Origin of the sequence: Pseudomonas sp. dw_612, assembly GCF_018449725.1 — a bacterium.
GTDB lineage: Bacteria > Pseudomonadota > Gammaproteobacteria > Pseudomonadales > Pseudomonadaceae > Aquipseudomonas.
Map to the genome: position 1 here is coordinate 1 of NZ_JAAVVC010000014.1, position 115,343 is coordinate 115,343.

General features: G+C 60.2%; 101 protein-coding genes and 1 pseudogene (1 of these 102 running past the window's edge). 40 read left to right on the plus strand and 62 right to left on the minus strand.

The features are described 5' to 3' along the window. Positions 1-28 precede the first annotated feature (28 nt). Positions 29-1,342: a leucine-rich repeat-containing protein kinase family protein gene (locus HB680_RS20400; RefSeq protein ID WP_213940317.1), complete on the minus strand. Its 1,314-nt coding sequence runs from the start codon at positions 1,340-1,342 to the stop codon at positions 29-31. Positions 1,343-1,501: 159 nt separating this feature from the next. Next, entirely contained in the window at positions 1,502-2,617 is a 1,116-nt protein-coding gene (gene zapE / locus HB680_RS20405) for a cell division protein ZapE (protein ID WP_213940318.1), read from the minus strand. A gap of 318 nt (positions 2,618-2,935) precedes the next feature. Here zapE and HB680_RS20410 point away from each other — a divergent pair, with 318 nt between their 5' ends. The 7 genes from HB680_RS20410 (at position 2,936) to HB680_RS20440 (ending at position 9,448) form a co-directional block, all read left to right on the plus strand. Beyond that, positions 2,936-3,430, plus strand: a complete 495-nt coding sequence (locus HB680_RS20410) for a spore coat U domain-containing protein (RefSeq protein WP_213940465.1) — start codon at positions 2,936-2,938, stop codon at positions 3,428-3,430. A 107-nt stretch (positions 3,431-3,537) separates the two neighbouring features. Beyond that, positions 3,538-4,071 carry a spore coat U domain-containing protein gene (locus HB680_RS20415; RefSeq protein ID WP_213940319.1) on the plus strand — a complete coding sequence of 178 codons (534 nt, stop codon included), beginning with the start codon at positions 3,538-3,540 and terminating at the stop codon, positions 4,069-4,071. 20 nt (positions 4,072-4,091) lie between these two features. Continuing rightward, entirely contained in the window at positions 4,092-4,628 is a 537-nt protein-coding gene (locus HB680_RS20420; protein ID WP_213940320.1) for a spore coat U domain-containing protein, read from the plus strand. Between the two features lie 4 nt (positions 4,629-4,632). Next, positions 4,633-5,133, plus strand: a complete 501-nt coding sequence (locus HB680_RS20425; RefSeq protein WP_213940321.1) for a spore coat U domain-containing protein — start codon at positions 4,633-4,635, stop codon at positions 5,131-5,133. Positions 5,134-5,160: 27 nt separating this feature from the next. Then, complete coding sequence (locus HB680_RS20430; RefSeq protein ID WP_213940322.1) at positions 5,161-5,934, plus strand: molecular chaperone; 774 nt, start codon at positions 5,161-5,163, stop codon at positions 5,932-5,934. A 197-nt stretch (positions 5,935-6,131) separates the two neighbouring features. Beyond that, positions 6,132-8,489, plus strand: a complete 2,358-nt coding sequence (locus tag HB680_RS20435; RefSeq protein WP_213940323.1) for a fimbria/pilus outer membrane usher protein — start codon at positions 6,132-6,134, stop codon at positions 8,487-8,489. Then, positions 8,486-9,448, plus strand: a complete 963-nt coding sequence (locus HB680_RS20440; protein ID WP_213940324.1) for a spore coat U domain-containing protein — start codon at positions 8,486-8,488, stop codon at positions 9,446-9,448. Before HB680_RS20435 ends, HB680_RS20440 begins: the two co-directional genes overlap by 4 nt. 265 nt (positions 9,449-9,713) lie before the next feature. Here HB680_RS20440 and HB680_RS20445 read toward each other — a convergent pair whose 3' ends face one another. The 7 genes from HB680_RS20445 to HB680_RS20475 form a co-directional block, all read right to left on the minus strand. Further along, positions 9,714-10,760 carry an ABC transporter substrate-binding protein gene (locus tag HB680_RS20445; RefSeq protein WP_213940325.1) on the minus strand — a complete coding sequence of 349 codons (1,047 nt, stop codon included), beginning with the start codon at positions 10,758-10,760 and terminating at the stop codon, positions 9,714-9,716. Between the two features lie 18 nt (positions 10,761-10,778). Beyond that, positions 10,779-11,894 carry an FAD-dependent oxidoreductase gene (locus tag HB680_RS20450; protein ID WP_213940326.1) on the minus strand — a complete coding sequence of 372 codons (1,116 nt, stop codon included), beginning with the start codon at positions 11,892-11,894 and terminating at the stop codon, positions 10,779-10,781. Next, positions 11,891-13,246, minus strand: a complete 1,356-nt coding sequence (locus HB680_RS20455) for an NAD(P)/FAD-dependent oxidoreductase (protein ID WP_213940327.1) — start codon at positions 13,244-13,246, stop codon at positions 11,891-11,893. The genes HB680_RS20450 and HB680_RS20455 overlap by 4 nt, the downstream gene beginning before the upstream one ends. A 403-nt stretch (positions 13,247-13,649) precedes the next feature. Next, positions 13,650-13,940, minus strand: coding sequence for a (2Fe-2S)-binding protein (locus HB680_RS20460; RefSeq protein ID WP_213940328.1), 291 nt, complete (start codon positions 13,938-13,940; stop codon positions 13,650-13,652). A gap of 7 nt (positions 13,941-13,947) precedes the next feature. Next, positions 13,948-14,742 (minus strand): ABC transporter permease, encoded by a 795-nt coding sequence (locus tag HB680_RS20465; RefSeq protein ID WP_213940329.1) that lies wholly within the window; start codon positions 14,740-14,742, stop codon positions 13,948-13,950. 6 nt (positions 14,743-14,748) lie between these two features. After that, complete coding sequence (locus HB680_RS20470) at positions 14,749-15,618, minus strand: ABC transporter permease (RefSeq protein WP_213940330.1); 870 nt, start codon at positions 15,616-15,618, stop codon at positions 14,749-14,751. After that, positions 15,615-16,634 carry an ABC transporter ATP-binding protein gene (locus tag HB680_RS20475; protein WP_213940331.1) on the minus strand — a complete coding sequence of 340 codons (1,020 nt, stop codon included), beginning with the start codon at positions 16,632-16,634 and terminating at the stop codon, positions 15,615-15,617. Before HB680_RS20475 ends, HB680_RS20470 begins: the two co-directional genes overlap by 4 nt. Positions 16,635-16,878: 244 nt before the next feature. On the opposite strand from HB680_RS20475, the gene HB680_RS20480 reads away from it, so the two are divergent. After that, complete coding sequence (locus HB680_RS20480) at positions 16,879-17,715, plus strand: IclR family transcriptional regulator (RefSeq protein ID WP_213940332.1); 837 nt, start codon at positions 16,879-16,881, stop codon at positions 17,713-17,715. Between the two features lie 123 nt (positions 17,716-17,838). Here the strand turns inward: HB680_RS20480 and HB680_RS20485 are convergent, their stop codons facing one another. Both HB680_RS20485 and HB680_RS20490 read right to left on the minus strand, forming a co-directional pair. Then, a complete protein-coding gene (locus HB680_RS20485) occupies positions 17,839-18,591 on the minus strand; it encodes an anti-sigma factor (protein ID WP_213940333.1) in 753 nt (250 codons plus the stop codon). Further along, complete coding sequence (locus tag HB680_RS20490; protein WP_123410032.1) at positions 18,588-19,094, minus strand: sigma-70 family RNA polymerase sigma factor; 507 nt, start codon at positions 19,092-19,094, stop codon at positions 18,588-18,590. Before HB680_RS20490 ends, HB680_RS20485 begins: the two co-directional genes overlap by 4 nt. A gap of 314 nt (positions 19,095-19,408) precedes the next feature. Here HB680_RS20490 and HB680_RS20495 point away from each other — a divergent pair, with 314 nt between their 5' ends. Further along, positions 19,409-20,494: a catalase family peroxidase gene (locus HB680_RS20495; RefSeq protein ID WP_213940334.1), complete on the plus strand. Its 1,086-nt coding sequence runs from the start codon at positions 19,409-19,411 to the stop codon at positions 20,492-20,494. Then, positions 20,491-21,036 (plus strand): cytochrome b, encoded by a 546-nt coding sequence (locus HB680_RS20500; RefSeq protein WP_213940335.1) that lies wholly within the window; start codon positions 20,491-20,493, stop codon positions 21,034-21,036. Before HB680_RS20495 ends, HB680_RS20500 begins: the two co-directional genes overlap by 4 nt. A gap of 171 nt (positions 21,037-21,207) precedes the next feature. Here the strand turns inward: HB680_RS20500 and HB680_RS20505 are convergent, their stop codons facing one another. After that, positions 21,208-22,407 carry an MFS transporter gene (locus HB680_RS20505; RefSeq protein ID WP_213940336.1) on the minus strand — a complete coding sequence of 400 codons (1,200 nt, stop codon included), beginning with the start codon at positions 22,405-22,407 and terminating at the stop codon, positions 21,208-21,210. Positions 22,408-22,502: 95 nt separating this feature from the next. Here HB680_RS20505 and HB680_RS20510 point away from each other — a divergent pair, with 95 nt between their 5' ends. Further along, positions 22,503-22,949, plus strand: coding sequence for a helix-turn-helix domain-containing protein (locus HB680_RS20510; protein WP_213940337.1), 447 nt, complete (start codon positions 22,503-22,505; stop codon positions 22,947-22,949). A gap of 39 nt (positions 22,950-22,988) precedes the next feature. Here HB680_RS20510 and HB680_RS20515 read toward each other — a convergent pair whose 3' ends face one another. Together HB680_RS20515 and HB680_RS20520 are read right to left on the minus strand one after the other, a co-directional pair. After that, positions 22,989-24,140, minus strand: coding sequence for a M14-type cytosolic carboxypeptidase (locus HB680_RS20515; protein ID WP_213940338.1), 1,152 nt, complete (start codon positions 24,138-24,140; stop codon positions 22,989-22,991). Between the two features lie 483 nt (positions 24,141-24,623). Continuing rightward, positions 24,624-24,965: a DUF3077 domain-containing protein gene (locus HB680_RS20520; protein ID WP_213940339.1), complete on the minus strand. Its 342-nt coding sequence runs from the start codon at positions 24,963-24,965 to the stop codon at positions 24,624-24,626. Between the two features lie 129 nt (positions 24,966-25,094). On the opposite strand from HB680_RS20520, the gene HB680_RS20525 reads away from it, so the two are divergent. After that, the gene (locus HB680_RS20525; RefSeq protein ID WP_213940340.1) at positions 25,095-25,745 is read left to right on the plus strand and encodes a S24 family peptidase; all 651 of its coding nucleotides are present in this window, start codon (positions 25,095-25,097) and stop codon (positions 25,743-25,745) included. A 39-nt stretch (positions 25,746-25,784) separates the two neighbouring features. On the opposite strand, the gene HB680_RS20530 is transcribed toward HB680_RS20525, so the two are convergent. The 4 genes from HB680_RS20530 to HB680_RS20545 form a co-directional block, all read right to left on the minus strand. After that, the gene (locus HB680_RS20530; RefSeq protein WP_213940341.1) at positions 25,785-27,734 is read right to left on the minus strand and encodes an acetyl/propionyl/methylcrotonyl-CoA carboxylase subunit alpha; all 1,950 of its coding nucleotides are present in this window, start codon (positions 27,732-27,734) and stop codon (positions 25,785-25,787) included. After that, positions 27,734-28,546 carry a gamma-carboxygeranoyl-CoA hydratase gene (locus HB680_RS20535; protein ID WP_213940342.1) on the minus strand — a complete coding sequence of 271 codons (813 nt, stop codon included), beginning with the start codon at positions 28,544-28,546 and terminating at the stop codon, positions 27,734-27,736. The genes HB680_RS20530 and HB680_RS20535 overlap by 1 nt, the downstream gene beginning before the upstream one ends. 108 nt (positions 28,547-28,654) lie before the next feature. Beyond that, on the minus strand, positions 28,655-30,259 hold the full coding sequence (locus tag HB680_RS20540) for a carboxyl transferase domain-containing protein (protein ID WP_123598053.1): 1,605 nt from the start codon (positions 30,257-30,259) through the stop codon (positions 28,655-28,657). Positions 30,260-30,363: 104 nt separating this feature from the next. Further along, positions 30,364-31,527, minus strand: a complete 1,164-nt coding sequence (locus HB680_RS20545) for an isovaleryl-CoA dehydrogenase (RefSeq protein WP_213940343.1) — start codon at positions 31,525-31,527, stop codon at positions 30,364-30,366. 293 nt (positions 31,528-31,820) lie between these two features. On the opposite strand from HB680_RS20545, the gene HB680_RS20550 reads away from it, so the two are divergent. Together HB680_RS20550 and HB680_RS32890 are read left to right on the plus strand one after the other, a co-directional pair. Then, positions 31,821-33,518 (plus strand): AMP-binding protein, encoded by a 1,698-nt coding sequence (locus HB680_RS20550; protein ID WP_213940344.1) that lies wholly within the window; start codon positions 31,821-31,823, stop codon positions 33,516-33,518. Positions 33,519-33,531: 13 nt separating this feature from the next. Further along, positions 33,532-33,636 (plus strand): annotated as a pseudogene (locus tag HB680_RS32890) (metal ABC transporter ATP-binding protein); the annotation flags it as partial. A gap of 7 nt (positions 33,637-33,643) precedes the next feature. On the opposite strand, the gene HB680_RS20555 reads toward HB680_RS32890, so the two are convergent. From HB680_RS20555 to HB680_RS20580, 6 genes are all read right to left on the minus strand, one after another. After that, positions 33,644-34,633 carry a zinc-dependent alcohol dehydrogenase family protein gene (locus tag HB680_RS20555; protein ID WP_213940345.1) on the minus strand — a complete coding sequence of 330 codons (990 nt, stop codon included), beginning with the start codon at positions 34,631-34,633 and terminating at the stop codon, positions 33,644-33,646. A gap of 20 nt (positions 34,634-34,653) precedes the next feature. After that, positions 34,654-35,406: an SDR family oxidoreductase gene (locus HB680_RS20560; protein ID WP_213940346.1), complete on the minus strand. Its 753-nt coding sequence runs from the start codon at positions 35,404-35,406 to the stop codon at positions 34,654-34,656. Between the two features lie 120 nt (positions 35,407-35,526). Next, the gene (locus tag HB680_RS20565) at positions 35,527-36,429 is read right to left on the minus strand and encodes a LysR family transcriptional regulator (protein ID WP_213940347.1); all 903 of its coding nucleotides are present in this window, start codon (positions 36,427-36,429) and stop codon (positions 35,527-35,529) included. A gap of 635 nt (positions 36,430-37,064) precedes the next feature. Next, positions 37,065-37,964, minus strand: coding sequence for a hydroxymethylglutaryl-CoA lyase (locus HB680_RS20570; RefSeq protein ID WP_213940348.1), 900 nt, complete (start codon positions 37,962-37,964; stop codon positions 37,065-37,067). A 138-nt stretch (positions 37,965-38,102) separates the two neighbouring features. Next, entirely contained in the window at positions 38,103-38,504 is a 402-nt protein-coding gene (locus HB680_RS20575) for a MerR family DNA-binding transcriptional regulator (protein ID WP_054053745.1), read from the minus strand. Positions 38,505-38,701: 197 nt separating this feature from the next. Further along, positions 38,702-39,631 carry a LysR family transcriptional regulator gene (locus HB680_RS20580; protein ID WP_213940349.1) on the minus strand — a complete coding sequence of 310 codons (930 nt, stop codon included), beginning with the start codon at positions 39,629-39,631 and terminating at the stop codon, positions 38,702-38,704. Positions 39,632-39,784: 153 nt separating this feature from the next. Between HB680_RS20580 and HB680_RS20585 the strand changes: the two genes are divergently transcribed. Next, the gene (locus tag HB680_RS20585; RefSeq protein ID WP_213940350.1) at positions 39,785-41,014 is read left to right on the plus strand and encodes an acyl-CoA dehydrogenase; all 1,230 of its coding nucleotides are present in this window, start codon (positions 39,785-39,787) and stop codon (positions 41,012-41,014) included. Between the two features lie 114 nt (positions 41,015-41,128). Here the strand turns inward: HB680_RS20585 and HB680_RS20590 are convergent, their stop codons facing one another. Both HB680_RS20590 and xthA read right to left on the minus strand, forming a co-directional pair. Beyond that, positions 41,129-42,469 (minus strand): phosphate ABC transporter substrate-binding/OmpA family protein, encoded by a 1,341-nt coding sequence (locus tag HB680_RS20590; protein WP_213940351.1) that lies wholly within the window; start codon positions 42,467-42,469, stop codon positions 41,129-41,131. A gap of 192 nt (positions 42,470-42,661) precedes the next feature. Then, a complete protein-coding gene (xthA, locus tag HB680_RS20595) occupies positions 42,662-43,474 on the minus strand; it encodes an exodeoxyribonuclease III (RefSeq protein WP_213940352.1) in 813 nt (270 codons plus the stop codon). Positions 43,475-43,795: 321 nt separating this feature from the next. Here xthA and HB680_RS20600 point away from each other — a divergent pair, with 321 nt between their 5' ends. The 8 genes from HB680_RS20600 to HB680_RS20635 all read left to right on the plus strand — a co-directional run bounded on the left by HB680_RS20600 (position 43,796) and on the right by HB680_RS20635 (position 55,910). Further along, positions 43,796-44,446 carry a GNAT family N-acetyltransferase gene (locus HB680_RS20600; RefSeq protein WP_054053735.1) on the plus strand — a complete coding sequence of 217 codons (651 nt, stop codon included), beginning with the start codon at positions 43,796-43,798 and terminating at the stop codon, positions 44,444-44,446. A gap of 65 nt (positions 44,447-44,511) precedes the next feature. After that, on the plus strand, positions 44,512-46,239 hold the full coding sequence (locus HB680_RS20605; RefSeq protein ID WP_213940353.1) for an autotransporter assembly complex family protein: 1,728 nt from the start codon (positions 44,512-44,514) through the stop codon (positions 46,237-46,239). Then, a complete protein-coding gene (locus HB680_RS20610) occupies positions 46,236-49,904 on the plus strand; it encodes a translocation/assembly module TamB domain-containing protein (RefSeq protein ID WP_213940354.1) in 3,669 nt (1,222 codons plus the stop codon). Before HB680_RS20605 ends, HB680_RS20610 begins: the two co-directional genes overlap by 4 nt. A 471-nt stretch (positions 49,905-50,375) precedes the next feature. After that, a complete protein-coding gene (locus HB680_RS20615; RefSeq protein ID WP_213940355.1) occupies positions 50,376-50,795 on the plus strand; it encodes a DUF3757 domain-containing protein in 420 nt (139 codons plus the stop codon). 273 nt (positions 50,796-51,068) lie between these two features. Further along, positions 51,069-51,542 (plus strand): MarR family transcriptional regulator, encoded by a 474-nt coding sequence (locus HB680_RS20620; protein ID WP_213940356.1) that lies wholly within the window; start codon positions 51,069-51,071, stop codon positions 51,540-51,542. Further along, positions 51,539-53,008, plus strand: a complete 1,470-nt coding sequence (locus HB680_RS20625; RefSeq protein ID WP_213940357.1) for an efflux transporter outer membrane subunit — start codon at positions 51,539-51,541, stop codon at positions 53,006-53,008. The genes HB680_RS20620 and HB680_RS20625 overlap by 4 nt, the downstream gene beginning before the upstream one ends. Positions 53,009-53,023: 15 nt before the next feature. Next, complete coding sequence (locus HB680_RS20630) at positions 53,024-54,226, plus strand: HlyD family efflux transporter periplasmic adaptor subunit (protein WP_213940358.1); 1,203 nt, start codon at positions 53,024-53,026, stop codon at positions 54,224-54,226. A gap of 154 nt (positions 54,227-54,380) precedes the next feature. Then, positions 54,381-55,910, plus strand: a complete 1,530-nt coding sequence (locus tag HB680_RS20635) for a DHA2 family efflux MFS transporter permease subunit (RefSeq protein WP_213940359.1) — start codon at positions 54,381-54,383, stop codon at positions 55,908-55,910. Positions 55,911-56,210: 300 nt separating this feature from the next. Here the strand turns inward: HB680_RS20635 and lpxH are convergent, their stop codons facing one another. Together lpxH and HB680_RS20645 are read right to left on the minus strand one after the other, a co-directional pair. Continuing rightward, positions 56,211-56,963 (minus strand): UDP-2,3-diacylglucosamine diphosphatase, encoded by a 753-nt coding sequence (gene lpxH, locus HB680_RS20640; RefSeq protein ID WP_213940360.1) that lies wholly within the window; start codon positions 56,961-56,963, stop codon positions 56,211-56,213. After that, entirely contained in the window at positions 56,960-57,463 is a 504-nt protein-coding gene (locus tag HB680_RS20645) for a peptidylprolyl isomerase (RefSeq protein ID WP_201197107.1), read from the minus strand. The genes lpxH and HB680_RS20645 overlap by 4 nt, the downstream gene beginning before the upstream one ends. A gap of 251 nt (positions 57,464-57,714) precedes the next feature. Between HB680_RS20645 and HB680_RS20650 the strand changes: the two genes are divergently transcribed. Together HB680_RS20650 and cysS are read left to right on the plus strand one after the other, a co-directional pair. Next, a complete protein-coding gene (locus tag HB680_RS20650; RefSeq protein ID WP_213940361.1) occupies positions 57,715-59,415 on the plus strand; it encodes a glutamine--tRNA ligase/YqeY domain fusion protein in 1,701 nt (566 codons plus the stop codon). An 18-nt stretch (positions 59,416-59,433) separates the two neighbouring features. Further along, on the plus strand, positions 59,434-60,816 hold the full coding sequence (cysS, locus tag HB680_RS20655) for a cysteine--tRNA ligase (protein ID WP_213940362.1): 1,383 nt from the start codon (positions 59,434-59,436) through the stop codon (positions 60,814-60,816). A 178-nt stretch (positions 60,817-60,994) separates the two neighbouring features. Here the strand turns inward: cysS and HB680_RS20660 are convergent, their stop codons facing one another. Further along, entirely contained in the window at positions 60,995-62,836 is a 1,842-nt protein-coding gene (locus tag HB680_RS20660) for a sigma-54-dependent Fis family transcriptional regulator (protein WP_213940363.1), read from the minus strand. Positions 62,837-63,305: 469 nt separating this feature from the next. Between HB680_RS20660 and HB680_RS20665 the strand changes: the two genes are divergently transcribed. From HB680_RS20665 to HB680_RS20690, 6 genes are read left to right on the plus strand one after another with little or no spacing between them, the layout of a single operon-like run. Beyond that, positions 63,306-64,400, plus strand: a complete 1,095-nt coding sequence (locus tag HB680_RS20665) for an ABC transporter ATP-binding protein (RefSeq protein ID WP_133838695.1) — start codon at positions 63,306-63,308, stop codon at positions 64,398-64,400. Next, positions 64,400-65,497, plus strand: coding sequence for an ABC transporter ATP-binding protein (locus HB680_RS20670; protein ID WP_213940364.1), 1,098 nt, complete (start codon positions 64,400-64,402; stop codon positions 65,495-65,497). The genes HB680_RS20665 and HB680_RS20670 overlap by 1 nt, the downstream gene beginning before the upstream one ends. Beyond that, positions 65,494-66,360: a sugar ABC transporter permease gene (locus HB680_RS20675; protein WP_163913756.1), complete on the plus strand. Its 867-nt coding sequence runs from the start codon at positions 65,494-65,496 to the stop codon at positions 66,358-66,360. Before HB680_RS20670 ends, HB680_RS20675 begins: the two co-directional genes overlap by 4 nt. Positions 66,361-66,368: 8 nt before the next feature. Next, the gene (locus HB680_RS20680) at positions 66,369-67,169 is read left to right on the plus strand and encodes a carbohydrate ABC transporter permease (protein ID WP_046047472.1); all 801 of its coding nucleotides are present in this window, start codon (positions 66,369-66,371) and stop codon (positions 67,167-67,169) included. A gap of 10 nt (positions 67,170-67,179) precedes the next feature. Further along, entirely contained in the window at positions 67,180-67,452 is a 273-nt protein-coding gene (locus HB680_RS20685; RefSeq protein WP_054053694.1) for a DUF2160 domain-containing protein, read from the plus strand. A 46-nt stretch (positions 67,453-67,498) separates the two neighbouring features. Beyond that, complete coding sequence (locus tag HB680_RS20690) at positions 67,499-69,241, plus strand: ABC transporter substrate-binding protein (protein ID WP_213940365.1); 1,743 nt, start codon at positions 67,499-67,501, stop codon at positions 69,239-69,241. 219 nt (positions 69,242-69,460) lie between these two features. Here HB680_RS20690 and HB680_RS20695 read toward each other — a convergent pair whose 3' ends face one another. The 24 genes from HB680_RS20695 to HB680_RS20810 all read right to left on the minus strand — a co-directional run bounded on the left by HB680_RS20695 (position 69,461) and on the right by HB680_RS20810 (position 96,723). After that, positions 69,461-69,838 carry a type II toxin-antitoxin system VapC family toxin gene (locus tag HB680_RS20695; protein ID WP_213940366.1) on the minus strand — a complete coding sequence of 126 codons (378 nt, stop codon included), beginning with the start codon at positions 69,836-69,838 and terminating at the stop codon, positions 69,461-69,463. After that, positions 69,835-70,266, minus strand: a complete 432-nt coding sequence (locus HB680_RS32895) for a type II toxin-antitoxin system Phd/YefM family antitoxin (RefSeq protein ID WP_256735591.1) — start codon at positions 70,264-70,266, stop codon at positions 69,835-69,837. The genes HB680_RS20695 and HB680_RS32895 overlap by 4 nt, the downstream gene beginning before the upstream one ends. 205 nt (positions 70,267-70,471) lie before the next feature. Then, positions 70,472-71,935, minus strand: coding sequence for an NADH-quinone oxidoreductase subunit NuoN (gene nuoN, locus HB680_RS20705; protein ID WP_054053690.1), 1,464 nt, complete (start codon positions 71,933-71,935; stop codon positions 70,472-70,474). Between the two features lie 7 nt (positions 71,936-71,942). Further along, positions 71,943-73,475, minus strand: coding sequence for an NADH-quinone oxidoreductase subunit M (gene nuoM / locus HB680_RS20710; protein WP_213940367.1), 1,533 nt, complete (start codon positions 73,473-73,475; stop codon positions 71,943-71,945). Positions 73,476-73,515: 40 nt separating this feature from the next. Then, positions 73,516-75,369, minus strand: a complete 1,854-nt coding sequence (gene nuoL / locus HB680_RS20715; RefSeq protein ID WP_213940368.1) for an NADH-quinone oxidoreductase subunit L — start codon at positions 75,367-75,369, stop codon at positions 73,516-73,518. Continuing rightward, positions 75,366-75,674, minus strand: coding sequence for an NADH-quinone oxidoreductase subunit NuoK (gene nuoK / locus HB680_RS20720; RefSeq protein ID WP_133838688.1), 309 nt, complete (start codon positions 75,672-75,674; stop codon positions 75,366-75,368). The genes nuoL and nuoK overlap by 4 nt, the downstream gene beginning before the upstream one ends. A gap of 2 nt (positions 75,675-75,676) precedes the next feature. Next, a complete protein-coding gene (gene nuoJ / locus HB680_RS20725) occupies positions 75,677-76,180 on the minus strand; it encodes an NADH-quinone oxidoreductase subunit J (protein ID WP_133838687.1) in 504 nt (167 codons plus the stop codon). A 9-nt stretch (positions 76,181-76,189) separates the two neighbouring features. Beyond that, complete coding sequence (nuoI, locus tag HB680_RS20730) at positions 76,190-76,738, minus strand: NADH-quinone oxidoreductase subunit NuoI (RefSeq protein ID WP_027925108.1); 549 nt, start codon at positions 76,736-76,738, stop codon at positions 76,190-76,192. Positions 76,739-76,747: 9 nt separating this feature from the next. Further along, entirely contained in the window at positions 76,748-77,755 is a 1,008-nt protein-coding gene (nuoH, locus tag HB680_RS20735) for an NADH-quinone oxidoreductase subunit NuoH (RefSeq protein WP_028623953.1), read from the minus strand. Further along, complete coding sequence (gene nuoG / locus HB680_RS20740) at positions 77,752-80,466, minus strand: NADH-quinone oxidoreductase subunit NuoG (protein WP_213940369.1); 2,715 nt, start codon at positions 80,464-80,466, stop codon at positions 77,752-77,754. Before nuoG ends, nuoH begins: the two co-directional genes overlap by 4 nt. 137 nt (positions 80,467-80,603) lie before the next feature. Continuing rightward, a complete protein-coding gene (gene nuoF / locus HB680_RS20745) occupies positions 80,604-81,959 on the minus strand; it encodes an NADH-quinone oxidoreductase subunit NuoF (protein WP_213940370.1) in 1,356 nt (451 codons plus the stop codon). Beyond that, positions 81,956-82,453 (minus strand): NADH-quinone oxidoreductase subunit NuoE, encoded by a 498-nt coding sequence (nuoE, locus tag HB680_RS20750; RefSeq protein ID WP_054053673.1) that lies wholly within the window; start codon positions 82,451-82,453, stop codon positions 81,956-81,958. The genes nuoF and nuoE overlap by 4 nt, the downstream gene beginning before the upstream one ends. Before the next feature lie 2 nt (positions 82,454-82,455). Beyond that, positions 82,456-84,240 (minus strand): NADH-quinone oxidoreductase subunit C/D, encoded by a 1,785-nt coding sequence (gene nuoC / locus HB680_RS20755; RefSeq protein WP_054053672.1) that lies wholly within the window; start codon positions 84,238-84,240, stop codon positions 82,456-82,458. Positions 84,241-84,312: 72 nt separating this feature from the next. Beyond that, positions 84,313-84,987, minus strand: a complete 675-nt coding sequence (locus HB680_RS20760) for an NADH-quinone oxidoreductase subunit B (RefSeq protein WP_008146035.1) — start codon at positions 84,985-84,987, stop codon at positions 84,313-84,315. Positions 84,988-84,997: 10 nt separating this feature from the next. Further along, complete coding sequence (locus HB680_RS20765; protein WP_003223812.1) at positions 84,998-85,411, minus strand: NADH-quinone oxidoreductase subunit A; 414 nt, start codon at positions 85,409-85,411, stop codon at positions 84,998-85,000. A 641-nt stretch (positions 85,412-86,052) separates the two neighbouring features. Beyond that, positions 86,053-87,378 carry an isocitrate lyase gene (gene aceA, locus HB680_RS20770; RefSeq protein ID WP_123403070.1) on the minus strand — a complete coding sequence of 442 codons (1,326 nt, stop codon included), beginning with the start codon at positions 87,376-87,378 and terminating at the stop codon, positions 86,053-86,055. A gap of 501 nt (positions 87,379-87,879) precedes the next feature. Continuing rightward, positions 87,880-88,641, minus strand: coding sequence for a secretin N-terminal domain-containing protein (locus HB680_RS20775; RefSeq protein WP_213940371.1), 762 nt, complete (start codon positions 88,639-88,641; stop codon positions 87,880-87,882). Positions 88,642-88,854: 213 nt separating this feature from the next. Beyond that, positions 88,855-89,280 (minus strand): GNAT family N-acetyltransferase, encoded by a 426-nt coding sequence (locus tag HB680_RS20780; RefSeq protein ID WP_054053668.1) that lies wholly within the window; start codon positions 89,278-89,280, stop codon positions 88,855-88,857. Then, the gene (locus tag HB680_RS20785; protein WP_102615576.1) at positions 89,273-90,442 is read right to left on the minus strand and encodes a cupin domain-containing protein; all 1,170 of its coding nucleotides are present in this window, start codon (positions 90,440-90,442) and stop codon (positions 89,273-89,275) included. Before HB680_RS20785 ends, HB680_RS20780 begins: the two co-directional genes overlap by 8 nt. 86 nt (positions 90,443-90,528) lie before the next feature. Then, positions 90,529-91,899 carry an adenylosuccinate lyase gene (purB, locus tag HB680_RS20790; RefSeq protein ID WP_213940372.1) on the minus strand — a complete coding sequence of 457 codons (1,371 nt, stop codon included), beginning with the start codon at positions 91,897-91,899 and terminating at the stop codon, positions 90,529-90,531. A gap of 127 nt (positions 91,900-92,026) precedes the next feature. Further along, positions 92,027-92,650 carry a high frequency lysogenization protein HflD gene (gene hflD / locus HB680_RS20795; protein WP_054053662.1) on the minus strand — a complete coding sequence of 208 codons (624 nt, stop codon included), beginning with the start codon at positions 92,648-92,650 and terminating at the stop codon, positions 92,027-92,029. Continuing rightward, positions 92,647-93,792: a tRNA 2-thiouridine(34) synthase MnmA gene (gene mnmA, locus HB680_RS20800; RefSeq protein ID WP_213940373.1), complete on the minus strand. Its 1,146-nt coding sequence runs from the start codon at positions 93,790-93,792 to the stop codon at positions 92,647-92,649. Before mnmA ends, hflD begins: the two co-directional genes overlap by 4 nt. Before the next feature lie 59 nt (positions 93,793-93,851). Then, complete coding sequence (locus HB680_RS20805; protein WP_213940374.1) at positions 93,852-94,298, minus strand: NUDIX hydrolase; 447 nt, start codon at positions 94,296-94,298, stop codon at positions 93,852-93,854. 199 nt (positions 94,299-94,497) lie between these two features. After that, positions 94,498-96,723: an NADP-dependent isocitrate dehydrogenase gene (locus HB680_RS20810; protein WP_213940375.1), complete on the minus strand. Its 2,226-nt coding sequence runs from the start codon at positions 96,721-96,723 to the stop codon at positions 94,498-94,500. Between the two features lie 493 nt (positions 96,724-97,216). Here HB680_RS20810 and icd point away from each other — a divergent pair, with 493 nt between their 5' ends. Further along, positions 97,217-98,473, plus strand: a complete 1,257-nt coding sequence (icd, locus tag HB680_RS20815) for an NADP-dependent isocitrate dehydrogenase (RefSeq protein ID WP_010458895.1) — start codon at positions 97,217-97,219, stop codon at positions 98,471-98,473. Between the two features lie 60 nt (positions 98,474-98,533). Here the strand turns inward: icd and HB680_RS20820 are convergent, their stop codons facing one another. Next, complete coding sequence (locus HB680_RS20820; protein WP_213940376.1) at positions 98,534-98,824, minus strand: cold shock domain-containing protein; 291 nt, start codon at positions 98,822-98,824, stop codon at positions 98,534-98,536. Between the two features lie 225 nt (positions 98,825-99,049). Between HB680_RS20820 and clpS the strand changes: the two genes are divergently transcribed. Then, positions 99,050-99,433, plus strand: a complete 384-nt coding sequence (clpS, locus tag HB680_RS20825) for an ATP-dependent Clp protease adapter ClpS (RefSeq protein WP_034146919.1) — start codon at positions 99,050-99,052, stop codon at positions 99,431-99,433. 30 nt (positions 99,434-99,463) lie between these two features. Continuing rightward, positions 99,464-101,734, plus strand: coding sequence for an ATP-dependent Clp protease ATP-binding subunit ClpA (gene clpA, locus HB680_RS20830; RefSeq protein WP_054053653.1), 2,271 nt, complete (start codon positions 99,464-99,466; stop codon positions 101,732-101,734). Between the two features lie 239 nt (positions 101,735-101,973). Here clpA and infA read toward each other — a convergent pair whose 3' ends face one another. The 4 genes from infA to trxB form a co-directional block, all read right to left on the minus strand. Beyond that, the gene (infA, locus tag HB680_RS20835; RefSeq protein WP_002553999.1) at positions 101,974-102,192 is read right to left on the minus strand and encodes a translation initiation factor IF-1; all 219 of its coding nucleotides are present in this window, start codon (positions 102,190-102,192) and stop codon (positions 101,974-101,976) included. Between the two features lie 111 nt (positions 102,193-102,303). After that, complete coding sequence (locus tag HB680_RS20840) at positions 102,304-103,011, minus strand: arginyltransferase (RefSeq protein ID WP_213940377.1); 708 nt, start codon at positions 103,009-103,011, stop codon at positions 102,304-102,306. A 58-nt stretch (positions 103,012-103,069) separates the two neighbouring features. Further along, positions 103,070-103,750, minus strand: coding sequence for a leucyl/phenylalanyl-tRNA--protein transferase (aat, locus tag HB680_RS20845; RefSeq protein ID WP_213940378.1), 681 nt, complete (start codon positions 103,748-103,750; stop codon positions 103,070-103,072). Positions 103,751-103,814: 64 nt separating this feature from the next. Continuing rightward, the gene (trxB, locus tag HB680_RS20850; RefSeq protein ID WP_213940379.1) at positions 103,815-104,774 is read right to left on the minus strand and encodes a thioredoxin-disulfide reductase; all 960 of its coding nucleotides are present in this window, start codon (positions 104,772-104,774) and stop codon (positions 103,815-103,817) included. 306 nt (positions 104,775-105,080) lie between these two features. Between trxB and ftsK the strand changes: the two genes are divergently transcribed. The 6 genes from ftsK (at position 105,081) to cysG (ending at position 112,731) form a co-directional block, all read left to right on the plus strand. Beyond that, positions 105,081-107,486 carry a DNA translocase FtsK gene (ftsK, locus tag HB680_RS20855; RefSeq protein WP_082356759.1) on the plus strand — a complete coding sequence of 802 codons (2,406 nt, stop codon included), beginning with the start codon at positions 105,081-105,083 and terminating at the stop codon, positions 107,484-107,486. Positions 107,487-107,551: 65 nt separating this feature from the next. Next, a complete protein-coding gene (gene lolA / locus HB680_RS20860; RefSeq protein ID WP_213940380.1) occupies positions 107,552-108,175 on the plus strand; it encodes an outer membrane lipoprotein chaperone LolA in 624 nt (207 codons plus the stop codon). Positions 108,176-108,342: 167 nt separating this feature from the next. Continuing rightward, a complete protein-coding gene (locus HB680_RS20865) occupies positions 108,343-109,665 on the plus strand; it encodes a replication-associated recombination protein A (protein WP_133838660.1) in 1,323 nt (440 codons plus the stop codon). Then, the gene (gene crcB, locus HB680_RS20870; RefSeq protein ID WP_213940381.1) at positions 109,665-110,039 is read left to right on the plus strand and encodes a fluoride efflux transporter CrcB; all 375 of its coding nucleotides are present in this window, start codon (positions 109,665-109,667) and stop codon (positions 110,037-110,039) included. Before HB680_RS20865 ends, crcB begins: the two co-directional genes overlap by 1 nt. 16 nt (positions 110,040-110,055) lie before the next feature. Beyond that, positions 110,056-111,336: a serine--tRNA ligase gene (gene serS, locus HB680_RS20875; protein WP_213940382.1), complete on the plus strand. Its 1,281-nt coding sequence runs from the start codon at positions 110,056-110,058 to the stop codon at positions 111,334-111,336. Then, entirely contained in the window at positions 111,337-112,731 is a 1,395-nt protein-coding gene (gene cysG, locus HB680_RS20880; protein WP_213940383.1) for a siroheme synthase CysG, read from the plus strand. Between the two features lie 124 nt (positions 112,732-112,855). Here cysG and HB680_RS20885 read toward each other — a convergent pair whose 3' ends face one another. From HB680_RS20885 to tusB, 4 genes are all read right to left on the minus strand, one after another. Then, positions 112,856-113,857 (minus strand): glutathione S-transferase family protein, encoded by a 1,002-nt coding sequence (locus HB680_RS20885; RefSeq protein WP_213940384.1) that lies wholly within the window; start codon positions 113,855-113,857, stop codon positions 112,856-112,858. A gap of 89 nt (positions 113,858-113,946) precedes the next feature. Next, positions 113,947-114,948, minus strand: a complete 1,002-nt coding sequence (locus HB680_RS20890) for a glycosyl transferase family protein (protein ID WP_213940385.1) — start codon at positions 114,946-114,948, stop codon at positions 113,947-113,949. Beyond that, a complete protein-coding gene (locus tag HB680_RS20895) occupies positions 114,945-115,280 on the minus strand; it encodes a TusE/DsrC/DsvC family sulfur relay protein (protein ID WP_213940386.1) in 336 nt (111 codons plus the stop codon). The genes HB680_RS20890 and HB680_RS20895 overlap by 4 nt, the downstream gene beginning before the upstream one ends. Further along, on the minus strand, positions 115,277-115,343 hold the final stretch of the coding sequence (tusB, locus tag HB680_RS20900) for a sulfurtransferase complex subunit TusB (RefSeq protein WP_213940387.1). Its footprint extends 227 nt past the window's final position; 67 of the gene's 294 nt are visible here — the last part of the coding sequence; its start codon lies beyond the right edge, outside the window; it ends in the stop codon at positions 115,277-115,279. The genes HB680_RS20895 and tusB overlap by 4 nt, the downstream gene beginning before the upstream one ends.

Genomic DNA, 115,343 nt, shown 5'->3' on the forward strand with positions numbered 1-115,343 from the left:
AGCTTGCTCGCGATTGACCGCGCAGCGGTCACCGGTTATTCAATTCCCGCACAATCTCGCTGAACCCGGGCCGCGCCAGCACCTGCGGCTGACAACAACGCTGCTGTAAATCTTCCAGCGTCACTCGATCGATATCGCTCAACCCTGAATCAATCCGCTCCAGCAATTCCCCCAGCAACACCCCGAACGCCCTTACTTCAATGCGTTGCAGTGCACGGGTTTCAACCGTATCCGTCGTGGCATGAAACGACGCGCCACCGAAGTCGCCCAGCAAACAATCCCCGTGCTCGTTCCACAAAATATTGTGGGCGTAGAGGTCGCCATGGGTGATGCCTTGCTGGTGCAAATGTTCGGCCGCTGAAGCAATGCCTTGGGCCATGCGCAGAGCCACGGCGGCGGTAAAACGGGTGTCGTCGGCGTAGACGTCACGGCTGCAGGAATCCAGGCTCGGCAGCCCGGCCAGGTTGCGATAGCTCGAGTCGATCAGTTGCATCACCAGCCCGGCCTGGGCTTGCGGATGCCCGACGATGCGCCCTTCGATGCGGATCAGGTTGGGGTGCAGGCCGGCGGTGATGCAGGCGTTCATTTCATGCAGTGGCGAGCCATCGCTGGTCATTTCGCCTTTATAGAGCTTCACCGCGACCTCGGTGGTTGGCTGCTGCTCACGTTGCCACGTGACGCGATGGATCACGCCGGAAGCGCCTTCGCCGAGTTTTTGTTCCAGGTGCAGCGCTGACCACGGGATGCTCGGCGTGGCATCGAGGGCGGTGGCATCGGCTTCGGTTTCCAGCGGGTTACCGGCGTAGGCCAGCCAGGTCAGGGCCGGCAGGGTCAGCAGCCACTCGGGCAGTTCGGTAAAACGGTTGGCCGAGAGGCGCAGCAGTTCCAGCCGCTGGAGCTGCGCCATGCTTTCGGGTAAATGCTGCAAGTGATTGCCGGACAGCATCAGTTTTTGCATCAGCGGCCGGTCACCCAACTCGGTCGGCAATTCGCTGATGCAGTTGTCGGTCAGGATTAGCCAGCGCAACAGCGGTGGCAGCGCGGCCCCCGGCACCCGCTCGATACGGTTGGCGCGGAAGCCGATCATGCTCAGCGCTGCGCATCGGCCCAGGCAGGCCGGCAACTCGGTGAACTGGTTGTCCGAGCAGAACACAATGCGCAAACGGGTCAGGCGGTGCAGGTCGTCCGGCAGGCTGCTCAGGGCATTGCCGCTGAGGTTGAGAATCTCCAGCGAGTCTGCCAGGTCGAAGATTTCCCGGGGGAACTCCGTGAGGCCGCAGGCCAGGTCCAGTCGGGTGATGCCAGCCAGCTCGCCGGCCCGCAGTTGTGCAAGGGTATTCATGAACGGGTTCGCTATTGATCGGGAAGAAGGGCGCGGGCGACATGATAGCGACATGCGGCTGTATCGGCGCTGAAAAGATCGCGGCCTTCGGCAACTCCTACAAGGGCCAGGCGTACACCCTGTAGGAGCTGCCGAAGGCTTCGATCTTTTGATCTTGACCTAAGACTCCCGGACTTCAACCAACTGCCCCAACCGACTCCGCGTCCGCGCCAGATCAATCGCATCCCCATCCAGACTCTCGCGCAACGACCGCTGCCCCAGCAAAACCAGATGTTTGTCCTGGTCGTACAAAACGTCGATCAAGTTGATAAATCGCTGCTGCGCCGCGATCGAGCAACCGGCCAGGCTGGGCAATTCATCAATGAACCAGTGATCGAAACGCCGGCACAGCTCCAGGTAGTCCATGACCGCCGTGGGGTGGTCGCACAAATCGCTGAAGGTAAAGCCGACGGTGCGCCCCTCGCAGTGCCGCGCCGGCAGATGCCGGGTGCCGACGGGCAACGCGAGGGTGTCGACGCGTTGCGGCAGATTCAAGCGCTGGCGTTGTTGCGGCGTCGCCGGCCAGACGTATTGGCCCTGGGTAAACACCTGATGGATGTGGGTTCGCGCCTGGCTTCTATAGTCATGCGGGCCGCCGACTTCCATGACTTGCATGCGCGTGTTGATCAGGTCGATCACCGGTTTGAAACGCGCATGGTAGAGCGGGTTGGGCAGCAAGCCTTCCGGCGGGTAATTGGAGGTGACCAGCAGCAGAATGCCCCGACGGAACAGGGCCTTGAACAGCCGGGTGATCAGCATCGCATCGCCGATGTCGTGGACGTGAAACTCGTCGAAACACAACACCCGGCAATCCTGCAGCAGTTCATCCAGTGTTGTCGCCAGTGCATCAGGCTGCTCGCGATGACTGAACATGCCTTGATGCAGCTGCGCGAAAAAATCATGAAAGTGCAGGCGCTGTTTTTGCGCAAGGGGGATGGCCTGGAAAAAGCCGTCCAGCAGCCAGCTCTTGCCGCGACCGACAGCACCGTACAAGTACAAACCGGGTAACGTTTTCGCCGACGTTCCCAGCAGCGTGGTCGCATGTTGCGCCATGCAGTCGATCACCCGCTGCTGGCTGTGGCTGAGGGTGTAGCCCTGGGCGAGCGCCTTGTGGTGGAAGTAGTCGTGGATCACTCGATGGCTGGTGGTGGCCGGCGCGGCAGACTTGCCCAGTAGACGGCGCAGCGCGGGCCAGCGCGGTGTGAGTCGCGAACGAATTGGCGGTCGAATAGCCACGATACTGTCACCCCCAGGGTCTTCAGGCCGGCTCACCGAGCTGCGGCGGCGTAGTTTAACCAGATGGGGAATCGCCCTACCACCCGTGTTGGCATACGCGGGGTGAAGCGAGACAGAAATCTGCGGTGTGTACAGCTTATTTACCGGTAGTGTTTCGGCATTTTTCCAACAAATCGATACAAACTCCCTGCTTTTTAATGGATCCAATTCGTCCGGCCAACTGGCGAAATCCCGTTGCGTTGCTAACCTCACGTTCAGGAGTCACCCCACACAAGGAACGGGGCCGTGAAAGGACGTTGGGTTTTGGTCATCCTGGGCATGATGCCCGGCATACAGGCATTGGCCGCAGAACTTCAGGTGCAAGTGCGCGTCGATGTACAGCGTGGCTGTCAGTTGGTGGGGCAACCACGCAGCGCCGGCGTCGAGCAACTAGGCGTGCTGGACTTCGGCAGCACCGCGCGGCTGGATGATCCGGGCGGTCCCTTGGGGGCCGCGTTGATGAACGAGCGCCTGCCTCGCCTGGAATGCAATCCCGACACGCCTTACCAATTACGCGTCGACGGCGGCCAGCACGGTGGCGTCGGCGATGTGCGCTACATGGCGGGCTCCGCTGAACACAGCAAACCCATTCCTTATCGGCTCTATCAGGACCCCGCGCGGTTGATCCCGCTGGCGGTGAACGTCCCGGTCAGTGGCCGCGTGCCGGACACCGGCACCGTGGATTTACCTTTGTATGCCCGTATTGAACGACTGGCGGAGATTCCCCGTGTCAGCCGTTATTCAGACCTGGTGAAAGTTACGGTCACCTGGTAGCAGCAACTGTGCAACTTGCCCCCGACGGATTCGGGTGGCGCAGGGAAGGGGACGTTCCTCGTTGAGCGTCCGGGTTTCGGCATCCTGAGGGAATTGGGATTGGCACTATGACAAGCAAGTACTGGATGGTAATCGCCGTGGGCGCGTTGTTTTTGCTCGCCGAGGACGCCCAAGCGGCGGTCAGCGGGCAGATCCATGCGCGGCTGACCATCATCGCCGGGTGCGAAGTGAGCAATGGCGCCAGCCAAGGCAGCCCGGCCAGTAATATCGGCAGCCTGGATTTCGGCCAGCAAGGCCCGACCTGGACCAATCCGATCAAGGCCAGCCTCAGTGATAACACCGCCGGCAAGCTCAACGTAGCCTGCAACCCCTCGGTCACCGGGTTCACCGTCACCATCGACGGCGGCACCCATGGTGACGGCACGACCCGGCGCCTGAGCAACGGCCGCCAGACCCTCACTTATCAATTGTTCCTCGATGCTTCCGGCAGCCAGCGCTACAGCATCGGCCAACAACACAATTTCGCTGTCACCAGCACGGGCCAGATACCGATCCCGGTGTTTGGCGCAGTGGTGGCGAATACCCGCGCGGTACCGGCCGGTGTCTATACCGACACCCTTACGGTGACGCTCGATTGGTAAACCCTTGGAGGACGGACACCATGCACATGCTTGTATCAAGGATAGGTTTGTCATTGCTCGGCCTGACGCTGGCGTCCGGCGCCATTGCGGCCACCACGGTCACTGGCCAGATCACCTCCAGCCTGACCCTGATCAGCAGTTGCCAGGTCAACGGTGCCGGTGGTTCCAGCGGCCTGAACTTCGGCGCCTTGAACTTCGGCACCGCCAACAGCCTGTTCACCTCGGCCGACGCCCAGGTCCTGGGCGGGGGCGGCGGGGCGCTGTCGATCCTGTGCTCCAGCGGCACCACGCCAGCGGTCAAAGTCCGGGCCGGCAGTCACGACGGACAGTCTGCCGGCGGCTCCCGCGCCCTGGCCGATGGCGGCGGCAACTTCGTGCCTTATGACTTGTACACCGACGCCGGTCACTCGCAGATCCTGGCCATCGACGGGGTGATCAACCTCGCGGCCAGCACCGGCGTGGCGCAGACCGTGAACATCTACGGCAAGGCCGTGGGCAAGGCCGGGTTGCCGGCCGGGACCTACACCGACACCGTCGCCGTCGAATTGACGTTCTAGTGCAATGGCGCGCCATGGAGCGGCGGCGCTGGTTCTGCTGTGCCTGGGCAGCGTGCCCTTGCCGCTGGCGGCGGTGACCAGCCAGAGCTTCCAGGTCAGCGCCACGGTGACCGCCGGCTGCCTGGTGGTGGGCGGGGTGTCGAACTACGGCAACCTGAATTTCGGCAGTCGCTCGGCCCTGGCCACCGGCACGGTGCAGGTGGCGTTGACCGGCGGCGTGCAGTTGCAATGCACGCCGGGAGTGACGCTGAACATGAGCGTCGACGGTGGCCAGTACAACAGCAGTGGGCGGCACATGCAGCTCAGCACCGGCAGTAATCGCGTGGCGTATTCGCTGTTTCGCGATGCGGCGTTCAGCCAGAGCCTGGGGATCGGCCAGAGCGTAGCGGTGGCTTACACCGATGCGAACACCATCAGCCTGCCGATTTACGGTCAGGTGCAGTTGCCGGGCAATCAGCCTGGGGGGACGTACAGCGATGTGCTGCAGGTGCAGCTGTCGTGGTGAGGGGACGTTTTGAAAAGGAGCAGGTCAATGGGGTCGCAGGTCTTGCGCTACGTGCTATCGGCACTGGTTTTACTCGGGATGGCCAAGGTCCAGGCGGCCAGTTCGGTGCTGATCTGGCCGATCGATCCGGTGCTGGAGGCCGATCAACAGGCCAGCGCCTTGTGGCTGGAAAACCGCGGCAGCGAGACGGCCAATTTGCAGGTTCGGGTATTTGCCTGGAGTCAGAGTGGCTTCAATGACCAGTACCAGAACCAGCGCGACGTGATCGGCAGCCCGCCGGTGGCGAAGATTGAGCCGGGTCAAAAACAACTGGTGCGCCTGACCCGTACCCGGGAGGTGCCGCCGGGGCAGGAACTGGCCTACCGCATCATCATCGATGAAATTCCCTCGACTACGGCGCCCGCTGCTGAAGACGGCAAGACCGCGGCGGCGATCCGTTTCCAGATGCGTTATTCGGTGCCGCTGTTTGCCTACGGTGCGGGGTTGTGGAGCAAGGAAGACGCCACCCGCAAACGTGATCCGAAAGGCGTGGGTTTGCCGGATCTGAGCTGGCGAACGGTGGCCGTGGACGGTCGCTCATATGTGGAAGTGCGCAACCAGGGCGCCGTGCATGCGCGGTTGACCGATGTTGCGCTGAAGCAGGGTGGTCAGAGCAAACCGTTGGTGGAGGGCTTGCTGGGTTATGTGCTGCCCGGCGCGGTCATGCGCTGGCCCGCGCCGGGGCCGGTGGCCGGGGAGTCAGCGTTGCAGGTGCGGGTCAACGGCGCCACTCAGGTACAGAGCATTTCCCCCTTACGGTGATCTGTAGCAGCTGACGAGCACCGCGAGGCGGCGTTCGGCGGCGAAGCCGTCGCAAACCTGCGCACACGGTTTATCTGAAACACCGAGTCGCTTGATTTCACGACGGCTTCGCCGCCGAACGCTGCCTCGCGGTGCTCGTCAGCTGCTACAGGTATAGATATAGGAGGGCAAGGTCCATTGACGGACAAACAACACGAATGAGCCACCGTTGGGCTCGCCGTTTCCAGTGTTCGTTATGGGCTGCAAGCTGCGCGAGCTGGCTGGTGATCGTCCCGCGTACCGAGGCCGGCGATTTACCGCCGCCGCCCAGCGGCATGGAGGCCGTGGCCGATGCACAGTTGTTTCTGGAGTTAGTGGTCAATCAGATGAATACCGGACGCGTCGTCGCGGTAGAACAGCGGGGCGGGCGGTTTTTTCTGCCGGCCACGGCGCTGCGCGACAGCGGCATGAAACTGCCGCAGGACATCAGCGCTGAAGTCGCCCTCGACAGCTTGCCGGGGCTGCACAGCGAGTACGACAGCGCCGGCCAACGCTTGCTGCTCAACGTGCCTCCGGATTGGCTGCCGGAGCAGTTCGTCGGCAATCGCCAAGCCTACCCGCGCACCCCGGCACTCAGCAGTTTCGGGGCCTTGCTCAACTATGACCTGTACCTCAACGACACCGATGATGCCGGCACCTACCTCGCGGCGTGGAACGAAGTGCGGCTGTTCGACAGCTGGGGCACGCTGTCCAACACCGGGCAATATCGCCGCACGTTGTCGGGGGACGCGGTCAATACGTTGAACAACGGTTACCTGCGCTACGACACCACCTGGCGATATTCCGATGACGAGCGACTGCTGACCTACGAGGCCGGGGACCTGGTCAGCGGCGCGTTGCCCTGGAGCAGTTCGGTGCGCCTGGGCGGTGTTCAGCTGTCGCGAGACTTCGGTGTACGCCCGGACCTGGTGACGTATCCGCTGCCGCAATTCGCCGGGGAAGCGGCGGTGCCGTCGTCGGTGGACCTGTTTATCAACGGCTACAAATCCAGCAGCGCCGACCTGCAACCGGGGCCTTACACCCTGACCAATATCCCGTTCATCAACGGCGCCGGCGAAGCGGTGGTCGTGACCACCGATGCCCTCGGCCGGCAGGTCTCGACCACCGTGCCGTTCTACGTCACCAGCAGTTTGCTGCAAAAAGGCCTGAGCGATTTTTCCGTGGCTGCGGGTACGTTGCGTCGAGATTACGGCCTCAAGGATTTCAGCTACGGACCGGGCGTCACCTCCGGCAGTCTGCGATACGGCGTGAGCGACAACTTCACCCTGGAAAGCCACGCTGAAGCCTCGGACGCCCTGACCCTCGGCGGCGTGGGCGGTAATCTGCGGCTGGGCAATTTCGGCGTGCTCAACACCGCGCTCAGCCAAAGCCAGTTCGAGGGCGAAAGCGGCCAGCAACTGAGCCTCGGTTATCAGTACAGCAGCCAACGCTACAGCTTTTCGTATCAGCGGTTGCAACGGCGTGACCAATACGCCGACCTGACGGTGATCGACAGCCCTTACACCACCCTGAGCAAGCGCAGCGAACAGGCGACCCTCAGCCTCAACCTCGACACCTGGGGCAGCCTCGGCGTCGGCTATTTCGACGTACAGGCCGCGGACGATTCGCGCACTCGCTTGCTCAACCTGACGTGGAGCAAACCGCTGTGGCGCAACACCAGTTTCTACCTGTCGGGCAACCGTGAAATCGGCGACAGCAACTGGGCAGTGCAGGCGCAACTGGTGATTCCGTTCGATCTGCACGGCAGCCTGGCCATCAGCAGCGAGCGCAGCAAAACCGGACAGAGCCAGCAGCGGGTCAACTACAGTCGCGCGGTGCCCACCGAAGGCGGGCTCGGTTTCAACCTTGGTTATGCGCAGGGCGACGGGCCGGCCTACCGTCAAGCCGACCTGACCTGGCGCCTGCAATCGGTGCAATTGCAGGCCGGCGTCTACGGCACCAGCGAGGCCGAAACCCGTTGGGCCGATGCCAGCGGTTCACTGGTGTGGATGGACCGTCAAGTGTTCGCGGCCAACCGCATCGACGATGCCTTTGTGGTGGTCAGCACCGATGGTTATGCGGACATTCCGGTGCGCTATGAAAACCAGCAGGTGGGCCAGACCGACCGCAACGGCCATCTGCTGGTGCCGTGGAGCAGCGCCTATTACCGTGGCAAATACGAAATCGACCCGCTGAACCTGCCGGCCAACATACGCAGCCCCAATGTCGAACAGCGGATCGCGGTGCGTCGTGGCAGCGGTTATCTGCTGGAGTTTCCATTGAGCCGGGTGATTGCCGCGAGCATCGTGCTGGTGGATGCGCGGCAGCAAGAATTGCCCCTGGGCAGCGGCGTCGTGCATGAGCAGAGCGGCACGCAAACCGTGGTCGGTTGGGACGGCCTGGTGTACCTGGAAAACCTTCAGGCGCAAAATAATTTGCGGGTGACCCTGGCCGACGGCAGCACTTGTCAGGCGCAGTTCGCCGTGGACATGCAACAGGAACAGATCCCGTTGATCGGGCCGTTGGTGTGCCAATGAAATGGCTGGTGTTGCTGGGGCTATGGCTGCCGGGCCCGGTGTGGGCGTTGTGCTCGGTGGTCAGCACGACGCCGGTGGCATTCGGCTCGTTGAGTTCGATCGCCGTGCGCACCACCTCCCAGTCCAGTTCCAGCACCAACGCCGGGTTGAGTTGCACCGGTTCCTTATTGTCGTTGCTGACCACCAACGACCATTTCTACGCCACCGTCACTTCCACGCAAACCGGGCTGCTGGGGCCGACCGGCGACATCATTGGCTACACGCTCTATGCCAACAACTCCACCAGTTACCCGCTGACCCGCGGCGTGGCGTTCGACTTTGCGCGCAACGGCATCATTGATGCGCTGGGATTGCTCGGCAGCGTGGTGCCGAAAACCGCGCCGATTTACCTGGGGACGACCATTGGCAGTAACGTCGCGGCGGGGATTTACACGGAAACCCTGAGCATCGCCTGGAGCTGGAATTATTGCTCCGGCATCGGCATTGGCAACGTGTGCCTGGGGCGGGACATCAACAGCGGCAACACCACCCTGACGGTGAACCTGACCGTGGCCAACGACTGCACCATCACCGCGCCGAACATCAGCTTCGGCAGTGCTCCGGTGATCAGCGCTTTTACGCCGGTCACCGGCCAGACCATCAACCTTGCGTGCACAAAAGGCAGTGCCTACACCGTGGGGTTGAGCGATGGTCAGCAGGCAGTCAGCGTTGGTGGGCGGCGGCGGATGATTTCCGGCGGTAATTATTTGGCGTATGACATTTTCAAAAGTGCCGGAACGACGCGGTGGGGGAGTGTTGGCGGTGCGCGAAGGGCGAGTTCGGATGCCGAGGTGAATCCGGGGAATGGGTTGGGTACGGGGAGTCAGGTGTTCAACTACAACGCGAAAATATATACCGACCAAACCACACCGCCCGCCGGAACTTACCTCGACAGCGTGGTGCTCGACGTTGGTTTCTGATTACCGCAAACCCTGTGGGAGCGGGCTTGCTCCCGAAGGCGGCGGTTCATTCAAAACGGATGGCGGCTGACAGATTGCTATCGCGAGCAAGCTCGCTCCCACAGTGGATTGGGGGTGATTGCAATATTTGTAAACGACGCTGCCCCCTGTGGGAGCGAGCTTGCTCGCGATAGCGGTGTGTCATTCAGCATCAACGTTGAATGAACCGCCGCCTTCGCGAGCAAGCCCGCTCCCACAGGGTTTTGTGGTGTTTCGCCCAATGAAACTAGCGCTCAATACTCCGATTCCACCGCGCATTCCACGCCGGGCGCTGTTCGTTCACCTGGTCCCAATCAATCGCAATCGCCGTGTCCAGATACTTCTTCATAGCCTCAACCTGACCGCGTGTTTTATCGGTGGTCGGTGTGTTGGGGTTGGACGGAATCTGGTCGCCATCCTCCAGCGCGGCCGCTTGGGCATCAGGCGTCAGCAGGAACGCCGCGAGTTTTTGCGCCAGTTCCGGTTGGGTGTTGTTGGCGATGGCACATTCGGCGACGTTGAGCACCACGGCGCCTTCTTTCGGCTGTGCGTATTCCACCGGCATGCCCTTGAGCTTCAGCGCGGTGACTTGAGTTGGGGTCAACGGGAACAGCGCGGCTTCGTCGGTTTGCAGCATTTCGGAGATCTTCGCCGAGCTCGGGATGTACTCCAGCACGTTACGCCCGACGGTGTTCGGCCAGGCTTTGAAACCCGGTTCGACGTCGGTTTCGCTGCCGCCCTGAATCCGGTTGAACATCAGGAAACCGTGCAAACCGAAGGTCGAAGAGGCCATCGACTGGAACACCACTTTGTCTTTGAAGCGCGGGTCGGCGAGGTCCATCCACGAGGTCGGCGCGGCCCAGCCTTTTTCCTTGAACAGACGCGTGTTGTACGCCAGGCCCGTGACGCCGAGGCTGACCGCTACGGCCTCATCCTTGATCCGACCCTTGGCCGGAATCTGCGCCAGGGTCGGGCTGTCTTCGAGTTTGTCGCACAAACCCATGGAGATGGCGCGATACATGATGCCGTCGTCGAGGAAGATCACGTGCAATTGCGGGTTGCCCTTGCTGGCCTGGACCTTGGCCAAAATGTCGGCGGAAGTCCCCGGCACGATCACCACTTTGACGTTGTTGGCTTTCTCGAACACCGGCAGCACCTTGTCGGCGTAGAGCCGCTCCATGGTCCCGCCGTTCATGCCCAGATAAAGCGTCGGTTCAGCCTGGGCCTGGGTGACGGTGAGCAGGGCGCTCATGCAGGACAAACCGAGCAGTGCAGTGCGTTTGACGTTATTCATTGGCGCGACCTTCCTCTATCAAGCAACGGAGATGGAGTGAAACCGGGTGATGGAAAACGCATCCAGCGACGTTTTTGACGCGCCGCTGCAGATGATGTCGGTGAGCGCCTGGCCCACCGCCGGGCCGATCTGGAAACCGGCGCCGGCAAAGCCAAACCCGTGCAACAGACCGAGTTGGGTGCCGCTGTGCCCGATCACCGGTTGGCGATCAGGCAAGTAACCTTCGGTGCCGCTCCAGGTGCGAATCGCCTGGGCGCCTTCAAGAAACGGGTAGAGCTCAACGGCTTGGCGCAGGATTTCCAGCACCGCGTTCTGACCGGGCCGGGCGCGGGCGTCGTCGAGGGCAAAACCCTGGCCGCCACCCAGCACGCAGTTGCCGCGAGCGACCTGGCGCGCATAAATGCCACCGCCCTCGACCCCGGTGCTGGCGTTCATCACCAGCGGCAACGGTTCAGTGACCAGCATCGCCGGGTGCCCGGCGTGCATTGGCACCGCTTCGCCAAACTGCGCGGCCAATTTGCCGGCCCAGGCCCCGGCGCAATTCAGCAGCCAAGGCGCGCGGAGTTCGAGGCCGTTCGCGGTGCTGACGTGAAAGCGCTGGCCGTCGTGTTCAACGTCGGTCACCGCGCATTGCTCATGAATTTGCGCGCCATGGCGCCGCGCCGTTTGGGCGAAGGCCGGGGACACCAGTCGCGGGTTGGCGTGACCGTCATCGGGGCAGAACGACGCGCCGGCCGCCACGTCACCAACCCACGGGAAACGTGCGCGCAGTTCATCCCGTTCAAGGATCTGCAAGTCGAGGCCGAAACCCTGGCTGCTGGCGGCGTAATCTTGCAAGGCGCGCAGGTCATCGAGGCTGCGGGCCAGTTTCAGGTGGCCGCTGCGCTGGTACTCGCCATCGATCCCGATCAATTGCGGCAGTTGGCTCCACAGCTCATGGGCCTGTTGCGACAGCGGCAGTTGCGACAACGGTCGGCCCTGACGCCGTACGCCGCCGTAGTTCACACCGCTGGAATGGGAACCGCAAAAGTCCCGCTCCAACAGCGCCACACGACGTCCGGCCTTGCTCAGAAACAGTGCGGCCGAGGCGCCGACAATCCCGCCGCCAATGATGATGGCATCGACTTCGATCATGACTCGACCTCCAGGCCAAACGGCAGGGGTTTGATCGGCGACTGGGCGCGCAGCCGTCCGATCTCTGACACCGGGCGCCGGCTTTCGCAGGCGATGATTTCTGCGGCGGCGGCGCCGCACATCCGGCCCTGGCAGCGGCCCATGCCGACCCGGCAATGGGCCTTGACCCGGTTGATCTCCCAGTGACCTTCGCGCACAACCTGACGGATCTCGCCGGCCTGCACTTCTTCGCAACGGCAGATGATCAGGTTGTCGGCGCTGTTGGCGGCCCAGTCCTCGGGGAAGACGAAGGCTTGCTCCAGGGCTTTGCGGAACGCGCCGATCCGGGCCAGTGAGTGTTCAAGGGCGGCGGGTCGTTCTGCCGGGATCAGGTAGCCACTGTCTTCGAGCAAGGCCAGCGCGGCGCGCTCTCCGGCCATTTCAGCGGCGTCGGCGCCCATGATCCCGGCGCCGTCGCCGGCCAGGTAGACCTCGGCGACACTGCTGCGTCCGGCGCTGTCCCGTTGCGGCAGCCAGGCGCGGTTGAGCGGGTTCCAGGCGAACGCGCAACCGAGCAGGTCGGCGAGCTGGGTTTCGCTGCGCAAACCGTGGGCGAAGGCGACGGCGTCGCAGTCGATGTGCTGTGCGGATTTTGCGTTACGCCAGTTCAGCGATTGCACGCGTTGTTCGCCGTTGACCTGGATCACGCTGGCACCTTGATGCACCGGGATGCCGTGGGCGGTCAGCCAACTGCGGTAATAGAGGCCTTTGGCGAGTGTCGCCGGTTGCGAGAGCAGGCCGGGCAGGGCGCGGGCCTGGGCGCTGAAGGGCGAGCTGTCGAGCACCGCCACCACCTTCGCGCCGGCCTTGGCGTATTGATAGGCGACGAGGTACAGCAACGGTCCGCTGCCGCCGAACACCACCCGCTCGCCGATGGCGCAGCCCTGGAACTTCAACGCAATCTGCGCGGCGCCGAGGCTGTAGACCCCCGGCAGCGTCCAGCCCGGCACCGGCAGAATCCGGTCGGTGGCGCCGGTGGCGACGATCACCCGGGAGAACTCCAGGCGCGTGGCGCGGCCATCATGCAAGGTGTCGAGGGCGCCGGCTTCGGCGTTCCACACCAGGGTGTCCGGGCGGTAATCGAGCTGTTCGCGCAGTTCATCGATCGTCCGATGAATCGCCCCGGCCTTGCGCGCTTCAAAGCCATACAACTTGACCGCCGAACGCTTGAAATTCGCCGGCTGGCGCCGATAAATCTGCCCGCCACCGCGCGCGGCTTCGTCCAGCAGAATCGGTCGCACACCATGCGCCACCAACGTTTGCGCGGCACGAATCCCCGCAGGGCCAGCCCCCACAACAATCACCGGATTCATACGCGATCCCCTGTGGGAGCGGGCTTGCTCGCGAAGAGGACGGCACATCCGATAGAGGTGGCGGCTGACACAACGCCTTCGCGAGCAAGTCCGCTCCCACAGTGGATCTCGGTTGGCTGCATTATTTGTGATCGATGCAAAACTCCTGTGGGAGCGGGCTTGCTCGCGAAGGGGGCGGTACATTCAAAAGGGATGGCGGCTGACACAGCGCCTTCGCGAGCAGGCTCGCTCCCACAGTGGATCTCGGTTGGCTGCATTATTTGTGATCGATGCAAAACTCCTGTGGGAGCGAGCTTGCTCGCGATGACGGCAGTACAGTCAAAAGAGATGGCGACTGACAATCCGCTATCGCGAGCAGGCTCGCTCCCACAGGGGAACCCGGTTTGGCAGGTGGATTGGGTGTTCATAGGACGCGCCCCGGTTCGCGGTTGATCTGTTGGCCAGCCTCGAGCAGGGTCGAGCAGGCGCGCACCCGACGGCCGTCGCCCAGGCGTACCCAGCAGTCCTGGCACGCGCCCATCAGGCAAAACCCGGCGCGGGGTTGGGCGCTGAAGTCGCTGCCGCGCAGGTGGTCGCTGCAAGTCAGCACGGCGGTCAGCAGGGTGTCGCCGAGCAGCGCGGTGGCCGGTTGGCCGTCGAGGACAAAGTCCAGGGCCGGGCGGTCGCCTTCGGCCAGTCGTTTCAGCAGAGCCATGGCGCCCTCATTGTTTGCCCACCAGAACCCGATCCAGGCCATAGACCCGATCAAGCAGAATCATCGTCAACGCCGTGAGGCCAATCACCAGTGCCGACACCGCCGCCATCATCGGATCGATGGATTCGGTGGCGTACACATACATCCGCACCGGCAAGGTTTGCGTGGCCGGCGAGGTCACGAAAATCGATAACGTGACCTCATCGAAACTGTTGATAAACGCCAGCAACCAACCCCCGGCGACCCCCGGCAAAATCATCGGCAAGGTGATCTGCCGGAACAGCGTGAAGCGTCCGGCGCCCAACGATTGCGCGGCGTGTTCGGCGCTGCGATCCAGGCCAATCGCCGAGGCCAGCACCAGCCGCAGTACATACGGCGTGATCACCAGCACATGGGCGAAGATCAGCCAGCCGAAGCTGCCATTCACGCCCATCAGTGCAAACAGACGCAGCAATGCGACCCCCAGCACCAGGTGCGGAATGATGATCGGCGACAGGAACAGGCCATTGAAAAAACCGCGTCCGGGAAACTCATAACGGGTGATGGCCAGCGCCGCCGGCACCGCAATCAACGTCGCCAGGGTCGCGGCGCAGAACGCCAGAATCAGGCTGTTGTAAAACGCATCGACAAAGTCGGCACGCTCGAACACCGCACGAAACCAGCGCAGCGAGAAGCTTGTAGTCGGCAGGCTCAGGGTGTTTTCCGGGGTGAATGCCACCAGGCACACCACCACCAGCGGCGCGAGCATGAACAGCACCACCAGGGCATGAAACAGCAGGGCGAAAGGACCGTTCTTGGACATGACGAGTTATCCCAATGACTTCTTGTAGCGGCCTTCGATCATGCGGTTCCACGACAGCATGATCAGCAGGTTGAGCAACAGCAGGGCCACGGCAATCGCCGCGCCCATCGGCCAGTTCAGCTCCGACAGGTATTGGTCGTAGATCAGCGTCGCGACCATTTTCAGGCGCCGTCCGCCAAGCAAACCGGGAATCGCGAAGGAGCTGGCGGCGAGACCGAACACGATCAAGGTGCCGGACAACACGCCGGGCATGATTTGCGGCAGCACCACTTTGCGCATCACCGTGAGATGACTGGCGCCGAGAGACAGCGCGGCTTGCTCGGCAGCCGGGTCGAGTTTTTGCAACGAGGTCCAGACCGGAATGATCATGAACGGCAGCATCACGTGAACCAGCGCGATCACCACCGCGAACGGCGTGTACAGCAGCTTCATCGGCGAGCCGCCAAAGGCTTGCAGGGTCTGGTTGACCAGCCCGTCGGCGCCGAGCAACAGGCTCCAGCCGAAGGCGCGCACCACCACCGAAATCAGCAGCGGCGTGAGGATCAGGATCAGGAAAATCGAACGCCATGGCGCACCCATGCGGCTGAGGATGTAGGCCTCGGGCACACCGATCACCACGCACAACAGAGTGGTCAAACCGCTGATCCAGAACGTGCGCAGAAAGATTTCGTAGAAGTACGGATCGCCGAGCAGGCTGCTGTAGTGGTCGAGGGTGTAGGCGTCGCCATTGATCCCCGAGCTGTAGTCGAAGACGTTGAACGACAACACCAGGGTCAGCAGTAAAGGGATGACCAACAGGCACACATATAAGGCCAGCGCCGGTGCCGACAATAAATAGCCTTGGCGTCCCTGGCGGATCGAGGCGAGCACACTCATGCCGGCACCTCGTCGACACTCAGCACCCGCAGTAGCGCCGCGTCCCAGTCCAGGCCCACCGCCGTGCCTTCGGCCAGCGGTGCCGAACCGTCGTTGCGGCGCACCACACTGAGTTCGCCGAGGGTGGTCGAGACGCCGTACAGCCATTGGCTGCCGAGGAAAAAGCGGCTGACGATGTTCCCCGGCAAGCGGCCCTGGCCGACTTCCCGCAGATCGATTTTTTCCGGGCGCAGGCTCAGAGTCAGGTCGCCGCCGCTGCGCACCTGAACCACACCGTCGCTATCACGCTCGCCGGGCAGCAGATTGGCCTTGCCGACAAACCCGGAAATGAACTCGGTGCGTGGGTGTTCGTAAAGGGTGTACGGCGCGTCGATCTGGGTGATGCGCCCGGCCTGCATCACCACCACGCGATCGCTGATGGACAGCGCTTCGGACTGGTCGTGGGTGACCATCAGCGTGGTGATCCCGACTTCACGCTGGATGCGGCGGATTTCGAATTGCATCTCTTCGCGCAGGTTGGCGTCGAGATTGGACAGCGGCTCGTCGAGCAGCAACACCGGCGGCTCGATCACCAGCGCCCGGGCCAATGCCACGCGTTGGCGCTGGCCACCGGACAATTCCCGTGGATAACGTTCGGCGTGCTGGTCGAGGCGCACCAGTTTCAATACCCGCGCTACTCGTTGCTGCAACTCGGCGTTAGGCACTTTGCGCATCCGCAGGCCGAAAGCGACGTTGTCTTGCACGCTCATGTGCGGGAACAACGCGTAGCTCTGGAACACCACGCCCAAGCCACGACTGGCGGGTTTGGCATGGGTAATGTCGCGACCGTCGAGCACGATGCGTCCGCTGCTGACGTCAACGAAGCCGGCGATCATTTGCAGGGTGGTGGTTTTGCCGCAACCGGAAGGGCCGAGTAGCGAGACGAACTCGCCTTTCTCCACCGAGAGGTTGGTGGCGACGACGGCGTCGATTTCGCCGTAGCGTTTACCGAGGTTTTCAAGTTGCACGAATGCCATAGCTGCGCTCCACCTGAGATTGTTATGCGCGGCCTTGGGTCGCGCTTTTTTGTATGGGCAGATACGAAAGGATGATGCGGGGTGCGTTGGCGCTCGACTTGGGTCGGCTGCCGCTGTTGTTCGAATCGCCCCTGTATGGACGCAGAGTAGGACGAAGAATAGGATGGGCTCAATGGCCTATTTCACTGAAGCGATGACTATTTTCTGTTTCATTCAGTGAGTAAATTTTTAGTTGAGAAAACCCATGTCAGATTCCACTGAACGGAATGAAAACAAAAATGAAGTCGGTGTTGGCGCCGTCTCGCGGCTGTTTGCGGTGCTGCGCAGCCTCGGTGACACGGTCGAGGGCGGCGAGCGCGTGACGCAACTGGCCCAGCGCATTGGTTTGTCGCAACCGACGACCCATCGTTTGCTGCGCAGTCTGATGGACGAGGGCATGGTTGAGCAGGACGCCCGCAGCAAACGCTATCGCCTGAGCCTGGATTTCTTCGCCCTGGCGGCCCGTGCTGGCAACACCGGCAACCTGCGGGAACTCGCGCGCCCGGCGTTGTTGCGGTTGTCGGCGTCATTGGGCGATTCGTTGTTTCTGTTGGCCCGCAGTGGCTTTGATGCGATCTGCCTGGACCGCAGCGAAGGGCCGTTTCCGATCCGCACCTTTACCGGCGACATCGGCGGGCGGGTAGCGTTGGGTGTCGGGCAGGGGAGTCTGGCGATCCTGGCGTTTCTGCCGGAAGAAGAGCGGGACACGGTGATCCACTACAACCTGCCGCGACTCAAGGATTTCCATCTGTACGACGAAGTGTTCCTGCGTTCGGAAGTCGAGAACGTGCGGGCGCTGGGGTATGCCGGGCGCAATACTGGCGTGTTGCAAGGCATGGCCGGGGTGGCGGTGCCGATTCTGGATCGCGACGGGCGGGCGGTGGCGGCGTTGAGCGTGGCCACTGTGAGTGATCGGTTAGGGCCGGATCGCTTGCCGACGGTGGTGGAAATGCTCAAGCGCGAAGCGGCGTTGATCGGGCCGCGGATTAATCCGTTTGATCCGTTGTTGCGCAGGCCTTCGCAAGTCTTCGGTCAGAACTGACACCACACATTCCCCCTGTGGGAGCGGGCTTGCTCGCGAATGCGGAGTGTCAGTCGGCATTTATGTGTCTGACACACCGCATTCGCGAGCAAGCCCGCTCCCACAGGGGGATTTTTGTTGTGGTCAGAATTGCACGGTTTGCTTGAGCATCCGCGCTGCCGCCGTATCACTCGGGCTGACCATCGCGTAGTTATAGCCGGCCCCCGACCAATACTCGGCCTGCAATTCCCCATCGCTGCGACTGCCCCTCGGCAGCAAGTAGTTTTTCGGTCCCGGTGGCCGCACGTAAAAACTGATCTTGTGCCCGCCCTGATCCTCGTAAACCACCATCGCCGCCGGCCCTTGCTCGGTGCTGAGCAAGCGCCCGCTGACCGGTTTGAACCCGGCACTCGCCAGATCCGGCAAGCGATGGGCCTGGGTGAAGTAACGGTCGAGCCAGCCCTGAATGTTGCCGTCGTCGCTGACCTTGTAGTCCGCCGGCAACATGCCTTGCTGGGCAAACAACCGGTAGGCCTGCATGGCATCGGCCATCGGCGCCTGGGTGCTGACCAGGGTCATCTCCCGCGCCTGCCAACCGCTGATCCCGCCAACGCTCACCGCAATCAGCAACACCGCCGCGCTGGCCAGATGACGTCGGGACTGACGTTTGAGGCGCTGGCGAATCACCACGGGATCGAGGTCAGAATTGGCTGGTTGCTGCAACGCGCCACCGAGGGCCGCGCGCAATTGCTGGGCATCCTGCTGCCAAGCTCGCACCTGAGCGGAAACTTCGGCGTTAGTTGTGAGAAAAGTCTCCACCAGACGTCGGTCCGCATCGCTAAGCTGGTGATCGACGTAGGCGTGCAGGTCACGCTCGCTTGGGGGCATGCTGATCATTTGAGTCTCCGCAGGGAAGGGCGGCTGATTTCGCCGTCGCTGAGTTCGCGCAAGGCCTGGCGGGCACGGGACAGGCGGGACATCACGGTGCCAGTCGGGACGCCGAGAATCTCGGCGACCTCTTTATAGGTCAGGCCTTCCACCGACACCCACAGCAGCAACGCGCGCTGCTCGGTGTTGAGCTGGTCGAAGGCTTGCAGGGTGGTTTGGGCAATCACGGTGCGCTCGGCCGAGGGCTGCGCATCGTCGCGGCCAGTGAAGAATTCGAGCATCCGCGCATAACGCCGGGAGCGCCGGTGAGCGTCGAGGAACTGGCGATACAGAATCGAAAACAGCCAGGCGCGCAAGTCGCCGTCGGGGCGTTTGTCGCTCCAGCTCGACAGCGCCCGCTCAAGGCTGGCCTGCACCAGATCGTCGGCGCTGCTGGGGTTGCGGGTCAACGACACCGCAAACCTTCGCAATCTGGGAATGATTTCTCTCAGTTGTTCGTCGATATCGTTCATGAAGTTCTGGCTAGTCACTACGCTAGGGGGAGTCAGGTCTCACAAATACGTTTCCTTTTTGGCGGCGTCTGTTGTCGCCATACTGCGTTGCCGCTCCTCGCCATAGCGGGCTATGACTCGTCGCGGCGCCTTGTCTGGCAACAACAGCCACTCGCCAAAAAGGAACGTATTTGCGAGACCTGACTCCGGGAAGACGCCCGGCACTCGAGGTTATTCCACACCCGTAAAAATAAATATGGCGTGATGGAATAAACCGGCGCGGGGTGCGTCTGCTTGGTTCTTCTCACTTGTGGCCGATGGCCCTGGAGTCTTTCATGGTAGATCGCTCAACACCGCCCAACCGGCCGCCGCTGAGTACCGCCAGCCTGACAGCGCGCCTGGCCGGTATTGCTGTCATCGTCGCGGCCGTGGCTGGGGCTTTTGCCTACGTCAACGGCACCTTTGACCCACAGCGCCTGACGCCGAAAAAACTGATCAACGTGCTGGAAACCAACAATGGCGTGCATCCGGGGTTCCGGCGTAACCACTCCAAAGGCGTGTGCGTGATCGGGCACTTCGAGAGCAGCGGCGAGGCCCGCAGCTATTCCACCGCCCAGGTGTTCAATGAGCCGCAGACTCCGGTGGTCGGACGTTTCGCACTGCCGGCCGGTAATCCTTACGCGCCGGACAGCACCGTGCCGATCCGCAGCCTGGCGCTGCGTTTCACCCAGGCCAATGGCCAACAGTGGCGCACCGGGATGAACAGCATGCCGGTGTTCCCGGTGGGCACGCCCGAGGCGTTCTACCAACTGCAACAGGCGCAGTCGCCGGACCCGGCCACGGGCAAACCGAATCCAGCGGCGGTGCCGGCGTTCTTTGGTTCGCACCCGGAAGCCGGGCCGTTCCTGGCGTGGATCAAAACCGCCAAACCGTCGGCCAGTTACGTGACGGAAACCTACAACAGCGTCAACGCGTTTTACCTGGTGAATGCGTCCGGGCAGAAACAGGCAGTGCGTTGGAGCATGGTGCCGGTGGCTCAGGACGCGGCGGGTGCCACGGCGCCTGAAGGCGGGGATTTCCTGGAGAAAGACCTGGTGCAGAAAATTGCCGCAGGACCGCTGCGCTTTAAGTTGAACATCACCTTGGCGAACCCCGGTGATCCGGTGAATGACGCCAGCAAGGCCTGGCCTGATGGCCGCAAAGTCATCAACGCCGGGACCCTGGTACTCGAAGCGACCCAGCCGCAACTCAATGGCGAATGCCGCGACATCAACTACGACCCGCTGGTGTTGCCGGCCGGGATCGAAGGGTCCGACGACCCGCTGCTCGCCGCGCGTTCCGCCGGGTACGCCAGTTCCTATCTGCGTCGCACCAGCGAAGTCAATCAGTTGCCCGCCGCCAAACAGGAGGCTCAACAATGAGCGCCCAACCCAAGCATTTCGTCCCGCTGGCGCGCCTGCTGCACTGGCTGATGGCACTGATGGTCATCGCGATGCTGTTTATCGGCGCGGGCATGGTGGCGTCGGTGTCCGAGCGCCATGAGTGGCTGATCCACCTGCACAAACCCTTGGGTATCGCGATTTTGCTGCTGGTGATCGTGCGCCTGGCCGTGCGATTTTCCACGCAGCAACCTCCGCTGCCGGCAGACCTGCCGGGTTGGCAGGTGCTGGCGGCCAAAGCGTCCCATGTTTTGCTGTACGCGCTGATGCTGATTTTGCCGCTGCTGGGCTGGGCGATGATTTCCGCTGCCGGTGACCCGGTGATGCTGGGTACTTCGTTGCAATTGCCGTCGATTGTGCCGGCGAACGCCCAGGTGTTTTCGGTGCTGCGCAAGGCCCACGGGTATCTGGCGTATCTGCTGTTCCTGACGGTGCTGCTGCATCTGGCAGCGGCGCTGTTTCATGGCTGGGTACGTCGCGATGACGTGCTGGACAGTATGTTGCGGGGTAAGGATCGCGGTTAATCATCCTCCGATGACTCCCTGTAGCAGCTGACGAGCACCGCGAGGCAGCGTTCGGCGGCGAAGCCGTCGTTAATCCTGTCGCCGCGGTATATCTGAAACACCGCGGTGGCTGACTTTACGACGGCTGCGCCGCCGAACGCTGCCTCGCGGTGCTCGTCAGCTGCTACACAGTTAGTCTGAAACAGTTTCCATCGGTTGGATTTTGGTGGCCAGTGTTCGCCACCAATAGATCAGCGCCACGGCATTGATCCCCGCACCCAACCAGCACACGCCCATCCACCCAGCCCACGCATACATCGCCGTCGAACCAATCGACCCCAGCGCACTGCCGATCGAATAAAACAGCATGTACCCGGCCGTGAGTCGACTTTGCGCTTCCGGCCGCACGCTGTAGATCATGCTCTGGCTGGTGACGTGCACCGCTTGCAAGCTCAAATCCAAAGTGATCACCCCAAGCAACAACGCCCACAGGGACGATTGGGTGAAAGCGATGGGCAGCCACGACGCCAGCATCAGCCACAACGACAAGCCGCTGGTCCATTGGCCCAAACCCCGATCAGCCAAGTGTCCGGCGCGGGCCGCCGCGAGGGCGCCGGCGGCACCGGCCAGTCCGAATAATCCGATTTGTGTGTGAGACAACGACAGCGGCGGCACGCTGAGTGGCAGCACCATCGGCGTCCACAACACCATGGCACTGGCGAAGGTCAGCAGGGCGAGGATCGCTCGTTGGCGCAGCACCGGTTCTTCTTTGAACAGGCTGAATACCGAACTGATCAGCGCGGTGTAAGTGTGAGTCGGCTGCGGGGCTTCCTGTTTGGGCAGCACGCGAAACAACAGCAACGCCATCAACAGGGTCAGACCTGCAGACAACAGATAAATCGAACGCCAACCGGCCAGATCCGCCATGCCGCCGGCCACGGTGCGCGCCAGCAATATCCCGACGACAATGCCGCTGGTGACCACGCCGACCACGCGTCCGCGCTGGGCTGGAACCGCCAGGGTTGCCGCGTAAGCCACCAACACCTGCGTCACCACCGCCAATAGCCCGGTCAACGCCATGCCGATCAGCAGCCAAGCGCTGTTCTGCGCGAACGCGATCATCAGCAACGCCAGCGCCGACAACAGTGTTTGCGTGACGATCAGGCGCCGTCGGTTGAGCAGATCTCCGAGCGGCACCAGCAACAGCAACCCCACGCCGTAACCCACCTGAGTGAGGGTGACGACGATGCCGACGGTTGCCGGGTTCATGCCAAAGGCATCGGCCATGGCATCGAGCAACGGTTGCGCGTAATACACGTTGCCGACGGCCAGGCCGCAGGCGACAGCAAACAGCAGCACCACGCCGCTGCTCAAGGAAGGGTTGGGCTTCATGTCGGACTCCGAATGTGGTTTCAAAATAAAACCAGTTGTACGGTAAGGATGCTGGTTTTATATTGCAACCACATTTGCAGTCTGTGAGCGCGATCATGGTCAAACGTACAAGCATGGAAGGCGCCGAATGCCCGGTCGCCCGGTCACTGGATGCCATTGGCGATTGGTGGTCGTTGCTGATCGTGCGCGATGCCTTCGATGGCATTTGCCGGTTCGGCGAATTTCAGCGCAATTTGGGCATGGCCAAGAACATTCTCTCGGCGCGACTGCGTACGTTGGTGGCCCACGGGATTTTCGACCTGGTGCCGGCATCGGATGGCAGTGCGTATCAGGAGTACGTGCTGACGGAGAAGGGCAAAGGTCTGTTTCCGTTGATCATCGGCTTGCGGCAGTGGGGCGAGGCGTTTTTCTTTGAGGCGGGGGAGGCGCATTCACGGGTAGTGGATCGTGAGCAGGGGCGGCCGGTGCGACCGTTGGAATTGCGTGCCGAGGATGGGCGGTTGTTGGGGCCGGAGGATTGTGTGCGGGTGGCGGCTGAGTGAGTCGTGGCTGCATGCCGGGCATGCAGCCGACGAGGGCGATCAACGCACGCTATCAATCATCTCGGCAATGGTCGTCAGCACATCCTTGCCCAACTGCTTGGAACGCTTGCCCGACCAACCCGTCAGCGCATTCGGCGCATCGTTGTTGTCTTTGAATGGCATCTCCAGGGTCAGCGACAGGCAATCGAACTTCTGGCCGACGCTGTTGCAAGCCAGGGTCATATTGGCCTGACCCGGCAAGTCGCGGGTGTAGCCGTGCTTGGTCTGGAAGTCCTTGGTCAGGTGCTTCAAGTGATCGCGGAAGTGGGTTTCGAGCCTCTCGATCCGCGGCGTGTAACCCGGATTGCCTTCACAACCGGCGGTAAACACGTAGGGAATTTCTTCGTCGCCGTGGATATCGAGGAACAGGTCGACGCCGTACTTTTCCATCTGTTGCTGAGCAAACAGCACTTCCGGGCTGATTTCCTGGCTGGCGCTTTGCCAGGCGCGGTTCAAGTCCTGGCCCATGGCATTGGTGCGCAGATGGCCGTGGAAAGCGCCATCCGGGTTCATGTTGGGCACCAGGTACAGGTCGGCGCTGGCCAGGAGTTTTTTCAGTACGGGATCGTCATGTTTTTCCAGGCGTTCGATCACGCCTTCCATGAACCACTCGGCCATGTGTTCGCCCGGATGCTGTTGCGCAATGATCCAGACCTTGCGCTGACCTTCGGCACCGGTGCCTTTGCGCAGCAATTGGATATCCCGGCCTTCGGCACTTTTGCCGGTGGCCAGCAGTTCGGTACCGGCCTTGGTCAGCGCCTGTTCGATCAACCAGTCATGGCGACCGCGGCTGTAGGGTTCGAAGTAGGCAAACCAGGCGTGGGTGGCCGTGGCTTCGAGGCTGAAGCGCAGGCAGTCGCCTTCGAAAATGGTCGGCACCCGGAACCAGTTGACGTGGTCGTAGGACGCCACGGCCTGATAACCGTCCCAGGCTCTGTTGTACGAGGATTTGCTGGCGTTGTTCAGGCGAAACCAATGCTCTTGACCGACATGCAAACCGCTGGCCTTGAAGTGGAACCACTGGAAATGCTGGCTGCGGGTGTCTGGCTTGATCGCCAGAAGGGCTTGCAGCGGATTGCTGATGTCCAGCACTTCAATGTTGCCGCTGTCGAAGTTGGCAGTGATGTCGAAAGAGGATTTAGCCACGGTCATAGTCGATTCCTGATTATGATTTTATGGCTGCTACTTTACACGCAAGGCGGGGATGAATCGGTGAAAAATGCGGGGTGAAGCGGGGGGGCGTCCTCCTTGACGCCGAAGCAGCTTAGAGACTGTGTGATTGATTCTCAAGTGCTATTTTTGATTAGTTTGGCCCAATGCTGCCGGGGTTCTCTTGCCAATGGATATTCTTTTGATATCATGCCGGCCATCGAATTAGCAGCGCCTACAGTCTTCATTAGCCTGAAGCCAAAGCCAGAATAACTGGCAAAAAAAAGACCCGGCAAAAAGCCGGGTCAAAAACCGTGATTAGCCTGATGAGGAGATAGTCCAGAAGACCGACCTAAGGTCCTCTGGTCCATCGACTGATCTCGCGACCAGCTGCATGCAATAATAATCATTCTCGTTTGCAAGTCAAATGATTTTATCTGCGCGATTGGAAAATTCTTTCCCGTCCCCCTCGAAAACAATTCCGTCTCAGTCGTTCTGATCGCCATCCAGGGATCGGTCGACCATCGCCTGCGCCATATCAATCATGTGCACCACCGAAAACGCCAGCGCCCGGTTCGAGCCTTGCTGGTTGCCGGCTGCTTCCTGTGCGGTGGCGGCGGCACAGCGCAGCAGGTCGGATGCATGAACCAACGCTTCTTCACTGCTGACGTTGCGATTTACATCGAAAAAGCGCGCCGGGATTTCCACTGCTGAAACAGCTGGTTTCAAGTAATAGTCCAGCGCCCGTTGCGCGGCGGCACTGCCTTTTGGCGAGGTGAAGGTGGTGTCGAACTGTGTGTCGGGCGTGTCGTGGCTGGGGATGGTCATGATGATTGCAAACTCCGTGATAGATTCAGATCCGTGAACCCATCCTAGTACTTACTGTATTTGTGACCAGAGTTTTAATACTACAATTTGTGTTTTGATGGCCGGAGGCGCCCACGTATCGTGCCGCACATGGATAAATGGATTGAATTGGTCAAGGCCAAAATGAGTGAACTCAAAATCACTCAAGAAGAACTCGCAGATCGCCTCGGGATGTCCCAGGGCGGCGTCGGCCACTGGCTGAACAAACGCCGCGATCCTGGCGTCGTCAACATGAACCGCGTGTTGAAGGCGCTGGGCATGGACTTTCTCGAAGTGGCGCTGGTGATCCGCGAACCACTCATCTTGGAAGAGGAGGAAATGCCGCTTGCGCTCAAGTACAACCCATACTTCCGCTACCCGGTCAGTGACTGGAAGGAGCCGGCGCAGCTGCGCGATGGTGAGCTGACGGTGTACCGCCAGGAGGAACGCTTCGAGCTGACCGACTACCACGCCCAGGGCCCGGCCTTCTGGCTGAGTGTGGTGGGTGACGCGATGACCGCACCCAGCGGCTTAAGCATCCCGGAGGGCATGATGATCTTGGTGGACCCGGCCATTGTGCCGGAGCCTGGAAAACTGGTGATTGCCCAGTGGCCGGACAGTTCGGAGGCGACGTTTCGCAAGCTGATCGAAGAGGGCGGGCAGCGTTACCTGGTCCCGCTCAATCCGACCTATCCGAAGGCCCTTTTCACCGATGAATGCCGAATTATCGGCGTGGTGGTTCAGGCAACTGCCAAATTCTAATCAGATCGGTCCTCGCAAGGCGTAGGACCGATCTTCATTTCACGCTTCTTCCAACTCCACCAATGCACTGCCTTCACTGACCATCTCGCCTTCCTGGCAGTACAAGGCCTTGATCACTCCCGCATGGGGCGCGCGAATGCTGTGCTCCATCTTCATCGCTTCCAGCACCACCAGTTGCGCCCCGGCTTCGACCGTTTGTCCGGCCTCCACCAACACGCGAACAATGCTGCCATTCATCGGCGCGGTCAGGCCGCCCTGATGGCTGTGGCTGGATTCGACCGCTGCAATCGGATCGTAGGTTTCGACCCGGCGCAGTTCACCGTCCCATTGCAGGTACAGAGCGTCGCCACGGCGGATCGCCCGATGCTGGCGGCGCACGCCGTTGTGCTCGGTCAGCAGTTGTTCGCCCCTGAGCTGCGCGGTACTCACATCGCCCAGGGTCAACGCGCGATCCTGCCCCTCGCAGCTCAGGTGCAGGGTGATTTCCTTCGGCAATCCGGCGCGCAAACCACTGTTGATCGCCCACGGCGAACTCATGTCATCGGCACGGGACACCGACGGCTGACTCTGCGCAAACCCCTGGGCCGCCGCTAGCCAGAACTCATCGCTGAGGTCCGCAGGTGCTGGCAACAGTTGCTCCTGATAACGGGGAATGAACCCGGTATCCAGCTCTGCCGCCGCGAATGCAGGATGGCCGATGATCCGGCGCAGGAAGTTGATGTTGGTCTTGAGTCCGCCGATGGCGAATTCGTCGAGCATGCTCAACAACCGCAGGCGCGCCTGTTCACGGTCCTCGCCCCAGGCAATCAACTTGCCGAGCATCGGATCATAGAACGGAGAAATCTCATCGCCTTCCTCGACGCCGCTGTCCACGCGACGTCCCGGACCCGGGGTGGATTCGCGATACAACGCCAGGCGTCCGGTGGCCGGCAGGAAATCGTTGCCCGGATCTTCTGCGTACAAACGCACTTCAATCGCGTGACCGATCAGCGGCACTTCAGCCTGGGTCATCGGTAACGCTTCACCCCGCGCCGCGCGAATCTGCCAAGCGACCAGGTCCAGACCGGTGATCGCTTCGGTGACCGGGTGCTCGACTTGCAGGCGCGTGTTCATCTCCATAAAGAAGAACTCGCCACGGGCATCCAGCAGAAACTCCACCGTACCCGCGCCGACGTAGCCGATGGCCTGGGCCGAACGCACCGCCGCTTCGCCCATGGCCCGCCGCTGTTCCGCGCTCAACCCTGGGGCCGGGGCTTCCTCGACGACTTTCTGATGCCGGCGCTGGATCGAGCAGTCCCGTTCATTCAGGTACAGGCAGTTGCCGTGTTGATCGGCAAACACCTGGATTTCCACGTGACGCGGCTTTAGCAGGTACTTTTCGACCAACATCCGCGAATCGCCGAATGACGATTGCGCTTCACGCTGGGCCGAGGCCAGGGCTTCGGCCAATTGGCTGACGTCCTCGACGACTTTCATGCCTTTACCGCCGCCGCCGGCAGTGGCCTTGAGCAGCACCGGATAGCCGATGCGTTCGCAGGCGTCGCGGAAGGTGTCGAGGTCCTGGGCTTCGCCGTGGTAACCCGGCACGAGCGGCACACCGGCGGTTTCCATCAAGGCTTTGGCCGCAGATTTGCTGCCCATCGCATCGATGGCGGAGGCGGGCGGGCCAAGGAAAATCAGGCCGGCTTCTTCAATGGCGCGGGCGAATCCGGCGTTCTCGGACAAAAAACCATAACCCGGATGAATCGCCTGGGCGCCGCTGGCCTTGGCCGCAGCGATCAGTTTGTCGATTTGCAGGTAGCTGTCGGCGGCTTTGCTACCGCCCAGGTCCACGCGAATATCCGCTTCGCGACTGTGCCGGGCGTCACGGTCGGTGGCGCTGTGCACGGCGACGGTGGTCAGGCCCAGAGCTTTGGCGGTGCGCATCACGCGGCAGGCAATCTCGCCACGGTTGGCCACCAGCAGGGTGGTGAGAACAGGTGCGCTCATCAACGCGCCTCCTTGGTGGTTTCGGCTTGCCAGTTCGGCGGACGTTTTTGCAAAAAGGCGCGCAGGCCTTCCTGGCCTTCCGGGCTGACGCGAATGCGCGCAATGGCGTTTTCCGTGTAGCGACGCAGGGCCGGGGTCAGCGCGCCGTGGCCGACTTCACGCAGCAAGTCTTTGCTGGTGCGCATAGCCGCCGGGCTGTTGAGCAGCAGGTTGTCGATCCATTGCTCGACTTTCTGCTCCAGTTCCGCCACCGGATAACTCTCCGACAACAAGCCGATTTCCCGTGCCCGTTGCCCACCGAAACGCTCGGCGGTCAGGGCATAACGCCGTGCCGCGCGCTCGCCGATGGCTTGCACCACGAACGGGCTGATCACCGCCGGCGCCAGGCCGATGCGCACTTCCGACAGGCAGAACTGCGCGTCATCGGCACCAATCGCCATGTCGCAGCAACTGATCAGGCCCAGCGCGCCGCCATACGCGGCGCCTTGGACTACGGCCAAGGTCGGGATTTTCAGCTTGGCGAGGTTGTACATCAGCTCCGCCAGTTCCCGGGCGTCGTCGAGGTTGGTGTGATAATCGAGTTCGGCGGATTGCTGCATCCAGGCCAGGTCGGCGCCGGCGCTGAAATGCTTGCCGCGTCCACGCACCAGCAAAAACCGCAGGCTGGCATCGCCCGAGACCTTGTCCAGGGCGAGGATCAGTTCGCGGATCATCTCGGCGTTGAACGCGTTGTTCTTTTCTTCACGGCTGAGCCACAGGGTCGCGAAACCTCGCGGGTCGGTCAGCAGTTCGAGGGTGTTGAAGTCGCTCATATTGGTCCGTCTCCACAACTCTTGTGGGGGGATTGCCGGGGATGGCGATTGCTTCGCAATCGAACGGGAGCAAGCTCCCTCGCCACACAAGCCCGCACCCACAGAAAATCACATCCGGAACACGCCGAAGCGGCTCGGTTCGATTGGTGCGTTCAGCGACGCGGACAGGGCCAGGGCCAATACATCGCGGGTCTGCGCCGGGTCGATGACGCCGTCGTCCCACAGCCGTGCGCTGGAGTAGTAGGGGTGACCCTGCTCTTCGTATTGATCGAGGATTGGCTGCTTGATCTCGGCTTCCTGTTCAGCGCTGAAAGCCTGGCCACTGCGCTCGGCCTGCTCGCGCTTGACCTGCACCAATACGCCAGCCGCCTGCTCGGCACCCATCACGCCGATGCGCGCGTTCGGCCACATCCACAGGAAGCGCGGATCGTAAGCCCGCCCGCACATGCCGTAGTTACCGGCGCCGAAGCTGCCGCCGATGATCACGGTGAATTTCGGCACCTTGGCGCACGCCACGGCGGTCACCAGTTTTGCGCCGTGCTTGGCGATGCCGCCAGCCTCGTATTTCTGCCCGACCATGAAACCGGTGATGTTCTGCAGGAACAGCAATGGAATGCCGCGCTGGCAGGCCAGTTCGATAAAGTGCGCGCCTTTCTGCGCAGCTTCGGCGAACAAGATGCCGTTGTTGGCGAGAATTGCGATCGGGTAACCGTGCAAGTGGGCAAAGCCGCACACCAGGGTCGTCCCGAACAACGCCTTGAATTCATCGAACACCGAGCCGTCGACCAGTCGCGCGATGACTTCGCGCACGTCGAACGGCTGCTTGGCATCGGCCGACACCACACCATACAACTCGTCGCTGCTGTACAGCGGCGCGATTGGCGTGCGTTGTTGCAGCTCGCCGAGCTTGCGCCAGTTGAGGTTGGCAACGCTGCGTCGGGCCAGGGCGAGGGCGTGTTCGTCGCTTTCGGCGTAATGGTCGGCGACCCCGGAAATCTTGCAGTGCACATCGGCCCCGCCCAGATCCTCGGCGCTGACCACTTCACCGGTCGCGGCTTTCACCAGCGGCGGGCCGGCGAGGAAAATCGTCGCTTGGTTGCGCACCATGATCGCTTCGTCGGCCATGGCCGGCACATACGCGCCGCCGGCAGTGCATGAGCCCATCACCACGGCAATTTGCGGAATACCCATGGCGCTCATGTTGGCCTGGTTGAAGAAGATCCGCCCGAAGTGCTCGCGGTCCGGAAACACTTCATCCTGACGCGGCAGGTTGGCGCCGCCGGAGTCCACCAGGTAGATGCACGGCAAGCGGTTTTGCTGGGCGATGGTCTGGGCGCGCAGGTGTTTTTTCACGGTCAGCGGGTAATACGACCCACCTTTCACCGTGGCGTCGTTGGCGACGATCATGCATTCGACGCCTTCAACTCGGCCGATCCCGGCAATTACACCGGCCGCCGGGACGTCTTCGCCATACACCGCGTACGCCGCGAGTTGGCTGATTTCCAGAAACGGCGAACCTGGATCGAGCAGGCGATTGATCCGCTCACGGGGCAACAATTTGCCCCGGGACGTGTGACGTTCTTGCGCCTTCGGGCCGCCACCTTGCTGCACTTGGGCGAGCAGGGTGTGCAGGGCGTCGACCTGGGTGAGCATCGCCGCGCTGTTGGCGGCGAACTCCGCCGAACGGGGGTTGAGCTGGGTATGCAGAATCATGGGCTACTCCGTAGCAGCTTCGAGTTGCAAGCCACAAGCCACAAGCTGAAGCAAGAGCGCGGTCCTCTTGCAGCTTGAAACTTGCCGCCTGCCGCTGACGAAATTTATTTCGTTTCGTTGAACAGTTCGCGACCGATCAGCATGCGACGGATCTCACTGGTGCCAGCGCCGATTTCGTACAACTTGGCGTCACGCAGCAGACGTCCGGCCGGGAATTCGTTGATGTAGCCGTTGCCACCGAGAATCTGGATCGCGTCGAGGGCCATTTGCGTGGCGCGTTCGGCGCTGTAGAGGATCACGCCGGCCGCGTCCTTGCGCGTGGTTTCGCCGCGTTCGCAGGCCTGGGCCACCGCGTAGAGGTAGGCGCGGCTGGCGTTGAGTTGGGTGTACATGTCGGCGACTTTGCCCTGGATCAGCTGGAATTCGCCGATGCTCTGGCCAAACTGCTTGCGGTCGTGGATGTACGGCACGATCAGGTCCATGCACGCCTGCATGATCCCGGTCGGGCCGCCCGAGAGCACGACACGTTCGTAATCGAGGCCGCTCATCAGCACTTTCACGCCGCCGTTGAGCACGCCGAGGATGTTTTCTTCCGGCACTTCGACGTCATCGAAGAACAGCTCGCAGGTGTTGGAGCCGCGCATGCCGAGTTTGTCGAATTTGTTGCTGCGGCTGAAACCCTTGGAATCGCGCTCGACGATAAACGCGGTGATGCCGTGGGGGCCTTTTTCCAGGTCGGTTTTGGCGTAGATCACGTAGGTGTTGGCGTCGGGGCCGTTGGTGATCCAGGTTTTGCTGCCGTTGAGGACGTAGTGATCGCCGCGTTTGTCGGCACGTAGTTTCATCGAGACCACGTCGGAACCGGCGTTCGGTTCGCTCATGGCCAGGGCGCCGATGTGCTCGCCGCTGATCAGTTTGGGCAGGTATTTGGTTTTCTGTTCGTGATTGCCGTTGCGGTTGATCTGGTTGACGCAGAGATTGGAATGCGCTCCGTAGGACAACGCCACCGAGGCCGAGCCACGGCTGATTTCTTCCATGATCACCACGTGGGCCAGGTAACCCAGGCCAGCGCCGCCGTACTCTTCCGGCACGGTGACGCCGAGCAGGCCCATGTCACCGAATTTGCGCCACAGGTCCGCGGGGAACAGGTTGTCGATGTCGATCTGAGCGGCGCGCGGGGCGATCTCTTTGGCGACGAAGGACTGGACCTGATCGCGCAGCATGTCGATGGTTTCACCGAGGGCGAAGTTCAGGGATGGATAGCTCATGGGTCACCTTTTGGCTTTTTTGTAGGGGTCGGGAGGGCAGCGATTCACTTCTCACCTTTACGTTAACGTAAGCCTGTGACGAATGGCTGTCAATCACCCTTTACGTTAACGTCAACTTGAGCGAGAGTAGGGCCAGTTCAAGATAGAAAGCGGACCAACCCTGTGGGAGCGGGCTTGCTCGCGAAAGCGGTGTGTCAGTCAAAGTAATGTCAGCTGACACGGCGCCTTCGCGAGCAAGCCCGCTCCCACAGGTGAACGTCGGCAACCCACAAATAAAGACAATAGGGGTCGTCATGGATCAACCCAGTGCAAACCCGCAGCGCAGCTATACCCGCGGTTCCCAGGACAAAGCCTTGCTGGCGATGACCATCGCAGAGCAGTTCGATCACACGGTCGCGCAGTACCCGGACGGCGAAGCGTTGGTCGTGCGTCATCAAAAGCTGCGTTACACCTGGCAGCAACTGGCCGACACCGTGGACCTGCACGCCCGGGCACTGTTGGCGCTGGGTTTGCAGACTGGCGATCGCCTCGGCATCTGGACGCCGAACTGCGCGCAGTGGTGTATCAGCCAGTTCGCCAGCGCGAAAATCGGCGTGATCCTGGTCAACATCAACCCGGCCTACCGCAGCTCCGAACTCGAATACGTGTTGAAGCAGTCCGGCTGCCAATGGCTGGTCTGCGCGGGGGCGTTCAAGACCTCCGACTATCACGCGATGCTGCAAGGGCTGGTGCCGGAATTAACGGAGCAATCCATCGGTCAATTGCAGAGCGAACGCCTGCCGGACTTGCGCGGTGTGATCAGCCTCGACGCCCAGCCGCCCTCGGGTTTTCTACCGTGGTCGCAACTGACGGATCTCGCCGCCAGCGTTTCGGTCGAGCAGTTAAGCGAACGTCAACACAGCCTGCATTTCGACCAAGCGGTGAACATCCAGTACACCTCCGGTACCACCGGTTTCCCCAAGGGCGCGACCCTCAGCCACTACAACATCCTCAACAACGGTTACATGGTCGGCGAAAGTCTGGGCCTGACCGCCGATGATCGACTGGTGATCCCGGTGCCGCTGTACCACTGCTTCGGCATGGTCATGGGCAATCTCGGCTGCATCACCCATGGCAGCACGATGATTTACCCCAACGATGCCTTCGATCCGCTGCAGACCCTGACCACCGTCGCCGAAGAAAAAGCCACCGCGCTCTACGGCGTACCGACCATGTTCATCGCCATGCTCGACCAACCGCAACGCGCGGACTTCGATCTGTCGACCCTGCGCACCGGGATCATGGCCGGGGCGACCTGCCCGATCGAGGTGATGCGCCGGGTCATCAACGAGATGCACATGAGCGAAGTGCAAATTGCCTACGGCATGACGGAAACAAGTCCGGTGTCTTTACAGACCGGTCCGTCAGACGAACTGGAATTGCGCGTCACCACCGTCGGCCGCACCCAGCCGCAACTGGAAAGCAAAATCATCGATGAAGCCGGCAATCTGGTGCCGCGTGGCACCATTGGCGAACTGTGCACCCGTGGCTACAGCGTGATGCTCGGCTACTGGAACAACCCGCAAGGCACGGCTGAAGCCATCGATCAGGCCGGCTGGATGCACACCGGCGACCTGGCGAGCATGAACGACGAGGGTTACGTGTGCATCGCCGGGCGCAACAAGGACATGATCATCCGCGGCGGTGAGAATGTTTACCCACGAGAGCTGGAAGAGTTCTTTTTCACTCACCCGGCGGTGGCGGACGTGCAAGTGATCGGCATTCCCTGCTCGCGCTACGGCGAAGAAATCGTGGCCTGGATCAAGTTTCACCCCGGTCATAGCGCAACCGAAGAAGAGCTGAAAACCTGGTGCAAATCGCGCATCGCGCACTTCAAGACACCGCGTTATTTCAAATTCGTGGAAGAGTTTCCGATGACCGTGACCGGCAAGATCCAGAAATTCCGGATGCGCGAGATCAGTATCGAGGAACTCCGCGAAAACCAAGGCTAAACACAATCCCCCTGTGGGAGCGGGCTTGCTCGCGAATGCGCCGGGTCAGTCGACATCAATGTTGAATGACAAACCGCATTCGCGAGCAAGCCCGCTCCCACAGAGGTATGGGCCCAGCCCGGGATTTACAGGGTGACGACTATCTTCCCGATCTGCTGATTAGACTCCATAAACCGATGCGCCACCGCAATATCCTCAAACGCAAACACCTGCCCGATCACCGGTCGCAGCTTGCCGCTGTTGATCCCATCAAGAATGAAACCCTTGGCCCTCTCCAGCCGTACCGGGTCCTGGGTAATTTCGAACAACTCATAACCGCGCAGCGTCAGGTGTTTGCCGAGAAGATCCATGACCCGCACCGACATGTCCCGCATATCCAGTGCGCCATATTGAAAGTAGGTCCCTTGCAGGCTCATCGCGCTGAGGAGGGTGCTCACCTGCGGGCCGCCCACCGGGTCGAAGGCGATGCGGGCACCGTGGCCGCGAGTGAGGCTCATCACCTCGGCGACCAAATCATCTTCGTCGATGGCAATCACATGGGCAGCACCGGCGGCAAAGAGGGCCTGGCGTTTTTCCCGGGTGCGGGTCAGCGCAATCGGCACCGCGCCCAGCAGGTTGGCGATCTGAATCGCCGCCAGACCGACGCTGCTGGAAGCGGCGCGAATCAAAACGGTCTCGCCAGCCTTCAAGTCGCCGAACTCCACCAGCGCGCCGTAAGCGGTGACAAACATCATCCAGGTCGCCGCCGCTTCCTCGAACGACAACAGCGGCGGATGTTTGACCACTGCGTGCACCGGCGCATTGACCACTTCGCCGTACATTCCATAGTCGCTGAAAGAAAACGCCGGAATCACGCTCACCGCATCGCCCACGGCAAACCCTTCGACACCCTCGCCAACGGCGCGTACCCGGCCGGCGGCTTCATAGCCGAGGATCGCCGGGAATCTCGGCTCAAAGGTGTATTGCCCAGCGCGGTACATGACTTCGGCGCGGTTGATGCCCAGTGCCTTGACCTCGATCTGCACTTCGCCGACCTTGGGCGTCGCGACTTCAATGTCTTCGATGCGTAGGACTTCCGCACCTCCGGTGGCGTGAAAACGGACGATACGTGCCATGGAAATCTCCTTGAATCCGATCAGAACGAGTAACCGCGCATACCGCCGTCGACGGTCACGATGGTTCCGGTGATGTAGTGCGCCAGGGGCGAGGCGAGGAAGGTCACGGCATTGGCCACGTCAATCGGCTCACCGAAATCGCCGAGGGCGATGTTGCGTTCGGCGAATTCGCGCCGGGCGTCGCCGGGGTAGAGGCGGCGGATTTGCGCTGTGTCGATCAGGCCCGGCTGTACGCAATTGACGGTGACGCCGTACTGGCCCAGCTGCTCCGAAAGCCCTTTGGACCACGCCACCAACCCGGCCTTGGCGACGATGGCGGCATTCACCACTTCCGGTTCCAGGTTGCCGCTGATGTTGATGATCGTGCCGCTCTTGCGCTCGATGAACTGCGCGAGCAATTGCTGGGTCAGTTGCCGATGGCGGTCGAAATTCAGGGTCATGCCCTCAATCCATTCACTTTCCGGCGCATCGATGGCCATCGGGCGACTGCCGCCGGCGCAGTTGATCAGAATGTCGACATGTTGCAGTCGTTCCAGCGCGGCGGCGGCAATGCGTTGCGGCGCGTCGGGGGTGACGAAATCCTGGATCAGGGTCAATGGCACGAGACCGCCCGCGTCCCGGATTTCTTCGGCCAGGCTTTGCAGCAGATCGCCGCTACGGGCCACCGCCATGACCTGGACGCCTTCAGCGGCGAGGGTTTTGCAGATAGCCCGGCCCAGCCCCATGCTGGCGCCGGTGACCAGGGCGGTCTTGCCGTTGAGTTTCAGGTCCATGAGGCCTCCTATCGAGTTGTCCGGGTGCGGGAGCACCGATGGAGCGAACGATAGGCGGCTGGATTAGAAAGAAAAATAGCGATCTGATGTTTTCATTGTTATCCAAAAGATAACAATCGATCAGGCGAGACCTTGGTGCTGAAGCAGTTCACTCAGCCAATCGATGAACACCCTCACCTTGGGCGCCAGATAGCGTTTGTTGGGGTACAGCACCGAAATCGGTTTCGGCAACGCCTGCAATTGCGGCAGCACCGCCACCAACTCGCCGCTGTCCAGAAACGGCTGCAAGGACAACTGCAAGCCATGCACCAGACCCAGCCCCGCCAGCCCGCAGGCGAGAAAGGCCTCGGAGTCGTTGACTTGAATCCCGCTTTTCAAACGGATGAGCACCGTTTCGCCGTCAATCACAAACTGCCAGTCCATGATTTTTCGCGTGGGCCCGGAAAAGTAATTCACCGCCAGATGCCGGTTCAGGTCCGAGAGCTGGGTGGGTGTTCCTTCACGGGCCAGATAGGCCGGCGACGCACAGGTCAGCATCGGCACGGCGCCGATGCGTCGGGCAATGCTGCTGGAGTCCGACAGCTCGCCCAGGCGCACCACGCAGTCGATGCCTTCATTGATCATGTCGACTGCTTGATCACCGCAGCCGACCACCAGTTCGATGTCCGGGTAACGGGCACGAAAGGCCGGCAGCGCCGGGATGATCACTGCTTTGGCCAGTGTGACCGGCAAGTCCAGGCGCAGTTTTCCCTTCGGGCTTTCGGCGTCATGGGAAAACGTGGCCAGGGTCGAGGCGACGTCGCCGAGGATTTTCGAGCACTGTTCATAGAAGCGCTCGCCTTCGGCGGTCATGCTGATTTTGCGCGTGGTGCGGTTGAGCAGACGGACTTCGAGGGTCTTTTCCAGTTGCTGGATGGCTTTGGTAATGGCGGGTCGATGCAGTTGCAGGGCGTCGGCGGCATTTTTGAAACTGCCGGTGTCGACCACTTGGGTGTAAATCTGCATGGCCTGGAACATGTCCATATACGTCGGTCTTCACTGGGAAAAGCCCAGAGGATAACGGCAAACCGAGGGCAGCAGGAGTGTAGGAGGAGGGTAAACGCCAGAAAGCACAAAGGGGAGCCGAAGCTCCCCTTTAATTTGTCGTTGCGCGTGCTCTTTTTTTATTATTGAGGGGCGGTCTGTTGTTGTTTTTGGCAACCGTGGCCCTTTACCGCTGTTTTTGTCGATCCCCATCCGGGATCAAGAGCAAACGTATTTTTTTGAGCGCTGATCTACTTTTTCGCCAAGCGATCCAACCAGTTCGGGAGCTACCTGAAGGTAGTTTTATTGTTCTCTGCCCGGTTGCGGGTTACTCCGAAAAGCACCCTGAAAAGCACACCTTCTCCAAAAAAATCTGTTAGCTGCGTCTCTGCCGTGTTGTTTTTGTTATGTCAGAGTCGTTACGTCTTATTTTTATTAGGTTTGCCGCTTTTTTTGTTCTTGTTATGCAATAGAGATAGCAGGAGCCGTGCCAAGTTTTTAAAAGTCTTATAAATCAATAAGTTGAGTTTTTGTAAGGTTTTTCTCTCAGGGAAACCCCGACAATTTGTTTCCGTGTTACTCGCTTATCCCCCACATTTTTTACGCAGCGGTAACACCTGGACACATCCGCGCCCTCACTGGGCGCTGCGAGCCTTGGCCACGCGCGAACCGGTCGGGCGGCCCAGTACGGTGCAAATCTGTTGGCCCGCGAGAATCAAGGCGTCCAGGTCGATACCGGTCTCGATCCCCAGGCCATTGAGCAGGTACACCACGTCTTCGGTGGCGACGTTACCGCTGGCGCCCTTGGCGTAGGGGCAGCCGCCGAGGCCGGCGATAGAGCTGTCGAACACCGCGATGCCTTCGAGCAGACTGGCGTAGATGTTGGCCATGGCCTGGCCGTAGGTGTCGTGGAAGTGCCCGGCCAGTTTGTCGCGCGGTACGTCCGCCGAGACCACTTCGAACATCCGGCGAGTCGCGCCGGCAGTACCGGTGCCGATGGTGTCACCGAGGGAGACTTCGTAGCAGCCCATCGCATACAACTCGCGGGCGACCAGGGCCACTTTTTCCGGCGCGACGTGACCTTCATAAGGGCAGCCCAGCACACAGGACACGTAACCGCGCACGCTCACGCCATGCTGTTTGGCTGCGTCCATGATTGGCACGAAGCGCGCCAGGCTTTCGCTGATCGAGCAGTTGATATTGCGCTGGGAAAACGCTTCGGATGCCGCCGCGAACACCGCGACTTCCTTGACCCCGGCGGCGATCGCGTCTTCAAACCCGCGCAGGTTCGGCGCCAGTGCCCCGTAGGTCACACCGGGTTTGCGCTGGATCTGCGCGAAGACCTCGGCGGAACCGGCCATTTGCGGCACCCACTTGGGCGACACGAAACTGCCGACTTCTATATAGCCCAGGCCGGCGGCGCTCAAGGCGTCGACCAGTCGCACCTTGTCCGCGACGCTGATGGGCTGGGCTTCGTTTTGCAGACCGTCGCGGGGGCCGACTTCGATCAGGCGTACGTGGGTGGGGAGGGACATGGCAAAGAACCTTCTGAAATGTTCCGAGAACCCTGTGGGAGCGGGCTTGCTCGCGAAGGCGGTCTATCAGCCAACATCAATGTTGAATGTGAAACCGCTTTCGCGAGCAAGCCCGCTCCCACAGGGGATCGTCGTTGGTTATTGAATGGCTTCCTGACTCTTGATCGTCTGCTCCAACGCCTGGGTGCAGCGCTCCTGCGCCGTATCCAGTTCCAGCTTCATCTGCTCGATATCCAGCATCTGTTGCTCAAGCTGCTCGCGACGCTCGGCAATCTTGGTCAGCATGGTTTGCAGTTGTTTCTGATTGCCGCCGGTGGGGTCGTAGAGTTCGATCAGCTCGCGGCATTCGGCCAGAGAAAAACCGATGCGCTTGCCTCGCAGGATCAGCTTCAGGCTGACCTTGTCCCGGGGCGAATAAATGCGTTCCTGGCCTCGGCGCTCGGGGCTGAGCAGGCCTTGCTCTTCATAAAAGCGAATGGCCCGGGTGGTGATGTCGAGTTCGCGGGCGAGGTCGGAAATGCTGTAGGTCTGGCTGCTCATGGGCGCGCTCGAAGAAGGTCATGGCGCTAAGCTAATGGCAGGTTGACGTTTACGTCAAGGGGCAGGGGTGTCGGTGTCCTTACCGGCCTCTTCGCGGGCAAGCCTCGCTCCTACAGGTTGTGTGGTAATTCCGTGAACGACACTAAACCTGTAGGAGCGAGGCTTGCCCGCGAAGAACGATAACGCGGTACAACGTCCTACGCCTTATCGAGCTTCTTCTCATGCGCCGTCACCTGCTGGCACAACTCAATCATCTGCTCGCGCATCCAGCGGTTGGCCGGGTCCTGGTCGGTGCTTTCGTGCCAGTACAGGTGCGTCTCCACCGGCGGCACATCATTCACCGGCAGGTTGAACGCCTGCAGATCATGGCGACGGGCAAAACGCTCCGGCACGGTCATGACCATGTCGGTCTGCTGCAACACCTGGGACGCCATCAAATAATGCTGGGAGCGCAGGGCGATCTTGCGCTGAATGCCCATTTTCCCGAGCGCCAGATCGACATGCCCCAACCCACTGCGGCGGCTGGAAATATGAATGTGGGTCAGTGACAAGTAATCATCGAGGGTGAATTTCTCTTTGCCCGCCAACGGATGACCCTTGCGCATGGCGCACACGTAGCGGTCTTCCATCAACTTGACATGGCGCACTTGCGGGTCGGTGTTGAGCGGCGCGTCCACCGCGAAGTCGAGGCGACCGGCCGCCAGTTCCTTGGTGGTCTCGCGGCGCTTGGACAAGAAGCTTTCGATGATTACCGTCGGTGCGAGGCGGCGCAGGCGCTGGAACAGCGGTGGCAGGATCACCGCTTCGGTGAGGTCGGTCATGCTGATGCGGTAGGTCTTGACCGCCTGCAACGGGTTGAAGATACGGCTTTCCTGCACCGACACCCGCAGCAGCGACAGGGCGTTGCGCACCGGGCCGATGATGTTCTGGGCCATCGGCGTCGGCACCATGCCTTGGGCGGTGCGCACGAACAACGGGTCGTTGAAGGTCTCGCGCAGGCGGGCTAGAGCGTTCGAGACCGCAGGCTGGGTAATGCCGACAATCTGCCCGGCGCGGGTCAGGTTGGCTTCGGTGTAGATCGCGTCGAAGACGATGAAAAGGTTGAGGTCGACCTTGCTCAGATTCATTGCGCTGCACTCTTATTGTTGGGCTCTCAATCACCCGATCATATATCGGTGATGAATGTTAATACACGCCGAGAATAGGCTAGGTAAATTATCAACGCTGTTCTAGCATCGATTGCATGCCCTGAACAACCTCCCAAAAGAAGGTAGCTGCCCATGGATTTCGCTTATTCGCCGAAGGTGCAAGAACTGCGTGAGCGCGTGACCGCGTTCATGGACACCTACGTTTATCCCGCTGAAGCCGTGTTCGAGCGTCAGGTCGCCGAAGGCGATCGCTGGCAGCCGACGGAGATCATGGAAGAACTCAAACTCAAGGCCAAGGCTGAAGGGTTGTGGAATTTGTTTCTGCCTGAGTCCGAACTCGGTGCCGGCCTGACCAACCTCGAATACGCGCCCCTGGCCGAAATCATGGGCCGCTCGCTGCTGGGGCCGGAGCCGTTCAACTGCTCGGCGCCAGACACCGGCAACATGGAAGTGCTGGTGCGTTACGCCACCGAAGAACAGAAGCAGCGTTACCTCGAACCGCTGTTGCGCGGCGAGATCCGCTCGGCGTTTGCCATGACCGAGCCGGACGTGGCCTCGTCCGACGCCACCAACATGGCCGCCCGCGCCGTGCGCGATGGCGACGAGTGGGTGATCAACGGCAAGAAATGGTGGACCTCCGGCGCGTGCGACCCGCGCTGCAAGATCCTGATCTTCATGGGCCTGAGCGATCCCGATGCGCCGCGCCATGCCCAGCACTCGATGATTCTGGTACCGGTGGATACCCCAGGCGTAAAAATCGTGCGTCCGCTGCCAGTATTCGGTTACGACGACGCACCCCACGGCCACGCCGAAGTGCTGTTTGAAAACGTCCGGGTGCCGTACGAAAACGTCCTGTTGGGCGAAGGACGCGGCTTCGAAATCGCCCAGGGTCGCTTAGGCCCAGGCCGGATTCACCACTGCATGCGCTCGATCGGCATGGCCGAGCGCGCCCTGGAACTGATGTGCAAACGGGCGGTGAGCCGTACCGCGTTCGGCAAACCGTTGGCGCGACTGGGCGGCAACATCGACAAGATTGCCGACTCACGGATGGAAATCGACATGGCGCGGCTGCTGACGTTGAAAGCCGCCTACATGATGGACACCGTGGGTAACAAAATTGCCAAGAGCGAAATCGCCCAGATCAAGGTCGTCGCACCGAATGTGGCCTTGCGCGTGATTGACCGGGCGATCCAGATCCATGGCGGGGCCGGGGTGTCCAACGATTTTCCGCTGGCTTACATGTACGCCATGCAACGCACTCTGCGCCTGGCCGACGGCCCGGACGAAGTGCACCGCGCGGCGATCGGCAAGTTCGAGATCGGCAAATATGTGCCGAAAGAGATGATGCGTAGCAGTCATTAAGACCGCGTCGCCTGCAATCGCGAGCAAGCTCGCTCCCACAGTTGGAATGCGTTCCCCTGTGGGAGCGAGCTTGCTCGCGATGGCGTCCGCCCACTCGATACAGAAACATCAGAATCAGTACACCCAAACCTCAACCCGCCGATTTTTGATCCGCCCCTCATCCGCACTGTTCGCCGCCACCGGCATCTCGGCGCCAAAGCCGCGAATCTCGCGAAACACCACGCCGCTTTTCACCAGTTCCCGCCGGACCGCCATCGCCCGTAGTTTCGACAGCAAGTCGGCCCGCGCCGGATCGCTCTTGGCATCGCCGAATCCCACCAGCGTCACCTCACGGTTGGTCTTGTCGTGCTGCTTTATATAGTCGAGCACTCGGGACAGGTCCTGCCGGGCTTTGTTATCCAGGCTCGCACTGCCTTCTTCGAAACGAAAATTCACCGTCAACCGCTGGGCATGTCGACTCAGGGCCTGATAGCCCTCGGGCATCAGCGCATTCGGGGTGACTGCCATCGCCTGCACGGTCTGGGCGATAAAACCGTTGGCCGCGACAATCGCCTGGCCTTTGTTGCTTTGCGCGAATGCGACCAGCGCCTCGGCCCAGGGATTTTTCCCATTGGGCGGCAGGTAAAAGAACAAACGCCGGGACAGCGGATAGTCCTCGGTCGCAATCAAACTGTTGAGTGGCAACATCGCCTGGGATTGCCCGTCGACAATCGCCACGGCTTTGGCCTGGCGCACGTAGGGCAGGCCGATGAAACCGATGCCTTGCGGGTCCAGGGCAACCGCGTCGGACAATTGCTCGCTGGATTCGAAACGTTTCGCCGCGCTATTCAGAGTTTTCCCACGCCGACTGAGGACCAATTCCTTGAACGTGTCGTAGGTGCCCGATTGATCATCCCGCGCATACAGATGAATCGTCCCACCGATACCGCCGAGTTCTTCCCACGTGCTGGCCTCGCCGCTGAAGATCCGCGCCAGTTGTTCGGTGTTGAGCTGATTCAGTGGATTTTGCGGGTTAAGGATGATCGCCAGGCCATCGATGGCGATGACTTGTTCGGCATTGGGGCTTTTCAGATCGCCGAGGGATTTGAGGTCCGCCAGTTCGCTGTCCTTGATCGGGCGCGACGAGGCGGCGAGATCGGCGCTGGCATTTTTCAGTGCGGTAAAACCGGTGCTGGAACCGTGGGCCGCAACGTCAACCACCACCCGCCGACCTTGGGCGGTTTGCCCGACGATCCGTTGTTCGTTGGCTTTGTCCGGGGTTTCGCTGTGGACCTTGAGCAGGCCTTGCTCCTGCATCAGCCCTTGGACCAATGCCGGGCCAAGGTCCGCACCAATGGTGTTGGAGCCCTGGATGCGCAGGACCGGGCCGTGTTCGGGCGTCGGCAAATCGCTGGCGGTGGCCGTTAACGGCAGGCTGAGACACACCATTAACAGGAACAATACGCGCAGCGTCATGCCGGCACCTTGATAAGCCAAAGGAAGTGCCGGGAGAATAAGTCAGTAAGGTTTCCGAAAGATGACAGCTTTCCAAATGTGGGAGCGGGCTTGCTCGCGAAGGCGGAGCGTCAGTCAATATAGGTGTCGACTGACACTCCGCCTTCGCGAGCAAGCCCGCTCCCACAGTGGATTTGTGTAGAACCTGGGATATCAGCTCAATTCAAGCCAGATCGGCGCATGATCCGATGGTTTTTCCATCGCGCGCAAATCGTAATCGACCCCGGCATCCTTCACCCGTGGCAGCAAACCGTGGGACGCCATGATCACGTCGATCCGCAGCCCCCGCTTCGGTTCGTCTTCAAAGCCACGGCTGCGGTAGTCGAACCAGCTGAAACGGTCGGCCACGTCCGGGTTCAGGTGGCGGAAGCTGTCCACCAGGCCCCAGTTCTTCAGGCGCGCCATCCACTCGCGTTCTTCCGGCAGGAAGCTGCATTTGCCGGTTTTCAGCCAGCGTTTCATGTTGTCCGGGCCGATGCCGATGTCGCAGTCCTCCGGGGAAATGTTCACGTCGCCCATGACCACCACCGGCTGTTCGTTGCTGAACTGGCTTTCCAGCAAGTGCTGCAAATCGTTGTAGAAACGTTGCTTGGCCGGGAATTTGGTCGGGTGGTCGCGGCTTTCGCCCTGTGGGAAATAGCCGTTCATGATCGTCACCGGCACGCCGTTGGCGTCGGCGAAGGTGCCCCAGATGAAGCGGCGCTGGGCGTCTTCTTCATCGGTCACGAAGCCTTTGTGCAGGGCCAGCGGTTCCTGGCGCGACAGAATGGCGACGCCGTAATGGCCTTTCTGGCCGTGGAAATACACGTGATAACCCAGCGCCTGAACCTCGGCCAGCGGGAACTGGTCGTCGTGGACCTTGGTTTCCTGCAGGCCGATGACGTCCGGTTGATGCTTTTCAATCAGCGCCGCCAGCTGATGCGGGCGAGCGCGCAGCCCGTTGATGTTGAAGGAGACGATCTTCATGGTCGGCAGTCCTGGCAAAAGGGCGATGCTAGCTGACATGTAGGAATGGGGCCAGTGTTGGGGTGAGGGGATTCGCATTTGGTGGTAGGAGATATGTTGTCAGGAAGGGCCCCTTCGCGAGCAAGCCCGCTCCCACACTAGATCGTGGTAGCGACGCCGAATTTCTTCAGTCTGGTCTATACCTTGTGGGAGCGGGCTTGCTCGCGAAGGCGGCTTGAGTCGCAACACTGATTCGGATCAGCAAGGAACTGTGCCAGCGCTATAGGCTCGTAACCAGAAGAGCGCCGTCATTTGAACGGTGCCCCGGGGAGATCTACCGTTATGCCTGAAACCTCAACCGCCATCGCCGATATCCACATGCTCGACAGCGGCTACTCCCGCGAAGCACGCTCCTTGCTGTACCAGGCTTACCGCCACGAGCCGACCTTCGGCTACCTGTTCGAAGCCGAGCGCCCGGGATACGAGCAACGGGTTCGGGCGACGGTGCGTGAACTGGTCAAGCAACACTTCCTGCAGGATTTGCCGGCCATCGGCCTGTTGGTCAACGACCGCTTGATCGGCATCGCTTTGATCGCGCCGCCGCAACGCCGGTTGGGCATCACCGAAAGCTGGGCCTGGCGCCTTCGCATGGTGCTCAGCACCGGGTTCCGCTGCACCCGGCGCTACCTCGAATACCACGATGCGGTCGCGGCCTGCGTGCCGTCCGACGCCGTGCATGTGCTGCCATTGCTGGGGATTCACCCGCAATTCCAGGGCAAACACTTCGGCGAGCAACTGCTACAAGCGGTGCACAACTGGTGCGCCGTGGATGAGCACTCGGAAGGGGTGATCCTCGACACCGGGAATCCGCGTTATCTGGAGTTCTATAAGCGTCAGGGCTATGAGGAAATCGGTGAAGTGGCGGTAGGACCGATCCGCGAGCACGTGTTTTTCCACGCCAATCCCCAGGTGTTACAAACAGCAACGGCATAAAGGTAGAACTTTCCCGGCACCCCAGGCTCTATCACGCTCCCAAGCTCGTGATAGCATCCGCGCCTATGAAGTTTCCAGGAAGATTTACCAGTGGCGTGCTCCTGCTGTTATCCAGCTGCACGGCGCTGGCGCAAAGTGAATTGGATGTGCGGATCAAACCGTCCAACGATGAACTGAAAGCCAATATAGAGGGCTATATCGGCAGCCTCGGCGATCGTGACGAAGAAGCTTTGCTGCGCTTCAGTCGGGGTGCCGAGGAACAGGCGCGCAAGGCCGCCCAGGCCTTGGGTTATTACCAGCCGCAGATCGACAGCGAAGTGAAGGGCGGCGAGAAGCCGCGCCTGACGCTGAAGATCGACCCCGGCGAACCGATCCATTTGCGCAACGTCACCGTGCGCATCGACGGGCCGGCCGGCGCTCTCAAATCCTTTCGCAAGCCGCCACCAGAGCTGCTCAAGCCCGGCGCGGTGCTCAACCATGGGCATTACGAAGACGCCAAGCGCCTGATCCAGAACCAGGCCTCGCGCTTCGGCTTTTTCAGCGGCCATTTCACCAGTCAGAAACTCTTGGTGGACCCGCGTGCGGGTGTGGCCGACGTTGAATTGATCTACGACAGCGGCCCGCGTTACGCCTTGGGTAAAGTCACGTTCGAAGGCGACACGCCGTTCGACGAAGACCTGCTGCAACGCATGGTGCCGTTCAAGGCCGGCGCGCCATATGACTCCGAACTGATCGCCGAACTCAACCAGGCCCTGCAATCCAGCGGCTATTTCGAAGGCGTGCGCGTGGACGCTGCACCGACTGCGTCCAAGGACGATGTGATTCCGGTGGCGGTCAAGCTCGACACCCGCAAGCCGCGCACCATGGGCCTCGGTTTGGGCTATTCCACCGACGTCGGGCCTCGGATCAAGGCCAACTGGACCCGGCACTGGGTCAACCCCCAGGGCGACAGCTATGGTTGGGAAGCCGAACTGTCGGCGCCACGGCAGAACGTCGGGGTGTTCTACGACATTCCGCTGGACCCGCCGCTGACCGACAAACTGCGCTGGGCCGCCGGTTATCAATATGAAGAAATCGCCGGCACCGATTCCCTGAGCAAGTTGCTGACCCTCGGCCCCGAATGGCACAGCAAGTTGCCCAGCGGCTGGCAGCGTGTGGTGTCGCTCAAGTGGCAGCGCGAGGAATACGAGCTGGGCGATGACTCGGGCTTGAGCACATTGCTGATGCCCGGCGTCAGCTATTCGTACCTGAAAAGCGATAACCGCATCGACCCGCACAACGGCTATCGCCTGACTTTCGAAACCAAAGTGGCCAAGGAAGGGCTCGGTTCGGACACTAACTTGCTGTACGGCACCGCGCTGGTCAAAGGCCTGACCACCGTTTTCGACAAACACCGTTTCCTCGGTCGCGTGCAGGTCGGCGGCAGCGCCACCAACGGCTACAAATCGGTGCCGCCATCGTTGCGCTTCTTCGCCGGTGGCGATCAGAGCGTGCGCGGTTACGACTATCAAAGTCTGTCCCCGGAAAACTCCGACGGCGACCGCATCGGTGGCCGCTACATGATTGCCGCCAGTGCCGAATACCAATATTCCATCGCCGAAAAATGGCGAATCGCGACCTTTATCGACCAAGGCAACTCTTTCAACACACTCGAACTGCCGAACCTCAAGACCGGCATCGGTATCGGTGTGCGCTGGGTTTCGCCGGTAGGGCCGATCCGCCTCGACCTGGCCCACGCGATGGACGACGACGGCGGCATTCGACTGCACTTTTCAATGGGGCCTGAGCTGTGAAGCGTGGTTTGAAAATTTCACTGGCGGCGCTTCTGGCGCTGTTGATGCTGATCGTGTTGGCCGTGGCCACGGTGCTGGGCACGGCGACGGGCAGTCGTTGGGCACTGGGTTTTGTGCCGGGTTTGACCGTGGAGAATTTCCAGGGCCGTTTGGGCGGGCAGTGGAGCGCCGATCATCTGCTGTGGCAGCAGGACAGCAGTCGGGTTGAACTGAATAAAGTGATTTTCGCCTGGTCGCCGCTGTGCCTGACGCGCATGACCTTGTGCGTCGATCAGTTGCAAACCGATCAAGTCAGCCTGCAATTTCCGCCCGGCGCTGAAGAAGAAAGCAGCGGCCCTATCACTCTCCCAGACTTGAAGCTGCCGCTGGCGATTGAACTGGGTGACGTCAAGGTCGGCCGCCTGCTGTTCAACGGCAGCGAAGAACTCAAGGGCCTGCAACTGGCGGCGCACTGGACGGCGAAAGGGATGCAGATCGACTCGGTGCAATTGCAACGGGATGACCTGAGCCTGAATCTCTCCGGTCTGCTGCAACCCGGCGGCAATTGGCCGTTGACCGCCGAAGGCAAGCTGACACTATCGACGCCCGCGCCGTGGACGCTGGCGTTGAAGGTCGAAGGCGACCTGCTGAAAACCTTGAACCTCAAGGCCGACAGCAGCGGTTACCTCGACGGACAACTGACCGGCGAACTGCAACCGCTGGTGGAAAACCTGCCGGCCAAGGTGCGAATCACCGCCGATGGCTTCAAGCCCGCCGCCGACCTGCCGGACACCCTGCAACTCAATCAACTCGAACTCACCGGCGACGGCGACCTGAAAAACGGTTACCAATTGCTCGGCAAAGCCACGTTGCCCGCAGAGCTTGGTCCCGTCGCGCTGATGCTGCAAGGCAAGGTCGACGCCAAGGGCGCGCAGATTGTCGGCCTCGACTTGACCGCCAACGACAAGCAAAGCCTCAAACTCACCGGCAACCTCGACTGGAGCAAAGGTCTGACCGCCCAGGCGAACATCGATTGGCTGGACTTCCCGTGGCATCGGCTTTATCCGCTGATCGATGAGCCGCAAGTCGCGCTGCGCAGCTTCAACGGCGAAGTCTCCTACACCGACGGAAAATACCTCGGCAACTTCAAAGCCGCACTCGATGGCCCGGCCGGGGCGTTCAGTCTGAGCAGCCCGTTCGCGGGCGATCTGACAAAAATCTACCTGCAACAATTCCAACTCGAAGCCGGGCAGGGCAAGGCCGAAGGCCACCTGAACCTGCAATTCGCCGATGGCATCGCTTGGGACACGGCGCTGGACCTGTCGGCGATCAACCCGGCGTACTGGATGGCGGAGTTGCCGGGCACCTTGGCCGGACCGTTGCGTAGCAAAGGCGAGATGAAGAACGAAAAACTCAGCCTGAGCGCCGACCTCGATTTGAAGGGCAAACTGCGCGGCCAGCCGGCGGTGATCCAGGCCAAGGCCGATGGCGCCGGGGATCAATGGAACCTCAATGCACTGCAGATTCGCCTTGGCGACAACAGCATCAACGGCAAGGGCAGCCTGCAACAGAAACTCGCCGGGCAGATCGATATCAAGCTGCCGCGCCTGGCCCAACTCTGGCCGCAACTGCGCGGGCAGCTCAATGGTCGGGTTGACGTCGCCGGCACGCTCAAGGCCCCCCAAGGCAAACTCGGTCTGCAAGGCTCGCAACTGGCCTTCGAAGACAATCGCCTGCAAAGCCTGAACCTCGATGCCACCCTCGACAGTGCGCAACGGGCGAAGATCGACCTCAAGGGCAGCGGCATTCAGGCCGGGGAAACCTCGTTGGGGATGCTGACCGCCAGTGGTCAGGGCGATATCAAGAACCAGAAACTCAGCCTCGACCTGCAAGGCCCGCAATTGAAACTGGCCCTCGGCCTCGACGGTGCGCTGGACAAGGGCAACTGGCGCGGACGCCTGGCCAGCGGTGATATTCAGGCTGGCGGTCAGGACTGGAAGCTGCAAGGGCCGGCGAAGCTTGAGCGATTGGCGGACGGCAGGATCAATTTTGGCGCCCATTGCTGGATGTCCGGCCCGGCCAGCTTGTGCGGCGAAGACCAACGCCTGATGCCGGAACCGAAGCTGCGTTATCACCTCAAGCAATTCCCGATCGACAGCCTCGCCCAATGGCTGCCGAAGGATTTCGCCTGGAAGGGCAAGCTCAACGCCGACCTGCAACTGGACCTGCCGGCCAGCGGCCCGAATGGTCAGATCAGCATCGATGCCAGCGGCGGCACCTTGCGCATGAAAGAGAAGGATCAGTGGCTGGACTTCCCGTACCAGACCCTGAAGCTCACCAGTAAACTTACGCCCAAGCGCATCGACACCGACCTCAACTTCGTCGGCGGCAAGCTCGGCGAACTGATGGTGCAGGCGCAGATCAATCCGCTGGCGAAGAACAAACCGCTAACCGGCTCGTTCCGCCTCAACGGTCTGGACTTGTCGGTGGCGCGGCCGTTTGTGCCGATGGTCGAAAAACTCACCGGCCGTTTGAATGGCAGTGGCACGCTCTCGGGTGGGTTGTTGACGCCACTGGTCAACGGCAACCTGATGCTCAGCGATGGCGAGGTGTCCGGGGCTGAATTGCCGATGGAGTTGCAAGCCTTGCAGCTGCGGGCGGTGATTGCCGGTGAAACCGTGCAATTGAACGGCGGCTGGAAAAGCGGCAAGACCGGGCAGGGCAGTTTGAACGGCAACATCGCCTGGGGTCAGGCGCTGGTGGTGGACCTGACGCTGAAAGGCACGCAGCTGCCGGTCACCGTCGAGCCCTACGCCAAGCTCGAAGTGGCGCCGGACCTGAAGATTTCGATGAAGGGCGACGAACTGGCCATCGCCGGCAAAGTGCTGGTGCCCAAGGGCGAAATCACCGTGCGTGAATTGCCGCCGTCGACGGTCAAGGTTTCCGATGACACGGTAATCGTCGGTGCGCAAACCGAACAAGGCAAACCGCCGATCGCCATGAAAATGGACATCGATGTGGTGGTTGGTGACGACAAACTCAGCTTTGCCGGGTTTGGCCTGACCGCCAATCTGCAAGGGCATGTGCACATTGGCGACAACATGGATACGCGCGGGGAGCTGTGGCTTAACGATGGTCGTTACCGCGCCTATGGCCAGCGACTGACCGTGCGCCGGGCGCGTTTGCTGTTCGCCGGGCCCATTGATCAGCCGTACCTGGACATCGAAGCGATTCGCCAGACCGACGACATCATCGCCGGTATTCGCCTGAGCGGTAGCGCCGAGCAGCCCACCACGCAAATCTTCTCCGAACCGGCGATGAGCCAGGAACAGGCGCTGTCTTATCTGGTGCTCGGGCGTCCGTTGAGCACCAATGGTGAAGACAACAACATGCTCGCCCAAGCGGCGCTTGGGTTGGGCTTGATGGGCAGTTCCGGGGTGACCAGCGGTTTGGCCAAGGACCTGGGGATTCAGGATTTCCAGCTCGACACCCAAGGCAGCGGCAACACGACGGCGGTGGTGGCCAGCGGCAATATTTCCGAGAAACTCAGTTTGCGTTATGGCGTCGGCGTGTTTGAACCGGCGAACACCATTGCCCTGCGCTACAAGCTGAGCAAAAAGGTTTACGTGGAAGTGGCCAGCGGCGTGGCCAGTTCGCTGGATATCTTCTATAAGCGGGATTTTTGATTTAACGCAGACTTCAAAAGCCCTCCTGCCTCTTTATGTAATAACGACATGAAGTAGGCAAGGAGGGCTTTTGTGTGTGGGACTATTCGTTCTGGGGTATCAGACAAGTTGTCAGAGTTTGGATGATTGATACTTATAGCTTGTAGGTTGTGCTGTCGCCTTCGGTAGGTAATAGCTGTTCTTGTTGGTTTTTCGGGTTTTTCTGGTTTGTGTTAGCAATGATAAATATCAATGTATTCAGTGGGTTGGTGGTGGTTTTTATTTGAAGATTTAGTTGTTCTACGTGTTTTTGTATTTGGTCTTTCGACATGTTTTGATGTTTTTTACGCATTGAGAGCAGTTTTTTGAAGTGTGTGTCTGTACTAGGATAAGCCATCGCAATTGATGCGATGTTGATTTATCTGACTGGGCTAATAACAAGTCGTAGATGGATGATGACTAACCCTTAAGTGCAAACATGGAGTGACAAGCATGACCGGTAATATCAAGAAAATTTCCGCTGGGGTCGTTGTGATGATGGCAATGATGGCTAACGCCTATGCCGACAACGCGTGCCCGGGCGTCGACGCGATTCAGCAGACAGCAATAGAGGGTGGCGGCTTTGTTTACACCGCCTCTGCGGCTAAAGGTCTGCAATGGACCGGCGAAAACCCGATGGCTGAAAAGAACGACTTGAAAGCGGTGGCGTTCAAGGAAGCGTATGTCGTCAACGCGAAGAATTTCGTGGCATGCGATTACGTAGGTTCGAAACGTGAAGGCGTGCGAATGGCGCTGAAAACCGTTGATGCAGTGACACCGGTCGGGACCGCTTGGGTTAACGAAACCCAGCCCGACGGCAGCGTGCTTCCTCGTTGCGCTGGTGTGACGCCAGAGCAGTGCACGTTCAAGTAAGTGCATCTTGTGTCGGCTCGGTTCAAGCCTGAGTCGACCGTTCGTTAGCGCTTCGCTTAAAGAACCAGAAGCAAAAAGATCGCAGCCTTCGGCAGCTCTTACGGGTGGAACACAACCTCTGTAGGAGCTGCCGAAGGCTGCGATCTTTTTGCTTTTTCACCCCGCCACTGATCAGCTAAATACAAAGCATCCTAACTATTACGTTGACATTCGCTGCCTAGGCAGTAACATCTCGACATACATTCTCTGCCTAGGCAGCTAATTGGTGGTCAGATGAAGCATTTCACCCCTGAACAATTCAAGCATTGCCACCTCGGCCTTTTGCTCGGGCGCGCCGCGCTGCTCAAGGACCGGATCATCGACACGCACATGGAACCCCACGGCATCACCGCCGCGCAGTTCAAAGTGCTGATCATCATGGCCCAGTTCGGCGTCGATACCCCGGCCGAGTTGTGCCGGCACCTGTCGCTGGACAGCGGTTCGATGACCCGCATGCTCGATCGTCTCGAACAGAAAGGTTTCCTCGCCCGCCAACGCTCCGAGGCCGACCGCCGTCAGGTGCAACTGGTGTTGACCGAACAAGGCCAGCAATTGACTGACCGTCTGCCGGACATCGGCGCCGACGCCATGAATGAACTGGCCGGCGCTATTACTCCGGACGAGTTGAAGACCCTGGAACAGATCCTGAAGAAAATCTTGGTGGCAGCCGGTGACTCGATCACCCTGCTGCGGGTAGGTGATAAATGAGCAGCAAAACCTTGCGTGCCAGCCTGAGCCTGGTGCTGGCGTCGATGATCCTGGCCGGTTGCGCCAGTTACAGCGGCTTGCACACCGAAGGCAAAAGCGTCGATGCGAAAAGCCTCAAGGCCGGGCAATCCCTCACGGGCGTGACCTTGTCCCCGGCGGCCTGGCCGAAAAGCGACTGGTGGAAAAGCCTCGGCGACCCACAGCTCGACGGTCTGATCCGCGAAGCCCTGCACGACAGCCCCGACATGCAAATCGCCGACGCCCGCGCCCACCAGGCCAGCGCTGCCGCGTATGCCGCCGATGCCGCGCGGATGCCGACCCTCGATGCCAGCGCCGGTGTCAGCCGTTCGCGCCTGGCCAAAGATCAAGACCCGCTGGGGCAGGGCGATGCCTATGCCACCGTGCGCAACATCAGCGCCAGCTTCAATTACAACTTCGACCTCTGGGGCGGTCAGCGTGACGCCTGGGAAGCTGCGTTGGGCCAGGCCCGCGCCGCCGAAGTCGACCAACAGGCCGCGCAACTGACCTTGTCCGCCGACGTCGCTCGCGCCTACAGCGATCTGGGGCAGGCGCACATCGTTTATGACCTGGCCAATGAAGACCTCAAACGCACCAAGCAAATGCTCGACCTGAGCCAGCGTCGCTTGAGTTCCGGGATCGACAGTCAGTATCAGTTCCAGCAGACCGAAAGCCTGGAAGCCAGCTCCGAAGCCAGTCTGATCGATGCGGAAAAACGCCTGAACAGCGCGAAAATCGCCCTGGCCGTGCTGCTGGGCAAAGGCCCGGATCGCGGCAATGAAATCGCCCGCCCGAAAATCCTCCAGGCCAGCGCCGTGGCTTTGCCGTCGGTGCTGCCGGCGGAATTGCTCGGTCGTCGCCCGGACCTGGTGGCAGCGCGCTGGCGGGTCGAGGCCGCGAGCAAGGACATCGCTGCGAGCAAGACCCAGTTCTATCCGAACCTGAACCTTACCGCCGCCGCGGGTGCCGAATCCTTATTGGGTGACGCGATGTTCGGTTCGGCCAGTCGCTTCTTCAATATTGCCCCGACCATTTCGGTGCCGATTTTCGACGGTGGCCGCTTGCGCGCCAACCTCGATGCCCGCGACGCCGACTATGACCTGGCGGTGGCGCAGTACAACAAGAGTCTGGTCAAGGCCCTGGGGGATGTGAGCGACACCATCAACCAGTTGCGCGATATCGGCCGGCAGATTGGTGCCCAGCAGCACGCCACCGAGATTGCCCAGGACTCTTACAACACCGTGGTCCAGCGCTACGGTTCCGGCATCGGCAATTACCTGGACGTGCTCAGCATCGAACAGCAATTGCTCCAGGCCCAGCGTCAACTGGCCAACCTGAATGCCGAGCAGATCGATTTGTCGATCCAACTGATGCAGGCGCTCGGCGGCGGCTTCCAGGCCGACACCCTCGCCTCGGCCAATCCAGCTCCAGCCAAGCTGAACAACTAATTCAAGGTATCTGTCATGGCCACTGCCGAAACTGCAAAACCCCAAGACAACGCTCAAGACACCAGCAACCCGCGCAAACGCAAAGTCATGCTGACCGTGCTGGCGATTCTGGTGATCCTCGCCGGTGCCGGCGTCTGGGCGTATCACGAATTCTACGGGCGCTGGAACGAAAGCACCGATGACGCCTACGTGAACGGCAACGTGGTGGAAATCACGCCGCTGGTCACCGGCACCGTGGTGAGCATCGGTGCCGACGATGGCGATCTGGTCCACGAAGGCCAGGTGCTGGTCAACTTCGACCCGAACGACGCCGAAGTCGGGCTGCAAAGTGCCCAGGCCAATCTGGCCCGCACCGTGCGCCAGGTACGTGGCTTGTACAGCAACGTCGACGGGATGCGCGCCCAGGTCAATGCCCAGCAGGCGAACGTGCAAAAAGCCCAGGATAACTTCAACCGCCGGAAAAACCTCGCCGCTGGCGGCGCGATTTCCCAGGAAGAACTGTCCCATGCTCGCGACGACCTGACCTCGGCGCAAAACGCTTTGGCCAATGCCCAGCAGCAGCTCAAGACCACCAGCGCCCTGGTGGACGACACCGTGGTTTCGTCGCACCCGGACGTGATGTCCGCCGCCGCGAATCTGCGCCAGGCCTACCTGAACAACTCCCGCAGCACCTTGATCGCGCCGGTCACCGGTTATGTGGCCAAACGCTCGGTGCAACTGGGCCAACGGGTTCAACCGGGCACCGCGCTGATGGCGGTGATTCCACTCGATCAACTTTGGATCGACGCCAACTTCAAGGAAACCCAGCTGCGTGACATGCGCATCGGCCAACCGGTGGACATCGAGGCCGACCTGTACGGCAGCGACGTGAAATTCAGCGGCACCATCGACAGCCTCGGTGCGGGCACCGGCAGCGCGTTTGCCTTGCTGCCGGCGCAAAACGCTACCGGTAACTGGATCAAGATTGTTCAGCGTGTGCCGGTGCGGATTCATGTCAATGCCGAAGAACTGGCCAAGCACCCGTTGCGCGTAGGCCTGTCGACCCAGGTCGATGTGAACCTGCACGACCAGAGCGGCCCGGTGCTGGCGCAGCAGCCGCCACAAAAGGCTTCGTTCAGCACCAACGTCTATGACCGTCAGTTGGCCGAGGCCGACGCGATGATCACTCAGTTGATCCATGACAACAGCGCGGCGGTCAGCAAGACCGCGCAACGCTGACACTAACCCTGTGGGAGTGGGCTTGCTCGCGAAGGCGGTGATTCAGTCAACTGAGATGTTGAATAGAGAACCGCCTTCGCGAGCAAGCCCGCTCCCACAAGGTCAGCGGCGCCTGTAAGCAACGCCGCGCCCACCCGGTTTCAAAGGATTTGCGATGAGCAATAACGCCTCTTTCACGCCGCCCAGCCTGTTGCTCAGCACCATCGGCCTGTCGCTGGCGACCTTCATGCAAGTGCTCGACACCACCATCGCCAACGTGGCCTTGCCGACGATTTCCGGCAACCTGGGCGTGAGTTCGGAGCAGGGCACCTGGGTGATCACTTCGTTCGCCGTGAGCAACGCGATTGCGCTGCCGCTGACCGGTTGGTTGAGCCGGCGTTTCGGTGAAGTGAAGCTGTTTCTCTGGGCCACGATTCTGTTTGTGCTGGCCTCGTTTCTCTGCGGTATCTCGACCTCGATGCCGGAACTGATCGGCTTCCGTGTGCTGCAAGGCCTGGTGGCCGGGCCGTTGTACCCGATGACCCAGACCCTGTTGATTGCGGTGTATCCCCCGGCCAGGCGCGGCATGGCCCTGGCGTTGCTGGCGATGGTCACGGTGGTCGCGCCGATTGCCGGCCCGATCCTCGGTGGCTGGATTACCGACAGCTATAGCTGGCCGTGGATCTTCTTTATCAACGTGCCGATCGGAATTTTCGCGGTGATGGTGGTGCGCTCGCAGCTCAAGGCGCGTCCAGTGGAAACCAGCCGCCAGCCGATGGATTACGTGGGTTTGATCACGCTGATCATTGGCGTCGGTGCGTTGCAGGTGATCCTCGATAAAGGCAACGACCTGGACTGGTTCGAATCGAACTTCATCATCATTGGCGCGGCGATTTCGGTGATTGCCCTGGCGGTGTTCATCATCTGGGAAATGACCGATAAACACCCGGTGGTGAATCTGCGGTTGTTCGCTTATCGCAACTTCCGCATCGGCACCATTGTGCTGGTGCTGGGTTACGCCGGGTTCTTCGGCATCAACCTGATCCTGCCGCAATGGTTGCAAACCCAGATGGGCTATACCGCCACCTGGGCGGGCCTGGCAGTGGCGCCGATCGGGATTCTGCCGGTGCTGATGTCTCCGTTTGTCGGCAAGTACGCGAACAAGTTCGACCTGCGCCTGCTGGCCGGTCTGGCGTTCCTGGCGATTGGCCTGAGCTGCTTCATGCGCGCCGGGTTCACCAACGAAGTGGACTTCCAGCACATCGCTCTGGTGCAACTGTTCATGGGCATTGGCGTGGCGCTGTTCTTTATGCCGACCCTGAGCATTTTGATGTCGGACCTGCCGCCAAGCCAGATCGCCGACGGCGCGGGCCTGGCGACCTTCCTGCGGACCCTGGGCGGCAGTTTTGCGGCGTCGTTGACGACGTGGATCTGGATTCGCCGGGCGGATCAGCACCATGCCTATCTGAGCGAAAGCATCACCACCTATGACCAACCGACCCGGGATGCCTTGAACACCCTGGGCGGCGCGAGTACCCCGGCGTATGCGCAACTCGACCAAGTGCTGACCAGCCAGGCGTACATGCTCTCCACCGTGGATTACTTCACGCTGCTCGGGTGGGGGTTCATGGGGTTGATGCTGATCGTTTGGCTGGCGAAACCGCCATTTGCGGCGAAGGCGGGGCCTGCGGCATCTGGGCATTGAGTGTAGGGCTTGAGATCGACCCCTCACCCTAACCCTCTCCCCAAGGGGGCGAGGGGACTGACCGAGGCCTTCTTTTGAGCTCCATCGACCTGAAAGCCCGAGTCGAACTCAGGTCTGGGAAGCGATGGAGATCTGCTCCCTTTCCCCCTCTCCCCAAGGGGGCGAGGGGACTGACAGAGGCGTTCTTTTGAGCCACATCGACCTGAAAGTCCGAGTCGAACTCAGGTCCGAGAAACGATGCAGATCTGCTCCCTTTCCCCCTCTCCCCTCTGGGGAGAGGGCTGGGGTGAGGGGTGGCTCTTAGCCGTTCGGCAATGCCAATTGCGGCGGCGGGGCGAAGTCGAAGGGGGCGAGGGCAAATCCTTGCTCATCCACCTGTAACGCCCAGCCCTGGCGATCCCAATCCCCCAGCACAATGCGCTTGGCCGCTTGTTCGCCAATCTGCAACTTGTGAATCGCCGGCCGATGGGTGTGCCCATGGATCAGCGTCTTCACGCCAAATGCCCGCATGATCCGTGGCACTTCGTCCGGCGTGACATCGACAATGTCATTGGCCTTCATCCGCGTCTGCGCACGGCTTTCGCTGCGCAGTTTGCGCGCCAGTTTATGCCGGGTGCTCAGAGGCAAATGCCGGAGGATGAACAGGGTGATGGGATTACGCAGGTAGCGACGCAGCTTCATATAGCCGACATCGCGGGTGCAGAGGCTGTCGCCGTGCATCAACAGCACGGGCTCGCCATAAAACTGCACGACACTCGGATCCTTCAATAACGTGCAGCCGGCCTGTTTACAAAAGGCCTTGCCGAGCATGAAGTCGCGATTGCCGTGCATCAGAAAAATTGCCGTGCCGCTGTCGCTGAGGGTGCGCAGGGCCTGGCAGATGGAACGCTGGAAGGCTGTCATGGCATCGTCGCCAATCCACGCCTCGAAAAAGTCGCCCAGAATGTACAACGCACTCGCCGAGCGGGCGCGTCCGGCGAGCAAATCCAGAAACGCCCGGGTAATGTCCGGGCGCTCCTCTTCCAGATGCAAGTCTGAAATCAGCAATATCACTCAATGATCTCGGCTTTCTCGATGATCACGTCGTCTGCTGGTACGTCCTGGTGGCCGGACTTGGACGTGGTGCTCACGCCTTTGATCTTGTCGACAACGTCAGTGCCGGCAACCACTTTGGCGAATACCGCGTAGCCCCAGCCCTGAGTGGTCTTGGCGCTGTGGTTCAGGAAGCTGTTGTCAGCCACGTTGATGAAGAACTGGGCGGAAGCCGAATGCGGCTCCATGGTGCGGGCCATGGCCACGGTGTACTTCTCGTTCGGCAGGCCGTTGTCGGCTTCGTTCTGGATGCTTGGGCGCTTGTCTTTCTTTTCTTTCATGCCTGGCTCGAAACCGCCGCCCTGGATCATGAAGTTACCGATGACACGGTGGAAAACGGTGTTTTCGTAGTGGCCGGCTTTGACGTATTCGATGAAGTTGGCAACGGTGAGCGGTGCTTTTTCAGCGTTCAGTTCCAGGACGATGTCGCCGTGGTTGGTGGTCAGTTTGACTTGGGTCATGATCGGCACTCTTTCAAGAAATTCGTGGGTTTCGGGGCGTTTCGGCCCGCAACCGGTCTGGTCTGTCTCGACCAAGGTGCGCAGTTTAGCGCGACAGGCGCGAATTTCGAGGCTGTTTTTCATTTGAAGCCGATTAAATGCAGCCGTTTGCAGGCCCGCTCTGTCAGCGGCTTGACAGCATCGGCTATGATAGCGCCTTTGTTTTGTCAGGCCTTTCGTTCCGGCCACGCACTTGTACGTTCAAGGATCCTATGAGCAAGCCCACTGTCGACCCTACCTCGAATGCCAAGACCGGCCCTGCCGTGCCGGTCAACTTCCTGCGCCCGATCATCCAGGCGGACCTGGACTCGGGTAAGCACACGCAGATCGTCACCCGTTTCCCGCCTGAGCCCAACGGCTACCTGCATATCGGTCACGCCAAGTCGATTTGCGTGAACTTCGGCCTGGCCCAGGAGTTTGGCGGTGTCACGCACCTGCGTTTCGACGACACCAACCCGGCCAAGGAAGACCAGGAATACATCGACGCGATCGAAAGCGACATCAAATGGCTGGGCTTCGAATGGTCCGGTGAAGTGCGCTACGCCTCGCAGTATTTCGACCAGTTGCACGACTGGGCCGTCGAGCTGATCAAGGCCGGCAAGGCCTACGTCGATGACTTGAGTCCCGAGCAGGCCAAGGAATATCGCGGCACCCTGACCGAGCCGGGCAAGAACAGCCCGTTCCGTGACCGCTCCGTGGAAGAAAACCTCGACTGGTTCGCCCGCATGAAGGCCGGCGAATTCCAGGACGGCGCACGCGTGCTGCGGGCCAAGATCGACATGGCCTCGCCGAACATGAACCTGCGCGACCCGATCATGTATCGCATCCGTCACGCGCACCACCACCAGACCGGCGACAAGTGGTGCATCTACCCGAACTACGACTTCACCCACGGTCAGTCGGACGCCATCGAAGGCATCACCCACTCGATCTGCACCCTGGAGTTCGAAAGCCACCGTCCGCTGTACGACTGGTTCCTGGACGCTCTGCCAGTGCCGGCGCACCCGCGCCAGTACGAATTCAGCCGTCTGAACTTGAACTACACCATCACCAGCAAGCGCAAGCTCAAGCAACTGGTCGATGAAAAGCACGTGTTCGGCTGGGACGATCCTCGCATGTCCACGCTGTCGGGCTTCCGCCGCCGTGGCTATACACCCGCGTCGATCCGTAACTTCTGCGACATGGTCGGCACCAACCGTTCCGACGGCGTGGTGGATTTCGGCATGCTTGAATTCAGCATCCGTCAGGATCTGGACCAGAATGCTCCGCGCGCCATGTGCGTGCTGCGTCCGTTGAAGGTAGTGATCACCAACTACCCGGAAGACCAGGTCGAGAACCTCGAACTGCCACGTCATCCGCAGAAAGAAGAGCTGGGCGTGCGCAAGTTGCCGTTCGCCCGTGAAATCTACATCGACCACGATGACTTCATGGAAGAGCCGCCAAAAGGCTACAAGCGCCTGGAGCCCAACGGCGAAGTGCGTCTGCGCGGCAGCTACGTGATCCGTGCCGACGAAGCGATCAAGGACGCCGAGGGCAACATCGTCGAACTGCGTTGCTCCTACGACCCGGAAACCCTGGGCAAGAACCCTGAAGGCCGCAAGGTCAAAGGCGTGGTGCACTGGGTGCCGGCGGCTGCCAGCGTCGAGTGCGAAGTGCGTCTGTACGATCGTCTGTTCCGTTCGGCCAACCCTGAGAAGGCCGAAGACAGCGCCAGTTTCCTGGACAACATCAACCCTGACTCGCTGCAAGTTCTCACCGGTTGTCGTGCTGAACCCTCGCTGGGCAATGCACAGCCGGAAGACCGTTTCCAGTTCGAGCGCGAAGGTTACTTCGTCGCGGATATCAAGGACTCGAAACCTGGTCATCCGGTGTTCAACCGTACCGTGACCTTGCGTGATTCGTGGGGCCAGTGATTCAAGGAAACAATTAAAGTGCTGACGATCTACAACACGCTCACCAAGAGCAAAGAAGTCTTCAAGCCGCTGGATGGCAACAATGTGCGCATGTACGTCTGCGGGATGACCGTGTACGACTACTGCCACATTGGCCACGGCCGCAGCATGGTCGCGTTCGACCTGGTGACCCGCTGGTTGCGTTTCAGCGGTTATAACCTGACGTATGTACGCAATATCACCGACATTGAAGACAAGATCATCAATCGGGCCAAGGAGAACGGCGAGCCGTTCGACGTGTTGACCGAGCGCATGATCACCGCGATGCACGAGGACGAGGCACGCCTCAACATCCTCAAGCCGGACATGGAACCGCGGGCCACCGATCATATCCCTGGCATGCTGACCATGATCCAGACCCTGATCGACAAGGGTTACGCCTACGCTCCGGGCAATGGCGACGTGTACTACCGCGTCGCCAAGTTCATGGGTTACGGCAAGCTGTCGCGCAAAAAGATTGAAGACCTGCGCATCGGCGCGCGGATCGAAGTCGACGAGTCGAAACAGGACCCGCTGGACTTCGTGCTGTGGAAAGCCACCAAGCCGGGTGAGCCGAGCTGGGAATCGCCATGGGGCGCCGGGCGTCCGGGCTGGCACATCGAGTGCTCGGTGATGTCGACCTGCTGCCTGGGCGAGACGTTCGACATTCATGGCGGCGGCAGCGACCTCGAGTTCCCGCACCATGAAAACGAAATCGCCCAGAGCGAAGCGGCGACCGGCAAGACCTACGCCAATGCGTGGATGCATTGCGGCATGATTCGCATCAATGGCGAGAAGATGTCCAAGTCCTTGAACAACTTCTTCACCATTCGCGACGTGCTGGCAAAGTACCACCCGGAAGTCGTGCGTTACCTGCTGGTGTCGAGCCACTACCGCAGCGCGATCAACTACTCGGAAGACAACCTCAAGGACGCCAAGGGCGCCCTCGAGCGTTTCTACCACGCGTTGAAAGGCCTGCCGAGCGCTGCGCCGGCCGGTGGCGAAGCGTTTGTCGAGCGTTTCACCCAGGTGATGAACGACGACTTCGGTACGCCGGAAGCCTGCGCGGTGCTATTCGAGATGGTGCGCGAGATCAACCGTTTGCGTGAGAGCGATCTCAATGCAGCGGCGGGTCTGGCGGCACGCTTGAAGGAACTGGCGAGTGTGTTGGGTGTGTTGCAGCTTGAGGCGGATGACTTCCTGCAGGCTGGCGCTGAAGGCCGGGTGGATGCGGCTGAGGTTGATGCGCTGATTGCGGCGCGTCTGGCGGCACGTGCCGGCAAAGACTGGGCCGAATCCGACCGCATCCGCGACCAGCTCACCGCCATGGGCGTGGTGCTGGAAGACGGCAAGGGTGGCACGACCTGGCGATTGGCGGACTGATTGCTTGATCCGTTGCAAAACAAAACCCGCCTTGTGCGGGTTTTTGTTTGGTAAAGATCAAAAGATCGCAGCCTTGCAGCTCCTACAGGATTGGGTTCGTCCACAATTACGCGGCGGGCACAATCCTGCGTAGGAGCTGCCGAAGGCTGCGATCTTTTGATGTTGATCGTTCTCACGATCACTGTCGCAGGCGCTTGTACAACGTATTGCGGCTAACCCCCAACCGCCGCGCCAAATGCGAGATATTCCCCCCTGCCGCCTGCAACAACCGATTCAAATCCTCGGCATCATTCAAATCCACTGCCAACGGTTCCGCTGGTTCCACCGGTTCCATCTCCAGATCGACAAAAAAATCATCCGGCAAATGCTCGGGCCGCACCGGTTGTTCTTCGGCCATGGCCAACGCCACCTGCATCACGCTGCTGACCTGCCGCAGATTCCCCGGCCACGGATGACGGCCGAACAATTCCATCACCTCACGGCTCAACCCGGCCCATTGCGACGGCTCCCGGTGCTGTTCCCACAAGCGCTTGAACAGCGCCTGTTTGTCGCTGCGTTCCCGTAGCGGCGGCAGTTCCAGCGTTAACCCGCCGATCCGGTAATACAGGTCTTCCCGAAACCGCCCCAGTTGCACCTGTTCGCGCAACGAGCGGTTGGTGGCCGAGATAATGCGGATGTCCACCGGGAACAATTCGCTACTGCCCACCGGTTGCACGCAACGTTCCTGCAACACGCGCAGTAGCCGCGCCTGGGTCGGCAGCGGCATATCACCGATTTCATCGAGGAACAGCGTGCCTTTGTCGGCCTTGCGAATCAGGCCGATGCTGCCTTTCTGATTGGCGCCGGTGAACGCGCCTTTCTCGTAGCCAAACAGCTCGGACTCGACCAGTTCGGCGGGGATCGCCGCACAGTTGACCGCAATGAACGGTTGTTTGCTGCGGGAACTGGCCTGGTGCAGGGCTTTGACGAAGACTTCCTTGCCGACCCCGGTTTCGCCGTGGATCAACAGCGGAATGTCTTTCTCCAGCAAGCGCTCAGCCTGACGCACGGCTTTTTCCACGCGGCTGTCGCCGAAGTGCAGGGTGTTCAGGCTGATGGCGGCGGGCATCGTGACGGTCGGTTCGGCGGTCCGGGGTTCAGCAAACACCCGCGCCTGAATCGGCGCCTGTTTAGGCCGCTTCAACAGGCACTGAAAGCGGTTGCGCCCGGAGGCTTGCAGGGCGAACGGCAAGCCGTCGGGCTGGTTCAGCAACTCCAGCAACGACACCTTGAACAAGCTCTCGACGCTGACCCGCGACAGGCTGATGCCCAGCAGATTATCGGCCCGGCGATTGGCCGACAACACTTGCCCGGTCTCGTCGAAAATCAACAACCCGGCCCACTGGCTGTCGAGGTTGTTCAACCCGGTGTTGAAGGTCAGTTGAAAATGCTGGCCGTGGAACAGGTTAAGGATCAGCCGGTTTTCCACGGTCTGGCTCATCATCTTGACCATGCCCAGGGTGTGGGACGGCGGCAGGTAGCTGTCGCTGGACACATCCAGCACCGCGATCACCTTGCGCTCGGCATCGAAAATCGGCGCGGCAGAGCCAGTCATGAAGCGGTTGGCCTTCAGAAAATGCTCATCGTGCTCAATGTGCACCGCCTGCTCGCAGGCCAGGGCCGTGCCGATCGCGTTGGTGCCGCTGCAACGTTCCATCCAGCTCGCGCCAGCGCTGAAACCTCGAGTCAGGCTCGGCTCGATAAAGCGCTGGGTGCCCCAGGACGTGAGCACCTGGCCTTGATTGTCGGCGAGCATGATCAGGCAGTTGGAGTTACTCAGGATGTTTTCGTAATACGGCAGCACTTCCTGATGGGTGGTCTGCACCAGGGAATGCTGGCTTTCCAGCAAGTGTGCGATGCCGTCGGCCGGCAGTTGGTCGAAGGTCGGGACACTGTGGTGGTTCAGACCAAACGCGCGGCAACGGGACCAGGAGTCCTGAATGATGGCGTCGTGGGAGAGCGGCGAGGCAGGTAGGGCCATGGCAGTCGATCTCTGAGCAAAGCTTTTATTGTTTTTGTTATGGGTAAACGCATTGTTCGTTTTCACGGGTTACTGCAGCCTGATGCAATCCCGTAGGAGCTGGCGAAGCCTGCGTTCGGCGACGCAGTCGTCGTAAACCTGTATCCGCGGTCATCCTGACACAGCGTGGCGCTTGATTTTACGACGACTTCGTCGCCGGACGCAGCCTTCGGCAGCTGCTACAAGGCCGTGTGTAATTCGGGATTTTGCGCAGTAAAAGCATCCGTAGAGTGTTGTTCACTATTGTTCATTGTCAACCGCCGAAGTGTTCAGTTGTTCAGCCACAACTGTTCATTTCTGTTCAGCAACGAACGCGGTTTTCCCTTCTTTCCGAGGATTTTTAAACAAGATCAACCACTTGTGATTTCTGGCACGAATGTCGCTCTATCGCTTCGGTCGCTTGACTCCAAATAATAAAAAAGGCCGAGCCATGTCATTAACCCTGGAGCACGTCAGCCGTACCGTCGAGGGCCAGACCTGGATCGACGATGCGTGCCTTGTTTTCGAACCCGGATCCTTCAACGTTTTGCTCGGGCGCACGCTGTCCGGCAAAACCAGTCTCATGCGTTTGATGGCCGGTCTGGACAAGCCCGACAGTGGGCGCATCCTGATGAACGGCGTCGACGTCACCCAACGCCCGGTGCGCCTGCGCAATGTGTCGATGGTCTACCAGCAATTCATCAACTACCCGACCATGACGGTGTTCGAGAACATCGCCTCGCCCTTGCGCCAGGGCGGTGTGTCCAACGAACTGATCCAGAGCAAAGTGCTGGAAACCGCGAAGATGCTGCGCATCGAGAAATTCCTCCAGCGCCATCCGCTGGAGCTGTCCGGCGGCCAGCAACAACGCACGGCCATGGCCCGGGCGCTGGTCAAGGATGCCGAGCTGATCCTGTTCGACGAACCGCTGGTCAACCTCGACTACAAACTGCGCGAAGAGCTGCGCCAGGAAATGCGCGAGCTGTTCAAGGCGCGGCACACCATCGCCATCTACGCCACCACCGAACCCAACGAAGCCCTCGCGCTGGGCGGTACCACCACGATTCTGCATGAAGGTCGGGTGATCCAGAGCGGCAAGTCTTCCGAGGTGTATCACCAGCCGCAAACGGTGCTGGCGGCAGAGTTGTTCTCCGAGCCGCCGATCAACCTGATGCCCGGACGCATCGCCGGCAACGAAGTGAGTTTCGCCAATTTCGTGCACTTCCCGTTGAACGTCGACCTGCGCCCGGTGGGCGAGGGCGAGTTCCGCTTCGGCGTGCGACCCAGCCACATCTCCCTGGTGCCGAGCAACGACGATGACCTGGAACTGGCGGTGACCGTCGAGGTGGCCGAGATCAGCGGTTCGGAAACCTTCCTGCACGTGCGCAACGAGCATTTCCTGTTGGTACTGCACTTGCCGGGCGTCCACGAATACGACGTCGATGCGCCGATTCGCATCTATATCCCGACCCATAAACTGTTTGTGTTCGATACGCAGGGGCGGCTGGTCCAGGCGCCCGGTCGCCGTATCGCGAGGGTTGCCTGATGGCCGAAATCCGTTTGCAAAACCTCGCCCACAGCTATACCCGCACGCCAAGCGGGCCTGAGGACTATGCGATTCGCGAGATGGACCACGTCTGGGAACAGGGCGGTGCCTACGCGCTGCTCGGGCCGTCGGGCTGCGGCAAGTCGACGTTGCTCAACATCATTTCCGGGCTGCTCAGCCCGTCCCAGGGCCAGGTGTTGTTCGACAGCAAAGTGGTGAACGACCTGACCCCGGAGAAGCGCAACATCGCCCAGGTGTTCCAGTTCCCGGTGGTCTACGACACCATGACGGTGTTCGACAACCTGGCGTTCCCCCTGCGAAACCAGGGCATGAACGAGGCGAAAATTCACAGCAAGGTGCAGGAAATTGCCGAGGTGCTGGATCTCCAGGCACTGCTGAGCAAAAAGGCGCGCAACCTCACCGCCGATGAAAAACAGAAAGTCTCCATGGGCCGTGGACTGGTGCGCGATGACGTCTCGGCGATCCTCTTCGATGAGCCGCTGACGGTGATCGACCCGCATCTGAAGTGGAAACTGCGGCGCAAGCTCAAGCAGATCCACGAGCAGTTCAACATCACCATGGTCTACGTCACCCACGATCAGCTCGAAGCCTCGACCTTCGCCGACAAGATCGCGGTGATGTACGGCGGGCAGATCGTGCAGTTCGGCACGCCACGGGAATTGTTCGAACGGCCGAGCCACACCTTTGTCGGCTATTTCATCGGCAGCCCGGGGATGAACCTGATCGATGTGCAGCCGCAGCCCGGTGGGGTCGGTTTCGCCTCGACGCACTTGCCGCTTTCTGAGGCTCAGCAGCAACGCATCGCCGAGTCCGAGTGGAAAACCCTGAAGGTCGGCATTCGCCCGGAGTTCGTCCATGTGTGGGACGAACCGTTTGATGATGCGATGCAGGCAAAAGTCGTACACATCGAAGACCTCGGCACCTACAAGATCATGACCCTGAACCTCGACGGCATGCCGTTGAAAGTGCGTCTGGCGGAGGACAAACCGGTGCCCGAAGGCACGGCGTACATCAGTTTTCCGGCGCAGTGGTTGATGGTGTATGCGGACGACTATCTGTTGGAGGTACAGCCATGAACAAGGTGCAGAACAACAAGGCCTGGTGGTTGGTCCTGCCAGTGTTTCTGCTGGTGGCGTTCAGTGCGGTGATCCCGATGATGACCGTGGTCAACTATTCGGTGCAGGACATCTTCGACCAGTCCAGCCGCTACTTCGTCGGCGCCGACTGGTACAAACAGGTGCTGCTCGATCCACGCTTGCATGACTCGTTGTTGCGTCAGTTCATCTATTCCGGCTGCGTGTTGCTGATCGAAATCCCGCTGGGCATTGCCATCGCCCTGACCATGCCGACCAAGGGGCGCTGGTCGTCGCTGGTGCTGATCATTCTGGCGATTCCGCTGCTGATCCCGTGGAACGTGGTCGGCACTATCTGGCAGATCTTCGGCCGTGCCGACATCGGTTTGCTCGGATCAAGCCTGAATGCCATGGGCATGAACTACAACTACGCGTCCAACACCATGGACGCCTGGGTCACGGTGTTGGTGATGGACGTCTGGCACTGGACTTCGTTGGTGGCGCTGTTGTGTTTCTCCGGTTTGCGCGCGATTCCGGACGTGTACTACCAGGCGGCGCGTATTGATAGGGCCTCTTCCTGGGCAGTTTTCCGACATATCCAGTTGCCCAAGCTCAAGAGCGTGCTGTTGATCGCGGTGATGTTGCGCTTCATGGACAGCTTCATGATCTACACCGAGCCGTTCGTGCTCACGGGAGGCGGGCCGGGTAATGCGACGACCTTCTTGAGTCAGACCTTGACCCAGATGGCCGTAGGGCAATTCGACCTCGGCCCGGCGGCGGCTTTCTCGCTGGTGTACTTCCTGATCATCCTGTTGGTGTCCTGGCTGTTCTATACCGCCATGACTCACTCTGACGCCAACCGCTGAGGTCTGCCATGAGTAAAAGAAAGCTCATTCCGTTGCTGATCTACATCCTGTTCCTGCTGGTGCCGATCTACTGGCTGTTGAACATGTCCTTCAAGAGCAACACCGAAATCCTCAGCGGCCTGACGCTGTTTCCCCAGGATTTCACCTTCGCCAACTACAAGGTGATCTTCACTGACCCGAGTTGGTACACCGGTTATCTCAACTCGCTGTACTACGTGAGCCTGAACACGGTGATTTCCCTGAGCGTGGCGTTGCCGGCGGCTTACGCGTTCTCGCGCTATCGCTTCCTCGGCGACAAACACCTGTTCTTCTGGCTGCTGACCAACCGCATGGCGCCGCCGGCGGTGTTCCTGTTGCCGTTCTTCCAGCTGTACTCCTCGATCGGCTTGTTCGACACCCACATCGCCGTGGCCCTGGCGCACTGCCTGTTTAACGTGCCGCTGGCGGTGTGGATCCTCGAAGGCTTCATGTCCGGGGTGCCCAAGGAAATCGACGAAACGGCCTACATTGATGGCTACAGTTTTCCGAAGTTCTTCGTGAAGATTTTCGTGCCGTTGATTGGTTCGGGCATCGGTGTGACAGCGTTTTTCTGCTTCATGTTTTCCTGGGTCGAGCTGCTGCTGGCGCGGACGCTGACCTCGGTCAACGCCAAACCGATCGCGGCGGTGATGACGCGCACGGTCTCGGCGTCCGGCATCGACTGGGGCGTGCTGGCGGCGGCGGGGGTGTTGACTATCCTGCCGGGCATGCTGGTGATCTGGTTTGTTCGCAACCACGTGGCCAAGGGCTTTGCCCTGGGTCGGGTCTGAGGAGCTGATGATGGAATGGATGAGTTGGACCACCCCCACCGCGGCGTTCTTCATCGCCATTGGCCTGATCCTGGTGGGCATGACGACCTGGGAATTGCGTTCGCCGAGCATTCTTCGTCGTGGTTTGTTGCCGATTGCCACCACCCGTGGCGATCGCTTGTTTATCGGTCTTCTCGGCAGCGCCTACCTGCATTTGCTGGTAATCGGCGTCACCGACTGGAGCATCTGGGTCGCGTCCGCGTTGTCCCTGGTGTGGCTGTTGGCTGTGATGCGTTGGGGCTAGTCGAATCGCTCGGCAAAGTTGCTCCGAAACTTAAACAGGAGGTCTTATGTTCGATAAAAACAATAAGCTGCGACATAGCATTTCATTGGCAGCCATGCTGGCACTCAGCGGTTTGAGCGCATCTGCCTGGGCTGATGCCTACGAAGACGCGGCAAAAAAATGGATCGGCAGCGAATTCAAACCGTCCACCCTGACGGCCGATCAACAGCTCGAGGAATTGAAGTGGTTCATCAAGGCCGCCCAGCCGTTTCGCGGGATGGACATCAAGGTCGTCTCGGAAACCCTGACCACTCACGAATATGAGTCCAAGGTGCTGGCCAAGGCGTTTACCGAAATCACCGGGATCAAGGTCACCCACGACTTGCTGCAAGAAGGCGATGTGGTGGAAAAGCTGCAGACCGTGATGCAATCGGACAAAAGCATTTATGACGGCTGGGTCAACGACTCGGACCTGATCGGTACGCATTTCCGCTACGGCAAGACCGAATCGATCACAGACCTGATGGCCAACGAAGGCAAGAACTTCACCTCGCCGACCCTGGACATCAAGGACTTCATCGGCATTTCCTTCACCACTGCGCCGGACGGCAAGATCTATCAACTGCCCGACCAGCAGTTCGCCAACCTCTACTGGTTCCGCGCCGACTGGTTTGAACGTCCGGAGCTGAAAGCCAAGTTCAAGGAAAAGTACGGTTACGAATTGGGCGTGCCGGTGAACTGGTCGGCCTATGAAGATATCGCCAAGTTCTTCAGCGAAGACGTCAAGGAAATCGACGGCAAGCGCATCTACGGGCACATGGACTACGGCAAGAAAGACCCGTCCCTGGGCTGGCGCTTCACCGATGCCTGGTTCTCCATGGCCGGTGCCGGCGACAAAGGCCTGCCCAACGGCTTGCCAGTGGACGAGTGGGGGATTCGTGTCGAGGACTGCCACCCGGTCGGTTCCAGCATCACCCGCGGCGGCGACACCAACGGCCCGGCGGCGGTCTATGCGACGCAGAAATACGTCGACTGGCTCAAGGCCTACGCGCCACCGGAAGCGGCGGGCATGACCTTCTCCGAATCCGGCCCGGTGCCGTCCCAGGGCAACATCGCCCAGCAGATCTTCTGGTACACCGCGTTTACCGCCGACATGACCAAGCCGGGCTTGCCCGTGGTGAACACCGATGGCTCGCCGAAATGGCGCATGGCGCCGTCCCCGCGTGGCCCGTATTGGGAGGAGGGCATGAAGCTGGGGTATCAGGACGTGGGTTCCTGGACGTTCATGAAGTCCACGCCTGAGAAACAGAAACTCGCGGCCTGGCTCTACGCACAGTTTGTGACCTCGAAAACCGTCTCGCTGAAGAAAACCATCGTTGGCCTGACGCCGATCCGTGAGTCGGACATCAACTCGCAAGCCATGACCGACCTGGCACCGAAACTCGGCGGCCTGGTGGAGTTCTACCGCAGCCCGGCCCGTGTGCAGTGGACCCCGACCGGGACCAACGTGCCGGACTACCCGCGTCTGGCGCAATTGTGGTGGAGCCACATCGCCGAAGCGGCCAGCGGCGAGAAAACCCCGCAACAAGCGCTCGATGGCCTGGCCAAGGACCAGGACGCCATCATGACGCGGCTTGAACGCTCCAAGGTGCAACCGGTGTGCGGGCCGAAAATGAACCCGGAACGGGATGCGCAGTACTGGTTTGATCAGCCGGGGGCGCCGAAGCCTAAGTTGGCGAACGAGAAGCCTAAAGGTGAAACCGTGAGCTATACCGAGTTGCTGAAATCGTGGGCGGATGCGCGTAAGTAAGCGGCTGTAATGTGAAAGGCGAACGGCACCGGAAGGTGCCGTTTTCATTGGTGGCAGATAGACCGCTTTCGCGAGCAAGCCCGCTCAGGAGTTCAGGGTTGTCCACGGATCCCCTGTGGTAGCGGGCTTGCTCGAGAAGAGGCCATCTAATACATCCAATTTCTTGAGCCGATCAAACACCTCACAAATACAGTGTTCAGCTGAGGAGTGGTGGATCGATCAGACCAGTACAGCCAAATCCGTGTACCTGGCAACTAACGGGTCAGCGGTGAGGCGCTTCATAGGTTCTGTCATGGCCGTTGCGACAATGAGACGGTCAAAGGGATCACGATGGTGATGTTCCAGATCTTTCACTGCAATGGCATGTTCCGAGGTCACAGCCAGTTCGATGAACCCACTGTCGAGGCAATACTGGCGTAGTTCTTCCAGATCAACGTTCAGTTTTCCCAGCCCGACCTTGATCGACATCTCCCAGAATGTCGCTGCGCTGATATAAATGTCGGCCGCGTTTTCAATGAGTTTTCTGGCCTTGCCAGAGAGCTTCGGATCATCGCCGAGTGTCCAAAGCAGAATGTGAGTATCGAGCAATAACCTCATCCTTGAGTGCCTTCAAAAGCATCGAGCATATCGTCCGGCAGAGGTGCATCGAAGTCTTCGGGAAGAACAAGTTTGCCTTTCATCGCTCCGATACGCTGTCCGCAATGCTTGTCCATGGGGACCAAGCGGGCAAGGGCCCGACCATGTTTGGCAATCGTGATGATCTGCCCTGCTGCTGCGTCATCGACGAGTTTGGATAAATTGTTTTTTGCTTCCGCCAGCGGAACGATGATCATCATTGCTCTCCCATATTCTGGACAAATATAGCCAGAATATTTTGGAGCTGCAAAGTCGTATGATTGCTCTGTGCAGATGAGCGGAGGATTGGTGAGTTCCGCTTTGTAGTGTAGGTGCGCGACCTTGCTTTGGCGCTGCGCCGCTAGAGCGTCGAAGCCGTCTACTAACTCAAGAAAAATGTCCCGTTTCATTATTCGCTCTCTTTTGATTGCTCTGTCCAGCAGTCATCCAAGATAGGACCAAGGACATGATGCTGGCTGTAGGACGAAACGGACAATCCAGCGAGAGCTTTCGGCGATTGCGAGTGGATGGAAGAGCAGCGGTAACAAATCTTACAAACGCAAAAACGGCACCCGAAGGTGCCGTTTCTGTTTTCTAGCGAGTATCGCTAAGTGATCAACCTGCCAACCCGGCCTGCTGAACCAGCACCAGCAATGGCTGCGGATACAGACCCAGGAAGAACGCCAGTGCGGCGATGGCCAGCAGCATTACGCCGCCTGCACGTTGTTCCCAATGCAGTTGCGCATCGTGGCGACGTAGATTTGGCTCGATCAGATACAGGGTGACCATCACGCGCAGGTAGTAGAAGACGCCGATGGCGCTGCCCAGTACCAGGGAACCGACCAGCCACCATTGGTGCGATTCGACGCCGGTAGCAATGATGTAGAACTTGCCGATGAAGCCCGCGGTCAGCGGGATGCCGGCCAGGGACAGCATCATCACGGTCAGCACGGCGGTCAGGTACGGACGGCGCCAGAACAGGCCGCGGTATTCGTACAGGGCATCCGCGTCACGGCCGTTGTACGGCGAGGACATCAGGGTGATCACGCCGAAAGCGCCGAGGCTGGTGATCACGTAGGTGACCAGGTACACGCCGATGGCTTCCACGGCCAGGCCTTTGCTCGCCACCAGAGCGATCAGCAGGTAGCCGAAGTGGGCGATGGACGAGTAACCCAGCAGACGCTTGAGGTTGCTTTGGGTCAGTGCCAGCAGGTTACCGAACAGGATCGACGCGATGGCGATGATAGTCAGCACGTCGCTCAGCACACCGCTGCTTGCCGCTGGCGAGATCTGGAACAGACGCACCATCACCGCGAACACCGCAACTTTGGAAGCGGTCGCCAGGAACGCGGCGACCGGCGCCGGAGCACCTTCGTATACGTCCGGGGTCCAGAGGTGGAACGGCACCAGCGACAGCTTGAACGCCAGGCCGATCAGCATCATGCCCAGGCCCATTTGCGCCAGGGAGCTTGGCAGGCCGGTGGCCGCGAGGGCTTGACCGATACCCACGAAGCTCAGGCTGCCGGAGTCGGCGTAGAGCAGGGCCATGCCGAACAGCAGGAACGCGGAGCCGGCGGCCGACAGCACCATGTACTTGATACCGGCTTCCAGCGAACGCTTGTTGAAGAAGGCGTACGCCACCAGACCGTAGACCGGCACCGACAACAGTTCCAGACCGATGAACAACCCGGCCAGGTGTTGCGCGCTGACCAGAACCAGGCCACCGGCGGCGGCCATCAGGATCAGCAGGTACAGTTCTTCGCGGTTGCCGGGGTAACCCGAGCCGCCATCGCCGAGGTAGGCGTGGGCGAGTGTCACACAAGCGAGGGTGGCGACCAGGATCAGCGCCATGTACAAGCAAGCGAAGTTATCGATCTGCAGCAGTGGGGTCACGGCCAATGGCGCGACTTTCAAGGCTGGCAGGATCGACAACAATGCCAGGTTCAAACCCGCCACGGAAATCAGGAAGGTTTGCGAGTGGTTGCGGCGCCAGGCGATGGCCAGCATCACCACGATGATCGTGGCGGTGGTGATCAACAGTGGCGCGAGCGCGATAAAGTGTTGAGTCGTGAATTCCATAGCGCTCTTACCGGGCCGAAGCGAGTTGAGTGAAAGCGGTACCGAGCCACTGCTGCACGCCATGCATCGTTGCGGCAGAAGTGTCGAGGAACGGCTGCGGGTACACGCCGATGTAAATCAGCAGCGCCGCCAGGCCGAGCACCATGATCAGTTCGCGACCATCCATGCCATGCAGCACTGCGTCCGACTTGGACGGGCCGAAGTAGGCACGGTGGATCATGATCAGCGAGTAGACCGAACCGAACACCAGGCCCGTCGTTGCAATCGCGGTAATCCACGGAGCAGCGGCGAAGGTGCCGATCAGGATCAGGAACTCACCGACGAAGTTACCGGTACCCGGCAAGCCCAGGGACGCAGCGGCGAAGAACAGGCTGATGGCCGGCAGGTAAGCGATCTTCGACCACAGGCCACCCATTTCACGCATGTCGCGGGTGTGGGTGCGTTCGTACAACTGACCACTGAGGATAAACAGTGCCGCAGCCGACAGACCGTGCGCCAGCATCTGCATCACGGCGCCTTGCAGCGCCAGTTGGCTGCCGGAATAGATGCCGATCAACACGAAACCCATGTGGGAAACGGAGGAGTAGGCGATCAGACGCTTGATGTCCGTTTGGGCGAAGGCCAGGAACGCACCGTAGAAGATCCCGATCAGACCTAGGGTCATGGCGATCGGCGCGAACTCGGCCGAGGCATTCGGGAACAGCGGCAGGGCGAAACGCAACAGACCGTAGGCCGCTGTCTTCAACAAGATACCGGCCAGGTCGACCGAACCTGCTGTCGGCGCCTGGGCGTGAGCATCAGGCAACCAGGAGTGGAACGGCACGACCGGCAGTTTCACCGCGAAAGCGATGAAAAAGCCGAGCATCAGGATGTACTCGGTGGTGAGTGACATCTTGGTTTTCAGCAGGTCGGCGTAGTTGAAGGTAATCACGCCAGTGCTGTTGAAGTTGACCAGTACCAGGCCCAGGATCGCCACCAACATGATCAGGCCGGAAGCCTGGGTGAAGATGAAGAACTTGGTCGCCGCGTAGATCCGGGTTTTCTTGCCGTCCGAAGAACTGTGACCCCAGAGCGCGATGAGGAAGTACATCGGCACCAGCATCATTTCCCAGAAGAAGAAGAACATGAACAGGTCGAGGGCGAGGAACACGCCGACGACACCGCCCAGGATCCACATCAGGTTCAAGTGGAAGAAGCCGACGTGACGCTGGATCTCTTTCCACGAGCAGAGTACCGAGAGGATACCCAGCAGGCCGGTCAGCAGGATCATCAACAGCGACAGGCCGTCGAGGGCCAGGTGCACGCTGATGCCGAAGCGCTGGATCCAGATGTGCTTGAACTCAAGCACCCAGGTCGGATCGGCGCCAGGGGCCGGCGCAAATGAATAATTACCGTGGGCCCACAGCCAGAGGCCGAGTGCGAGTTCCAGGGTCATGGTCAACAGCGCAATCCAGCGGGGGAGGGTAGCGCCGAAGCGCTCACCCATCCAGCACAGCAGGCCGCCGATGAAGGGGATCAGGATTAGCCAAGGCAGAATCATGACGGGCTCAATTCCTTTCGCAAGTTCGCAAGGTTCATATTCAGACCGCTACCAGCACGATGGCGCCGATGACCAGCACGGAGCCGGCTGCCATCGAGGCCGCGTACCAACGCAGTTGACCGGTTTCGGTACGGCTCAGGGCGGTGTGGCCGCCTTTGGCCATACGCGGGATCAAACCGATGGTCTGATCGAGCGGGTCTCTGCGCAGTGCGTGGCTGATCGCAAGGTATGGCTTGACGAACAGTTTGTCGTAGATCCAGTCGAAGCCCCAGGCAGCGAACCACCAGGCCGAAAGGAAGCGGCCGATGCCGCTGTTGGCGATTGCAGTGACGAAACGACGCTTGCCGAGGAACAGCATCGCGGCCAGCAGGATACCGGCCAGGGCGATGGCGCCCGACGCGATTTCCAGACTGTGCTTGGCTTCGCCGCCGGCATGGCCGACGCTCTCTGGCAACACGCCGTGCAGCGGTGGCACGATCATGGCGCCGACGAAGGTCGACAGCACGATCAGCACCGACAGGGGCAGCCAGTGAGCGATGCCGTGACCGGCGTGGGCTTCGGTCTTCGCTTCACCGTGGAACGCGATGAAGATCAGGCGGAAGGTGTACAGCGAAGTCATGAACGCGCCGACCAGACCTGCATACAGCAGACCGTGGTTGCCGCTGGCAAACGCTTCCCAGAGGATTTCGTCCTTGGAGTAGAAGCCTGCGGTGACCAGTGGCAGGGCCGAAAGGGCCGCGCCGCCGACGATGAAGCTGGTGTAGGCCAGTGGCAGTTTCTTCCACAGGCCGCCCATCTTGAAGATGTTCTGCTCGTGGTGGCAGGCAACGATCACCGCACCGGACGCCAGGAACAGCAGCGCCTTGAAGAAGGCGTGGGTCATCAGGTGGAAGATCGCGCCTTCCCAGGCACCAACGCCCAGCGCCAGGAACATGTAGCCGATCTGGCTCATGGTCGAGTAGGCGAGGATACGTTTGATGTCGGTTTGAACCAGTGCCGCGAAACCCGCCAGAACCAGGGTCACACCGCCGACGACGCCGACCAGGTGCAGGATATCCGGCGCCAGGGCGAACAAGCCGTGAGTACGGGCGATCAGGTAAACGCCTGCGGTCACCATGGTTGCGGCGTGGATCAGTGCCGAAACCGGGGTCGGACCGGCCATCGCATCCGCCAGCCAGGTTTGCAGCGGCAGTTGCGCGGATTTACCGACAGCGCCGCCCAGCAGCATCAGGGTCGCCAAGACGATCCAGAAGTCGCCGACCTTGAAGTGCCCCGGTGCCTTGACCAGCAGTTCCTGGATGTTCAGCGTGCCCAACTGTTGGAACAGGATGAACAGGCCGATGGCCATGAACACGTCACCGATGCGGGTCACGATGAACGCCTTGAGTGCCGCGTTACCGTTGTTGCGGTTGCTGTAGTAGAAACCGATCAACAGGTACGAGCACAGGCCCACGCCTTCCCAGCCGAAGTACAGGAACAACAGGTTATCGCCCAGGATCAGGAACAGCATGCTGGCGATAAACAGGTTGGTGTAGGCAAAGAAGCGCGAGTAACCGTCTTCACCGCGCATGTACCACGATGCAAACAGGTGGATCAGGAAGCCGACGCCAACGACCACACCGAGCATGGTGACCGACAGGCCATCCAGGTACAGCGCGAAGTTCGGCGTGAAGCCTTCAACGGCCATCCACTGCCACAACACTTGCGTGTAGTGACCGCCTTCCGGCGGGGCGACGTTGAATTGCCAGATCACGTAAGCCGCGACAATCGCCGACAGGCCGATGGAACCGACGCCAATCAGCGCCGACAGGTTTTCCGAGAAGCGGCCGCGTGAGAACGACAGCAGCAGGAAACCTATGAGGGGGAATACGAAAGTCAGATAGAGAAGATTCATCCGCGCATCTCGCTGGCAGCGTCGATATCGAGAGTGTGGAAGCGGCGATACAGCTGCAACAGAATCGCCAGGCCAATACTGGCCTCGGCGGCTGCCAGGCTGATCACCAGGATGAACATGATCTGTCCATCCGGCTGACCCCAGCGGCTACCGGCAACGATGAACGCCAACGCGGAGGCATTCATCATGACCTCCAGGCTCATCAGCACGAAGAGAATGTTGCGCCGGACCATCAGGCCGACCAGACCGAGGCAGAACAGGATGCCGGCGACCGCCAGACCATGCTCCATAGGGATAGCAGGCATCGTCATTGCTCCTTGGCTTCGTTGCGGCCCAAGTGGAACGCCGTGACGGCTGCGGCGAGCAGCAACATCGAGGCGAGTTCGACCACCAGCAGGTACGGACCGAACAGGCTGATGCCCACGGCCTTCGCGTCTACGGTGGTGTGGCCGACGGCCTGACCGCTGGAGTGGCTGAACAAGACGTACAGCAGTTCAGCCAGCAGCAGGGCGCCGAGAACGACCGGGCCGAGCCAGATGCCGGGCTTGAGCCAGACGCGCTCCTGCTGAACCGAGGCAGGACCGAGGTTGAGCATCATCACCACGAACACGAACAGCACCATGATGGCGCCGGCGTAGGCGATCACTTCCAGCACACCGGCGAACGGCGCGCCGAGGGCGAAGAAGGTCATCGCCACGGCAATCAGCGAAATGATCAGGTAGAGCAGGGCGTGCACAGGGTTGGTGTTGGTGATCACGCGAAGCGTGGCCACAACCGCGATACCCGATGCGAAATAGAAAGCGAATTCCATCTTTCTTCCTTAAGGCAGCAAGCTCTTCACGTTGATCGGCTGGGCTTCGTTCTGCGCGGAGCCTTTCGGCTTCCCGGCAATCGCCATACCTGCAACACGATAGAAGTTGTAATCAGGGTTTTTGCCGGGGCCGGAGATCAGCAGATCTTCTTTCTCGTAAACCAGGTCCTGACGTTTGAACTCGGCCATCTCGAAATCCGGTGTGAGCTGGATCGCGGTGGTCGGGCAGGCTTCCTCGCAGAGGCCGCAAAAGATGCAGCGCGAGAAGTTGATGCGGAAGAAGTCCGGGTACCAGCGACCGTCTTCGGTTTCGGCTTTCTGCAGCGAGATGCAACCGACCGGGCACGCCACGGCGCACAGGTTGCAGGCAACACAACGCTCTTCGCCATCAGGGTCGCGGGTCAGGACGATACGGCCACGGTAGCGCGGCGGCAGGTACACGGCTTCTTCCGGGTACTGCAGCGTGTCGCGCTTGCGGAAGGCATGGCCGAAGATCATCACCAGGCTGCGAAGCTGGGTGAAGAAGCCATGCACGATGTCAAATATGTACTTCATGATTCTCTATCCTCACTGAGCCGCGACGGCGGGCGTGTTGAGCAACACGATCGCAGCGGTCACCAGCATGTTGACGAGGGTCAGCGGCAGGCAGAACTTCCAGCTGAAATCCATCACTTGGTCATACCGTGGGCGCGGAATCGAGGCGCGCAACAGAATGAAGATCATGATGAAGAACGCGGTTTTGAGCGCGAACCAGATGAACGGGATCTGCGGCAGAATACCGAACGGACCGTGCCAGCCACCGAAGAACAGGGTCACCAGCAGCGCCGAAATCAACACGATGCCGATGTACTCACCAACGAAGAACATGCCCCATTTCATACCGGCATATTCAATGTGGTAACCGTCGGCCAGTTCCTGCTCCGCTTCCGGCTGGTCGAACGGGTGACGGTGAGTCACGGCGACGCCAGCGATGAAGAAGGTCAGGAAACCGAAGATCTGCGGGATGATGAACCACAGGTTCTGCGCTTGATATTCAACGATGTCGCGCATGTTGAACGAGCCGACCTGGATCACGATGCCCATCAACGACAGGCCCATGAACACTTCGTACGACACGGTTTGCGCCGAGGCCCGCAAGCTGCCCAGCAAGGCGAACTTGTTGTTACTCGACCAGCCGGCGAACAACACCGCGTAGACCGACAGGCCCGCCATGGCGAAGAAGAACAGGATGCCGATGTTGATGTCCGCCACGCCCCAGGTCGGGGTGATCGGGATGATCGCGAAGGCAATCAGCAGGGCGCTCATGGCGACTACCGGTGCCAGGGTGAAGATCATCTTGTCGGCGAACGGTGGCGTCCAGTCTTCCTTGAAGAACATCTTGATCATGTCGGCCGCGATCTGGAACGCGCCGAACGGGCCGACGCGGTTCGGACCGTAACGGTCTTGCCAGAGGGCGAGCAGACGACGCTCGACCCAACTCAGCAGCGCGCCGCACACCACTACGGCGAGCAGAATCACGATGGCCTTGAGGACCGCGATGATCACGTCAATCACTTCAGGCGTGAACCAGGTCATTGAGCTGCCTCCTGCAGACCGTCAACGGTTTTGCCAAAGATCGCCGCTGGAATGCCGGCGATACCCGCAGGCAATGCCACCAGACCAGCGCCCAGCTCTTCATTGATACGCAGTGGCAGACGCAGGGTCTGGCCATCGACGTTCACGCTGAGCAAGGCACCATCGTTGACACCCAAGCGATCGGCTTCGGATTTGGCCAACGCGACGTAGGCGGCCGGGATGCGTTCCTGAACCGGGGCGGCTTTCGAAGAGTTCTCTTCGCTGCCAAGCAGGTGGAAGAACGGCACGACCTGCCAGGTGCCCGGAGCCGGGTTGAACGCGCGTGGAACACTGGCGAACCAGTTCAGCGAGTCACCGGTGCTTTCGATCAGGCGGGTGCCCGGGTCGCCAGCGCGGATGTGACCACCGACTTCGTCCTGGAACTTGTTCCAGGCTTGCGGCGAGTTCCAGCCCGGCGACCAGGCGAATGGCACTTGCTGACGCGGTTCGACCGAGCCCGAGTAACCTTCCATCGAGAAGTTGAACGCGGTGTCGTTGTCTTGCGGGGTACGCGGTTCGTGCACGCTGATATCAGCACGCATGGCGGTACGACCGGAATAACGCAGCGGTTCGCGGGCCAGTTTCATGCCTTTGATGCGGAACGCGGCGGACGGTGCGGCATCAACGATACGCGCCAGTTGCGGCGTGCTCGACGCGACGGCTGCGGTGACGTGGTCCAGTTGGGTCCAGTCGATCGGCTGGTTCAACAGGGTCGCGCGCAGGGCATGCAGCCAGCGCCAGCCTTCGTGAACCAGGATGCTCGCGTCCATGTATTTCGGGTCGAACACCTGGAAGAAGCGCTGGGCGCGGCCTTCCTGGCTGACCAAGGTGCCGTCGCCTTCCGCGAAGCTGGCGGCTGGCAGAACCAGGTGCGCGCGATCGCTGGTGGCGGTTTTCTGATGGTCCGCCACGATCACCACTTTCGCGGCGTTCAGGGCGGCATCGACCTTGGCTTTTTCAGTGCGGGTGTACAGATCGTTTTCCAGCACGACGATGGCGTCGGCACGGCCAGAGATCACGGCTTGCAGGGCGTCATCGACCGAGTTGCCACCAAGCATGGCCAGGCCGAGGCTGTTGGCCTCTGGCACGATCAGGCTGATGGAACCGTTCTTCTCGCGCAGCTTCAGGGCCTTGGCGATGTTCGCCGCCGCTTCGATCAGCGCTTTGGAACCGAGCGAAGTACCGGCAATGATCAGCGGACGCTTGGCGGCCAGCAGGGCATTGGCGATGCGCTGAGCCAGTTCCACGGCTTCAGCGTCCAGGCCTTCAACGGCCGGGGCGCTGGCGTCGAGGGCGTGAGCCACGGCGAAACCGATGCGGGCCAGGTCGTCTGGAGCAGCGTGTACGCATTCTTCAGCGATGTCGTCGAGCTTGGTTTCAGCCAGGCTGGCGATGAACAGCGGGTTCAGTTCTTTCTGACCGATGTTCTTCACCGCAGCGTCGAGCCACGGCTGAACGCGCATCGCGTCGGCCATGTCTTCGGCCTTGCCCTTGACCGATTGACGCAGGGACAGGGCCATGCGCGCAGCGGTCTGGGTCAGATCTTCGCCAAGGACGAAGATCGCGTCGTGGTCTTCGATGTCGCGCATGTTCGGGATCGGCAGCGGGCTGTCTTTCAGAACTTGCATGACCAGGCGAATGCGCTCCAGCTCGGCGGCTTCGATACCGGAGTAGAAGTGCTCGGCGCCAACCAGTTCACGCAACGCGAAGTTGCTTTCGAGGCTGGCACGGGGCGAACCGATACCGACGATGTTGCGACCGCGCAGCAGGTCAGCCGCTTTGTCCAACGCTTCGTCGAGGGTCAGCTTGGCGCCGTTGGCCAGCAATGGCTGACGCGGGCGGTCTTCGCGGTTGACGTAGCCGTAGCCGAAACGGCCACGGTCGCACAGGAAGTACTGGTTGACCGAACCGTTGAAGCGGTTTTCGATACGACGCAGTTCACCGTAGCGCTCGCCCGGGGAGATGTTGCAACCGCTGGAGCAGCCATGGCAGATGCTCGGCGAGAACTGCATGTCCCACTTGCGGTTGTAGCGCTCAGAGTGAGTCTTGTCGGTGAATACACCGGTCGGGCAGACCTCGGTGAGGTTGCCGGAGAACTCGCTTTCCAGGGTGCCGTCTTCAACGCGACCGAAGTACACGTTGTCGTGGGCGCCGAATACACCGAGGTCGGTGCCGCCAGCGTAATCCTTATAGAAGCGCACGCAGCGGTAGCAAGCGATGCAGCGGTTCATCTCGTGACCGATGAACGGGCCGAGATCCTGGTTCTGGTGGGTACGCTTGGTGAAGCGGTAACGACGCTCGTTGTGGCCGGTCATTACCGTCATGTCTTGCAGGTGGCAGTGACCGCCTTCCTCACAGACCGGGCAGTCGTGGGGGTGGTTGGTCATCAGCCATTCGACGACGCTGGCGCGAAACACTTTCGCTTCTTCGTCTTCGATGGAGATCCAGCTGCCGTCGGTGGCGGGGGTCATGCAGGACATGACGATCCGACCACGGGTGTCGTTGGCGTCGGTGTACTGCTTGACCGCGCACTGGCGGCAAGCGCCAACGCTGCCAAGGGCGGGGTGCCAGCAGAAATAAGGGATATCGAGGCCTAGCGACAGACATGCCTGTAACAGGTTGTCCGCCCCATCGACTTCGAGCTCTTTGCCGTCTACGTGGATAGTGGCCATGGTTCAAAGTTCTTCGTTGGCCCGGTGTCAGCGGGCGTGGCTAATGGAATCTTGTTATTCGCGTGAATCAACACAGCCTTATAAAGGCGTCATCACACGAGAAGGCGAAGGGCACGGGCCCTTCGCCTTTTAAGCGTTTACGCGCCGACTACGATCGGCCTTGCCAGAGGCGGGACGACGGCGCTGGTGGGCGCGATGCCGGCTTCGAACTCTGGACGGAAGTATTTGATTGCGCTGCCCAATGGCTCCACGGCGCCCGGTGCGTGAGCACAGAAGGTCTTGCCAGGGCCGAGGAAACCGACCAGACCCAGTAGGGTCTCGATATCGCCGGCTTGCCCTTCACCGTTCTCGATCGCGCGCAAGAGCTTGACGCTCCACGGCAAACCGTCACGGCAAGGGGTGCAGAAACCGCACGACTCGCGGGAGAAGAACTCTTCCATGTTGCGCAGCAGGGACACCATGTTGACGCTGTCGTCGACCGCCATGGCCAGGCCGGTACCCATCCGGGTGCCCACCTTGGCGATGCCGCCGGCGTACATTTGCGCGTCCAGGTGTTCCGGCAACAGGAAACCGGTACCGGCGCCGCCAGGCTGCCAGGCCTTGAGTTTGAAGCCATCGCGCATGCCGCCGGCGTAGTCTTCGAACAACTCGCGACCGGTGATGCCGAACGGCAATTCCCACAGGCCCGGGTTCTTGACCTTGCCGGAGAAGCCCATGAGCTTGGTGCCCATGTCTTCGCTGCCTTCGCGCGCCAACGATTTGTACCAGTCCACGCCGTCGGCGATGATCGCCGGGACGTTGCACAGGGTTTCAACGTTGTTCACGCAGGTCGGCTTGCCCCACACGCCCACGGCGGCAGGGAAGGGCGGCTTGGAGCGTGGGTTGGCGCGGCGACCTTCGAGGGAGTTGATCAGTGCGGTTTCTTCACCGCAGATATAACGCCCGGCACCGGTGTGGACGAACAGCTCGAAATCGAAGCCGCTGCCCAGGATGTTCTTGCCCAGCAGGCCGGCGGCCTTGGCTTCTTCCACGGCACGGTTCAGGTGCTTGGCGGCGGTGGTGTATTCGCCACGCAGGAAGATGTAGCCACGGTAGGTTTTCAGCGCGCGGGCACTGATCAGCATGCCTTCGATCAGCAGATGGGGCAGTTGCTCCATCAGCATGCGGTCTTTCCAGGTGTTCGGCTCCATTTCATCCGCGTTGCACAGCAGGTAGCGGATGTTGATGGATTCGTCTTTCGGCATCAGGCCCCACTTCACGCCCGTGGGGAAGCCTGCACCGCCGCGACCTTTGAGGCCGGCGTCTTTCACGGTCTGGACGATATCGTCCTGAGCCATGTCAGCGAAGGCTTTGCGCGCAGCGGCGTAACCGTTCTTGGCCTGGTACTCGTCGAGCCACACGGCCTCGCCGTCGTCACGCAGGCGCCAGGTCAGCGGGTGAGTCTCGGCCGAACGCTTGATGCGGTTGGCAGGACCGAAGGAAGTCAGGGTCATACGTAGCCCTCGAGCAATTGGGCGACGCCAGCAGGCTGCACGTCACCGAATGTGTCGTCGTCGATCATCAACGCCGGCGCCTTGTCGCAGTTGCCGAGGCAGCAGACCGGCAGCAGGGTGAAACGACCGTCGGCGGTGGTCTGACCCAGGCCGATGCCAAGCTTGCTCTGGATTTCGCTGACCACGGACTCGTGGCCGCCGATGTAGCAGACCATGCTGTCGCAGACGCGAATGATGTGGCGGCCGACCGGTTGACGGAAGATCTGGCTGTAGAACGTCGCCACCCCTTCAACGTCGCTGGCCGGGATGCCGAGGATTTCGCCGATGGCGTACAGAGCGCCGTCAGGCACCCAGCCACGTTCCTTCTGGACGATCTTCAGGGCTTCGATCGACGCCGCGCGCGGGTCTTCGTAGTGATGCAGCTCGTGCTCGATGGCCGAGCGCTCGGTTTCACTCAAGGTGAAACGGTCTGTCTGGATAAGCGTGCTGTTCATGCTTAGCGGTCCACGTCGGCCATAACGAAATCGATACTACCCAGGTACGCGATCAAGTCCGCGACCATGCTGCCTTTGATCACCGAAGGGATCTGCTGCAAGTGCGGGAAGCTTGGGGTACGAATCCGGGTGCGGTAGCTCATGGTGCCGCCATCGCTCGTCAGGTAATAACTGTTGATGCCCTTGGTCGCTTCGATCATCTGGAAGGATTCGTTGGCCGGCATGACCGGGCCCCACGAAACTTGCAGGAAGTGCGTGATCAAGGTCTCGATGTGCTGCAACGTGCGCTCTTTCGGTGGCGGCGTGGTCAGCGGGTGATCCGCCTTGTACGGGCCTTCCGGCATGTTGCGCATGCACTGCTCGATGATCTTCAGGCTCTGGCGCATTTCTTCGACGCGCACGATGCAACGGTCGTAGGCATCGCCATTGGCCGCCAGCGGGACTTCGAATTCGAAGTTCTCATAGCCGGAGTAGGGACGTGCTTTACGCAAGTCGAAGTCGCAACCGGTCGAACGCAGGCCGGCACCGGTGACGCCCCATTCCAGGGCTTCTTTGGTGTTGTAGGCAGCGACGCCGATGGTCCGGCCCTTGAGGATGCTGTTGTCGAGCGCGGCTTTCTGGTATTCGTCCAGACGCTTTGGCATCCACTCGACGAAGTCTTTCACCAGTTTTTCCCAGCCGCGCGGCAGGTCGTGGGCGACGCCACCGATGCGGTACCAGGCCGGGTGCAGACGGAAACCGGTGATGGCTTCGATCACCGTGTACGCCTTCTGACGGTCGGTGAAGGTGAAGAACACCGGGGTCATGGCGCCGACGTCCTGGATGTAGGTACCCAGGAACAGCAGGTGGCTGGTGATCCGGAAGAACTCGGCCATCATGATGCGGATGACGTCGACCTTCTCGGGCACCTTGATGCCGGCCAGCTTCTCGACCGAGAGCACGTACGGCAGGTTGTTCATCACGCCGCCGAGGTAGTCGATACGGTCGGTGTACGGGATGAAGCTGTGCCAGGACTGACGCTCGGCCATCTTCTCGGCACCACGGTGGTGGTAACCGACGTCCGGCACGCAGTCGACGATCTCTTCACCGTCCAGCTGCAGGATGATGCGGAACGCACCGTGCGCGGAAGGGTGGTTAGGACCGAGGTTGAGGAACATGTAGTCCTCGTTCGCCCCGGAACGCTTCATGCCCCAGTCTTCAGGCTTGAAGCGCGCGGCTTCTTCCTCGAGCTGTTGCTTGGCCAGGTTCAGGGTGAACGGGTCGAACTCGGTGGCACGAGCCGGGAAGTCCTTGCGCAGCGGGTGACCTTCCCAGGTCGGCGGCATCATGATGCGGGTCAGGTGCGGGTGACCTTTGAAGTCGATCCCGTACATGTCCCAGACTTCACGCTCGTACCAGTTGGCGTTCGGCCAGATGCTGGTGACGGTCGGCAAGCTGAGGTCGCTCTCGGACAAGGCAACCTTGATCATCACGTCACTATTACGTTCGATCGACATCAAGTGATAGAACACAGTGAAGTCGGCGCCGCTTGGCAGCCCTTGACGCTTGGTGCGCAGACGCTCGTCCACGCCGTGCAGGTCATAGAGCATGACGTACGGCTTGGGCAGGTTGCGCAGGAAGGTCAGGACTTCGACGAGTTTGGCGCGGGCAACCCAAAGCACCGGCATGCCGGTGCGGGTAGGCTGGGCGGTGAATGCCTCGGGGCCAAAACGGTTGTTCAGTTCGACGACCACATCCTGGTCGTCTGCCTTATAAGGCGGGATGTACAGAGCACTGCCTGTAGTCATGGTTATTTATCGCTTTCGGTCAACGTAAAGAATGAAGCCAGTGTCTCGTTCTATAAAAGAAGCAGAGCTGGATCAGACTTCGTCGGGGCTGCGCAGGTTGGTGACTGCGATTCGCTGTTCGCGGCGCTGTTCCTTTTGCGAAGGCATCTCGGCGCGATACACGCCTTGATCACCAACGACCCAGGAAAGCGGACGACGCTCCTGTCCAATCGACTCTTGCAAGAGCATCAAGCCTTGCAGAAAAGCTTCGGGACGGGGCGGGCAGCCAGGCACGTAGACGTCCACGGGCAGGAACTTGTCCACCCCTTGAACGACGGAGTAGATGTCGTACATGCCACCGGAGTTGGCGCACGAACCCATGGAGATAACCCATTTAGGCTCGAGCATTTGCTCGTAGAGACGCTGAATGATCGGCGCCATCTTGATGAAGCAGGTACCGGCGATAACCATGAAATCCGCCTGACGCGGCGATGCCCGGATAACCTCGGCGCCAAAGCGCGCGATGTCGTGGGGCGCCGTGAAGGCGGTGGTCATTTCCACGTAGCAGCACGAAAGACCGAAGTTATACGGCCACAGGGAGTTCTTGCGCCCCCAGTTGATCGTGCCGTTAAGCACGTCTTCGAGCTTGCCCATGAAGATGTTTTTGTGGACTTGATCTTCTAACGGATCGGAAACGGTTTCCCGCTCGCCAATCGGATACTGCTCGTTAGGAGCATCGGGGTCGATCCTGGTGAGATTGTATTGCATTGCCAAAGCCTCATTGTTTCAGCTTCGCCTGCCGCTTGCGACGAGCTTCCGGAGCCCAGTCAAGGGCGCCCACTCGGAACAGGTAGACAAGACCTGCCAACAGAATTGCTATGAAAACGAGAGCTTCGACGAATCCGGTCCAGCCGCTTTCGCGGACGGACACAGACCAGGCAAAGAGAAAGAGGGCTTCGATATCGAAGATCACGAAGAGCATCGCGACCAGATAGAATTTGGCTGAGAGCCGCAAGCGGGCGCCACCTGTAGGTAGCATGCCGGACTCGAACGGTTCGTTTTTGCTGCGGCCCCAGGCTTTTGACCCGAGGAGGCTGGAGACGCCAAGCATGAAGGCACAAAGGCCGACAACGCCCAGAAGGAAAATGGCAAAGCCCCAGTTGTGGGCCATGAGTCCTGTCGCTTCGGGCATGCTGGTAATCCTTAACAGAGAGCAAAGGTCTCTGAGCTTGAAAAGAAACAAAGCAGTGACGATATGTCGCAGCAATCAATCGCGGTGATTTTATGGCACAACACCGTGCAAGTAAAATTCCTATAGCGAAATTATTTATAGGAATAAGGACATAGCACACCTCCAGAGCCCTGTAGCCCATGCGGTGCGGGCATTAGCAGGCTTTTCATCAATATTGTTTTGTAGGAAATGTAACGGACATAGTTGCGTCTAAATGATAATCAATATTGTTTGAGTCGTTTTTTAAACTGTTTAACGGGCAGGTGAGTGGGAAGTTGTCTTATATAGCCGTTACTGCAAGTAGCGGCGACACCCGTTTTAGCGCTTTTTTCTGATCGCGGTAGCGCTCTGGATCAATGTTTTTGCACAGCCTGTCGCCGATCCCTTTGTAGGAGCTGTCGAGTGAAACGAGGCTGCGATCTGTTGACCTTGCTTCTAAAAACACATCAAAAGATCGCAGCCTCGTTTCACTCGACAGCTCCTACAAGGTTACGCGTGAGGGTGAAAATCCAGGCAAAAAAACGCCCCGAACCAGTCGGGGCGTCAGATGTGCGACGTTGCGGTTAGCTTTTTATCGGGTCCGCAGCGGCCGTTTGCTCAGATCAGTGGAACTGTTCTTCTTCAGTCGAACCGGTCAGCGCGGTCACCGAAGACGAGCCACCCTGGATCACGGTGGTCATGTCGTCGAAGTAGCCGGTGCCCACTTCCTGCTGGTGAGCTACGAAGGTGTAACCCTTGGCAGCGTCAGCGAACTCTTGCTCTTGCAGTTTCACGTAGGCAGTCATGTCGTTGCGGGCGTAGTCGTGCGCCAGGTTGAACATGCTGTGCCACATGTTGTGAATGCCGGCCAGGGTGATGAACTGGTGCTTGTAACCCATGGCGGACAGTTCGCGCTGGAACTTGGCGATGGTCGCGTCGTCCAGGTTTTTCTTCCAGTTGAAGGAAGGCGAGCAGTTGTACGACAGCAGTTGGTCCGGGTATTCCTTTTTGATCGCTTCAGCGAAGCGACGAGCCTCGTCCAGATCCGGCTTGGCGGTTTCGCACCAGATCAAGTCGGCGTACGGCGCGTAGGCCAGGCCGCGAGCGATGGCCTGGTCGAGGCCGGCGCGCACTTTGTAGAAGCCTTCCTGGGTGCGTTCGCCAGTCACGAATGGCTGGTCGTACGGGTCGCAATCCGAAGTCAGCAGGTCAGCGGCGTTCGCGTCGGTACGGGCCAGGATGATGGTCGGTGTACCGGCAACGTCGGCAGCCAGGCGAGCAGCGGTCAGCTTCTGTACGGCTTCCTGGGTCGGAACCAGTACCTTGCCGCCCATGTGGCCGCATTTTTTCACGGAAGCCAGTTGGTCTTCGAAGTGAACGCCGGCGGCGCCTGCTTCGATCATGCTTTTCATCAGTTCGTAAGCGTTCAACACGCCGCCGAAACCGGCTTCAGCGTCAGCCACGATTGGCGCGAAGTAGTCGATGTAACCTTCGTCGCCCGGGCCTTTACCGGCTTTCCACTGGATCTGGTCAGCACGACGGAACGAGTTGTTGATGCGCTTGACCACGGTTGGAACCGAGTCCACCGGGTACAGCGATTGGTCCGGGTACATCGATTCGGCGGAGTTGTTGTCCGCAGCCACTTGCCAGCCCGACAGGTAGATCGCCTGGATACCGGCTTTGACTTGTTGTACAGCCTGGCCGCCGGTCAGGGCGCCCATGCAGTTGACGAAATCTTTCTCAGGACGGAAGGACGGGTGGGCACCTTGGGTGACCAGGTTCCACAGCTTCTCGGCGCCCAGTTTTGCAAAGGTGTGCTCAGGTTGAACCGAGCCGCGCAGGCGGACGACGTCAGCAGCGGAGTAAGCGCGTGTCACGCCTTTCCAGCGTGGGTTTTCAGCCCAATCTTTTTCGAGGGCTGCAATTTGCTGTTCGCGTGTCAGTGCCATGGAGATAAACCTCGTCGCATAGGTCTGGGGTGGAAAATTCCTGCTCCTGCCAGTTACGCATTTCAAAAGGGGCGTAAAAGGCTGCTCGCTGACCAGAAGCTTAGGCGGTCAAGACGGATTCGGCGGGGATGGCGACGGGATGAACGATGGGCTCGAGGGGAAGTGAGCAGGTAAGGGCGAACTGGCGAGCGCATTCGGGCGTCGTGGGCCTTGGTACGAACTTCAGTGTGATGCCGGGTTTACCTAATTACGCTTCCGTCCCTCGGGACAACTTCGTTCCAGTCGGCAACCTCGTCAAACACACCTTGTGGGCGGTACAGACACGAATCGGCTTGCGGGGTAGATGCAGGCGGCGACTCGAAGGCCCTTGCCAGGGCCCCTGATTAGCGGGAGCGAGGCCATCATGCCTTTGCTTTTTTGGCTCGTCAAACGTTTTGTAGTGCTTTTTTTAAAGCACTACATCTTTAGTCTAATACGACTCATCAGTCAGTTTTTGGTGCTTTAGTCCAGCGTGTCGACTTTCACCCGCAAGGTCATGTCATCCCGGCCCTGAGTAGAGTAGCTGCGGGTCCCGGCCTGTTTGTCGGCCTGAGTCTGGCGATTCACGCCGGCCAGGGTGATCCACTCGCCCAAGCGACCCGTGACAGTTGTGTCGGTACTTTGCACATTCACTACATCGGGACGTTCCTGGCTCATGCGGTCACGATTGGTACTGATCGCAAGGTGAACGATGTCGCCGGTGACGCTGGCGGTGACATAGAACCCCTGGGTCACGTTGCGATACTCGGTCTGGCTTTGCAGGCGCCCGTAAGTGTCGGTTTGCGTGCTGGTCAGCGGCACGCTCTGGCCGACCTGGATCAGCGCCGGCGTACCTTCACTGGCCTGCACCTGCTGGACGCCGCCGTCACGGCTGTCGGTGCTGCGGTTGATGATGCGGGTCTGGCTGGGCTTGGCGCCGTTCACCGAGTAACCCTGATCGCCCTGGAAGTTGTTTTCGTTGGTGTCGACCGTGATCAGAAGGCGTTTGGCGGCCACGTCGAGTTGGCTGATCAAAGCCTTAAGTTCGTCGATCTTGCGCTGTTCGGCGTTGACGATCAGTTGATTGCCATAGGCGCTGACCTGGCCGTCCTTGCCGATGAAATTCTGCGCCACCGACAGCATGTCGGCGCTGGTGCGATAGTTCAGGGGCACGATCTCGGTGGCGGCCATGACCGAAAAACTGCAGGTCAGCAGCAGCGTGGTGAGCAGGGTGCGTAGGGACATGTCCGTTATCTCCGCTTTCGAAAGGCTTGATATTGCCAGTTTGTCGGCCCGGGGTGGGGCAAGTTGAATCGTAGACAGCAAAACGCCCCGGCATCCGAAGATGGCGGGGCGTTTTGTGGTGTTCTTGCGGGTGTCTTCGCGGGCAAGCCTCGCTCCTACAGTACGCGAATATCCGTAGGAGCGAGGCTTGCCCGCGAAGGCCTCACCTCGGTATCAGGCCGAATGCCGAACCATGTCCACATGCGGAATCCCGGCTTCCAGGAATTCCTCACTGACCAGGCTGAAACCCAGGCGCTCATAGAACGCCGTGGCCTGCACCTGTGCGCTGAGCATCTGTTGCTTCAGCCCACGCTTCTCGGCTTCACCGATCACCGCTTGCATCAGCGCATCGCCGACTTTCAAACCACGCCAGTCCTTGAGCACCGACACCCGGCCGATGTGACCATCGGGCAGCAGGCGGGCGGTGCCAATTGGAAAGTCGCCTTCGAAAGCGAGGAAATGCACCGCTGTCGCGTCATCGGCATCCCATTCCAGTTCAGGTGGAACGGATTGCTCGGCGATGAACACCGTCTCACGAATGCGCCGGATCTCAGCGATATCCTTTTGCCAGTCTGCGACACGAACGTGGATTTTATTCATCAGCAAACCCCAGGCTGCCTTGCTTGACCAGCTCGCACAGCAGGCCGCGGCCGTCTTCGTCGCTCAGCCAGTCACCGAGGTTGTCGGTGTGCAGGGCGTCGGCGGCGCAGATCAACTTCAGCAACTCGCGCAGTTTGCCCGGCAGGTAACGGCTCTGACCGCTGGCGAACAGCAGCAGGTCGTCATCGACTTCGGACCAGGCCATGCGCGCGCTCGGGTTGCGGATCAGCACAGCGCCTTGTTCCAGGCTGGCAATGAAGTCTTCTTCTTCGACTTCTTCCGGGCCGACTACCAGTTCCGGGTAGCGCGGCTCGGTCATGTACTGGCCGAACCAGGTCAGCAGCAGGCGTTCGTCGCTCATGTGCTCGGCCAGCAAGGCTTTCAGGCGATCAAGGGCGTCGTGCTGAATCTGGTGCGGATCGACCGCCGGCAGCGCGTCGGCATCGGTGTAGCGCTCTTCATCGGTCAGGAACTGGCTGAGGAAGTCGGTGAAGTGAGTCAGCACTTCAGAGGCGCTCGGCGCGCGGAAACCGACCGAGTAGGTCATGCAGTCATCCACCGCAACGCCGCAATGGGCCAGGCGCGGCGGCAGGTAGAGCATGTCGCCCGGTTCCAGAACCCACTCATCGGTGGCTTCGAAGTCGGCGAGGATGCGCAGGTCTGCGTGTGGCAGCAGCTTGCTTTCGGAATCGCACATCTGGCCGATTTTCCAGTTGCGCTTGCCGTGGCCTTGCAGCAGGAACACGTCGTAGTTATCGAAGTGCGGACCCACGCTGCCACCCGGGGCGGCGAAGCTGATCATCACGTCGTCGACGCGCCAGCTCGGCAGGAAGCGGAAGTTTTCCAGCAGTTCGCTGACTTCCGGCACGAATTGGTCGACTGCTTGAACCAGCAGGGTCCACTCGGTTTCCGGCAGCTTGCTGAATTCGTCTTCGGCGAACGGGCCGCGGCGCATTTCCCAAGGACGCTCGCCGTGCTCGATCACCAGGCGCGATTCAACTTCTTCTTCAAGCGCCAGGCCGGCCAGTTCGTCGGGATCGATCGGGCTTTCGAAATCAGGGATCGCCTGGCGGATCAGTAGCGGTTTTTTCTGCCAGTAGTCACGCAGGAATTCGCGCGCCGTGATGCCGCCCAGAAGTTGAAGAGGAATATCAGGATTCATGTGTAACCTATTGAAAAAATGCACTTTTCAGACGGGAATAAAAACGCCCGGCGCTGCCGGGCGTCTCAAAAGGGTCAAGCGATCGATCAGATGCGTTTGGCTTGCTCTACAGCGTTGCCGATGTAATTCGCCGGGGTGAGCAGTTTCAGCTCGGCCTTGGCCGCGGCTGGCATGTCCAGGCCGTCGATGAAAGTTTGCAGCGCTTCAGGGCTGATGCCCTTGCCGCGCGTCAACTCTTTCAGCTTCTCGTACGGGTTTTCGATGTTGTAGCGGCGCATCACGGTCTGGATCGGCTCGGCCAGGACTTCCCAGCAAGCATCCAGGTCAGCGGCGATTTTCTGCGCATTGAGCTCCAGTTTGCTGATGCCTTTGAGGCTGGCTTCGTACGCGATCACGCTGTGGGCGAAGCCGACACCGAGGTTGCGCAGGACGGTGGAGTCGGTCAGGTCGCGCTGCCAGCGGGAGATCGGCAGTTTGCTCGCCAGGTGCTGGAACAGTGCGTTGGCGATGCCCAGGTTGCCTTCGGAGTTTTCGAAGTCGATCGGGTTGACCTTGTGTGGCATGGTCGACGAACCGATTTCGCCAGCGATGGTGCGCTGCTTGAAATAACCCAGGGAGATGTAGCCCCAGATGTCGCGGTCGAAGTCGATCAGGATGGTGTTGAAGCGTGCAATCGCGTCGAACAGCTCGGCGATGTAGTCGTGCGGTTCGATCTGCGTGGTGTACGGGTTGAAACCAAGGCCCAGCTCGTCTTCGATGAAGGCGCGGGCGTTTTCTTCCCAGTCGATTTCCGGGTAGGCAGAGAGGTGTGCGTTGTAGTTGCCGACAGCACCGTTGATCTTGCCCAGCAGCGGAACGGCAGCGACTTGAGCGATTTGACGCTCCAGACGGTAAACCACGTTCGCCAGCTCTTTACCCAAAGTGGTCGGCGAAGCCGGTTGGCCGTGAGTGCGCGACAGCATTGGCACTTCGGCGAAACGGATCGCCAGTTCGCGGATGGCGTCGCAGGTCTGGCGCATCAGCGGCAGCATCACGTCATCACGGCCTTCGCGCAGCATCAGGGCGTGGGACAGGTTGTTGATGTCCTCGCTGGTGCAGGCAAAGTGGATGAACTCGCTGACCTTGGCCAGTTCCGGCAGCTTGGCCGCTTGCTCTTTGAGCAGGTATTCGATGGCTTTGACGTCGTGGTTGGTGGTGCGCTCGATCTCTTTGACACGCTCGGCGTGCTCCAGAGCGAAGTTGTCCGCCAGGGTGTTCAGCACCGCGTTGGCTTCGGCGGAGAACGCCGGCACTTCGCTGATGCCTGGGTGAGCGGCCAGGCGCTGGAGCCAGCGCACTTCAACCAGAACGCGAGCACGGATCAGACCGTATTCGCTGAAAATTGGGCGCAGGGCCTGGGTTTTGCCGGCGTAGCGGCCGTCAACAGGGGAAACCGCAGTGAGCGAAGAGAGCTGCATGGGGTGTTCTCGGACAGTCGGGCAACGAAATGGGGCGCGTATCATACATGAAAAAATCCGCCGGTCCGTTGCCAACTGACCAGCGTATTACGCGTTACTGACTACAAAGCGGTGTTGCGGGCGCGGTTCAGCTGCTGCGCATCAGCGGGTAAAGCTCTTTCAGCAACTTGCGACGGCTGATCACCAGTTGCCAGCGATGACCGCCCAACTGCCGCCACAGGCGCGCCGAACGAATCCCGGCCAGCAACAGGGCGCGGATCTTCGAGGCGTTGCTCGGTTGCTGCAGGTTGCGCATGTCGCCGTGGACCTGGATCCGTTGGCGCAACGTACTCAGGGTGTCCTGGTACAGCGCGCCGCAGGCGGCAATCACGTTCTCGTGGGCCGGGCCGAAATGCTCGACCTGGGATTGAATCTGCGGCAGACGTTTGCCGATCACGCCCAGCATGTCGTCGCGCTTGGCCAGTTGCCGCTCAAGGCCAAGCATCGCCAGGGCATAGCGCAGCGGTTCGCGCTGCAAGGTGCTCGGGTCGCGTTCCAGGGCGCCGATCAATGCGCGATAACCTTCGCGCAGATTGATGTCGTCGCCGCCGTAGACTTCCAGGGTGTCCTTGGGGTCGCGGATCAGCAGGCTGCCGAGCATGCAGGTCAGGCCGGCTTCGCTGGTCTGGCCGCTCTTGGCGATCTTGTCCACCAGCACGGCGGCGAGAAACACGCCGCCGAGCGCCGTCAGTTGCTCTTGAGTCGGGCTCATTGTGGCTCGCCTTGAGCAGTGCCTTTGCTGGTCCAGGGTTCGGCGATTTCGATCACACCGCCGCCGAGGCAGATTTCACCGTCATAGAACACCACGGATTGGCCCGGAGTGACCGCTCGTTGCGGGTCATCGAAGGTCGCGCGGTAGCCGGTGGCGGTTTTTTCCAGCGTGCAAGGCTGATCGCTTTGGCGGTAGCGGACTTTGGCCGTCAGCTTGCGCGGCTCGGTCAAATCAATCGGATTGACCCAATAGATGTCCGAGGCAAGCAGGGCGCGGGAGAACAGGTAGGGGTGATCATTGCCCTGGCCAACGATCAGCTCGTTGTGTTCCAGGTCCTTGATCAGCACGTACCACGGCTCGTCACCGGCGTCTTTCAAGCCGCCGATGCCCAGGCCCTGGCGCTGACCGATGGTGTGGTACATCAAGCCGTGGTGACGGCCGATGACTTCGCCTTCGGTGGTCTTGATCTCGCCGGGCTGGGCCGGCAGGTATTGCTTGAGGAAGTCGCTGAAGCGGCGTTCGCCGATAAAGCAGATCCCGGTGGAATCCTTTTTCTTTGCCGTAGCCAGCTCGTGCTTCTCGGCAATCGCGCGAACTTCGGGTTTTTCCAGCTCACCGACGGGAAACAGGGTCTTGGCGATCTGTTCACCGCCGACGGCGTGCAGGAAGTAGCTCTGGTCCTTGTTCGGGTCCAGGCCCTTGAGCAGTTCGGTGCGGCCATCGATGTCGCGGCGGCGTACGTAGTGGCCGGTGGCGATCAGGTCAGCGCCGAGCACCATGGCGTAGTCGAGGAACGCCTTGAACTTGATCTCGCGGTTGCACAGGATGTCCGGGTTCGGCGTGCGACCGGCCTTGTATTCGGCCAGGAAGTGCTCGAACACGTTGTCCCAGTACTCGGCGGCGAAGTTGGCGGTGTGCAGCTTGATACCGATTTTGTCGCACACAGCCTGCGCATCCGCCAGGTCGTCCATGGCGGTGCAGTATTCCGTTCCATCGTCTTCTTCCCAGTTCTTCATGAACAGGCCTTCCACCTCATAACCCTGCTCGATCAGCAGGAGAGCGGAAACGGAAGAGTCCACGCCGCCGGACATGCCGACAATGACGCGCTTCTTTTGTGTGTCAGAAGGGGCTGGATCACGCATAGGGATTCAATGAGTGTCTTGAAAAAGGACGCGATTCTAACAGGCCGAAGCCCGCAAGGCTAAAGAGAAGGGCGGATCAGTTCGAGACCGAAGTGTTTACCGTCCAGATAATCATCGATACAGCGGATGATCAGCTCACTGCGCCAGTTTGCGCGCTGTGCCACGAGTTCGTCACGGCTTAGCCACTTGGCGCCGACGATACCGTCATCCAGTTGATAGTCGGGGTGGTGTTTCAGCGCCTTGGCGATGAAGCAGACCCGTTGATAGGTCACGCCGTTGCTCGGGGCGGTGTAGAGGTAAATCCCCACCACACCGGTCGGCTCGACGTCCCAACCGGTTTCCTCGAGGGTTTCGCGCACGGCGGCTTCGATCAGGGTTTCGTCGGGGTCGAGGTGACCGGCGGGCTGGTTGAGTACCGCTCGTCCGCCCTTGAATTCTTCGACCATCAGGAAGCGGCCGTTGTCTTCGACGATGGTGGCGACGGTGATGTGGGGTAGCCAATCCATGAAGCTTCCTCAAATGTTGAATAGTGAAACACCGAACCCTGTGGGAGCGGGCTTGCTCGCGAAAGCGGTGGGTCAGTCAATAGAAGTGTTGAATGATAAACCGCATTCGCGAGCAAGCCCGCTCCCACATGGGATCTATGGCGAGTCCGGAAACAGAAACCCCGGCACAAGGCCGGGGTTTCTTTGCATCCTTACAACCTTAAACCAACGCAGCAATCGCGGCGTTGAAGGTGTTGCTCGGGCGCATGGCCTTGCTGATAAGCTCGGCATTGGCGTGGTAGTAGCCGCCGATGTCCACTGGCTTGCCCTGAACGGCGTTGAGCTCGGCGACGATGGTCGCTTCGTTCTCGGCCAGGGTTTTTGCCAGTTGGCCAAACTGCGCTTGCAGTGCAGTGTCTTCGCTCTGGGCGGCCAGGGCTTGAGCCCAGTACAGCGCCAGGTAGAAGTGGCTGCCGCGGTTGTCGATGTTGCCGACTTTGCGCGATGGCGACTTGTTGTTGTCCAGGAACTGGCCAGTCGCCTGATCCAGGGTCTTGGCCAAAACCAGTGCCTTAGGGTTGTTGTAAGTCACGCCCAGGTGCTCAAGGGAAGCGGCCAGGGCCAGGAACTCACCCAGGGAATCCCAACGCAGGAAGTTTTCTTCCAGCAGCTGCTGAACGTGCTTCGGAGCCGAACCGCCAGCGCCGGTTTCGAACAGACCACCGCCATTCATCAGCGGCACGATCGACAGCATCTTGGCGCTGGTGCCCAGTTCCATGATCGGGAACAGGTCGGTCAGGTAGTCGCGCAATACGTTGCCGGTCACCGAAATGGTGTCTTTGCCTTCGCGAGTGCGGCCCAGGGTGAACGCCATGGCGTCAACCGGGGACATGATGCGGATGTCCAGGCCGGAAGTGTCGTGATCCTTCAGGTAGGCCTGAACTTTCTCGATCACTACGCCATCGTGGGCGCGCATCGGGTCCAGCCAGAAAATCGCCGGAGTTGCGCTGGCACGGGCACGATTAACGGCCAGTTTGACCCAATCCTGGATCGGCGCGTCTTTGGTCTGGCACATGCGGAAGATGTCGCCGGCTTCAACCGACTGTTCCAGCAGCGTACGACCGGCACTGTCGGAAACCCGAACCACGCCGTTGCTCTTGATCTGGAAAGTCTTGTCGTGGGAACCGTACTCTTCGGCTTTTTTCGCCATCAGGCCAACGTTTGGCACGCTGCCCATGGTGGTCGGATCGAAAGCGCCGTTGACCTTGCAGTCTTCGATCACGGCTTGGTAGATGGTGGCGTAGCAACGATCCGGGATCACGGCCTTGGTGTCGTGCAGTTGGCCGTCGGTACCCCACATCTTGCCGGAGTCACGGATCATGGCTGGCATCGAGGCGTCGACGATGACGTCGCTCGGCACGTGCAGGTTGGTGATGCCTTTGTCGGAGTTGACCATGGCCAACGACGGACGAACGGCGTAGACCGCCTGGATGTCCGCTTCGATCTGCGCTTGCTGCTCGGCCGGCAGGGCCTTGATGCGAGCGTACAGGTCGCCGATGCCGTTGTTCAGGTTGAAGCCGATCTGCGCCAGCACGTCAGCGTGCTTGGTCAGTGCGTCTTTATAGAACTCGGCAACGATCTGGCCGAACATGATCGGGTCGGAGACCTTCATCATGGTGGCTTTCAAGTGAACCGACAGCAGCACGCCTTTGGCTTTGGCGTCTTCGATCTCGGCAGCGATGAAGCTGCGCAGCGCGTTTTTGCTCAGTACGGCGCAATCGAGGATCTCACCGGCTTGCACGGTGGTTTTTTCTTTCAGGACGGTGGTGGTGCCGTCTTGAGCGATCAGTTCGATTTTAACGGCGTCAGCGGCGTCGATCAGGGCAGCTTTTTCGCTGCCGTAGAAATCACCGGTGCTCATGTGCGCGACGTGGGACTTGGAGTCCGCAGCCCAGGCGCCCATTTTGTGCGGGTGCTTGCGCGCATAGTTCTTGACCGACAGCGGAGCACGACGATCAGAGTTGCCTTCGCGCAGAACCGGGTTCACGGCGCTGCCCTTGATCTTGTCGTAACGCGACTTGGCTTCTTTGTCGGCGTCGGTGGTCACGGTTTCCGGGTAGTCCGGCAGGGCGAAGCCCTGGGCTTGCAGCTCTTTGATGGCCGCTTGCAACTGAGGAACCGAGGCACTGATGTTCGGCAGCTTGATGATGTTGGCTTCTGGCGTAACGGCCAGGTCGCCCAGTTCGGCGAGGTGGTCGGCTACGGCTTTGTCACCCAATTGCTCGGGGAAGCTGGCCAGGATGCGCCCTGCAAGAGAGATATCGCGGGTTTCCACGGCGATATCAGCGGAGGCGGTGAAGGCCTCTACGATAGGCAACAGTGAATAGGTGGCGAGGGCCGGGGCTTCGTCGGTGAAGGTATAGATGATCTTCGAGCGGGTGGGCATATTCGGATTAACTCTCTTCTTTGCTAGAGCGTGCGCAGAAAACTCGAGGGGCGCCGGGTAAGCGCGTTCGTTCAAAGTCATCCATGAGCCGAATGTCGAGGTTTCTTCGCGGTGATGTTGGGTGCATCAGTCGAGCGTCAAGCGGGTGGACTGCGGTAACAGCCCGGCTTCAATCTGGCTGAAAGTCTCGTAATAGAGAGCTTGGCCTTTGTGACCCTTCGGTCAGCGGCGGCATTATACATAGGTAGCTGGCAATCTGCCGATGGTTCATATGCAACGATTATCGTCCATTGGTCTAAAGGTCGCAGGGGAACGGGCGGCGTAGAGTCTTGCACCGTGCTTGAGTTTGGCGCTTTTCCCTTTGCTTTCAGGCTTGTAGATCACGAACTGCACAGCTTTGCGGCAGATGGGTGGAACATAGGGTTTGCGCGCCGATTTAACTGGGGTACGCTCGAACGAAGCCAGATGTTCAATCCAAACAATGGAGTTCAGCATGGGATACAAGAAGATTCAGGTTCCAGCAGTCGGCGACAAAATCACCGTCAACGCGGACCATTCTCTCAATGTTCCTAACAACCCGATCATCCCCTTCATTGAAGGCGATGGCATCGGCGTTGATATCAGCCCGGTCATGATCAAGGTTGTCGATGCTGCTGTTAAGAAGGCTTACGGCGGCGAGCGCAAAATTTCCTGGATGGAAGTCTACGCCGGGGAAAAAGCGACTCAGGTTTACGATCAGGACACCTGGCTGCCTCAGGAAACCCTGGACGCAGTCAAGGATTACGTGGTTTCCATCAAGGGCCCTCTGACCACCCCGGTCGGCGGCGGCATCCGTTCGCTGAACGTGGCCTTGCGTCAGCAACTCGACCTTTATGTCTGCCTGCGTCCGGTACGCTGGTTTGAAGGCGTACCGAGCCCGGTCAAGAAGCCAGGCGACGTTGACATGACGATCTTCCGCGAGAACTCGGAAGACATCTACGCTGGTATCGAGTGGAAGGCCGGTTCGCCGGAAGCGACCAAAGTCATCAAGTTCCTCAAAGATGAAATGGGCGTCACCAAGATCCGTTTCGACGAAAACTGCGGTATCGGCATCAAGCCGGTTTCGCTGCAAGGCACCAAGCGTCTGGCGCGCAAGGCCCTGCAATATGTGGTCGACAACGATCGCGATTCGCTGACCATCGTGCACAAAGGCAACATCATGAAGTTCACCGAAGGTGCCTTCAAGGAATGGGCCTACGAAGTGGCGGCTGAAGAGTTCGGCGCGACCCTGCTCGACGGCGGTCCGTGGATGCAGTTCAAGAATCCGAAAACCGGCAAGAACGTCATCGTCAAGGACGCCATCGCTGACGCCATGCTCCAGCAGATCCTGCTGCGCCCGGCCGAATACGATGTGATCGCGACCCTGAACCTGAACGGCGACTACCTCTCCGACGCCCTGGCGGCTGAAGTGGGCGGTATCGGTATTGCGCCGGGTGCCAACCTGTCCGACACCATCGCCATGTTCGAAGCGACCCACGGTACCGCGCCGAAGTACGCCGGCAAGGACCAGGTCAACCCGGGTTCGTTGATTCTCTCCGCCGAAATGATGCTGCGGCACATGGGCTGGACCGAAGCGGCCGACCTGATCATCAAGGGCACCAACGGCGCGATTTCGGCCAAGACCGTGACCTATGACTTCCACCGTTTGATGGAGGGCGCGAAGCTGCTGTCTTCTTCAGCGTTTGGTGATGCGCTGATCTCGCATATGTAAGCGAGCCGGCACAAAAAAACCGCCTTCGGGCGGTTTTTTATGACTGGATGATCGGTTGCGTCAGTTCGATACCTTTTCATGATGGTCGCGATGAGCAGCGGGCGTGGCGTGTTCATGGTCGACATGCGCAGCCGTAATCTTCACGGCGTGCAGGCCTTTGGGGCCTTGGACGATCTCGAAGTTGACGGCTTGCCCGGCCTTGAGGGTCTTGTATCCGTCCATCTCGATGGCCGAATAGTGGGCAAAGAAGTCGATATCTTTACCGTCCTCGTCCTTGCCTTCCCGGGCGTCGGTATTTATGAAACCGAACCCCTTGGCATTGTTGAACCACTTGACCTTGCCGACTGCCATGCTCATATCCCTCTGCAACAGACTCCATCACTGGAGTATCATCCAGTACATCCGCAGTCTAATCTCATAAATAAGATTGACTCCGCGGACCTTTTTTACCCACTGTGGGCTCTATTGGTTGTAACACCGTTTTCCCGATAGTCAAGGTGACCGGGCAGTCGGAGTTGAAATCGTCGATAGCCGCCCCCACCACTGTATTTGCACAACTGACGAACCTTTCTTTCCATGCATGCAATCAGCCAGATTCGACTAACATTCAATCAGGATCGCCCGACTCTCCAAAAAGATCATCCGGAGGAACACGACGACGATTCCGCAGGCATTGCTGTTCAGGAGGCTAAGCCTGCTTTACAGGCGCCGCCGATGTACAAGGTGGTTTTGTTTAATGATGACTACACACCGATGGATTTCGTCGTCGAAGTGCTCGAGGTGTTTTTTAACCTGAATCGCGAGCTGGCGACCAAGGTCATGCTGGCCGTCCACACAGAAGGACGGGCAGTATGTGGAGTGTTTACCCGCGACATCGCCGAGACGAAGGCCATGCAGGTCAACCAGTACGCCAGGGAAAGCCAGCATCCGCTACTCTGTGAAATCGAGAAGGACGGTTAATCGCCGACCACTTGGGTATGAGGTGAAGCTATGTTAAACCGCGAGCTCGAAGTCACCCTCAATTTAGCCTTCAAGGAGGCTCGTTCGAAACGTCATGAATTCATGACCGTCGAACATCTCCTGTTGGCCCTATTGGACAATGAGGCTGCCGCCACCGTTTTGCGTGCCTGCGGCGCAAACCTCGACAAACTCAAGCATGACCTGCAGGAGTTCATCGACTCCACCACGCCGTTGATCCCCGTCCATGACGAGGATCGCGAGACCCAACCCACTCTGGGCTTCCAGCGTGTTCTGCAGCGTGCTGTCTTTCACGTACAGAGCTCGGGCAAACGCGAAGTGACTGGCGCCAACGTGCTGGTCGCAATCTTCAGTGAGCAAGAAAGCCAGGCAGTGTTCCTGCTGAAACAGCAGAGCGTTGCACGCATTGATGTCGTCAACTACATCGCCCATGGCATTTCCAAAGTGCCGGGGCACGGCGATCACTCTGAAGGTGAGCAAGATATGCAGGACGACGAGGGCGGTGAGTCTTCTTCTTCAGGCAATCCTCTGGATGCTTATGCCAGCAACCTCAACGAACTCGCGCGCCAGGGTCGTATCGACCCGCTGGTAGGCCGTGAGATGGAAGTCGAGCGTGTCGCGCAGATCCTGGCGCGTCGTCGCAAGAACAATCCACTGCTGGTGGGCGAAGCAGGCGTGGGTAAAACCGCGATTGCCGAAGGCCTGGCCAAACGCATTGTCGACAACCAAGTGCCGGACCTGTTGGCTAACAGCGTGGTGTATTCCCTTGACCTCGGCGCCTTGCTGGCCGGGACCAAATACCGCGGTGATTTCGAGAAACGCTTCAAGGCGTTGCTCAATGAACTGAAAAAACGTCCGCAGGCGATTCTGTTCATCGACGAAATCCACACCATCATTGGTGCGGGTGCCGCATCCGGTGGCGTCATGGATGCCTCGAACCTGCTCAAGCCGTTGCTGTCGTCCGGCGATATCCGCTGCATCGGTTCGACCACGTTCCAGGAATTCCGCGGGATCTTCGAGAAGGACCGTGCCTTGGCACGCCGCTTCCAGAAGGTCGATGTGTCCGAGCCTTCGGTCGAAGACACCATCAGCATTCTGCGCGGCCTGAAAGGGCGTTTCGAAACCCATCACGGCATCGAATACAGCGATGAAGCCCTGCGTGCGGCGGCTGAGCTGGCCTCGCGCTACATCAATGACCGGCACATGCCGGACAAGGCCATCGACGTCATCGACGAGGCGGGTGCCTACCAGCGCCTGCAACCGATCGAGAAGCGCGTGAAACGCATTGAAGTGCCTCAGGTCGAGGACATCGTTGCCAAAATCGCGCGGATTCCGCCCAAGCATGTCACCAGCTCCGACAAAGAGCTGCTGCGTAACCTTGAGCGTGACCTGAAGCTGACCGTATTTGGCCAGGATGCCGCAATCGACTCGTTGTCGACCGCGATCAAACTGTCCCGTGCCGGCCTCAAGTCGCCTGACAAGCCTGTTGGTTCGTTCCTGTTCGCCGGTCCTACCGGTGTCGGTAAAACCGAAGCGGCGCGTCAGTTGGCCAAGGCGTTGGGCATCGAGCTGGTTCGCTTCGACATGTCCGAGTACATGGAGCGCCACACCGTATCGCGTCTGATCGGTGCACCTCCAGGCTATGTCGGGTTCGATCAGGGCGGTCTGCTGACCGAAGCCATCACCAAGCAGCCTCACTGCGTGCTGTTGCTCGATGAAATCGAGAAGGCGCATCCGGAAGTCTTCAACCTGCTGCTGCAGGTCATGGACCACGGTACGCTCACCGATAACAACGGGCGCAAGGCGGATTTCCGTAACGTGATCGTCATCATGACGACCAACGCCGGCGCCGAAACCGCAGCCCGCGCTTCGATCGGTTTCACCCATCAGGACCACTCGTCCGATGCGATGGAAGTGATCAAGAAGAGCTTCACGCCAGAGTTCCGCAACCGTCTGGACACCATTATCCAGTTTGGTCGCCTCAGTCATGAGGTCATCAAAAGTGTGGTGGACAAGTTCCTTACCGAGCTTCAAGCGCAGTTGGAAGACAAGCGCGTGCAGCTGGAAGTGACCGACGCTGCGCGCAGCTGGCTGGCGGCGGGTGGCTACGACTCGGCCATGGGTGCTCGACCAATGGCACGTTTGATCCAGGACAAGATCAAGCGTCCACTGGCCGAAGAGATCCTCTTTGGCGAACTGGCCGACCATGGCGGTGTAGTTCACATCGACCTCAAGGACGGCGAGCTGACCTTCGAGTTCGAAACCACGGCAGAAATGGCCTGACGTTAACCGAAACAAAGCAAAAGGCGCCGAAAGGCGCCTTTTTGCTGTCTGCCAGATGAACACCAATCACCCGTAGGAGCTGCCGAAGGCTGCGATCTTTTGATCTTGATCCTGGCCGGCCAAAGCTAAATCAAAAGATCGCAGCCTTCGGCAGCTCCTACGCAGGCAGATTGTGGTGATTGCCAAATCCCGCGCACACAAAAACGCCCGGCATAACCGGGCGTTTTGTATTGACTTGATTAGCGAGCGCGGTAAGTAATGCGCCCTTTGCTCAAGTCATAGGGCGTCAGCTCGACGCGCACTTTGTCACCGGTAAGAATACGAATGTAGTTCTTGCGCATCTTGCCGGAAATATGCGCGGTTACGACGTGCCCATTTTCCAACTCCACACGAAACATGGTGTTGGGCAGGGTGTCGACGACAGTGCCTTCCATTTCGAAGCTGTCTTCTTTCGACATGCAGTAAAGCCCTCGGTATCCAATGAATGGCCCGGTGCAACTGCGCCAGGCAAAAGCGGCGTGCATTGTGCCCGAAAAATGGGGTTTACGCCAAGGGGTTTACGGATTGCCTTAGTTCAGGACGACCCAGCGCTGATTAATCAGCAGTTCGATAGGGCGATACTGGGTCTTGTAGTTCATCTTTTTGCAGTTCTTGATCCAATAGCCGAGATAAACCGCCTCCAGTCCCAGCCGCTGGGCTTCGGCGATTTGCCAGAGGATGGCGTAGCGTCCGAGGCTTCGATGGTCTTCGGCGGGCTCGTAGAAGGTGTAAACCGCCGACAGGCCGTTGGGCAGCAAATCAGTCACGGCCACCGCTACCAGCCGTCCGTCGAGACGAAACTCGTAGAACCGGGAAAACGGCAGATCGCGCACCAGAAACGTCGAAAACTGATCGCGGCTAGGCGGGAACATGTCGCCGTCGGCGTGACGCTGTTCGATATAGCGTTGATAAAGATCGAAATACTCTTCGCTGAACTTGGGCCTCGCCGGGCGCACCTGCAAGTCGGCGTTGCGCTTGAAAATGCGTTTTTGCTGACGGTTGGGCGCAAATTGAGCCACGGGAATGCGCGCCGGTACGCAGGCATTGCAATTCTGGCAATGAGGCCGGTAGAGATGATCGCCACTGCGACGAAAGCCCATTTCCGACAGATCTGCGTAGACATGCACATCCATGGGCTGACTAGGGTCGAGAAACAGGGTCGTGGCCTGCTCCTCGGGCAGATAACTGCAAGAGTGGGGCTGAGTGGCATAGAACTTCAAACGCGCCAACTCGGTCATGATCAACCCTCGGGAATAAGCTTTTCAGTTAAGTGTAAGCCACGCGCGCAAAAGTCGCTCAGCAAACCCAGGTTGCGCGGCTGGGTTGATCCAGGTGTCGCGCCAGGTAACCGGCAAATTCATTGCGCGGTATTGCTCGGGCGCCGAGGCTGTGCAAATGGTCGGTGGGCATCTGGCAGTCGATCAGCACAAAGCCTGAGTCTTTCAGATGACGTACCAGTGTGGCAAAACCATATTTGGAGGCGTTATCGGCACGGCTGAACATCGACTCGCCAAAAAACAGCTGCCCCATGGCCAGGCCGTACAGGCCGCCGATCAGCTCGCCCTGGTCCCAGACCTCCACCGAATGGGCATAGCCGCGCCGGTGCAGTTCCAGATAGGCGTCCCGCATGGCGTCGGTGATCCAGGTGCCATCGGCGTAGTCCCGCGGTGCGGCGCAGGCGCTGATGACCGCGGCAAAATCCTGATCGAAGGTCACTTGGTAGCGTTGCTGGCGCAGCAATTTGTTCAGGCTGCGCGATACGTGCAGTTCGTCGGGAAACAAAACCGTGCGCGGATCCGGCGACCACCAGAGAATCGGCTGGCCTTCGGAAAACCAGGGGAAGCAGCCGTGGCGATAAGCCTGGACCAGCCGATCGGCGGACAGATCGCCGCCCGCCGCCAACAGCCCGTTGGGGTCGCGCATGGCTTTTTCCAGGGGCGGAAAAGTCAGGGTGTTGCGTTGTAACCAAGTCAGCATGGTATCCGGGCTTGCAGTAGGGGAGGGCGGTGGCGGACAGCGGTGCCCGCCGTGAAGTGACGCGTCAAACGGTCGGAATATCGTCGAGGTATTTCTCGGCGTCCAGCGCGGCCATGCAACCGGCCCCGGCGGAGGTCACGGCCTGGCGGTAAACGTGATCGGCCACGTCGCCGGCGGCGAACACGCCCGGGATCTCGGTGGCGGTGGCATCGCCTTCATTGCCGCCCGTGATCAGCAGGTAGCCGTCACGCATCGACAGCTGGCCTTGGAACAGGTCGGTGTTGGGCTTGTGACCAATGGCGATGAACACCCCGGCCAGCGGCAATTCGCTGGTTTCACCGGTATGGCTGTCGCGCAGGCGGGCGCCGGTCACGCCGCTGGCGTCGCCCAGCACTTCGTCGAGGTTCTGGTTCCAGTGCAGGCGGATATTGCCGTTGGCGGCTTTTTCGAACAGCTTGTCCTGAAGAATCTTCTCCGAACGCAGTTTGTCGCGTCGGTGCACCAGATGGACTTCTTTGGCGATATTCGACAAGTACAGCGCTTCTTCAACCGCCGTGTTGCCGCCACCGACCACGGCGACCACCTGATTGCGGTAGAAGAAGCCGTCGCACGTCGCGCAGGCCGACACCCCTTTGCCGGCGAAGGCTTCTTCCGAGGGCAGGCCCAGGTATTGCGCCGAGGCGCCGGTGGCGATAATCAGCGCGTCGCAGGTGTAGGTGCCGCTGTCGCCGATGAGTTCGAAAGGGTGCTGCTGCAACTTGGCGGTGTGGATGTGGTCGTAAACGATCTCTGTGTCAAAGCGCTCGGCGTGTTTTTGCATGCGTTCCATCAGCACCGGGCCAGTGAGGCCTTCGACGTCGCCCGGCCAGTTGTCGACTTCGACGGTGGTGGTGAGCTGGCCACCTGCCTGTATACCGGTAATGACCACGGGTTTGAGGTTGGCGCGGGCGGCATAAACGGCGGCGCTGTAACCGGCAGGGCCGGAACCCAGAATGATCAGGCGTGAATGCTTAGCTTCGCTCATAAAAACACCTCATAAGCCTTTGTCACAAAAGAGAATGCGTGCTCAAATTGAACCGTGTGTCATGTGCTTTTGGCTATGCTACACCGAAGGGCCGCAAGCATGGCATCGGGCGAACAAACCCGTACAATGCCTGCTTGTAACAGCGCTTGTAATAAAAAAGCAGTGCCTGCCCTGTTTTGAAACACCGGGGTGCAGTGTTAAAAGTAGTCCCAGTTGCACCTGTTAACTTTTTTACCTGCCTGGATTGGGCAGTTTTTATAGTCATTCAACAGATGGACGCGCCATAGGCGCAGGAAAAGAAGCGTTTTGAAGAAATCCACCGCAGCACCTAAACCAGCCGTTGTTCCGCTCTGGCGCCAGCATTTGCACTACCGACTCAAGGAAGGTGCATTGATCGCCATCGGCGCCCTGTGCCTGTTCCTGATGATGGCTTTGTTGACCTACGGCAAGGACGATCCAGGCTGGAGCCACAACAGCAAGATCGATGATGTGCAGAACTTCGGCGGTCCGGTCGGCTCCTACAGCGCCGATATCCTGTTCATGGTGCTGGGTTACTTCGCCTACATATTCCCGCTGTTGCTGGCGGTCAAAATCTACCAGATCTTCCGTCAACGCCATGAACCGTGGCAGTGGAGCGGCTGGCTGTTCTCCTGGCGCCTGATCGGCCTGGTGTTCCTGGTACTGTCGGGCGCGGCCCTGGCGCACATCCATTTCCATGCGGCGACCGGTCTGCCGGCCGGCGCAGGCGGCGCGTTGGGCGAAAGCCTCGGCGACCTGGCCCGCAACGCCCTGAACATCCAGGGCAGCACGCTGTTGTTCATTGCCCTGTTCCTGTTCGGCCTGACGGTGTTCACCGACCTGTCGTGGTTCAAGGTGATGGATGTCACCGGCAAGATCACCCTCGACCTGTTCGAACTGTTCCAGGGCGCGGCCAATCGCTGGTGGGCGGCTCGTGTCGAACGCAAACAACTGGTCGCCCAGTTGCGTGAAGTCGACGACCGTGTGCACGACGTGGTGGCTCCGACCGTGACCGACAAGCGCGAGCAAGCCAAGGTCAAGGAACGCCTGATCGAACGCGAACAGGCCCTGAGCAAGCACATGTCGGACCGCGAGAAGCAGGTGCCGCCAGTGATTGCGCCAGCGCCGTCCAAACCGGCCGCGCCGAGCAAGCGTGTGGAAAAAGAGAAACAGGCGCCGTTGTTCGTCGACAGCGCCGTGGAAGGCACCTTGCCGCCGATCTCGATTCTCGATCCCGCGGAAAAGAAACAACTCAATTACTCGCCCGAATCCCTGGCTGCGGTTGGCCACTTGCTGGAAATCAAGCTCAAGGAATTCGGCGTCGAAGTCACCGTGGATTCGATTCACCCCGGCCCGGTCATTACCCGTTACGAAATCCAGCCGGCCGCAGGCGTCAAGGTCAGCCGCATCTCCAACCTGGCGAAAGACCTGGCGCGTTCCCTGGCCGTGACCAGTGTGCGGGTGGTGGAAGTGATTCCGGGCAAGACCACTGTCGGTATCGAGATTCCTAACGAAGACCGGCAGATCGTGCGCTTCTCCGAAGTGCTGTCCTCGCCGGAATACGACAACTTCAAATCGCCGGTCACCCTGGCCCTGGGTCACGACATCGGCGGCAAGCCAGTCATCACCGACCTGGCGAAAATGCCCCACTTGCTGGTGGCCGGTACCACCGGTTCCGGTAAGTCGGTGGGTGTGAACGCGATGATCCTGTCGATCCTGTTCAAGTCCGGCCCGGAAGACGCCAAGCTGATCATGATCGACCCGAAAATGCTTGAGCTGTCGATCTACGAAGGCATTCCGCACTTGCTGTGCCCGGTGGTCACCGACATGAAGGACGCGGCCAACGCGCTGCGCTGGAGCGTGGCGGAGATGGAGCGTCGCTACAAACTGATGGCGAAGATGGGCGTGCGTAACCTGTCCGGCTTCAACCAGAAGGTCAAGGACGCGGAGGAGGCCGGCACGCCGCTGTCCGACCCGCTGTACAAGCGCGAGAGCATTCACGACGAAGCGCCATTGCTGCACAAGTTGCCGACCATCGTTGTGGTCGTCGACGAATTCGCCGACATGATGATGATCGTCGGCAAGAAGGTTGAAGAACTGATCGCCCGTATCGCCCAGAAGGCCCGTGCCGCTGGTATCCACTTGATCCTCGCGACCCAGCGTCCGTCGGTTGACGTGATCACCGGTCTGATCAAGGCCAACATTCCGACGCGCATGGCGTTCCAGGTATCGAGCAAGATCGACTCACGGACCATCATCGACCAGGGCGGCGCCGAACAACTGCTGGGCCACGGTGACATGCTCTACATGCCGCCGGGCACCAGCCTGCCGATCCGGGTTCACGGCGCGTTCGTGTCCGATGACGAGGTTCACCGGGTGGTTGAAGCCTGGAAACTGCGTGGCGCACCGGAATACAACGACGAGATTCTGGCCGGTGTCGAAGAGCCGGGTAGCGGATTTGAAGGCGGCAGCGGCGGTGACGAAGACAGCGAATCCGACGCGCTCTACGACGAAGCCGTGCAGTTCGTGCTGGAAAGCCGTCGGGCTTCCATCTCGGCGGTCCAGCGTAAGCTGAAAATCGGCTACAACCGCGCCGCGCGCATGATCGAAGCCATGGAAATGGCCGGGGTCGTGACGTCCATGAACACCAACGGTTCGCGCGAAGTCCTGGCCCCGGGCCCGGTGCGCGACTGATTGAATTGAAAAGCGGTGGAGCAATGACGCACCGCCGCATCCCCACGCATATCAAGAGGACTCCCATGCGTCTTATCCGCATGCTGTTGCTGCCGGTACTGGCTTTGACCACGCTCTCGGCCCACGCCGATGACAAGGACGTGGCGCGTCTGACCCAATTGCTGGAAACATCCAAGACCCTGACCGCGCGTTTCTCGCAGTTGACCCTCGATGGCGGCGGCACCCAGTTGCAGGAAACCGCCGGTGAAATGTCGTTGCAGCGCCCGGGCCTGTTCTATTGGCACACCGATGCACCGGCTGAACAAACCATGGTTTCCGACGGCAAGAAAGTGACGCTGTGGGACCCGGACCTGGAGCAGGTCACTATCAAGAAGCTCGATGAACGCCTGACCCAAACCCCGGCTCTGTTGCTGTCCGGTGACGTGTCCAAGATCAAGGAGAGCTTCGACATCAGCGCCAAGGAAGCCGGTGGCGTGATCGACTTCACCTTGAAGCCGAAAACCAAGGACACCCTGTTCGACAGCCTGCGCCTGTCGTTCCGCAATGGCTTGCTGAATGACATGCAAATGATCGACAGCGTGGGCCAGCGCACCAACCTTCTGTTCACCGGTGTGAAGGCCAACGAGCCGATCCCGGCGTCCAAGTTCAAGTTCGACATCCCTAAAGGGGCGGACGTGATCCAGGAATAAACGCAGAACCTGTGGGAGCGGGCTTGCTCGCGAAGAGGGAGTGTCAGTCGCCATACAAGTTGTCTGACACACCGCCTTCGCGAGCAAGCCCGCTCCCACAGGGATTGTGGTGTTTAATACGTTGGCGGGTCGGCATTAGGACTCACTAGAGGTTTCAGAAAGTTGTGATGGACCTGTTTCGCAGTGCCCCGATTGCTCAGCCCTTGGCCGCTCGCTTGCGTGCAGCCAATCTGGATGAGTACGTCGGTCAGGAACACCTGCTCGCTCGCGGCAAGCCTTTGCGTGAAGCGCTGGAGCAGGGTGCCCTGCACTCGATGATCTTCTGGGGGCCGCCGGGCGTGGGGAAAACCACCCTGGCGCGGTTGCTGGCGGAAGTGTCGGATGCGCATTTCGAAACGGTGTCGGCGGTGCTGGCTGGCGTGAAGGAAATCCGTCAGGCGGTGGAAATCGCCAAGCAACAGGCCGGGCAGTACGGTCGCCGGACCATCCTGTTTGTCGACGAAGTGCACCGCTTCAACAAGTCTCAGCAGGACGCGTTCCTGCCGTATGTGGAAGACGGCACGCTGATTTTCATCGGCGCGACCACCGAAAACCCGTCCTTCGAACTCAACAACGCCTTGCTCTCGCGGGCGCGTGTTTACGTGCTTAAAAGCCTCGACGAAGCGGCCCTGCGCAAACTGGTGCACCGCGCGCTGACCGAAGAGCGTGGCCTGGGCAAGCGGCAACTGACCCTCAGCGATGAAGGCTTCCAGATGCTGCTGTCCGCCGCCGATGGCGATGGCCGGCGTTTGCTCAACCTGTTGGAAAACGCTTCCGACCTGGCCGAAGACAACAGCGAGATCGGCATCGATCTGCTGCAAAGTCTGCTGGGCGATACCCGTCGGCGTTTCGACAAGGGCGGCGAAGCGTTCTACGACCAGATTTCCGCACTGCATAAATCCGTACGCGGCTCCAACCCCGACGGCGCGTTGTACTGGTTCGCGCGCATGATCGACGGTGGTTGCGATCCGCTGTACCTGGCCCGACGCGTGGTGCGCATGGCCAGCGAAGACATCGGCAACGCCGACCCCCGGGCCCTGAGCCTGTGCCTGGCGGCGTGGGAAGTGCAGGAGCGCCTCGGCAGCCCCGAAGGCGAGTTGGCGGTGGCCCAGGCCATTACCTATCTGGCCTGCGCGCCGAAAAGCAACGCGGTGTACATGGGTTTCAAAGCCGCGATGCGCAGCGCCACCGAACACGGTTCGCTGGAAGTGCCGCTGCACCTGCGCAACGCGCCGACCAAGCTGATGAAGCAATTGGGTTATGGCGATGAATACCGTTATGCCCATGATGAGCCGGACGCCTACGCTGCTGGCGAAGACTACTTCCCGGAAGAGCTCGAGCCACAATCGTTCTATCAACCGGTGCCGCGCGGCCTGGAATTGAAGATTGGCGAGAAGCTCAACCACCTCGCGCAACTTGATCGTCTGAGCCCCCGGCAGCGGAGAAAATAGTGCTTCCATTGATCATCGCGGTTTCCGTTGGCGGGATCGCCGGAACGTTGTTGCGCTTTGCCACCGGCAACTGGATCAACGCTAATTGGCCACGGCACTTCTATACCGCGACGCTGGCCGTTAATATCGTCGGCTGTTTGCTGATCGGCGTTCTATACGGTCTGTTTTTGATACGCCCGGAGGTGCCGATCGAGGTGCGCGCCGGGTTGATGGTCGGCTTCCTCGGGGGGCTGACGACTTTTTCATCCTTTTCACTGGATACGGTGCGCCTGCTTGAAAGCGGGCAAGTGCCGCTGGCCCTGGGCTATGCTGCCATCAGCGTATTCGGCGGGCTGCTCGCCACCTGGGCTGGCCTGTCCTTGACCAAACTTTGATAAACGAGAGACCGACATGCTCGATTCCAAACTGTTACGTAGCAACCTTCAGGACGTAGCGGACCGCCTGGCATCCCGTGGCTACACGCTGGATGTTGCGCGCATCGAAGCGCTGGAAGAACAGCGTAAGACCGTCCAGACCCGCACCGAAGCACTGCAGGCTGAACGTAATGCGCGCTCCAAATCCATCGGTCAGGCCAAGCAGCGCGGCGAAGACATCGCGCCTTTGATGGCCGACGTCGAGCGCATGGCGAACGAGTTGAGTGCCGGCAAGGTAGAACTGGACCAGATCCAGACCGACCTGGACTCGATCCTGCTCGGCATCCCGAACCTGCCACACGAATCCGTGCCTATCGGCGCCGATGAAGACGGCAACGTCGAAGTGCGTCGTTGGGGCACTCCGACTGCATTCGATTTCCCGATTCAGGATCACGTGGCCCTGGGCGAGAAGTTCGGCTGGCTGGATTTCGAAACCGCTGCCAAGCTGTCCGGCGCACGCTTTGCCTTGCTGCGTGGCCCGATCGCCCGTCTGCACCGTGCTCTGGCGCAGTTCATGATCAACCTGCACACCAGCGAGCACGGTTACGAAGAGGCCTACACGCCTTATCTGGTTCAAGCGCCGGCCCTGCAGGGCACTGGCCAGTTGCCGAAGTTCGAAGAAGACCTCTTCAAGATCAGCCGCGAAGGCGAAGCCGATCTGTACCTGATCCCGACCGCTGAAGTGTCGCTGACCAACATCGTTGCCGGCGAAATCGTCGATTCGAAACTGCTGCCGATCAAGTTCGTCGCCCACACCCCGTGCTTCCGCAGCGAAGCCGGCGCGTCGGGTCGCGACACGCGCGGCATGATCCGCCAGCACCAGTTCGACAAAGTCGAGATGGTCCAGATCGTTGAGCCATCGACGTCGATGGACGCGCTGGAAGGCCTGACCGCCAACGCTGAAAAAGTCCTGCAACTGCTGGAACTGCCGTATCGCACCCTGGCGCTGTGCACCGGCGACATGGGCTTCAGCGCGGTCAAGACCTACGACCTGGAAGTGTGGATTCCGAGCCAGGACAAGTACCGCGAGATTTCGTCGTGCTCCAACTGCGGTGATTTCCAGGCTCGTCGTATGCAAGCGCGTTTCCGTAACCCGGAAACCGGCAAGCCTGAGCTGGTTCACACCCTGAACGGTTCCGGCCTGGCGGTCGGTCGTACCCTGGTCGCGGTGCTGGAAAACTACCAGCAGGCCGACGGTTCGATCCGAGTGCCAGCGGTACTGAAACCGTACATGGGTGGCCTTGAGGTCATCGGCTAAATGGACTATCTGCCGCTGTTTCATAACCTGCGCGGCAGTCGTGTGTTGGTCGTCGGCGGCGGGGAGATTGCCTTGCGCAAGTCCCGCCTGCTGGCCGAAGCCGGTGCGCTGCTGCGGGTGGTTGCACCTGAAATCGAACCGCAATTGCGCGAGCTGGTGACCGGCAGCGGCGGCGAGTGCCTGTTGCGTGGCTACGTCGAAACGGATCTGGACGGCTGCGGGCTGATCATCGCCGCCACCGACGACGAACCGCTGAACGCGCAAGTCTCCGCTGATGCCCATCGGCGTTGCGTGCCGGTCAACGTGGTGGATGCGCCAGCCCTGTGCAGCGTGATCTTCCCGGCGATTGTCGACCGTTCTCCGTTGATCGTTGCCATCTCCAGCGGCGGCGATGCGCCGGTGCTGGCGCGGCTGATCCGGGCGAAAATCGAAACCTGGATTCCTTCCACCTACGGTCAACTGGCCGGCCTGGCGGCGCGTTTCCGCAATCAGGTCAAAGGCCTGCTGCCGGATGTGCAGCAGCGTCGTTCGTTCTGGGAAGATGTTTTCCAGGGCCCGATTGCCGATCGGCAACTGGCCGGGCAGGGCGCTGAAGCCGAGCGCTTGCTGCTGGCGAAAATCGCCGGCGAGCCGCCGAAAAAAACCGGTGAGGTGTATTTGGTCGGTGCCGGGCCGGGCGATCCGGACCTGCTGACCTTCCGTGCCTTACGCCTGATGCAACAAGCCGACGTGGTGCTGTACGACCGCTTGGTGGCCCCGGCAATCCTCGATTTGTGCCGTCGCGATGCGGAACGGATCTACGTCGGCAAGCGTCGCGCCGATCACGCGGTGCCGCAGGACCAGATCAACAAGCAATTGGTGGACCTGGCCAAGGCCGGTAAACGCGTGGTGCGGCTGAAGGGCGGTGATCCGTTCATCTTCGGTCGTGGCGGTGAAGAGATCGAAGAACTGGCGGCCCATGGCATCCCGTTCCAGGTCGTGCCGGGCATTACGGCGGCCAGTGGTTGCGCGGCGTATGCCGGGATTCCGCTGACGCATCGTGATTACGCGCAGTCGGTGCGGTTTGTTACCGGGCATCTGAAAGACGGTTCCACCGATTTGCCGTGGGCCGACCTGGTCGCCCCGGCGCAAACCCTGGTGTTTTACATGGGGCTGGTGGGCTTGCCGATCATCTGTGAGCAATTGATCAAACATGGTCGCGGCGCAGACACCCCGGCGGCATTGATTCAGCAGGGCACTACGGTCAATCAGCGGGTGTTTACCGGCACCTTGGCGGATCTTCCACAACTGGTGGCGGAGCATGAAGTGCATGCGCCGACGCTGGTGATCGTTGGGGAAGTGGTGCAACTGCGCGAGAAACTGGCGTGGTTTGAAGGGGCTCAGGCGCAGGTCTGATCACCGCGTCGCCTGCATTCGCGAGCAAGCCCGCTCCCACATTTAACCGAGTTCTATCTGAAAGAACGCAGTCGAATGTGGGAGCGGGCTTGCTCGCGAAGAGGCCCTCAATATCACCCAATGCTTAGGATCGAACCCAAACCCCTTTCCCACTCAACCGCGCCCGATCATGGCCCGCTGTGAAATCCTGCGCCGGCCCTTTCGGCACAATCCCGGTCGGATTAATGGTCTTGTGGCTGCCGTAGTAATGATTCTTGATGTGCTCAAAATCCACCGTCTCGGCAATCCCCGGCCACTGATACAACTCGCGCAGCCAGTTCGACAAATTCGGATAATCGGCAATCCGCCGCAGGTTGCACTTGAAGTGCCCATAATACACAGCGTCGAAGCGAATCAGCGTGGTGAACAACCGAATATCGGCCTCGGTCAGGTATTCGCCGACCAGGTAACGGTTCTCGCCCAATAACAGTTCCAACCGATCCAGCTCGGCAAACACATCATCGAACGCTTCTTCATAAGCCTGTTGCGACGTGGCAAACCCGGCGCGGTACACGCCGTTGTTCACGGCCGGATAAATCCGCTCGTTCAACGCATCAATCTCGCCCCGCAGCGGCGCCGGATAGAAATTCAGGTCATTGCCGGTCAAATCATCAAACGCGCTGTTAAACATGCGGATGATCTCCGCCGATTCATTGCTGACGATGCGCTTCTGCTGTTTGTCCCACAGCACCGGCACGGTGACGCGGCCGGTATAGTTGGCGGTGTCGGCGGTATAGCGCTGATGCATGAAGTTGAAGTGATCGAGTTTGTCGCCGGTGGAGCCGAGGTTCTGGTCGAAGGTCCAGCCATTCTCCAGCATCAACCAACTGACCACCGACACGTCGATCAGGGATTCAAGACCTTTGAGTTTGCGCAGGATCAGCGTGCGATGCGCCCACGGGCAGGCGAGGGACACGTAGAGGTGATAGCGACCGGGTTCGGCGGCAAAGCCCCCGACACCACTCGGGCCGGGCTGGCCGTCAGCAGTCACCCAATTGCGGCGCTGCGCCTGTTCGCGCTGGAACGCGCCGTCCTTGCTGCTTTCGTACCACTGGTCGTGCCAGCGGCCTTCAACTAACAAACCCATTTCAAGACTCCTCAACCAATAAGCGTTGGAGAGGAGTCTATGCGCATAGGTTCGATTAAATAGCGCAAAGGTTGGGCGGTTATGATCGGTTAAATCGATTTATCCCGGGCGTCCCAATACTGCTGGGCGGTGTGGAAGGCTTGCTCACGGGGCTGGCCGAGGCCGCGCAAGGCCAGGGCCATGGTCGAGATCAGCGCCATTTGCGGGTAGCTGTCGACCACATCACCGCGCCACACCGCTTTCAAATGTTCAGGATCAAGGCTGGCCGGTTTGACGTGGCGCTGCGCCGACAGTTGCGGCCATTCCTCGTCCCAACTCTCGCCGCCGGTGGTGCCGTACAAGTGACTGTCGACGTCCGGGTTGATCTCGATTTCGCCGCCATCGCCCTTCACCACAATTGCAGTGTCGCCGAGCAAGCCGCTGGCATCGCGGTGCACGGCTTGGTAGCCGGGATGGAAAATACTTTGCAGGCCACAGCGCGCGCCCAGCGGATTGAGAATCCGCGCCAGGGAATGGATCGGCGAACGCAGGCCCAAGGTATTGCGCAGGTCGATCATGCGCTGAAGCTGCGGCGCCCAATCCACCAGCGGCATAAATGCCAGACCGCCGTTGTCCAGCGCATCACCCACTTGTTGCCAGTTGCGGCACAGCGGGATTTTCAACGCCTCCAGCAGTTGCTCGCTGTACAGCCGACCCGCCGTGTGTGCGCCGCCGCCGTGCATGAAAATCCGCACGCCATTCTGTGCCAGGCACTTGGCCGCCAGCAGATACCACGGCAGATGACGTTTCTTGCCGGCATACGTCGGCCAATCCAGATCAACCTTCAATGCCGGGGCCTGCAGCCGTTCACGCAAGGCTTCGGTGAACCCGGCCATTTCCTCGGCGCTTTCTTCTTTGTGCCGCAACAGCATCAAGAACGCGCCGAGCTGAGTGTCCTCGACTTTGCCGTCCAGCACGAAGCCCATGGCTTCCCGGGCTTCGTCGCGAGTCAGGTCACGAGCGCCGCGCTTGCCTTTGCCGAGGATTCGCACGAACTGGGCGAACGGGTGTTCGGCGGGCGTTTCGAGGGTCAGTGCTGGGAAGTCGGTCATAAGCAATTCGTCGGTTTGGGCAGGCCCGCCAGTTTGGCGGCGAGTTTGGCAGGGGTGCCTTTGAACAGTCGGTTCAGGTGCAGGCTGTTGCCTTTTTCCGGGCCGAGCTTCAACGCGGTGTACTTGATCAGCGGGCGCGTCGCCGGGGACAGCTGGAATTCGTCGTAGAAACGCCGCAGCAATTCGAGGATTTCCCAGTGCTCGGGGCTCAACTCGATGTCTTCGGCCGCGGCGAGGGCGCTGGCCACGTCGGTGGACCAGTCGCTCAGTTCGACCAGGAAGCCGTCCTTGTCCAGCTCGATGGCGCGGGCGCCGACGGTCAGGGAATTCATAGCCAACTGTTGACCTTGTCGTAGTGGATCGACAGTTCGACGAAGGCCGGGTAATCGATGGCT

Bases quoted from the DNA above. Each gene is read 5' to 3' on its own strand.
- nuoC (WP_054053672.1), bottom strand. From the start codon at position 84,240: ATGACTACAGGCAGTGCTCTGTACATCCCGCCTTATAAGGCAGACGAC.
- HB680_RS20780 (WP_054053668.1), bottom strand. From the start codon at position 89,280: ATGAATAAAATCCACGTTCGTGTCGCAGACTGGCAAAAGGATATCGCT.
- HB680_RS20650 (WP_213940361.1), top strand. From the start codon at position 57,715: ATGAGCAAGCCCACTGTCGACCCTACCTCGAATGCCAAGACCGGCCCT.
- HB680_RS20460 (WP_213940328.1), bottom strand. From the start codon at position 13,940: ATGGCTCTGCTGAAACGACTGGCCGAAGGCGACCGCCCGGCCCTGGAC.
- HB680_RS20805 (WP_213940374.1), bottom strand. From the start codon at position 94,298: ATGGATTGGCTACCCCACATCACCGTCGCCACCATCGTCGAAGACAAC.
- HB680_RS20475 (WP_213940331.1), bottom strand. From the start codon at position 16,634: ATGGCATTCGTGCAACTTGAAAACCTCGGTAAACGCTACGGCGAAATC.
- nuoH (WP_028623953.1), bottom strand. From the start codon at position 77,755: ATGACCTGGTTCACGCCTGAAGTGATTGACGTGATCATCGCGGTCCTC.
- HB680_RS20810 (WP_213940375.1), bottom strand. From the start codon at position 96,723: ATGCCCACCCGCTCGAAGATCATCTATACCTTCACCGACGAAGCCCCG.
- cysG (WP_213940383.1), top strand. From the start codon at position 111,337: ATGGACTATCTGCCGCTGTTTCATAACCTGCGCGGCAGTCGTGTGTTG.
- HB680_RS20620 (WP_213940356.1), top strand. From the start codon at position 51,069: ATGAAGCATTTCACCCCTGAACAATTCAAGCATTGCCACCTCGGCCTT.
- HB680_RS20495 (WP_213940334.1), top strand. From the start codon at position 19,409: ATGGTAGATCGCTCAACACCGCCCAACCGGCCGCCGCTGAGTACCGCC.
- HB680_RS20445 (WP_213940325.1), bottom strand. From the start codon at position 10,760: ATGAATAACGTCAAACGCACTGCACTGCTCGGTTTGTCCTGCATGAGC.
- xthA (WP_213940352.1), bottom strand. From the start codon at position 43,474: ATGAAGATCGTCTCCTTCAACATCAACGGGCTGCGCGCTCGCCCGCAT.
- purB (WP_213940372.1), bottom strand. From the start codon at position 91,899: ATGCAGCTCTCTTCGCTCACTGCGGTTTCCCCTGTTGACGGCCGCTAC.
- HB680_RS20425 (WP_213940321.1), top strand. From the start codon at position 4,633: ATGGCGCGCCATGGAGCGGCGGCGCTGGTTCTGCTGTGCCTGGGCAGC.
- HB680_RS20420 (WP_213940320.1), top strand. From the start codon at position 4,092: ATGCACATGCTTGTATCAAGGATAGGTTTGTCATTGCTCGGCCTGACG.
- HB680_RS20555 (WP_213940345.1), bottom strand. From the start codon at position 34,633: ATGGCACGTATCGTCCGTTTTCACGCCACCGGAGGTGCGGAAGTCCTA.
- nuoK (WP_133838688.1), bottom strand. From the start codon at position 75,674: ATGCCTGCTATCCCTATGGAGCATGGTCTGGCGGTCGCCGGCATCCTG.
- HB680_RS20485 (WP_213940333.1), bottom strand. From the start codon at position 18,591: ATGATCAGCATGCCCCCAAGCGAGCGTGACCTGCACGCCTACGTCGAT.
- HB680_RS20675 (WP_163913756.1), top strand. From the start codon at position 65,494: ATGAACAAGGTGCAGAACAACAAGGCCTGGTGGTTGGTCCTGCCAGTG.
- nuoG (WP_213940369.1), bottom strand. From the start codon at position 80,466: ATGGCCACTATCCACGTAGACGGCAAAGAGCTCGAAGTCGATGGGGCG.
- lolA (WP_213940380.1), top strand. From the start codon at position 107,552: ATGCGTCTTATCCGCATGCTGTTGCTGCCGGTACTGGCTTTGACCACG.
- HB680_RS20685 (WP_054053694.1), top strand. From the start codon at position 67,180: ATGGAATGGATGAGTTGGACCACCCCCACCGCGGCGTTCTTCATCGCC.
- HB680_RS20670 (WP_213940364.1), top strand. From the start codon at position 64,400: ATGGCCGAAATCCGTTTGCAAAACCTCGCCCACAGCTATACCCGCACG.
- HB680_RS20890 (WP_213940385.1), bottom strand. From the start codon at position 114,948: ATGACCGACTTCCCAGCACTGACCCTCGAAACGCCCGCCGAACACCCG.
- HB680_RS20470 (WP_213940330.1), bottom strand. From the start codon at position 15,618: ATGAGTGTGCTCGCCTCGATCCGCCAGGGACGCCAAGGCTATTTATTG.
- aceA (WP_123403070.1), bottom strand. From the start codon at position 87,378: ATGGCACTGACACGCGAACAGCAAATTGCAGCCCTCGAAAAAGATTGG.
- HB680_RS20635 (WP_213940359.1), top strand. From the start codon at position 54,381: ATGAGCAATAACGCCTCTTTCACGCCGCCCAGCCTGTTGCTCAGCACC.
- HB680_RS20560 (WP_213940346.1), bottom strand. From the start codon at position 35,406: ATGGACCTGAAACTCAACGGCAAGACCGCCCTGGTCACCGGCGCCAGC.
- HB680_RS20840 (WP_213940377.1), bottom strand. From the start codon at position 103,011: ATGACCGAGTTGGCGCGTTTGAAGTTCTATGCCACTCAGCCCCACTCT.
- clpS (WP_034146919.1), top strand. From the start codon at position 99,050: ATGCATGCAATCAGCCAGATTCGACTAACATTCAATCAGGATCGCCCG.
- HB680_RS20680 (WP_046047472.1), top strand. From the start codon at position 66,369: ATGAGTAAAAGAAAGCTCATTCCGTTGCTGATCTACATCCTGTTCCTG.
- HB680_RS20630 (WP_213940358.1), top strand. From the start codon at position 53,024: ATGGCCACTGCCGAAACTGCAAAACCCCAAGACAACGCTCAAGACACC.
- HB680_RS20820 (WP_213940376.1), bottom strand. From the start codon at position 98,824: ATGGCAGTCGGCAAGGTCAAGTGGTTCAACAATGCCAAGGGGTTCGGT.
- HB680_RS20455 (WP_213940327.1), bottom strand. From the start codon at position 13,246: ATGAATCCGGTGATTGTTGTGGGGGCTGGCCCTGCGGGGATTCGTGCC.
- nuoM (WP_213940367.1), bottom strand. From the start codon at position 73,475: ATGATTCTGCCTTGGCTAATCCTGATCCCCTTCATCGGCGGCCTGCTG.
- HB680_RS20885 (WP_213940384.1), bottom strand. From the start codon at position 113,857: ATGGGTTTGTTAGTTGAAGGCCGCTGGCACGACCAGTGGTACGAAAGC.
- HB680_RS20565 (WP_213940347.1), bottom strand. From the start codon at position 36,429: ATGGACATGTTCCAGGCCATGCAGATTTACACCCAAGTGGTCGACACC.
- HB680_RS20430 (WP_213940322.1), top strand. From the start codon at position 5,161: ATGGGGTCGCAGGTCTTGCGCTACGTGCTATCGGCACTGGTTTTACTC.
- hflD (WP_054053662.1), bottom strand. From the start codon at position 92,650: ATGAGCCCGACTCAAGAGCAACTGACGGCGCTCGGCGGCGTGTTTCTC.
- HB680_RS20505 (WP_213940336.1), bottom strand. From the start codon at position 22,407: ATGAAGCCCAACCCTTCCTTGAGCAGCGGCGTGGTGCTGCTGTTTGCT.
- aat (WP_213940378.1), bottom strand. From the start codon at position 103,750: ATGCTGACTTGGTTACAACGCAACACCCTGACTTTTCCGCCCCTGGAA.
- HB680_RS20415 (WP_213940319.1), top strand. From the start codon at position 3,538: ATGACAAGCAAGTACTGGATGGTAATCGCCGTGGGCGCGTTGTTTTTG.
- nuoN (WP_054053690.1), bottom strand. From the start codon at position 71,935: ATGGAATTCACGACTCAACACTTTATCGCGCTCGCGCCACTGTTGATC.
- HB680_RS20480 (WP_213940332.1), top strand. From the start codon at position 16,879: ATGTCAGATTCCACTGAACGGAATGAAAACAAAAATGAAGTCGGTGTT.
- HB680_RS20590 (WP_213940351.1), bottom strand. From the start codon at position 42,469: ATGACGCTGCGCGTATTGTTCCTGTTAATGGTGTGTCTCAGCCTGCCG.
- HB680_RS20575 (WP_054053745.1), bottom strand. From the start codon at position 38,504: ATGAGCAGCCAGACCTACAGCATTTCCGACCTCGCCCGCGAACTCGAC.
- serS (WP_213940382.1), top strand. From the start codon at position 110,056: ATGCTCGATTCCAAACTGTTACGTAGCAACCTTCAGGACGTAGCGGAC.
- mnmA (WP_213940373.1), bottom strand. From the start codon at position 93,792: ATGCGTGATCCAGCCCCTTCTGACACACAAAAGAAGCGCGTCATTGTC.
- HB680_RS20625 (WP_213940357.1), top strand. From the start codon at position 51,539: ATGAGCAGCAAAACCTTGCGTGCCAGCCTGAGCCTGGTGCTGGCGTCG.
- HB680_RS20515 (WP_213940338.1), bottom strand. From the start codon at position 24,140: ATGACCGTGGCTAAATCCTCTTTCGACATCACTGCCAACTTCGACAGC.
- HB680_RS20535 (WP_213940342.1), bottom strand. From the start codon at position 28,546: ATGAGCGACTTCAACACCCTCGAACTGCTGACCGACCCGCGAGGTTTC.
- HB680_RS20690 (WP_213940365.1), top strand. From the start codon at position 67,499: ATGTTCGATAAAAACAATAAGCTGCGACATAGCATTTCATTGGCAGCC.
- HB680_RS20760 (WP_008146035.1), bottom strand. From the start codon at position 84,987: ATGCAATACAATCTCACCAGGATCGACCCCGATGCTCCTAACGAGCAG.
- HB680_RS20410 (WP_213940465.1), top strand. From the start codon at position 2,936: ATGATGCCCGGCATACAGGCATTGGCCGCAGAACTTCAGGTGCAAGTG.
- HB680_RS20600 (WP_054053735.1), top strand. From the start codon at position 43,796: ATGCCTGAAACCTCAACCGCCATCGCCGATATCCACATGCTCGACAGC.
- HB680_RS20695 (WP_213940366.1), bottom strand. From the start codon at position 69,838: ATGAGGTTATTGCTCGATACTCACATTCTGCTTTGGACACTCGGCGAT.
- nuoE (WP_054053673.1), bottom strand. From the start codon at position 82,453: ATGAACAGCACGCTTATCCAGACAGACCGTTTCACCTTGAGTGAAACC.
- HB680_RS20775 (WP_213940371.1), bottom strand. From the start codon at position 88,641: ATGTCCCTACGCACCCTGCTCACCACGCTGCTGCTGACCTGCAGTTTT.
- nuoJ (WP_133838687.1), bottom strand. From the start codon at position 76,180: ATGGAATTCGCTTTCTATTTCGCATCGGGTATCGCGGTTGTGGCCACG.
- HB680_RS20550 (WP_213940344.1), top strand. From the start codon at position 31,821: ATGGATCAACCCAGTGCAAACCCGCAGCGCAGCTATACCCGCGGTTCC.
- HB680_RS20520 (WP_213940339.1), bottom strand. From the start codon at position 24,965: ATGACCATCCCCAGCCACGACACGCCCGACACACAGTTCGACACCACC.
- infA (WP_002553999.1), bottom strand. From the start codon at position 102,192: ATGTCGAAAGAAGACAGCTTCGAAATGGAAGGCACTGTCGTCGACACC.
- HB680_RS20510 (WP_213940337.1), top strand. From the start codon at position 22,503: ATGGTCAAACGTACAAGCATGGAAGGCGCCGAATGCCCGGTCGCCCGG.
- HB680_RS20400 (WP_213940317.1), bottom strand. From the start codon at position 1,342: ATGAATACCCTTGCACAACTGCGGGCCGGCGAGCTGGCTGGCATCACC.
- clpA (WP_054053653.1), top strand. From the start codon at position 99,464: ATGTTAAACCGCGAGCTCGAAGTCACCCTCAATTTAGCCTTCAAGGAG.
- HB680_RS20605 (WP_213940353.1), top strand. From the start codon at position 44,512: ATGAAGTTTCCAGGAAGATTTACCAGTGGCGTGCTCCTGCTGTTATCC.
- trxB (WP_213940379.1), bottom strand. From the start codon at position 104,774: ATGAGCGAAGCTAAGCATTCACGCCTGATCATTCTGGGTTCCGGCCCT.
- HB680_RS32895 (WP_256735591.1), bottom strand. From the start codon at position 70,266: ATGAAACGGGACATTTTTCTTGAGTTAGTAGACGGCTTCGACGCTCTA.
- HB680_RS20665 (WP_133838695.1), top strand. From the start codon at position 63,306: ATGTCATTAACCCTGGAGCACGTCAGCCGTACCGTCGAGGGCCAGACC.
- HB680_RS20540 (WP_123598053.1), bottom strand. From the start codon at position 30,259: ATGATTCTGCATACCCAGCTCAACCCCCGTTCGGCGGAGTTCGCCGCC.
- HB680_RS20440 (WP_213940324.1), top strand. From the start codon at position 8,486: ATGAAATGGCTGGTGTTGCTGGGGCTATGGCTGCCGGGCCCGGTGTGG.
- HB680_RS20570 (WP_213940348.1), bottom strand. From the start codon at position 37,964: ATGTCCCTCCCCACCCACGTACGCCTGATCGAAGTCGGCCCCCGCGAC.
- icd (WP_010458895.1), top strand. From the start codon at position 97,217: ATGGGATACAAGAAGATTCAGGTTCCAGCAGTCGGCGACAAAATCACC.
- HB680_RS20530 (WP_213940341.1), bottom strand. From the start codon at position 27,734: ATGAGCGCACCTGTTCTCACCACCCTGCTGGTGGCCAACCGTGGCGAG.
- HB680_RS20435 (WP_213940323.1), top strand. From the start codon at position 6,132: ATGAGCCACCGTTGGGCTCGCCGTTTCCAGTGTTCGTTATGGGCTGCA.
- HB680_RS20585 (WP_213940350.1), top strand. From the start codon at position 39,785: ATGGATTTCGCTTATTCGCCGAAGGTGCAAGAACTGCGTGAGCGCGTG.
- HB680_RS20865 (WP_133838660.1), top strand. From the start codon at position 108,343: ATGGACCTGTTTCGCAGTGCCCCGATTGCTCAGCCCTTGGCCGCTCGC.
- HB680_RS20580 (WP_213940349.1), bottom strand. From the start codon at position 39,631: ATGAATCTGAGCAAGGTCGACCTCAACCTTTTCATCGTCTTCGACGCG.
- HB680_RS20645 (WP_201197107.1), bottom strand. From the start codon at position 57,463: ATGACCCAAGTCAAACTGACCACCAACCACGGCGACATCGTCCTGGAA.
- HB680_RS20465 (WP_213940329.1), bottom strand. From the start codon at position 14,742: ATGTCCAAGAACGGTCCTTTCGCCCTGCTGTTTCATGCCCTGGTGGTG.
- HB680_RS20765 (WP_003223812.1), bottom strand. From the start codon at position 85,411: ATGCCCGAAGCGACAGGACTCATGGCCCACAACTGGGGCTTTGCCATT.
- HB680_RS20895 (WP_213940386.1), bottom strand. From the start codon at position 115,280: ATGAATTCCCTGACCGTCGGCGCCCGCGCCATCGAGCTGGACAAGGAC.
- nuoL (WP_213940368.1), bottom strand. From the start codon at position 75,369: ATGAATCTTCTCTATCTGACTTTCGTATTCCCCCTCATAGGTTTCCTG.
- HB680_RS20525 (WP_213940340.1), top strand. From the start codon at position 25,095: ATGGATAAATGGATTGAATTGGTCAAGGCCAAAATGAGTGAACTCAAA.
- HB680_RS20785 (WP_102615576.1), bottom strand. From the start codon at position 90,442: ATGAATCCTGATATTCCTCTTCAACTTCTGGGCGGCATCACGGCGCGC.
- HB680_RS20545 (WP_213940343.1), bottom strand. From the start codon at position 31,527: ATGAGCTATCCATCCCTGAACTTCGCCCTCGGTGAAACCATCGACATG.
- HB680_RS20450 (WP_213940326.1), bottom strand. From the start codon at position 11,894: ATGATCGAAGTCGATGCCATCATCATTGGCGGCGGGATTGTCGGCGCC.
- HB680_RS20615 (WP_213940355.1), top strand. From the start codon at position 50,376: ATGACCGGTAATATCAAGAAAATTTCCGCTGGGGTCGTTGTGATGATG.
- HB680_RS20490 (WP_123410032.1), bottom strand. From the start codon at position 19,094: ATGAACGATATCGACGAACAACTGAGAGAAATCATTCCCAGATTGCGA.
- nuoF (WP_213940370.1), bottom strand. From the start codon at position 81,959: ATGACCCTGACTTCCTTCGGTCCTGCCAACCGCATCAAGCGTTCGGCC.
- HB680_RS20500 (WP_213940335.1), top strand. From the start codon at position 20,491: ATGAGCGCCCAACCCAAGCATTTCGTCCCGCTGGCGCGCCTGCTGCAC.
- HB680_RS20660 (WP_213940363.1), bottom strand. From the start codon at position 62,836: ATGGCCCTACCTGCCTCGCCGCTCTCCCACGACGCCATCATTCAGGAC.